The organism is Jiella endophytica, assembly GCF_004519335.1.
Taxonomy (GTDB): Bacteria; Pseudomonadota; Alphaproteobacteria; order Rhizobiales; family Rhizobiaceae; genus Jiella; species Jiella endophytica.
Window position 1 is genome coordinate 397628 of the sequence record NZ_SOZD01000002.1, and the last position, 115343, is coordinate 512970.

Sequence of the window (115343 nt, forward strand, 5' to 3'; positions counted from 1 at the left end):
TCCAGTAGAGCCAGACGTCGTCGGCCGTCGGGCATAGCGCCATGAAGCGGTCGCTGCGGGCGACCTCCGGTGCGAAGACGCCCGGCGGATAGAGGACGCCGCCGCCGCTCGTCGGAAAGACCAGCGGCGAGGCCGCGCCCGCCGCGATTTCAAAGTCCCAGGCGTCGTAGCCGAGCGGGAGGCCGTCCCGGCCGGTGCGAACGAGATGGGCTCGCCGGCAGAGGACTTCGTCGTCGCTCCGCAATTGCGAAACCAGGCTCTTCAGCCAGTGACGATCGAACCAGGCGTCGTCGTCGGCGGTCACGAGATAGCTGTCCGGATATTCGGCGAGCGCTGGGACGATCTTCTTGTAGGAGCGGAGGTCCTCGCAGAAGCGGATGACGAGGCCGAACCTTTCGAGTTTCAGGATCTGCGGCGTCAGCCGATCCCGGTCGCCATGGGCGATCCACAGGATCACCGCATCGGGACGCATAGACTGCGACAGAAGGCATTTCAGCGTCAGGGCAAGCAGGCAGAAACGCGGCGGATAGGAGGTGAGCGAGACGATCAACGGCTTCGAAAGGCCGTGCGGCCCGCCCGGCCGGCGGTCGACGTCCCTGACCTGCCAGCGGCAATACTGAAAAACGCGGGTGCCGTGAAAGGCCGCAGAGCGTGCCTTGCGGGTGGCGACACGCAGCGTCCGGCCGGCTCCGGCGAACGGCCAGCCCTTCCCCCGGACGCCTGCAGGGACCGCGCTCACGGGGCGTTTCCCGCAGCGGCATAGCGCGCCCGGCGGCCGGTCGCCGCGACCATCCGGCCATCCTCCAGCAGGATCTGCTGGTCGCAGAAGGCGATCGTCGACGTACGGTGGGCGATGATCAGCACCGTCAGCTCGTCGGAAAGCCCCTCGACCGCGGCCATGACCGCGGCTTCGGTCTCAGTGTCGAGGGCGCTCGTCGCCTCGTCGAGAACGAGAACGCTGGCGCCCTTGTAGAGCGCCCGCGCAATGCCGATCCGCTGGCGCTGCCCCCCCGAGAGGCGGATGCCGCGTTCGCCCACGAAACTGTCGTAGCCCTCCGGCAGGCTGTCGACATAGTCCGCGATCTCCGCCTGCCGCGCGGCCCGGGATACCCTTTCGCGGTCGATCTCGCCGGAGGCGACGCCGAAGGCGATGTTCTCGGCGATGCTGGCGTCGGAAAGGAAGATCGTCTGGGGCACATGGGCGATCTGCGCCTGCCAGGCCCGGCGGGTCGAAGCATCCAGCCTGCGACCGTCGACGGTGACCATCCCGTCGGTGGGCTCCAGAAGCCCCATCAGGAGATCGATCAGCGTGCTCTTGCCGCTGCCGGTCCGGCCGGCGATGCCGACGCGCGCGCCCTTGGCGATCGTCACGTCGAGGTCGCTGATCGCCGGCCGCTCGCCCTCCCCATAGGCGAAGGTGACGCGGCGAAGCGCGATCTCCCGTTCGAAGGGCAGCGGCGAAGGCTTCGGCCGGGTCCATTCCGCCGGCATCGGCGCCTCGGCCATGTCGAGGACGTCCGCGGCGGTCGCGGCATAGGCGGCAATCGCGCTCGAGCCGCCATAGACCTGCTGCATCAGCGGCACCAGCCGCTGGGCGCCGAGCGCCAGCGCACCCAGCACCGGCAGTGCCTCGGCGAGACCGCCGCCGCGCAGCGACAAAAACAGCGCCAGACAGGCGATCAGCACCATGCCACAGGCCTCGACGACGAAGCGCGGCGCCGCGGCGATCACGTTGTTGGTCGCCTGGGCGTCGCGGAAGGCCTGGTCGAGGCGGGTGAACTTCTCGACGAAGACCTGTTGGCTGCCGTCGAGGAGGACGTCGCGGATGCCGCCGAGGCCTTCCTGCACCGTCTGGACGCGGGCCGATTGCGTGCTCGCGATGATCTCGCCATTCGCCGCCAGCCGGCGCCGGCTGAACAGCCAGACGGCGACGTAGATCAGGCCGAAGCCGGCGAAAGCGGCCAGGGAGGTCGCAGGATCGATGACGAGCAGCGCCGCGACGATGAAGAGCGCGATCGCCACCGCACTGATCCCCTGCATCAGCGGCAGGAGCACATTGAAGGTCACCAGCTGGACCTTCTGCAGCGCCGCGACGACCTCGCTGGTGTTGGAGGCGGCGTGAAACGCATAGGGCTGGTGCAGCATGCGCTGATAGAGCTGCGTGCCGAGATCGTGGCCGACGGAAAAGACATAGGCGTTGGTGGCCCTCAGCAGCGCCAGCCTGACCACCGCGGCGACGATCGCCGCGACGGCGAAGACGCCCGTCAGCGCAACGAGGAGATCGCCCCGGCCGGCAAGGCCGAGCCGGCCCATCGCGGCGGCGACCGTGGCGTCCTCGACAAGCCCGGCGGGATCGGCGAGGACGCTGAGGAACGGGATCACCGCGCCGAGCGTCAGCACCTCGGCGAGGGCACCGGCGAGCATCAGCGCGATCACCTGGAAGAACTGCCGACGGCGGTTGGGCGAAAGGACCCGCCACAGCCGTGCCACGGCGAAGGCTGCCGGACGCACGGACGGCAGGCGCCGCGGGTGCTTGGGCCGGGCCGGCTCTCCGGGGGATGCCGTCGTCATCGCCGGCCGGACATCCGCGACAGCCGGCTGCGCACCCGCCAGGCATCGGCGAGCGCCGCGGCGACGAAGCGCGGTCCCTCGGTCAGGTCGCGGCGCCACAGCTTGCCGGGTTCCGCAGCGAGGCGGAACAGCCATTCGAAGCCGGCATCGCCGATCCAGCCGGGCGCCCGCCGGACCATCCCCGCCTGGAAGCGAAAGGCGGCGCCGACGCCGACGGCCACCGGCACGGTCAGGCGATGCTTGTTGCGGGCGATCCAGCGCTCCTGCTTCGGGCAGCCGAGCCCGACCCAGAGGATATCCGCACCCGAGGCGTTGATCTCGGCCACATGCTCGGCCTCCTCCGCGTCGCTCAGCGGCCGGAAGGCCGGCGACAGGGCGCCGGTGACGGGCGCGCCCGGAAAGCGCCGGCCGATCTCCATCATCAGGGTCTGCAGGGTCTGTTCGGTGTCGCCGTAGAAATAGCTGCGATAGCCCTCGGTCTCGGCCCGCTTAAGAAACGCCGCCATGATGTCAGCACCGGGCACGCGCCCCGGCAGCGGGCGGCCATGCAGCCGCGACAGCCAGATCGGGGCGATGCCGTCCGGGCAGAACAGGTCGGCGCCGTTGATCATGGCGCGGAACTCGGGATCCTGATGGCCGACCCACAGCCCGTGAAAGCCGGTCACCACGACGCTGCGGCACCAGCCGTCCCGGCGGTCGATCCACTCCGCGAAGCGGTCGACCGTCTGCGCGAGGGTCGGCCCATGCACCCTCGTCCCGAGGATCGTCGCCTCGGGCAGGCGCTCGCTCGCCATGGTCATTCCGCCGCGATGCCGTAGTGGTTTCGCTCGACCTGCGAATTGATCCAGCCATAGGTCTTGGCGAGCCCCGCCGCGAGCGCGGCCGAGGGCGCCCAGCCGAGCCTCTCGCGGATCAGCCGATTGTCGGAATTGCGGCCGCGCACCCCGGTCGGACCTTCGATATGCCGCTTCTCGATGGTCTTGCCGGCGATCTTCGCGATCAGATCGACGAGTTCGTCGATGCTGACCATCTCCTCCGAGCCGATATTGACCGGGCCCGTCCAGCCGGAGCTGGTCAGCCGCAGCGTCGCCTCGACGCATTCGTCGATATAGAGGAAGGAGCGGGTCTGCCGGCCGTCGCCCCAGATCTCGATCCCGTCGCCGTCGAAGGCCTGGGCGATCTTGCGGCAGAGCGCCGCCGGCGCCTTCTCCTTGCCGTCGTTCCAGCTGCCCTCCGGCCCGAAGATGTTGTGGTACCGGGCGATCCGTACGTCCATGCCGTGATTGCGGGCGTAAGCGAGGTAGAGGCGCTCGCTGAACAGCTTCTCCCAGCCATATTCGCTGTCGGGGGCGGCGGGATAGGCGCTGTCCTCGGAGCATTTCGGATTGTCCGGATCGAGCTGATTGTATTCGGGATAGATGCAGGCCGACGAGGAATAGAAGATCCGCCGGCAGTTGCGCCGGTAGGCGGCGTCGAGGACGTTGAGGTTGATCGTCGCCGAATTGTGCATCACGTCGGCGTCGTGGTCGCCGGTGAAGATGTAGCCGGCGCCGCCCATATCCGCCGCGAGCTGGTAGATCTCATCGAAATGCCGGTCGACGATCGAGTTGACGAAGCCCTGCTGGCGAAGGTCGCCGATGACGAAATCGTCGGCCGACGAGGCGCTGAAGCGCGGAAATTTCAGATCGACGCCCCGCACCCAGTAGCCCTCGGCTTTCAGCCGTCGCACCAGGTGATGGCCGATGAAGCCACCCGCGCCGCATACGAGTGCGTTTTTCATGTCGTCTAGTCCCCTGAGATGTATCGTCCGTTGCGGCCGGGAGGCATCCGCTGCTTACCGCCCGTCCGCCTTCGCAACTCGCGCCCCCCGGCGACATTGCCGGATGCCGATGCGGCGCCCCGAAGCGGTGCCCTCGACGACGCCGCGCCGGCGGCAACGACGAATGGTCCGCCACCTTGAGGAAGGCTCGGTCGAGACCGTCGGCGCGGGGTCGATCAAATGCTGTGTGCGGCCGGGGATCGGGGCGGCGAAAAGCTACCGCACTCCCGGTCGCATCATACCGCCGGGAGGCTTGCCGCGTTGCTGCCGCTCCGTCCTCGGCCTCATCGTCCGAAGATCTGCCGGGGCGACAGCGCCCATATCCGGCAGGCAAACTTATCAATTGCGCCGGGCCCCCTCAAGACGAGGGCTTCAGCCCACCCGCAACATGGTTACCGCGGTGGCCTCAGGCGATCTTCTGCAGATCCTCCAGCGCCACCGACACCCGGGCCGAGCGGCCGAGGATCGACAGGAGCAGCCGCGCCCTGTCCGGGCCGCTCATGCTCTCGATCGTGCCGATCATCGCGCTGAACGGGCCGGTGGCGAGCTTTACCCTGTCCCCCTCGCTGAAGCCGTAGGCGCGCCGGAAGGAAAAGATGTCGTCGCCGTCGCAGGCGCGCCGGAGATCCGCCATAAAAGACGGATGCACCGGCTCGGGGACCTCGCCGAAGGAAATCAGCCGCTTGACGCCATAGGTGCCGTTGATCCGGCGCCAGGCGGCGGCGCGGGGATCGAAGCCGGCAAAGACGTAGCCTGGAAACAGCGGCCGCAGCACGTCCCGCGTGCGACCCGCCCGCGTTTCCTGCGCCCGCAGCAGCGGCAGGAAGGCGCCGAAGGACTGGCGCTCGAGATTGATCCGGGCAGTCCGCTCCTTGCCGGCCTGGCAGTGGACGGCGAACCACCTGTTTTCCAGGCCGCCCAAACGGCCCCGGTCCGCGTCCCTCGCAGCTGCGATCTGCTCCCCGTCTCTCACCATGCCGAGGGTACCTTCACCAGCAGCCCCTGCCGCGCCAGGACACCGCGCGCCTGGTCGAGAACCGTCTGGCGCGGCGGCTTGTCGCCGGTCAGCACGAAGCGCAGCGTCAACAGGATGATCTTCGCATCGACCAGCAGGCCGGCATTCTCGACATACCAGCAGTCGAGCGCACCCTTGTCGGCGACCGAGAGATCCCGCCCGCCATTGACCTGCGCCCAGCCGGTCAGGCCGGGGCGCATCGACAGGCGCACTTCCGGCCTTGCCGGCTGATCGACCGGCAGGAGCGGCCGCGGCCCGACGAAGGACATGTTGCCGACGAGGATGTTGAAGAGCTGCGGCAATTCGTCGAGCCTCAGGCGGCGAAGCGCCGCGCCGATCGGCGAGAGCCTGTCGCCCTCCGGCACGGCGTTGCCTTCGAGGTCGTAGGCGTCGCGCATCGTGCGGAACTTGTAGACGCGGAACGGCCGACGGAACCGCCCGGGCCGCTCCTGCCAGAAGGTGACCGGACGGCCGAGATCGATGGCGACGAGAGCGGCGAGCAGGAGATAGAGCGGCGCGAGGAGGACGATGACGAGAAAAGCGAGAGTGAAGTCGAAGACCCGCTTGGCAGCGAGATAGCCCGCCCGGCCGGCGTCCATCGTTGCGCCGCCCGCCGTGGGAACGACCTGCCAGCCGTCGTCGGCATCGGCAAGCGGTTGCGCCTTCTCGCCGGCGCCGAACAGGCCCTCGAAATGGTCGAGGGTGATCTGCGCCTCCGCCTGCAGTCGCTCATAGGCGGAGTTGAAGGCCGGCGAGAGCTCGACCCGCGGCACCGTGACCACCACGCGGCTGATCTCGACGCCGTGGTTGCGCAACCGCCGGATTGCCGCAAGCAGGTTCGCGGGGCGGCCGATCACCGGCTTGCCCTTCAGCATCAGCCCCTTCACCGAAGGATCCTCGTCGAGGATGCCGACCACCGAGACCTGCCCGGCATAGAGCGCTTCGATGCAGCGCAGATAGACCTCGGAGCGGCGATTGAAGCCGACGAGGAGCACGTATTCCCGCTCCAGCGCGAGCCTATTGCCCTCTGCCGACGGTCGGGCCGGCAGGGAACGCACGCCGATCCTCGCCAGGACGAGCAGCGTCAGCGAGAGGCACCACTGCAGCAGCGGCACCGACCGGGCGACGAAGTCCGAGCGGTTGATGGTGAAGGTGAGGAACAGCGTGATCAGCACGACGCCGGTGACCGCGGCCACCAGATGGATGGCGTCGGAGGCGGCGAAATAGCGCCATGGACGGCGCAGCAGGCCCGCCAGCGGCCAGACGACGAGGGCGCTCAGCGAGGCGATACCGGCGAAAAGGAGATGGTAGCGGGAATCGAGAACCACATCGAGGGACGCTCCCCGCAGGGCCACGGCCATCAACGTAGCGAGAAAAATCAGCGCCAGATCGACGGCAAAAAACGCTGTGCGGTACACGACACGAGCCTCGATTTTCCTTTCCAGATCGATACTTCGTTAACATTACGAATTCACGATTCCAAGTGTTTAAATGCGCTCTTTACCACCAGATGAAATATATTGGACTCGCTTTGGAGTCCCGTTATGGATAGCAGGCAAGGCAGTGAAGTTGACGCGGAACCGTTCAGCATGACCAAGATGCCAGATGGCGGTTCCGATCGAGCCGACGCGACGTTCCATCAATGATTTTTTGTAAAGCGATTCTTTCTTGAGATGATTTTGTCATACATAGCAGAAATATCAGCGATGACGATCATTCATTGTGATTGTTTCTCTGCATTGGAAGAAATGAAACGTCCGATTTCCACGAGGATAATGTTTGTCGCCGCGTCTTTCACGGGGACAATTTCATGATACCGGGCGTCGTCAGATTTGTTTTCATTATCGCGGCGGCGATAAGCATTATCCCGCTCGGCTCGACCCGACCGGAATTTCTCTATTTTTCCTGCATACTGCAGGGGATCGTCTTCTGCAGCGCGGTTGCCGCCGCCGGCGATGCGCGGCAGAGCCGCCCGATCCTCCTCGCGCTGCTTGGGATCATCGCGTCTGCCGCCCTTTATCTGATCTTCCAGTCGCTGTTCCTGCCCGCCAGTCCCTTCGCCAACCCGGCCTGGGCGATCGTTGCTGTTGCGCAATCCGGCTCCGGCGGAGCGATCTCGGTGGCACCCGACGTGACGATGCGCAGCCTGCCGGCTCTCATCGCACCGTTTTTCGCCTTCGGTTCGGCAGCGCTCCTCTCCCGCGACGACGAAAAGGCGCTTCGGATCTGGCGAGGCCTTGCCCTTCTCGGCGCGGCGGTCGCGCTCTTCGGGCTGGTGCGGCACGCCGCCTTTCCGGATCTGCGGCTGTTCGGCCAGGTCTATCTCGACCGGGCGGACGTGACCTCCGTCTTCGTCAATCGCAACAATGCGGCGACCTTTTTCGGTCTTGCGAGCCTCGCCGGCCTCGGCTGGTTGGCCTGGCATCGGACACGGGGGGACCGGCGGCGGGCTGGGCGGCCGGGAGCGACCGGCCTGATCCGGCTGGCGCCGCATAGTGGCACGATCGCAATCTGCCTTGGGTTTCTGTCGACGATCCTCGCGCTGCTTTTGACGCGCTCGCGGGCGGGCGTCCTCCTCTCGGCACTCGCCCTCCTCCTGCCAATAGCCTTCTTCCTCGCGGCAAACATCCGCCGGTTGGCCGACCGCCGGACGCAATGGCTGGCAGTTGGCGGAACGGTCGCCGCGGCGATCGTCGCGGTCGCCGTCCTCGGACAGCGGACGATCCTTCGCGCCGAACTTATCGGGACGAACGACGAACGCTTCTGCCTTTATCGCGAAACCCTGGCGGCGATCCGAGACCATCCCCTCTTCGGCACCGGCTTCGGCACATTCGACGACGTATTCCCCGCCTATCGCCTGGCCCAATGTGGCATCTACGGGCTGCCGGAGCGGGCGCACAACTCCTATCTCGAGGCCTATCTCGGTCTCGGCCTGCCGTTCCTGCTGCTGCTTGCGGTCTGCCTCGCGGCCCTCCTCGGCATCTACTGGAATGGATTGACGCAGCGCCGGCGACTGCGCCCGATCCCGATCGTCTGTCTTTCGGCGCTCGGCCTGATGCTCGCTCATTCGGCCGTGGATTTTCCGATTCAGATCCACGGGATCGCGATCTATTTCGCCGCTCTTCTCGGCTGCGGTGCCGGCGTCTCGCTGGCGCGGTCGCAGGCCCCCTCACCCCGGAGCTGACGCTCTCGGCGCGCTAGTTGGCGGCGCGGCTGCTGTCGCGGGCAAGCAACCTGCCCTGCATCAGGATCTTCCCGCTCCTGGGCAGGAGGTCGGCGCGGTCCGCCCCGGCAAGGAGATCGACGAGAAGCCGCGCGCCGGTGGCGCCGAGGGCAAAGCGCGGCTGGGCGATGGTCGAAAGCGTCGGCTCGCAGAAATCGGCGAGCTCGATGCCGTCGAAGCCGATCAGCGAGAGATCCTCCGGCACCCGCAGCCCCGCCGCGCGCACCGTCTTGACGAAGGCGATGGCGCTCTCATCATTGCCGCAGACGACGCCCGTCGGCCGGTCGGCAAGGGCGAGATAGGCATCCGCCCCCGCGACGCCGCCAGCGAAGGTGTAGTCGCCGCGATGCTCGACCAGCGCGTTGCGGCCAAGCCCGGCTTTTTCGATCGCCCGCACGATGCCGCGATGGCGCGTCACCTCGTTGTAGTTGCCGGCCGGCCCCGAGACGTAGAACAGCCGCCGGTGGCCCAGCGAAAGGAGATGCTCGACCTGCATCGCCGCCGCCCGCTCGTCGTCGAGGAGCACGGCCGGCAGGCCGTCGACCTTCGGATCGGCACAGACCGCCACCGCCGGCAGGCCGGCGTCGAGGATCGAGCGCCCCGGTGCCCGCGGCAGTTCGCCGGAAATCGTCAGAAGCCCGGCGACATGGCCCGAGGCGGCAAGCTCGATCAGCCGGAGATCGTGCTCGCGCCCCTCCATATAGCCGGTGATCAGAACGTAGCCGGCCTCGGCCAGCGTCACGTCGATGCCGTGCAGCACCTCGGAGAAGAATGGCGGATTGGTGCGCCGGGGAACGATCACCAGCACCAGCCGCGAGCTTCCGACCCGCAGCTGGCGGGCCACGGAATTCGGCGTGTAGCCGAGCTCGGCGACCGCCGCCATCACCTTCTCGCGGGTCTCGCTCTTCAGCTTGTCCGGCGCCGACAGCGCCCGGCTGACGGTTGCCACCGAGACGCCGGCCGCCCTCGCCACGTCGCCGATCTTCGGGGCCCGCCGCCCGCCATTCATTGTCTTTCGCAACGCTCTCGTCCCTCACCGAATCATCCTGCTTGTATTCGGTGATCTTTCGTCTTACCATTGATGTAATCGATTACAGAAGCTGTAATCGCAGAGACCATAAGGTCCGAAGTCTGGGAGGAAAACAGACATGACGTCAGTCGTTCGATCGATTCTGGCGGGGGCGGCGCTGTCACTCGCCGCGCTACCGGCAGCCGCCGAGGAGAAGCCGCGGGCCGAAGTGATGCACTGGTGGACGTCAGGTGGCGAGTCCGCCGCGATCAAGACCTTCGCCGACGCCTTCGACAAGGCCGGCGGCGAGTGGGTCGATACGGCGACGGCGGGCGGCGAGAATTCCCGCGCGGCGACGATCAACCGCATGGTCGGCGGCAAGCCGCCGACGGCAGCCCAGTTCAACACCGGCCGCCAGTTCGACGACCTCGTCACCCAGGGGTTGATCCGTCCGATCGACGACCTCGCCGACGCCGGCGGCTGGAAGAAGGCGATGCCGGCCTCGCTGGTCGCAGCCGCCAGCCGCGACGGCGAGATGTATGCTCTGCCGATCAACGTGCATGGCCAGAACTGGATCTTCTATTCCAGGGACGTTCTCGAGAAGTCCGGCGTCGCCGAACTGCCGAAGACCTGGGAGGAGATGATCCCGGCCCTGACGAAGATCAAGGAGGCCGGCTACATCCCCCTCGCCCTCGGCGGCCAGCCCTGGCAGGAGCGCTCGCTGTTCAACGCCATCCTGCTGCAGCAGGGCGGCAGGGAGCTCTATCTGAAAATCTATCAGGACAAGGACGAAGAGGCGGTGCGCTCCGACGGCTTCCGCAAGGTGGTCGAGACCTACGGCAAGCTGCGCGACATGGTCGATCCGGGCTCCCCCGGCCGCAGCTGGAACGACACGACGGCGCTGCTCCTCAACGACAAGGCCGGCATCCAGGAGATGGGCGACTGGGTGAAGGGCGAATTCACCAATGCCGGCCAGAAGCCCGATCAGGACTATGGCTGTAGCATCGGCCTCGACGACACGATGCTGATGGTCGGCGGCGACGTCTTCGTCTTCCCGAAGATCGACGATCCGAGCCAGAAGAAGGCGCAGGATCTGCTCGTCGAGACGATGATCTCCAAGGACGCGCAGGTCGCCTTCAACCTTGCCAAGGGCTCGATGCCGATCCGCAAGGACGTCGACACCTCGCAGTTCGACGTCTGCGCCAAAAAGGGGCTGAAGCTCCTGCAGAGCGAGGACAGCCAGGTTCCGGTCTTCGATATCCTGCTCTCGGCGAGCCTGGTCGGCTCCCTCGACGACGTCATCACCCAGTTCTGGAACAACCCGTCGGCAACGACCGACGACATGGTCGAGGGTTACGTCAACGCCTTCGAAATCGAGGGCTGAGCGCTGCTTGCAACGGGCCGGCGCCTTGCCGGCCCCGGCAGGAACACCGGCTTCGACGCACCGACGATGGCGCGGAGACGGCGGACCCTTGGGAGACGATCCGATGGCGGCCGCGCACCGCAGGACATTCAACACGGCGACCCTGGTGCTGGTGCCGTTCTGGCTGGTGGTTCTTGCCGCCTATGTCGGAACGATGCTGTGGACCGTGCAGATCTCCTTCACGGCCTCGAAGCTTTTGCCGGTCAACACCTATGTCGGCTTCTACCAGTATGAGCGGCTGTTTTCCTCGACGCGCTGGATCGTCACCATGCAGAACGCCGTCATCTTCGGCGTCCTGTTCATCGGCGGGGCGCTCGTCCTCGGCTTCCTGCTCGCCGTCGTCCTCGACCAGCGGGTGCGCTTCGAGAACACGCTGCGCACCATCTTCTTGTATCCTTACGCCATGTCCTTCATCGTCACCGGCCTGATCTGGCAGTGGCTGATGAATCCCGGTCTCGGCATCCAGAAGGCGGTGCGCGGCTGGGGCTGGACGGGCTTTTCCTTCGACTGGTCCGTCGACCGGGACATGGCGCTCTACGCCCTCGTCCTCGCCGGGCTGTGGCAGGCCTCGGGCCTCGTCATGGCGCTGATGCTGGCCGGGCTGCGCGGCGTCGACGACGAGATCTGGAAGGCCTCGCGCATCGACGGCATTCCGCCCTGGCGGGTCTATCTCTTCGTCATCGTGCCGATGCTGAGGCCGCTGATCGTCACCGCCGTGGTGCTGCTCGCGATCAGCGTCGTCAAGGCCTATGACCTGGTGGTGGCGCTGACCAATGGCGGGCCGGGCATCGCCACCGAACTGCCGGCGAAATTCGTCATGGACAATCTCTTCACCCGCCAGAACATCGGCCTTGCGACGGCGGCGGCGACGGTCATGCTGATCACCGTCGCGGCGGTGCTGGTGCCGTGGATCTATGCCGAATATTTCCGCAAGGCCCGCAAAGGGGCGGCGACATGAGCGTCGGGACCGCCTCGCCGAGGGGACCGCACCGGGAGAGCGCCGCCCTCGCCTTTCGCGGCACGGCCGGCAGCAACGACAGCGTGCCGGCGCGCCAGCGCGGGAAGTCAGCCGAGCGCGGGCGCCGGCCGAGGCAACTCACCGCCGGCCGGATCGGGCTTTACTGTTTTGTCGCGGTCGCCGCCGTGTTCTTCCTGCTGCCGGCCGTCGTCATGGTGCTGACCTCGCTGAAGACGATGCCCGAAATCCGCTCCGGCTCGATCTTCGCGCTGCCGGCGAGCCTCGACCTTGCGGCCTGGGCGAAGGCGTGGTCGAGCGCTTGCACCGGCCTCGACTGCGAGGGGATCCGCGTCGGCTTCTGGAACTCGGTGATCATCACCGCGCCAAGCACGGTGTTCTCCATCGCCGCCGGTGCGCTGCTCGGCTACGCCCTCTCCTTCTGGCGGGTGAAGGGCGCCGACATCCTCTTCGCCGTCCTGCTCCTCGGCGCCTTCCTCCCCTACCAGATCTTCCTCTATCCGATGGTGCGGGCCTTCTCGATGGTCGGCCTCTACAACACGCTTCTCTGCATCATCATCGTCCACGTCGTCTTCGGCCTACCGATCATGACGCTGATCTTCCGCAACTTCTATGCCGGGTTGCCGGTCGAGCTGTTCAACGCGGCGCGGGTCGATGGCGGCGGCTTCTTCCGGATCTTCTGGAACGTCATGCTGCCGATGTCGACGCCGATCCTGATCGTCGCTGCGATCCTGCAGATCACCAACATCTGGAACGACTTCATCCTCGGGCTGGTGTTTGCGGGCCGCGAAAACCTGCCGATGACGGTGCAGCTCAACAATGTCGTCAACTCGACCTATGGCGAGCGGGAATACAATCTCAACATGGCGGCGACGATCCTCACCGCCGCCGTCCCGCTCCTCGTCTATTTCGTGTCCGGCCGCTGGTTCGTCCGCGGCATTGCAGCGGGAGCCGTCAAGGGATGAGCAAGACCACCGCCGCCAGCCGGAAACGCGACATCGCTCCGCCGACGACGGCCGGCCCGGTCGACGGGGCGCCTGCCGTCTCGCCCCAGGCCGAGCCGTCCGTCTCGGTGCGCGAGCTCGACATCGCCTTCGGCGCCCACAGGGTGATCACCGGTCTCGACCTCGACATCGCCCCCGGCGAGTTCCTCGTCCTGCTCGGGCCGTCCGGTTGCGGCAAATCGACCCTTTTGAACGCCATCGCCGGCCTCCTCGACATTGCCGACGGCGAGATCTGGATCGACGGCAGGAACGTCACCTGGGCCGAGCCGAAGGATCGCGGCATCGGCATGGTGTTCCAGTCCTACGCGCTCTATCCGCGGATGAGCGTCGAGAAAAACCTCTCCTTCGGCCTGAGGATCGCCGGCCTGCCGCGGGCGGAAATCGACGCCCGGGTCAAGCGGGTCGCCGATCTCCTGCAGCTCGACGGCCTGTTGAAGCGCCGGCCGGCCGAGCTCTCCGGCGGCCAGCGCCAGCGCGTCGCCATCGGACGGGCGCTGGTCAGGAACGTCGACGTTTTCCTCTTCGACGAGCCGCTGTCCAATCTCGACGCCAAACTGCGCAACGAGCTCCGGGTCGAGATCAAGAAGCTGCATCAGCGGCTCGGCAACACGATGATCTACGTTACCCACGACCAGATCGAGGCGATGACCCTCGCCGACCGGATCGCCGTGATGCGCGGCGGCGTCATCCAGCAGCTGGGCCCGCCGAAGGAAATCTATCGCCGGCCGGTGAACCGCTTCGTCGCCGGCTTCATCGGCTCGCCCTCGATGAACTTCTTTGCCGGTCGGCTGGAAAAGACCGGCACCGGCCTGTGCGTCAAGCTCGGCGACGTCGACGTACCGCTCGATCGCTATGGCTTTCTTGCGCAGCCCGAGGCAGGGCGCGAGGTGACCTTCGGCATCCGGCCGGAGCATGTTGGCCTCGGCGAGGCGCCGGCCGGTCACTTCGCCATAAAAGGCAAGGTCGAGCTCGTCGAGGCGATGGGCGCCGACACGATCGTCTGGACGAGCCTTGCCGGCCATCCTCTCACCATCCGCACCGACGGCGAGACCGAGATCCGCCCCGGCCAGACGATCGAGTTCGGCTTCGACCCGGCGAATGCCTGCCTGTTCGACGCCGAGACCGACCTCAGGCTCTGACCCCTTTCGTTCAAGGACACCACCCGATGCCCCTCACCGATCCGCTGTCGTTCCAGCTCTATTCCGCCCGCAACGCCCCACCCGAGACCGACGTCCTGAAGACACTCGCCGATGCCGGCTACACCAATGTCGAGACGTTTCGGCCGAACTACGAACATGTCGAGGACTTCGCCAAGGCGCTCAAGGCGGCGGGTCTGACGGCGAGAAGCGGCCATTTCGACCTTGCCCTCGCCGAGGAAAGTTTCGAACGGATGGTCGAGATCTGCCGCGCCCTCGGCATCGAGACCGTGGTGATCCCCTATCTCCTTCCCGACGCGCGGCCGCAGGACGATGCGGGCTGGCGCGATCTCGGCGAACGCCTCGCCGAACTTTCCGCCGAATGCGCCGACGAGGGCTTGCGGCTCGCCTGGCATAATCACGACTTCGAATTCCAGCCGCTCGCCCACGGCAGCTATCCGATCGAACACATCCTCAAGGACGGCGTCCTCTGGGAAGCCGACGCCGCATGGATCGTGCGCGCCGGCGCCGATCCTGCCGCCTGGCTCGAGCGGTATGCCGGGCGGCTCGCCTCGGTCCACGTCAAGGACATCGCGCCGAAGGGCGAGAAGCTCGACGAGGACGGCTGGGCCGACGTCGGCACCGGCATCGTCGACTGGCAGAGGCTCTGGTCGCTGGCGGTCGCGGGCGGCGCGAGCCTGATGATCGCCGAGCACGACAACCCGTCGGACTTCGCCCGCTTCGCCAGGGTCAGTGCCGACAGGATGCGCGACCTCGCCGCCGCCAGCTGAGGCCGGACGAGAGCCATCCCCACCGCATACAACAAGGCCCGCCCGAAGCTTGGCGCGGACCGTGCCACTATCGCCCGAAAGAGGCCCGTCATGACCCTTCGCATCGGCATCGTCGGCTGCGGCAACATTTCCGACATCTATCTGATCAATGCGCCGCGCTTTCCTGCCATCGGCGTCGTCGCCTGCGCCGACATGAAGCCGGAAGCCGCCGCGCGGCAGGCGGAGCGATACGGCGTCGCGGCGATGAGCGTCGGCGAACTTCTGGCCCGCGACGACATCGACATCGTCCTCAATCTCACGATTCCCGCCGCCCATGCCGAGGTCTCGCTGGCGGCCCTCGAAAGCGGCAAGCACGTTTATACGGAAAAGCCCCTCGCCGCGACGCTGCAAGACGGCATCGCCATCGTCGAGGCGGCTAAGGCCCGCGGCCTGCGGGTCGGCGCCGCCCCCGATACCGTCCTCGGCGCCTCCGTGCGTGCCGCGAGGCAGATGATCGATGAAGGCGCCATCGGCCGCCCGGTACTCGGCACCGCCGCCGTCCTCTCCCACGGCATGGAGCACTGGCACCCTGATCCGACGTTCTTCTTCAAGCCCGGCGGCGGCCCGGTCTTCGACATGGGGCCCTATTATCTTTCGGCGCTGGTCAATCTGCTCGGGCCGGTCGCGCGCGTCCAGGCGACGGGCATGAAGGCCTTCGAGAAGCGCCTGGTGACGACACCACATTCGCAGATCAGGGGACAGGAGATCGCCGTCGAGGTGCTGACCTCCGTGCAGGCGCTTCTCTCCTTCGAAAGCGGTGCCGAAATCAGCTTCTTTGCCAGCTGGGACGTCTGGCGGCACGGATTGCGGCCGATCGAGATCCACGGCACCGAGGGCTCGATGCGGGTTCCCGATCCGAACTGGTTCGGCGGCAGCGTCGAGATCGCCCGCGGTCAGGAAGACTGGGACGTGACACCGACCTCGGGCCGCACCTTCGGCAAGGCGAACTGGCCGCGGGGAGACCAGAGATTTGCCAATTATCGCGGCCTCGGCCTCGCCGAAATGGCGACGGCGATCGGGGCCGGACGGCCGCACCGGGCAAATGGCGACGTCGCTCTGCACGTCCTTGCCGTCATTGCCGGGATCATCGAGGCGGCGGAAAGCCGCCGCTGCGTGACCATCGAACAGGGCTGCGAGCGGCCGGAGCCCTTGAGCGAGGCCGAGGCAGCGGGACTGGTCGAGGGGGGCGGTGCGCCGGCGGATGCACGCTGAAGCTGGGCGGCATCAACGACCGCTGCCCCGACGAGAGCCGCGCGGTCGACCACCTCGTCGATCCCGTGCAAGTACATCGCGCGGATATTTCTCGACCGGTGAAGATTCAATCTTTGCCTGATCCTGCGATCGAGCAGATCAATGGGCGATTATACAGAAACAGGAAATGGGAAACACCGGATGTAGCGCTTCGATACGCGGAACCATCTTCGAAGCCGGCGACATCCGGTGTCGAAAACAGTTCTAGCCAATTGCGGTTACCGTTCCCTTTACTCGGGCCGGGACGCTTCGATTTTCCGTCAAATTTTCTGCAACGCCCCGTGAGGTCGGCCGGGAAAGGCTTTGAAGCATGTGTTCAACCGTCGGAGGAGAGCCGGTCGTCATTGGCCTGCAGACGCTCGACGCTGGGCGCGAGGCTTGCGGCTACGATGGTGTCCATCGCCTCGAAAAGCCGCCAGGGCGTCAGCGGACCGCTGAGCGTTTCGGCCTGCAGCGTCAGGCAGGCGGCAAAGGCCGCCATGTGGGCCGCGGCGATTCCCTCGACGAAGGCCCCCGGCTTTTCGGTGATCGCGCGCCTCGTCTCGTCCCGGTCGAACGGCGAGAAGATCGTCGTTTCATCCATCAGCTTCGGAATGCGCAGGGAAAGGACCAGCGGCACTTCGTGGAAGATCGTCATCAGCGCATCGAGGCTCGCCGATCGCGATACGTCCGACTCCCGCGCCGGCCGGGTCTCCGACAGTGTCTCGCCGGTTCTCTCATAAAACATCGCATCGTCTCCATCGCATGGCGCGGTTGTCACGGATGGAGCCGGCGTCCCAGCCAAGCGTCCGAGGCGCCCCACGGGCCTCGGACGCTTCAACTCGGCCGCAGCGCGAAGCCCTGCCCCGCGCCAGACTTCCCATGGCGGATCTCCGCCACTCATCCTCTTTGTGCAGTGCAATATAGACCCGGGCGCGACGATCTTCAATCTCGACCATGCGTCAGAGGCACTGACCGCAGCCCCGAACGCGTTGAATTTTCACAGCTTCCCAGCTCCGGAACGTTGCGCCAAGAAAAGAGGCAAATCAGCGCAGCCCGAGTGCCAATCCGGCAATTCCGGCGAAAAGATGAATTAACCTGTTGGCATTGTGGCCGACAAAGTCTAGCTTCGCCTCGGCACACTCATGACGCCGTGACGCCCCCAAGCTGAGAGTGATCTACGCTTCGGGTGGCGTGTCGGCGATGGCGTGGTCGTTTCGCTACTTCGCCATCAATACTTGTTGCCCCCGTCGAACAGGGAGATACTATGAATAAGCTTCTCGCATCGTCCATCTTTGCGGCTGCGCTGCTTGGGATTTCTTCGCAGGCTCAGGCGCAGGACAGCTGCAACGTGACGATCTCGAACATGAACTGGGCTTCTGCCGAGGTCATGGCCGCGATCGACAAGATCGTTCTCGAGGAAGGCTATGGTTGCACCGCGAGCCTCGTTCCGGGCGACACGATGCCGACCTTCGCCTCGATGACGGAAAAGGAAGAGCCCGACGTCGCGCCGGAAATGTGGGTCAACCAGTTCCGCGAGCAGATCGACAAGGCGGTCGACGAGGGCAAGGTCTCCTACGGCTCGGAAGTGCTGTCCGACGGCGGCGAGGAAGGCTTCTGGATCCCGCAATACATGGCCGACGAGCATCCGGAGATCAAAACGGTCGAAGACGCCTTCAGCCATCCGGAACTCTTCCCCTCCAAGGAAGACCCGTCCAAGGGCGCCTTCTACAACTGCCCGGCCGGCTGGGGCTGCCAGATCACCTCGGCGAACCTCTTCAAGGCCTTCAAGGCGGGTGACAAGGGCTTCGTCCTCGTCGACACCGGCTCGGCCGCCGGCCTCGACGGCTCGATCGCCAATGCCTACGAGAAGAAGGAGCCGTGGTTCGGCTACTACTGGGCGCCGACGGCGATCCTCGGTAAATACCCGATGAAGAAGCTCGACTTCGGCGTGCCGCATGACGACGCCGAGTGGCAGAAATGCACGACCGTCGCCGACTGCGCCGATCCGAAGAAGAACGCCTGGACGAAGTCCGAGGTGTTCACCATCGTCACGCCGAAGATCGAGAAGATGTCGAACGGCGTGAAGGACTATCTGACCAAGCGCGCCTGGGCCAACGACACCGTCAACAAGCTGCTTGCCTGGAAGGAAGACAACCAGGCGACCGGCGAGGACACCGCCTATCATTTCCTCGAGAACAACGAGGACATCTGGTCGAAGTGGGTGACGCCCGAGGCGGCCGAGAAGATCAAGGAAGCGCTCTGACTTGAGAGCGCTTCAATCGCCCCGGAACGCGGCCGCTCGCCCGGCGAGGCAGGCAGCACCGATGCCCCCGCAGCGTGGGGCTCGCCGGGGGATTTGCGGCAGGACGCCATGACCTGAAGAGGCCCCGGACGGCTGCCGCCGCCCGGGGCCTTTTGGCATGCGAACCGCGGATTTCGGTTCCTGCGCGCGCCCGTCCGGCCCATGCGCCGGGGGGCCCCGCGCTGCAGGTGACGGACCGGCGGCTTCGCTGCTCACGAAAAGCACAAGAAACGGAGCAACAAGCTCCGCCAGAACAAGGATACCTGACCTTTGGCCTCGTTGTTCAATGGCCTGCCCGACTGGCTGGTCGAATTTCCCCAACTCGCCGGCCGCGACCTGCGGCACATGTCGCGAACGATCGACCAGGAATATCGCGCCTTCTCGCGGGCCTGGGGCGATGCGATCGAGAACTTCTTCCGCCCGCTGCTCGACTTCCTGCTCTGGTTCGAGAACCTGCTCATCCAGACGCCGTGGTGGATCGTCCTCGCCGTCGTCGTGGCGATCGTCTGGTTCGCCAGCCGCTCGGTGAAGATCACCATCGGCACATTCATCGCGCTCATCCTGATCGGCGTCTTCGGCATGTGGGAAGACACGATGCGGACCCTGTCGATCATCACCGTCTGCACGCTTCTGTCGATCGTCATCGGGATGCCGATCGGCATCGCCATGTCGCGCTCCAACAAGCTGCAGGCGGCGATCAACCCGATCCTCGACGTGATGCAGACGATGCCCTCCTTCGTCTATCTCATCCCAATCGTCATGCTGCTCGGCATCGGCCTCATTCCCGGCCTCCTCGTCGTGGTGATCTACGCTATGCCGCCGATCATCCGGCTGACCAATCTCGGCATCAGGCTGGTGGACAAGGAAGTGCTCGAGGCTGCCAACGCCTTCGGCTCATCGGGCTGGCAAAAGCTCGTCGAGGTGCAGCTGCCCTTGTCGCTGCCGACCATCATGGCCGGCATCAACCAGACGATCATGATGGCGCTCGCCATGGTCGTCGTCGCCTCGCTGATCGGCGTCAGGGGTCTCGGCCAGCCGGTGCTGCAGGCGATCACCAACCAGTACTTCACGCAAGGGGTGCTGAACGGCCTCGCCATCGTCGCGATCGCGATCATCTTCGACCGCACCAGCCAGGCCTACGGCAAGCGGCTGCAGCGCCACCGGGAGGCGTCTCATGGCTGAGCCGGCAATCAAGGTCCGCAATCTCTACAAGATCTTCGGCCGACGCGACCGGGAGATGGTCGAGAAGGTCAAGGAGGGCGTCAGCAAGAGCGAGCTCCTCGCCGACCACAGCCACGTTCTCGGCCTCAGGGACATCAACATCGACATGCCGGAGGCCTCCATCCAGGTGGTGATGGGACTGTCCGGCTCCGGCAAGTCGACGCTGATCCGCCATCTGAACCGGCTGATCGAGCCGTCGGCCGGCGAGGTCATCGTCCATGGCGAGGACGTCCTGCAGATGTCCGAAAAGGCGCTCAGGGAGTTTCGCCGGCACAAGATCTCGATGGTCTTCCAGCGCTTTGCCCTGCTGCCGCACAAGACGGTGATCGACAACGTCGCCTATGGCCTGCACGTGATGGGCAAGTCGAAGGCCGAGCAGAAGACGGGGGCGATGCGCTGGATCGAGCGCGTCGGCCTCGCGGGCTACGAGGACAACTATCCTGCCCAGCTCTCGGGCGGCATGCAGCAGCGCGTCGGCCTCGCAAGAGCGCTGGCGACGGATGCGGACATCCTTCTTATGGACGAGGCCTTCTCGGCCCTCGATCCGCTGATCCGCACGGACATGCAGAGCGTGCTTCTCGACCTCCAGAAGGAACTTGCCAAGACGATCGTCTTCATCACCCACGACCTCGACGAGGCGCTGCGCCTCGGCGACAAGATCGCCATCCTGCGCGACGGCGAGATCGTCCAGCAGGGCACGGCGCAGGAGATCGTCCTCGACCCGGCCGACGAGTACATCTCGTCCTTCGTGCGGGAGGTCAATCGTGGCCGGGTGATCCAGGCCGAGACGATCATGGACACGCCGCCGCCGCCCGGACCGCCGGCGGAAAACAGCATCCGCGTTGAAAAAGGCACGGTGCTCGAGGAGGTCGCGCGGCGGATGACCGAACAGGACCGCGACCAGGCCCATGTGGTGAACGGCTCGGGCGAGCCGATCGGCACCCTGACCATGCGCTCGGTGATGGCTGGCATGGCGACGCCGGTGCTGAAGGACGCCATCGAGTAGACGGCATAAGCTCGGGTCGAAGCGGCGCCGCCGGACGGCGGTGGCGCCGCGGCGAAAGAATCAAAAAAAGCGTCGCGCCGCTCGAAAGCGGTCAGGCGGCGCGGCGCACCGCAGCCTTGACGACGCTGCCGCTCTCGTCGTGCATCGCGGCGCTGGCAGCCGTCAGCCTGGAGTAGCAGTCGGCGAGAATGTCGAGATCGATCGGCGCCTGGCGGATCAGCGCGGTCTCGATCGTCTCACGGCCGTAGCCGGCCTTCAGCAGCGCGCCGACGAGGGCGCCGATGAGTTCCGGGTCTTCCAGTCGCTTGACCGAGCGCTCATACATGGGACCGGGTCCTATCCTCTGGCATGATCCGGACGGCCAAGCGGCGAGGTTCCGGGAAGGTCATGCGCAAACAAGCCGACAGAGCGGATTTTCTGACTGATTCGAATGCCTCCGGCTCCGGCCGGCACGGCAGGACGCAGCTCTGCGGCCTCGCGGCCGGATCGCAGCGACTGCCGGCGGAGGCTTTGCCTGCCGCCCGGGACCGTCGCCTGCAGTTGACCATCCGTGGCTGGCGCGAGACTGGCCGGGGCGGCGCTTTCGCAGGCGCTGCGACGGCCTGGTCCCGGCCCTGCGACAGGTCCTTGGACGGCGTCCGATGAGCCGCTCGTCACTCGACCGGCTTTGCGGTAAGCGCCCGCTGCTTGCCGACGGCGCCATGGGAACCAACCTCTTCGCCGCAGGCCTGCCAGTCTCGCAGGCCCCGGAAAGCTGGCTCGAGGAGCGGCCGGACGCGATCACGGCACTGCACCAGGGATTCGTCCACGCGGGCTGCGATCTCATCCTGAGCTGCAGCTTCGGCGCCAACCGGCCGCGCCTTTCGCTTTGGGGCGCCGAGGCACGATGCTTCGCGCTCAACCGCCGTGCGGGCGAACTCGCCCGGGCGGTGGCAAACGAGGCTCCCCATCCGGTGCTCGTCGCTGGCTCCGTCGGCCCGACCTGGCAAAGCCCCAGTTTGTCCGAGGACGAAGCGACCGAGGTCTTCGCCGAGCAGATGGCTGGGCTGAAGGCCGGCGACGTCGATCTCGTCTGGCTGGAGACGATGGCGACCGCCAGCGAGGCGCGCGCAGTGGCCAGGGCCGCCATCGGAACCGGCCTTTCCTATGTCGCGACCGCGAGCTTCGGTGCCGGCGGGCTCTCTCCGGCCGGCATGACCCCTGCCGAATTCGCCTCGGCCTTCGAGGGGCTCGCCTCCCCGCCTCTGGCGATCGGCGCCAATTGCTGCGAGGGACCGCGGACGAGCCTCGCCGCTGCGGCTGCCATGCCGCGCGGGCAGGACATCGGCCTCGCCATCAAGGCGAACTGCGGGCTGCCGCAAGTCGTCGATGGACGGGCGCGCCATCCACTCGGTCCTGCCGAGATGGCGGCCTATGCCGGGCAAGCCTTTGATGCGGGTGCCAGTCTCATCGGCGCCTGCTGCGGCGCGACGCCGGACCATCTCGCCGCCATGCGCAAGGCGTTCGACGAGCGCAAGTGACCTGCGTCACAACGCCGACAGCGAGAAATTGTGTGCAACGCGATAAAAACGCGATCTTTGCGTCAATAACGCGCATACCTTCAGTCTAACTTAACAGAAATCCGAGTTTCATCGACGCGCATCATCCGGCACGGTCAAGTCAATGCGGCATATTGAACCATCGCGCGTCCTGTTTCTGGCTCTCGGCTTCGCCGTCTCCGGCATCACGCCGGCATTCGCCACGGCCACCGAGACCCCGATCGCGGCTCCCAGCGACGACGTCTACGTCTGGGTGCTGATCTCGGCCGGGCTGGTGCTTCTCATGCAGATCGGCTTCCTGCTCCTCGAAGCCGGGATGGTGCGCTCGAAGAACTCGATCAACGTCGCCCAGAAGAACCTTCTCGACCTGCTCCTGTCGATCGTCGGTTTCGCCGCCGTGGGCTTCATGTTCGCCTTTGGCGGCGACAGCGGCTTCGGCTTCGGCCACGAGTCGCGCTTTGCCTTTCTGAACAGCCTGACGCCGGGCGAACATGCCTTCTTCGCCTTCCAGGTGATGTTCTGCGGCACCGCGGCGACGATCGTCTCCGGCGCCGCGGCCGAGCGCCTGAGGCTCGCCGTCTATGGCATGGTGTCGATCCTCATCGCCGCCTTCATCTACCCGATCTTCACCCACTGGGCCTGGGGCAACGCGCTGCAGCACAGCGACTCCGCCTTCCTCGCCAATCTCGGCTTCATCGACTTCGCCGGCTCGACGGTGGTCCATTCCACCGGCGCCTGGATCTCGCTTGCCGCCTGCATCGTGCTCGGCCCGCGCATCGGCCGGTTCGCGCCGGACGGCACGCCGCAACGCATTCAGGGCCACAGCGCCGTGCTGGCGACTGCCGGCGCGATGATCATCTTCGTCGGCTGGATCGGCTTCAACGGCGGCTCGACCATCGAGGCCTCGCCGGCAATCGCCGGGATCATCTCCAACACGGTGCTTGCCGCAGGCTGCGGCGGCACCATCGGCTATCTCTACGGCCTGTGGAAGGACGACGGCCTCACCCGCCCGGAAATGCCGATCTGCGGCCTCATCGGCGGCCTCGTCGCCGTCACCGCCGGCTGCCACGTCCTGGACGGCCTCGGCGCCATGACCATCGGACTCGTCGGCGGCCTGATCGCCATCGTCGGCAACGACCTCGTCACCCGTTGCGGCATCGACGATGCCGTCGGCGCCATCGGCTGCCACGGCTTTTCCGGCATTGCCGGCACCCTTGGCCTGGCGCTCCTCGCGCCGAGCGAGGCCTTCGCCAGTGGCGACCGCCTGACCCAGCTCGGCATCCAGGCGGCGGGCGCGGGGGTCAACTTCCTCTGGACCTTCCCGATCGCCTTCCTGTTCTTCAAGCTCGCCGACCTCATCGAGCCGATCCGCGTCAGCCCCGCCGACGAGGAACGTGGCCTCAACCAGGCCGAACACGGCGCGGTACTCGGCACCGGCAGTCTCGAGACGGCGCTCACCGCCTATATTTCCGGGCGCATCGACCTCAGCCACCGCCTGCCGGTCGAGACCGGCGACGAGACCGAGCGGGTCACCCGGCTGTTCAACGCCTTCCTCGACGAGATCGAGAATTCGGAAATGGCGCGCCGCGACAGCGAAGCCCTGCGCCGCACCACCGAGGAGGCCGAACGCCTCGCGGCGATCGGCGATGCCTCCTTCGAAGGGCTGGCGGTCATCGTCGACGGCCGCGTCTTCGACATGAACGCCGCCTTTGCAAGGCTGATCGGCCTGTCCGCCGAGGCCCTGGCGGGCGCGCCGATCGTCGATCTCGTCGACCGCGACAGCGAGTGCGTCCTCGCCGCACTGATGGATTCCGAAATCACCCAGGCCTTCGAACTCTCGCTGAAGCGCAGCGACGGCGCGCTGATCCCCGTGGAGGCGAGATCCCGGGCGATCGTCCTGCGCGGCGTCTCGGCGCGGGTGATGGCCTTTGCCGACGTCAGCGAGCGGCGGGCCGCCGAGGAGAAGCTGCGCTTCACCGCCCATCACGACGCGCTGACCCAGCTCCCCAACCGGGCGCTTTTCGCCAGCCGCCTCGACGCCGTCATCGCCCGGGCCTGCGAGACCCGCCGCAGCGCTGCCCTGATCAGCGTCGACCTCGATCATTTCAAGGATATCAACGACCTCTACGGCCATCCGGCCGGCGACGCGGTGCTGCGCAAGACCGCCGAGAGGCTGCGCCAGGCGGTCGGGCCGCAGGGCATCGTCGCCCGGCTCGGCGGCGACGAGTTCGCCATCATTCTCGCCGACCTCGCCTTCCGCAATCAGGTCGCCGACCTCGCCTTCCGGATCGTCCGAACGATCTGCGAGCCGGTCGACATCGGCAACGGCATCCGGATCCGCCCCGGCGCCAGCGTCGGCTTCGCTCTCGCGCCGGACGACGCGGTCGAGCAGGAGGCGTTGATCTCGCGCGCCGACGTCGCGCTCTACCATGCCAAGCGCAACGGCCGGAACACCTTCGCCGGTTTCGAAGCCGGCATGGACACTGATCTGAAGACACGCCGCGAACTCGATGCAGACCTTGCCCGGGCGGTCGAGCGCAACGAGCTCAGCCTCGCCTTCCAGCCGCGGGTCGGCATGCGCAGCGGCGGCATCGTCAGCTACGAGGCGCTGGTGCGCTGGAACCACCCGGAGCGCGGCATGATCCGCCCCGGCCTCTTCATCCCTATCGCCGAACAGTCGGGCAAGATCGACGAAATCGGCAACTGGGTGATCCGTGAGGCCTGCCGCCAGAGCCTCTCCAAGCTCGGCGGCGCCGCGATCAGCGTCAATGTCAGCGGCCATCAGCTCAGAAGCCGCAACTTCGTCGAGAACGTCCTCGCCATGCTGGAGGAAGCGGAGTTTCCGCCCGAGCGTTTCGAGATCGAGCTGACCGAAAGCATCCTCGTCGAGGATCGCGACAGGGCGCTCGCCATTCTCAAGGCGCTGAAGCGCCGCGGCATCCGCCTTGCCCTCGACGATTTCGGCACCGGCTATTCCTCGCTCAGCTATCTGCGCGCCTTCCCATTCGACACCATCAAGATCGACCGCAGCTTCATCATGAATCTTGCCAACGACAACAGTTCGCTGGCGATCGCCGACGCGGTGATGAATCTCGGCCGGGCGCTGAAGCTGACGATCGTCGCCGAGGGCGTCGAGACCATCGAACAGCTGACGATCCTCTCCAGCCGAAACTGCGACGAGGTCCAGGGCTTCCTGTTCTCGCAGCCCCTCCCCGCCGGCGACGTGCCGCAGGCGATCGACGGCCAGCTGAGCGAGATCCTGCGCGATTTCGGTGGCAACAGCCGGTCCGCCCGCAGCGCCTGAAGGCCCACTCAGCCAGGGCCACCTCAGCCGCCGTCAGTCCTCGACCACCTCGATGAAGGTCTCCGGCTCGTCGGTCTCGATCTCGACCACCCAGAAGTCCGGGTCGAAGCGGGCCTCTTTTTCGAACCGCGCCTCGAGCCCCGCCTCGTCGCTCGCCGCCTCCTGCATGAAGCGGCGCGAACCGCTCTCGTTCGAAAGGCTCTGCACCGCCGGGCCGAACAGCCGCATGGCGCCATCGCGAGATCTTGCCACGACGAAGATCGCGCCCGCCGCCTCGGCGCCGCGCCGCATGACGGCGGCAAACTCGCCGGCGCCGAAGAGCCGGCGCACGAGCTGCGCCACGAAGAGTTCGCTGGTGATCCGCACGAAAGCCGTGGCTACAGCATCGGCCCGAAAATCGGAATCGATTTTTTGGAGAGCACGATGCGTCGGTTCAAAACGTCAGAGCGTCCTTTGTGCGTCCCTGCGGACCCGCGGCGCTCTACTGGACGAGGCCGATCTCGGCAAGCCGCTCGAGGACCTGCTCGTTCGGATCGCCGGTGACGTCCATCCCCTCGAGCGCTTCGAAGGTCCTGATCGCCGCCCGGGTCTTTTCGCCGAGAATGCCGTCGACGCTGAGCTCGGCGACCTGCGCCGAGGCAAGCGCCGCCTGGATCTTCTTCACCCGATCGCTCTGGCTGAGCGAGGCGAAGCGCTCGCCGCCGTTTTCGGGAACGTCGGTCGTGTCATCCGGAACGGCGACCACCCGGCCGCCCGTCGCGATCGAGGCGGTCTGTTCCGGGTCTGGCCGCTCCAGCGGCCGCGGCGCCGGCGCGGGGATCCTGGCAGTGCCGGCCGCCGCCGGCGGGGCGGCCTCATCGGCGGGGCGCGCCGAGGCCTCCTCGACCCTCTCCGACGGTGTCAGCGAAGCCTGCCTGACCGGCCGGGCCGCGCTCGTCCCGGCCGAGACCTCGCGGGTCACCAGCATCGGGTTCGGATGACGGCCATGCTGCTCGTAGAGCGCATTGACCGACACGCTGGTGAAGATCACGCCGAAAGCGGCGATCCCCGTCGACAGCGCCGGATGACGCGCGACGAGCCGCAGGAAGCGCCGCGCGCCCTGCGCCGAAAGCGCCGCCACCGCATCGAGAACGCCCTCAGGCGGAGCGTCTCTTCTCGCGGTCTTGCGCTTGGTGGTTCGTTTTGCTGCGGGCATCTTTCAACGCGACGATGTTTTCTGGGGTGGTGTCGGACGGAAGGCAAGCGATGGTGGGGCCGGCGACCGGCAGGCGGATGGTCACCATGGTGCCGATTCCCGGCTGGCTCTCGACGGCCATGGCGCCGCCATGGAGTTCGGCGAGGCCCTTGACCAGCGACAGGCCGAGGCCGGTGCCATCGTAGCGCCGCGACAGGCCGGACGAAAGCTGGACGAAGGGCATGCCGAGACGGGCAAGGTCCGCCTCGGCGATGCCGATGCCGGTGTCGCTGACGAGGAGTTCGTAGAAGCCGTCGCGAAGACGGCCTTCCAGGGTCACGGCGCCGGTCTCGGTGAACTTCACGGCATTGGCGACGAGGTTGAGCAGCATCTGGTGGCAGGCGCGGCGATCGGCGACGAGTTCGAGCCCGTCTGCCGCCCGCACGTCGATGCGCAGCCCCTTGCGGCGGGCTTCCTCGCGCATCAGCTCGCCGATCTCGCCCATCAGGACGGAGAGATCGAAGGTCTCGGGGTCGAGCTCGTAGCGGCCGGCCTCGATCTTCGAGACGTCGAGCAGCGTGTTGACGATCGACAGGAGATGCTGGCCGGACTGGCGGATAAGCCCGACATATTCCTTCTGCTTGTCGTTCTCGAAGCCGCCGAAATATTCCTGATCGAGGACGTCCGAGAAGCCGATGATGGCGTTCAGCGGCGTGCGCAGCTCGTGGCTCACCGTCGCCAGGAACATGCTCTTGGCCGCAGAGGCCTCCTGTGCCGCCGCGAGTTTCGTCGCAACCTCGCCTTCGCTTGCGGGCTGCGCCGCCACCGGCTCGGCAACAACGAGGACGTCGCGGTCGTGGTGGTCGCCGTCCTGCGGCCGGCCGAGATGGCGCATCGTCAGGTCGAAATGCCGGAACCGGCCGTCGGGCCCCCTCAGCCGCGCCTCGAAGGTCGCCGGAGCGGCGCCGGATCGGGCGACGTCAATCGCCTGCATCACCGCGAGCCGGTCGGCGACATGGCAGATCTCGCCGAACAGGCGGCCGGCGAGCCGGCCGGTCTCGCCTGCAATTTCCTGGGCCGCCCGCGACGAGGCGTGGTCGATCCGGCCGCTCTGGGCGATCTCGAAGATCAGCGTGCCGAATTCCTCGGCGGCGCGGCGGCGGGCCTGCCGCTCGGTTCGGGCGGTATCGCTCGTCAGGCTGCTGGCGCGGGCGCCGGCCTTCCGGCGCACAGTGAGCCGCAGGCCGTAGAACAACGCGACGAGGCAGAGCGCGAGATCGCTGCCGGTGATCCCGGAGGCTTCCGCCGGGATGGCCGCAAGCAGCGAGCCGCAGGCAAGCGAGACGACGGCAAGGCCGCCGGCGAGCCGGAAGCGCCCGGCAACCGCTGCTTCCAGCGGCAGGATGGCAAGAGCGCAGAGGGTGATCTGGGTCAGCCCAGTCATCTGCAGCGAGCCGATCGTCAGCCCGGCTGCGATGATCGTTCCCCAGAGCCACAGCACCGCGTCCGGCCGCCCGGCGATCGACAGCCAGGCGACGGAGGCGAGCGCCACGGCCGCCAGGATCAGCGGCAGGGCGGTGACCGAGGCGTTACCGCCGACAAGGAGGAACAACGGAAAGGACAGGGCCGCGCCGAGGGCGCAGGCCAGGAGAATACGCAGCAGAAAAGCCTGAAAGCGGCGCTCGCCGCCTCCGGTGACCGAAGGAGCGACGAATTCGTCGAGCCGCATGTTCAGGAAGCGGGCGGCGGCCTGGGGGACACGCAAACCGGTGTCCTCTGGACGCTTCGACGCTTGCCTCATTCTTGGTCTCACCCTGGCAGATCATCTGGCGCGCCGGATCCGGACCCTGCCCCTTGCAGGCTCTCGAACCGACTGTCCGGATCATGCCGGGGCCGCATTAAGGAAGCCATAAACCGACCCGCCCGCAAGCTGGAGCGAGGCATGCCATCCCCAGAAAACTACCGCTTTCATAGGATCGGCGCTTGCGAACATGGTTAACGAATAGCAACCGTCGCGAAGATCGGCCCAAAGAGGAGCATTCGCCCAGCGGCTGCCGCGAATCGATTGGATTTCGCTAAAATTTTCATCTGAGTTTCAACGTCCTCTTCCGCTCCCTCTGGCATGGTGGGGCAATAGAAGCCGTGACCGGGACCTGACACGAAGATCATCGACCGCTCGCCATCTGGCAGCGGACACAAGATGACGAGACGTCCCGGATCATGGCCCGACAGGACAGGGAAACCCGAGCGATGATTCGCTTCTTCATCAAGATGGCCTTCTTTCTGGGCCTGATCGCCATGATCGTGCCGGGCGGCAGGGACCGCGACGGCGAACCCGAGATCAATCTCTTCGCGCTGCTCTACGGCGCCCAGGCCGCCGTGTCGGACCTGTCGGGGATCTGCGACAGGGCGCCGTCGGCCTGTGCGGCGGGCAGCGACGTCGCCCGGTTTGCCGGCGAGCGGGTCGGCGACGGGCTGGCGATCGCCTATGATTTCGTCGACGGCGCCATCGCCAAGCGCCACGAGGGCACGGCGGCCACCGCCGCGCCGGCCGCGCCCGCCCCGCGCCTCGCCGCAAGGACCGATGTCCGCACCGCCCAGCCGCGGCCGGACCGGATCACCACCGCGGCGATCCCGAGTGCCCGTATCCCCGCTGTCCAGAAGGTCGCGATCCCGGCGGATCGGGCCACCGTGGCCACCACTGCCGGCGCTTCGGCTCGCCAGCCGGCGCAGGCAATGCCGAAGGGCAACGCCCTTCCGACCGCCGAGAGCCGCCCGCTTCCGCCGGTGCGGACAGCCGCCCGGCAGGTGGCCGCGAGCGTGCCCGTACCGGTTCCGGCGCCCCGCGGCTGACAGCCGCCACCGCCTCGCCTATATGCCGGGTGAGCTGCCGGCGCCTTCGAGACGCTGGCGAATGCGGACGAACCTATCCGGAGCGGCCATGCAGACGATCGATGAGATCACCGCGGATTTCGAGCTTCTCGACGACTGGGAAGACCGCTATCGCTACGTGATCGAACTCGGCCGGGCGCTGCCCGACCTGCCGCCGGAAGAGATGACCGAGGAGACCAAGGTGCGCGGCTGCGTCAGCCAGGTCTGGCTGGTCAGCGAGAGCGACGGAGAAAGCCCGCCGCATCTTTCCTTCCGCGGCAATTCCGACGCGCATATCGTCAAGGGTCTCGTCGCCATCGCTCTTGCCCTGTTTTCCGGCCATACGCCGCAGGAGATCGAGGCGACCGACGCCGAAGCGCTGTTTTCGAGGCTGGGGCTGCAGGAGCACCTGACTCCGCAGCGGTCCAACGGCCTGCGCTCGATGGTGGCGCGGATCAAGAACGACGCCCGCGAGGCTGCGGCCGCCGCCTGATCTCATCACGGCCCGAGCGTCTCGCATTCTTCCAGCCGACCGGATCACGCTTCCTTCGGCGCCCGCCAGCGGCGGATCCGCCCTTCCCGGCCATGGCTCTCGCGATCGAAGCCGTAGTGCCGCGCCAGCATGGCGAGGCCGGTCTTCAGAAGCAGCTTGGCCGAGCGCACCGGCCACTGTCGTTCCCGCTCGACGGTTTCGAGCCCCTTCAGGAAGCAGCAGACATCGAGGATGAGGCCGGAAAGTTCCGGACCCACCGCCTTGCAGGCCTCGTCGACGCGCTGCCTCGCATCGATCGCATTGTCGGAAAGGTCGTTGGAGCCACCGTGGCGCGGCGCCCTTGGCATGGCGTCCCACCGCTGGCCGATCGACGGCGTCATGCGGCCGCGGGTGAAGTCGGCGCGGATGCGCTCGCCGGCCATCGCCTCGGCGGCCGAGAGAAACGGCTCGCCGCCCTTGCTGCGGCGGGTCGCAAGGCGCGTCAGCGGCGTCTCTTCCTCGTCGAAGCCCGGCCGTGCGCTCATTGCCCGCCCTCCTCGGCGATCTGCGGACCAAGCCGGCTGTCGGCGACCCGGCAGGCAGCCGCGGCAAGCTCTTCGAGCCGCTGCAGCCGCCGGTCGAAGGCGGCATCGTCGCGCCTGTCCTCCACCCGCCGGACGGCATGGGCGACGCTCGTGCGTTCGCGGCCGAAGGCAAGCGCCATCTTGGTCAACGAGATCTGGAAGATCGTGTGGGCGAGATACATGGCGACGTGGCGCGCGTCGCAGGCGCGGGTCTCCGCCCGGCTGGGACGGCGGATCTCCGAGACGGGAACGTCGAAGCCGAGACTGGCGATCTCCTGGGCGAGCCGGCAGGCCTCGGTTGCGACGCGCTGTCGCGGATCGGTGCGCGGCAGATCACCCGCCGAGGCAGGGCGGGCAAGCGGCGCGGGGTGCCCACCAGAGGGCATCGAAGAGCGGCTGTTGCTCTCCAGGGTTGTCCGCCGATCCGATCGCGGCATTGCCAGGGTCATGGGATCCCTCTCCCCTCTGTCTGCGGTTTCAGGATCTTATAAGCAAGGCTGCTCGATATGTGAATATCTTCCTACAATTTCTTGGCGCGAGTAATCCGCATGTTCCGGCTTTCTGGCCCGTATTACGGTGCTTCGCGCGGCCTGTCTTCGCGACCCCGGACAAGGAAGATATCCCCACCCCCGCGCATGACGACGATCCTCACGGGCCCAGCACGCCCGGAGTTTCGCCATGACGGCCACCGACGATCTTGCCCCGTTCCTCGACATCCTCGCCGCCCGCATCCGCCGGCAAATGGAGGCCCGGCGGGAGGACGACCGCGTCGCCGTCGAGCGGCTGGAACTGCAGGCGGCGCTCCGGCGATTCGGCGCGGCCGGACCGAGCGTTGCCGATGCCGCGCGGTGGGACGATCCGACCAGGCTCGCCGCCGCCGAGCGCCAGCGCCTGTCTGACCGCATCGACCGGGAGAACCGGCGCCAGAGGCGGTTTTCCCGCACCCGCGATCCGCGCTACGACATCAACCGCCACATCGTCGTGACGCGGCTGAAACGCTGGCTCGGTGGCAAGGCGGCCTGGGTCCGTCCGCCGGCGGAGGTCGGCGCTGCCGGGACGCGGGATCAGCGCAGAGGCCAACGCCGCGCGAGACGCCCGCAAACGGTGGAGAGGCGGCGGCCGAAAACCACTTCAGATGGAATTGCCGGCTCCGGATGAGCGCCCTCCTACCGACCAAAGTATGAGAGCACGCGGTATGCCGGCCGCGAAACAAGTCAAGCCGTTGACATCGGGCCCCGCCCTGTCTCTCATTCGCTGCAAATGGAAGGGCCCGGGAGGAAACGCGGCTCTCTCCGTTTCATTCGGGAGGAGTTTTCAGGAATGCGTATCGACAAGACGCTTCTGGCCGCGACCATCGTCGCCGGCCTGACCATGCCTGCTGCGGCGCAGGAGATCTCGGACGATGTCGTCAAGATCGGCATCCTCAACGACCAGTCCGGTGTCTACGCCGATTTCGGCGGCAAATGGTCGGTGGCGGCCGCCGAGATGGCGGTCGAGGATTTCGGCGGCACGGTGCTCGACAAGCCGATCGAGCTGATCAATGCCGACCATCAGAACAAGCCCGACATCGCCTCCAACATCGCCCGCGAGTGGTACGATACCCAGCAGGTCGACGCGATCATGGAACTGACCACCTCCTCGGTGGCCCTCGCCGTGCAGGGCCTGTCGAAGGAAAAGGGCAAGATCGACATCGTCACCGGTGCGGCGACGACGGAGCTGACCGGCAAGCAGTGCAGCCCCTATGGCTTCCACTGGGCCTACGACACCCATGCGCTGGCGGTCGGCACCGGCGGCGCGCTGGTCAAGGCCGGCGGCGACACCTGGTTCTTCCTCACCGCCGACTACGCCTTCGGCTATTCGCTGGAGGAGCAGACCGGCAATTTCGTCAAGGAGAATGGCGGCGAGGTGCTCGGCTCGGTGCGCCATCCGCTGGCCAGCAACGACTTCTCCTCCTTCCTCCTCCAGGCCCAGTCCTCCGGCGCCAAGGTGATCGGCCTTGCCAATGCCGGCCTCGACACCGCCAACGCTATCAAGCAGGCGGCCGAATTCGGCATCGTCCAGGGCGGCCAGAAGCTCGCGGCGCTGCTCTTCACCCTCGCCGAGGTCCACGGCCTCGGTGCCGAATCGGCGCAGGGGCTGAACCTCACCGAAGGCTGGTACTGGGACCAGAACGACGACAACCGGAAATTCGGCGAGCGCTTCATGGAGAAGACCGGCCGGATGCCGAACATGATCCAGGCCGGCACCTATTCGGCGGTGCTGAGCTATCTGAAGGCGGTGAAGGCGGCCGGCACGGACGAGACCAAGGCCGTCGCCGCCAAGCTGCACGAGCTGCCGGTCGAGGACGTCTTCGCCAAGAACGGCAAGGTCCAGGAAAACGGCCGCATGGTCTACGACATGTATCTCTTCCAGGTGAAGAAGCCGGACGAGATGAAGGGCGATTGGGACTATTACAACGAGGTCGCCACCGTCCCCGGCAGCGACGCCTTCCTCTCGGTCGAGAACTCCGGCTGCGACGTCTCTCAATACGCCAAGTGATGGCTTCATGAGGGCCGGCGACGCGCCCGTGAGAGCGCGTCGCCGGCGCTTCGGTCAGCCCTTCGCGGCGGCATCCGCCACGCCGGGGCTCTCGACGGAAATGACCGTCCGCGGAGTTGGGAAGGACATGAAGGTCCGATGAGCACGTCCGCCGATGCCATCTTGTCAGCAAGAGGCCTCACCAAGGAATTCTTCGGCTTCAAGGCCGTCAACAATGTCGATCTCGACGTGCGCGAGGGCACGATCCACGCGCTGATCGGCCCGAACGGCGCCGGCAAGACGACCGTCTTCAACCTCCTCACCAAATTCCTGACCCCCACCGAAGGCCGCATCGTCTTCCGCGGCAAGGACATCACCGGGGTCAAACCGGCCGACGTCGCGCGACTCGGCCTGGTGCGCTCGTTCCAGATTTCGGCAGTGTTTCCGCATCTGACGGTGCTCGACAACGTCCGCGTCGCGCTGCAGAGGAAGGCGCATCTCGGCACCCAGTTCTGGCGCTCGAACCGGCTGCTCGACCGGCTGAACGACGAAGCCCACGATCTGATCGAGGCAGTCGGCCTCGCCGCCTTCGCCGCCCATGACGCGGCGGAGCTGCCCTATGGGCGCAAGCGGGCGCTGGAGATCGCGACGACGCTCGCCCTCGACCCGCCGGTGCTCCTCTTCGACGAGCCGATGGCCGGCATGGGCGTCGAGGACATCGGCCGCATCTCCGATCTGATCCGTCGCATCGCCAAGGGCCGCACGGTGGTGATGGTCGAGCACAATCTCAACGTCGTCTCCGACCTCTGCGACCGGGTGACGGTGCTTGCCCGCGGCGAGATCCTTGCCGAGGGGGACTACGAGGAAGTCAGTTCCAACGCGCGGGTACGCGAGGCCTATATGGGGAGCGAGGATGGCTGAGGTGAACGGCGGAGAGCCGCTTCTCAAGGTCCGCGGTCTCGACGGCTGGTACGGCGAAAGCCACGTCCTCCACGGCGTCTCGCTCGACCTGATGGAAGGCGAGACGATCACCCTCGTCGGGCGCAACGGCGCCGGCAAGACCTCGACCCTGCGCGCCATCATGAACCTCCTGCCCCGGCGCGAGGGGGAGATCCACATCGACGGCCGCGACATGATGAAGGTGCCGGTGCATCGCACCGCCCATTCCGGCATCGGATATGTTCCGGAGGAGCGCGGCATCTTCGCCTCGCTGTCGGTCTCGGAAAACCTCATGCTGCCGCCGAAGGTCGCCGAGGGTGGCATGAGCGTCGAAGAGATCTTTGAACTCTTTCCCAACCTCGCCGAGCGCCGCAACTCGCCCGGCACCAAGCTCTCCGGCGGCGAGCAGCAGATGCTGGCGATCGCCCGCATTCTCAGGACGGGCGTCAGGATCATTCTTCTCGACGAGCCGACCGAGGGGCTCGCCCCGGTGATCATCCAGCGCATCGGCGACGTGCTCATCGAACTGAAGAAGAAGGGCATGACGCTGCTCCTCGTCGAACAGAACTTCCGCTTCGCCCGCAAGGTCGCCGACCGCTTCTACCTGATGGAGGACGGCCACATCCTCGAAAGCTTCCCGACCTCGCAGCTCGATGCCAAGATGGGCAGGCTGCATGAAGTCGTCGGCGTGTAAGGAGCCAGAGCGATGACGATGATCTTCGGCATTCCCCTCCCTGCGCTGCTCGGCCAGCTGCTGATCGGCTTCATCAACGGTTCGTTCTACGCGCTTCTGTCGTTGGGCCTTGCGGTGATCTTCGGCCTCCTCAGGGTGATCAATTTCGCCCATGGCGCGCAGTACATGCTCGGCGCCTTCGCCGCCTATCTGCTGCTCGTCCACACCGGCCTCGGCTTCTGGCCGGCGCTGATCGTCGCGCCGCTGGTGGTCGGCGCGATCTCGGCGATCATCGAGCGCACCATGCTGTCGCGGCTCTACGACCTTGACCATCTCTACGGCCTGCTCTTCACCTTCGGCCTGGCGCTGATCATCGAGGGCACCTTCCGCTGGTATTTCGGCGCCGCCGGCCAGCCCTATGCCGGGCCGGCGCTGCTCGCCGGGGGCACCAATCTCGGCTTCATGTTCCTGCCGAACTATCGCGGCTTCGTCGTCGTCGCCTCGATCGTCATCTGCCTGACGGTCTGGCTGTTGATCGAGAAGACCCGGCTCGGCGCCTATCTGAGAGCGGCGACGGAAAACCCGCAGCTCGTCCAGGCCTTCGGCGTCAACGTGCCGCTGCTCCTCACCCTCACCTACGCCCTCGGCGCGGGCCTCGCCGGGCTCGCCGGGGTGCTTGCCGCGCCGATCTACCAGGTCTCGCCGCTGATGGGCTCGAACCTCATCATCATCGTCTTCGCGGTGGTCGTCGTCGGCGGCATGGGCTCGATCGGCGGCGCCATCGTCACCGGCTACGTGCTCGGCATTCTCGAGGGCCTGACCAAGGTCTTCTATCCGGAAGCCTCCAACATCGTCGTCTTCGTCATCATGGCGGTCGTCCTGATGCTGCGGCCGGCCGGCCTGTTCGGCAAGGAGATCTGACCATGTCGAGCCTGACAGACACCGGGGCGGCGCAAGTCGAGAGCAGGGAGAGGCAAAAGGCTCATGCGAGGCAGAGAAGCCTCGCCCGGATCGGCCTGATCATCGCGGTGATCGCCGTCGCCGGGCTGATTGCCGCGCCGTTTTTCGTCTATCCCGTCTTCATCATGACGGTCTTGTGCTTCGCGCTGTTCGCCACCGCCTTCAACCTCCTCCTTGGCTATGCGGGCCTGCTCTCCTTCGGCCATGCGGCCTTCTTCGGCGGCGCGGCTTATTTCACCGCCCATGCCGTGAAGGTCTGGGGATGGGAGCCGCTCCTGGCGATTCTTCTCGGCGCAGTCGGCGCCGGACTGATGGGCCTCGTCGTCGGCTTCGTCGCGATCCGCCGCCAGGGCATCTATTTCGCCATGGTGACCCTCGCTTTGTCGCAGATGATCTATTTCATCTTCCTGCAGGCGCCCTTCACCCATGGCGAGGACGGCATCCAGGGCGTGCCGCGCGGCGATCTCCTCGGGCTAGTCGACCTCAACCGGCCGCTCAACATCTATTATTTCGTGCTTCTGATCTTCCTCGTCGGCTTCTATGCCGTCTGGCGGATCGTCCATTCCCCCTATGGTCACGTCCTGCAGGCGATCCGCGAGAACGAGAACCGGGCGATCTCGCTCGGCTACCGGGTGGAGCGCTACAAGCTCGGGGCCTTCGTGATGTCGGCGACGATCGCCGGCCTTGCCGGTTCCACCAAGGCGATCGTCCTGCAGATCGCCACCCTCACCGACGTCGCCTGGCAGATGTCCGGCGAGGTGGTGCTGATGACGCTGCTCGGCGGCATGGGGACGATCTTCGGCCCGGCGGTCGGAGCGGCACTGGTGGTGACGATGCAGAACTATTTCGCCACCTCGGACGTGCCTGTCACGGTCATCGTCGGGGTGATTTTCGTGCTCTGCGTGCTCCTGTTCCGCCGGGGCATCGTCGGCGAGGCGATCCGCTTTTTGAAGCGGTAGGGCGACGCGGGAGAATCAGCCGAGCGCGGCCGTCATCCAGAAGCTGTGGGAATAGGCGTAGAGGCCGGCAGCGCCGAGCGCGATGCCATAGGGCACGCCGCTGTCCTTCTCCATCAGCCGGTCGACGAAAGCGACGCGCGTTACCGGCAGCATCTGGCTGCGGGCGAAAAGCAGGCCGATGGTCAGGCCACCGCCGATCAGCGCGGCGACGAGGAGATACTCCGCCATCAGCATGGTCGGGCCGAGCCAGAGCCCGGTTGCGGCGATGAGCTTGGCATCGCCGCCGCCCATCCAGCCCGCCGCGAACATCGCGAAAGTGATGCAGAGGCAGACAAGGCCGACAAGGACGTGGCCGCCGAGCACCTGCCAGGGAAGGCCGACGAGCAGCGCCGCCGGGATAAAGGCCAGCGTCAGCACGATCATCGCCCGGTTCTCGATCCTCATTTCCAGAAGATCGGTCAGCGCGCTGTAGATCATCGCGAAAGGAAACACGGTGAGCAAAAGTGCTGTGGTGAGCATGGCGGATCCCTTCGGCAGCGGCGCCTGACTGGCGGCAGTCGCGATCAGCCCAATCATCGGCGTAAATGGTGTGCCGATGGTTTAGATTTTTCTCGGAAATTGTCCGATTCGTCGCATCGATGGGCCCGTGCCGAGCGAATCGGTGCGCTCATCTCGGCACCGATGCCGTCGAATGATCGAGGAACCGCCGCGGCGGGCCTCAAACGTGATCGGGGCGGCCGGCATTCAGCCGACCGCCCGCAAATCTCTTCGTTGAGCGTTGCCGGGGCTCGGATGCCCGCGGCGCAGCCGGTCTTAGTTGACCTGCATCTTGTCGCCGATCGAGGTGAACGCCGAGAGGATCTTCGGCGAAAGAACCGCGAAAGCCGCGATCAGAGCAACGGCCATGATGCCGGCGATGAGGCCGTACTCGATGGCGGTGGCACCCGATTCGTTCTTGGCGAAACGCGCGATGAGCTTGGACATGAGGACTCCTTGACAATCTCGTGTAGCGCTCCCGTCGACTGTCCCGTCGATCGGATGTCGCCAAGCTATGCGGGTCCTGTTTCAAAGCACTTAAACTATGTGGTTGATTTTTACTTATTCCGGCCGGCCGCTCGCCGGACCGCGTTCTTCACCGTCCGGCAGCTTCCCGATCGGAGTTCGAAAGACACCGAAGAATGCCGCTGCGGAAATCGGAAAGTTCTGCTTATTAGTGGGGTTTATCACGAGTTTTCGGCAAAGCGCCCCGGAAGATTAACGCTTCGTTCAGCCTGATCAGCGAGAGTTACGGTCAAACCCGGCAGCAATCCCGAAATTGTGGATCTCCCCATGGCCCTCCGCTCGACCCTTGCCATATTTGCCGCCCTCTTCGTCGCGGCGATAGCGCAAGGCGGCGCCGAAGCGGCGATGATTTCGGTGCAACTCGACCAGGCCAAGGTCATCGAACTCGACAAGCCGGCCTCGACGGTGATCGTCGGCAATCCGGCGATCGTCGACGTCCAGGTCTTGTCATCGAACCGCCTTGTCCTCACCGGCAAGAGCAACGGCATCACCAACATGGTGATCCTCGACGAAGACGGTCATCCCTATGTCGATGAGCAGGTCTCCGTGCAGACATTCGAGGACCACACCGTGCGGGTCTACCGGCAGGCCAGCCGGGCGACCTATGCCTGCACGCCGAAATGCGTGCCGACGATCACCGTTGGTGACGACGCGGAAAACTTCGGCGTGACGGTCCAGCAGCAGACCCAGCGCCAGAGCTTCGTCGACGAGGCCGCCAGCAACCAGTAACACCGCCGGCGATCGGTCAGAGACAAATCTCCTGATCAGTCAGGCGTCTGTGGTGGCCTCGCATGGCAAAGCCGCAATCTTCTCCCGCGACGTAACGTTTTTCTAAGGCATCGCGACGATCATCCACCAACGCCGCACTCGTAGAAATGTGGAACGTGAAGATGGAATCAGCCGCCAGGGCACACAGGCCCGCCGCCGACCTCCGGCGGACCGGACGACTCCTCCCGTTTATCCGCAATCGCGACGGTGCGACGACTGTCGAACTCGCCCTCCTCGCCGTGCCGTTCTTCGTCTTGATGATGGTCCTGATCGAGACTTCGACGATCTTCTTCGCCGAACTCGTCATGGATCGGGCGGTCGCCAAGGTCGGCCGCGAAGTGCGGACCGGCCAGATCACCAGCGCCGGCCTCAGCAAGGAGGACTTCAAGAAGAAGCTCTGCGACGAGGTCGACTTCCTCTTCACCTGCGCCAAGCTGCAGGTCGACCTGAAGACCTACGCGTCCTTCGGCGTCGTGCCGACCAGCGTCCCGGTGAAGAACGGCGACATCGATTCCAGCGGCTTTTCCTACAGCACGCCCTCCGGCGAGGTAATCACCTCACTGAAGGCCTATTACAAATGGCCGCTCTACGTCGACGTGCTGCGCGAGATGGCGACGGGGATGAGCGACCACTCCTTCGTGGTCGTCGGCAGTGCGGCCTTCATGACGGAGCCCTACTGATGCGCGGCTGGAGCGACAGGATTCACCGCACGATCGAGGAGCTGTGTCGCGCTCCCATAAGACTGGCGCGCGACCGCCGCGGCGCGGCCGCGGTGGAATTTGCCCTCGTCGTGCCGTTCATGACGATCATCTACATGGCCGGTTCCGACACCGCCATCGCCGTCTCGATCAACCGCAAGATCCACAATGCGGCGGGCACCATCGGCGACCTCGTCGGCCAGGTCGAAGCGACCACGCCGAGCCAGCTCGACGGGCTGTTCGACGTCACCTCGTCGTTGATGCAGCCTTATGACGCATCGGGCATCTTCCTGCGTGTCACCCAGGTGAAGATCGACGCCAACGGCAAGGCTACGGTCAACTGGACCCGCTCGCGCAACACGATGGTCGGCACGACGGCGCTCCATGCCGGCGACAAATACACCCTGCCGAGCCAGTTCTCGGCGGAGAAAAGCGCCTCCATCATCGTCGCCGAGGCCTATTATTCATACGAGGCGCTCGGCGGTTTCGGCCTGATCGGCCCGATCGTCATGGGCGAGACCAGCTACCACACGCCGCGACTTGGCAGCGAAGTCGTCTGCAACGGCTGCTGATCGGCGCGACGAGCGGACATCGGACTGTCATTTTCCGCCGTCGATCCCACTTGCTTGTGAAGGCGGAGCCCGCTTCAAGGCGGGGCTTCGACGGGCCAGGCGGCGGGAGGTGGACATGGCGCGGGCGGTCATCATGGTGCTCGATTCCTTCGGCATCGGCGCCGCACCGGATGCCGAGGATTTCGGCGACGACGGTGCCGACACCTTCGGCCATATCCTCGAAGCCTGCCGCTCGGGCCGCGCAGATCGCGCAGGCCTGCGGAACGGACCCTTGCACCTTCCCAATCTCGAGCGGCTCGGCCTTTTCGCCGCCGCCGGCCGCGGCGATTCCCCTGTCAGGCCGGACGGCGTCTGGGGCTCGGCCCGGGAAATCTCCCGCGGCAAGGACACGCCCTCTGGCCACTGGGAGATCGCCGGCGTGCCGGTCGCCTTCGACTGGGGCTATTTTCCCCACGAGGTGCCGACCTTTCCGCCCGAACTCGTCCGGCAGATCGTCGATGATAGCGGCATCCCCGGCATTCTCGGCGACAGGCACGCCTCAGGCACCGAGATCATCCGCGACCTCGGCGAGGAGAGCCTCGCGACCGGCAAGCCGATCCTCTACACCTCCTCCGACAGCGTGCTGCAGATCGCCGCGCACGAAGCGCATTTCGGCCTCGACCGGCTCTACGAACTCTGCACCGTCGCCCGCCGCCACGTCGATCCGCTCAATATCGGCCGGGTGATCGCCCGGCCGTTCATCGGCGACAGCGCCGAGAGCTTCACCCGCACTGCCAATCGCCGCGACTATTCGGTGCCGCCGCCGCAGCCGACGCTGCTCGAACGCGCCGTCGAGGCCGGTCGGACTGTCCACGCCGTCGGCAAGACCGCCGACATCTTCGCCCATCGCGGCATCTCGCGGGTGCTGAAGGGCGACGGCAACATGGCGCTGTTCGACCGGATGCTCGAAGCCCTCTCAGAGGCTTCGAGCGGCGACCTCGTCTTCGTCAATTTCGTCGATTTCGACATGATCTACGGTCACCGCCGCGACGTTGCCGGCTATGCCGCCGCTCTCGAAGCCTTCGATGCGCGGCTGCCGGAACTGGAGGCCGCGATGCGCCCCGGCGACATCGCCATCGCGACAGCCGACCATGGCTGCGACCCGACCTTCAGGGGCTCCGACCACACCCGCGAGATCGTCCCCGTCCTCGGCTTCGGGCCGGATGTCGAGCCGAAGCCGATCGGCCGGCGCGAGACCTTCGCCGACATCGGCGCCAGTGTCGCCGCCCATCTCGGCATTGCCGCGGCTGGAGCCGGGCGGAGCTTCCTGTGAGGGGCGTGCCGCGACAAGGCACCCCACGGATGCCGCTTGCCGAACTCCACTGCCATATCGAGGGCGCGGCGCCGCCCGCCCTCGTCGCGCGGCTTGCGGGCAAACACGGCATCGACGTCTCCGGCATCATCCGGGACGGCGCCTATGTCTGGCACGATTTCACCAGTTTCATCGCCGCCTATGACCACGCCTCGACGGTGTTCAAAAGCGAGGAGGACTACGCCGATCTCGCCTTTGCCCATCTGACCGGCCTTGCCGCGGAGGGTGCGCTCTATGCGGAGTTCTTCATCTCGCCGGATCACGCGCAGGCCGGCGGCACCGAGCCCGAGATCTACGCCCGCGGCCTTGCCGCCGGGATCGCAAGGGCCAAACGGGAGAGCGGCATCGAGGCACGGATGATCGTCGTCGGGGTGCGCCATCTCGGGCCGGAGGCCGTCGAAGCCGCCGCCCGCTTTGCCACAGGTCCCGGCCGGCCGCTGATCACCGGCTTCAACCTTGCCGGCGACGAGCGCATCCATCACCCGAAGGACTTCGCCAGGGCCTTCGACATCGCCCGCGATGCCGGCCTCGGCCTCACCGCCCATGCCGGGGAACTCTGCGGGCCGGAAAGCGTCCGCGCTGCCATCGAGTGGCTGAAGCCGAGCCGAATCGGCCACGGCGTCAGGTCCATCGAGGATCCGGCGCTGGTTGCCGAGATCGTCGAAAACGACATCGTCCTCGAGGTCTGCCCGGGGTCGAACCTTGCCCTCGACGTCTATCCGGACATCGCCTCCCATCCCCTGAAGAAGCTGGTCGAGGCCGGCGTCAAGGCGACGCTCGGCGCCGACGACCCGCCGTTCTTCCACACCGATCTTGCCCGCGAATACCGCCTCGCCGCCGAAAACGGCCTCGGCGATGGCGAGCGGATCGCCCTCACCCGCAACGCGCTGGAAGCCGCCTTCGTCGAGGAGGACGTCCGTTACGCGCTCCTCAACCGTTTCCAGATCGCCGCTCTGTCCCTTGGCGCGCCGGCGACATCGGACTAGACCGGAAGCAACGCTCGCGGCAGAGGTCGCGGCAAGATCGGCCAACAAGAAGAGAGGGCACCATGGAGGGCGTCACCGTCATCGATCATCCGCTGGTCCAGCACAAGCTGACGATCATGCGCGACAAGGAAACCTCGACGGCGAGCTTTCGCCGGCTCCTGCGGGAGATCTCGACGCTGCTCTGCTACGAGGTGACGCGCAATCTCGATCTGACCACGGTTGAGATCGAGACGCCGATGGCGACCATCGATGCGCCGACCCTCGAAGGCAAGAAACTGGTGTTCGCCTCGATCCTAAGGGCCGGCAATGGCCTGCTCGAAGGCATGCTCGATCTCGTGCCGGCGGCCCGCGTCGCCCATATCGGCATCTACCGGGACCACGAGACGCTGCAGCCGGTCGAGTATTATTTCAAGGCGCCGGAGAACCTCGCCGACCGCCTCGTCATCGTCGTCGATCCGATGCTGGCGACGGCGAACTCCGCCATCGCGGCGATCGAGAAGCTGAAGGAGCGCGGCGCCCGCAACATCCGCTTCCTCTGCCTCCTCGCCGCGCCGGAGGGGATCGAGCGGTTCCGTGCCGGCCATCCGGACGTCCCGGTCTTCACCGCCTCGATCGACAGCCATCTCAACGAGAAGGGCTATATCGTCCCTGGCCTCGGCGATGCCGGCGACCGGATGTACGGCACCAAATAGGACGCCGCCGCATGGCTTGGCTCCAGCGCGCCGCGTCCCAGCCCGAGGGCCCCGTCAGCGGTGGCGGTGCGGACATCGGGACCGGTTGCCGGGCGTCAACGAAAGACAAGCGTCGGCCGTGGGCAAATCGCTGGCGCCGCTTCGGACGCACGGCGCTCTACGAGACCGACTTCAGCCGCGGCCCCGGCGCCTTGGCCGGCCCGGGCATCGGCCATGCCTCCGGCACGACCGTCAGCTCGGCCATCTCGCCGGCCGGCCGCCGCGGCGTCGCGACGCCGCCCCAGCCGTTCTTTTCGATGAACAGTGCGGTCTGCAGCGCGCTCATCGGCCGGGCGAAGAGATAGCCCTGGCCGAAGTCGCAGCCGGCAGCGCCGACGAGGGACAGGAGTTCCTCGGTCTCGATCCCTTCTGCGACCACCGTCGCCGAGATCTCTTTGGCAAGCGCGCAGATGGCGCGGACGATGGCGGCGCTCTTGCCCTCTTCGTTCATCGTCGACACGAAGGACTTGTCGATCTTGATCTTGTCGAAGCGATATTGCTGCAGATAGCCCATCGACGCGTAGCCGGTACCGAAGTCGTCGAGGGCGATGCCGACACCGAGGCGGCGCAGATCGTCGAGGATCTTGCCGGCATTGGCGTTCTTGATCAGCGCCGTCTCGGTGATTTCGAGGATCAGCCGGCTCGCCGGAACGCCGTTGCGCTTGAGCGTCTCGCGGACCATCCTGACGAAGGATTTCTCCGAGAGCTGCAGCGCCGAGACATTCACCGAAACCGTCAGCTGGGCCGGCCAGTTGGCGGCGATCGACAAAGCCCGGTCGAGGACGAAACGGCCGATCTCGATGATCGCGCCGCTCTCCTCGGCAAGCGGGATGAAGAGGTCTGGCGGGATCCGGCCGAGTTCGGGATGCTGCCAGCGCAGGAGTGCCTCGAAGCTGTGCGCCCGCAATTCGCCGACGTCGACGATCGGCTGGAATGCCAGGTCGAACTCGTTGCGCTGGCTCGCATGAAGAATGTCGCGCTGCAGCCGGCGGCGGAATTCGAGATCGCGGCGGAAATCCTCGCTCGCGGTGACGATGCAGGCGCCGCCGGCCTTCTTGGCGGCATACATCGCTGAATCGGCATCGATGAGCAGGGCCTCGAGCTGCCGCTCGCCGTTGCTTGCCGCAATGCCGACGCTCAATGTCGGTCGCCGGTCGTCGGCAAGGCCGAGATCCTGCTGGCCGAACCGCCGCGTCACGAGGGCCGCTGCTTCGCTCGCCCGTTCCAGCGCCCCGCGGCCGGTGAACATCAGGGCGAACTCGTCGCCGCCGATTCTTGCCACCTTGTCGCGCCGTCCGACGGCCCCTCGGAAGATCGCCCCAAGCCCGATCAAAAGGCGGTCGCCGGACTGGTGGCCGCAACTGTCGTTGATCTCCTTGAAGAGATCGACATCGACGATCGCGACGGCGATCTCGTTCGCGCCGACGGCGCGCTGCGGCCATTGCCGGAAGGAGGCGCGGTTCGGCAGTCCGGTCAAGGGATCGGTCAGCGCCCGGCGGCGGAAATGCAGCTTCTGCTGGATCAGGACGACGACGAGCAGGAGACCGATGCCGCAGAGCAGCCGCAGATGCAGGCCGAGATCGGCGAGCGAATCCGACAGCCGCTGGCGCCAGCCCGCGACGATGTCGCCCTGGACGGCATTGGCGACGGTCGCAAGCCGGGAGATGGACCTTGCGACCTCGTCGAGACGGGCGACGGCGTGCCCCGCCGATGCCGGGTCGGCAATTGTCGGCAGCATCGCCTCGATCTCATCACAGGCCTGGCTGAGATCGTCCCGCGCGGCGACCGCGTCGCGGAACGGCCGCCCGGTGATCGTCACCGGCAGCGTGTCGAGCCGCGTGCGCAGGATGTCGAAATCGGTGGCGATCTGAGCCTGCGTCGCCCGCCCGGCAGCATATCCTTCGATGGACCGGGCGAGCCGCTCCGTCTCGAGCTGCGCCCGTGCATAGTCGAAGGTCGCGTTGTAGGAGGACGCGTCGAGCAGGCCGCGATGATAGTTGTCGGTCTGGACCGAGGTCTCCATGGCGAGAAACGCCAGCGCGGCCGTCGCCGCCAGAAGCGCGGCGACGAACCAGCGGGCACCCCGTGACTGGCCGCTTCCGCTTGACGTCATTGCAGGTCGATCTCGATAAGCTGCCAGACCGCGCGGCTGTAGAACTGCTGGGAATGCAGCCGCCGGTCCGAATCGAAGGGGAACATCATGAAGACCGGTCCCTTGCGCGCCGTCGGGAGGAAATCGCCGTCCTCCTTGATGGCCAGGATCGCTCCGCCATCGACGAGGAGCGCGACGTCGGCGAGGACCAGATAGTCGTTCAATGCGAGCAGCCGAAGCTGCGTGGCGTTTGCGCCGACATGGGCGAGGAAGTCCGCAAGCAGCGGTCCCTCATAGGAGGTCGGACCGTCGTTCCAGGGGGTCTTGGTCTCGAAGGCCGTCTGCGGCATCGCCGCAAGGTCCATCCGGCTGAAGCTCGCGAGCGGCGCCCCACCCCGCATGACCTTCAGAACCGGCAGCGCCGGATCGTCGAGATCCACCGCGGCATGGCCGACATTCGCCGAAAGAAACGTCAGCGCGCAGCCGCTGATGAAAGTCCGCCGTGAGATCGCCATAGCCTTCGAAGCCTCCTGCCGTTCGTGCCGCACCGGCGCTCAGGATTAACTGCGAAGGATTGACAATCCATTCCGCACATCACTTTCGGGAAAGACTATATCTCGTCGTCGTTAATCATTTTCTTTCCGACCTAAAGTGCTTTTCATCGGTTTTTCTAAGATCTCCTGACAGATCATCGAAGTCAGTCTTGCAGATAGTCAGTGATCGCATGGCAAGGTTCGGCTCGCGACGGGTCGGACCGCAGCCACCCGATCCCCCGCGCCGGACGATTTCCGCCAGCCGCCGGGCGCAAATCGCTCTGGCGGTTTCACTCTCCCGGCATCGGTCGGAAAGACCTGCCATTCAACCTGAGGAGAGACCCGTCATGATCCGCAACGCCATCATCGCCGCCGCCACCGTCGTCACCGCCGCCGCCGCCCTCGCCGCTCCGGCCAGCGCCAACGGTTACAGGTCCTACGACAGCTACGACTACGACACCGTCCGCTACGAAAAGGTCTGCCACATCGAGAAGCGCAAGGTCTTCGCCGGCTACGACGAGTGCGGCAACAAGCTGTGGGTCTGGAAGCGCGTCCGCTCCTGCCACTGAGCCGCCGTCCCGGGCCGATCCGGCCCGAACACGCCCGAACCCTCCCCCGCTGTCCGGCCGCCAACGCCCCTGGCTCCCCCTCCGGACAGTTTCAGGAAAACCGCCCCGTCCTCCCCGGGGCGGTTTTCTCCGTTTCAAGCGTGCCAGTCTCGTAGGCTGCGACCGGGCGACAAGCCGGCGCGGTCGTTCACCCGCCGAAGTCCCGTCTTCGGGTCGCCGCTGCAGGCAATGTCCGGCCGGGAAGCCGCGCTCCCGTGCCCGGCGGATGCTTTCGCGCAGCCGGCCAAGAGGATTTTCCAACGCCCGGCGCCGCGCGTCTTGCGGGGCCGAAGCCTCGCCTCTGCCGGTCCCGGAGAACTTTTTTCGATCGGCCGGCGCGAAAACCGCTCTGGCGGTTTCACTCTCCCGGCATCGGTCGAACGGACCAGCACCCCTCAGAACCCGAAGAGAGAGACCCATGATCCGCAACACCATCATCGCCGCCGCCACCATCGCCGCCGCCGCTGCCGCCCTCGCCGCGCCGGCCAGCGCCAAGAGCTGGCACAAGCCGCATTACGGCTATGACAGCGTCCGCTACGAGAAGGTCTGCCACATCGAGAAGCGCAAGGTCTTCGCCGGCTACGATGAGTGCGGCAACAAGCTCTGGGTCTGGAAGCGCGTCCGCTCCTGCCACTAAGGCCCCCTCACCTTCAGCCTTCCGGCGCCCCTCCCCGCCGGACGGCGTGAAGGCGCCCGACAAAACCGCCCCGCTTCGCCGGGGCGGTTTTTCGTTGCTGAATCAGCGACAAAGCCTCCTGGCGGGACATCGACCCAGGCAGAAAATCGCACTGCCGCTACGTCATAAAGTGGAACGGAGTGCGCCATCGCCTGTTTGCCTCACCCGAAGCGGACAATCGCTGAAGTGAGGTGAAATCAATGAAAACCCTTCCGACCACCCTGGCGCTCGCAGCGGCGACGGCTCTCTCCCTCCCGATCTTCGCCGGGCCTGCCTCGGCAGCCGTCAACGTCGGCACCCTCGGCTGCCACAGCAAGGGCACAACCGGCTTCATCATCGGCTCTTCGGACGATCTCGTCTGCGAGTTCACGCCGGCCGGCGGCGGCCAGACCGAGGTCTATGCGGGAACCCTCGACACCTTCGGCCTCGACGTCGGTGTGACCGGGCGCACCGTGATGACCTGGGCCGTGGTCATGCCCGACGGCAACGCCTATCAGCAGAGCGCGCTTTCCGGCACCTATGTCGGCGCTCGCGCCGATGCCTCGGCGATCGTCGGTGGCGGCGCCAAGCTGCTCGTCGGCGGCGCGAACGACAGCTTCACCCTGCAGCCGCTCAGCGTACAGGCGCAGGAGGGCATCAACGCCGCACTGGGCGTTTCGAAGCTGACCCTCGAGCCCGGCCAGGCGGTTCCGGCGGTCAAGACGCCGGTGGCCGTACCGGCCGAGCCGGTGGCGCCCGGCGTGGTTCGCCCCGAATAAAGCGCGTCACATCGACGAGCGAACCCATGACGACGGGCGGCGACAGCCGCCCGTTTTCTTGTCCGGACGGGCGCGGCATCGCGGCAGCACGTTCGGAAAATACGCGATGCTTGGGATTCAATTCAAAAATCCGCTATCGATTCGAAGACATACCGAATCGACAAGGGGAAATCATGACCATCCGCGTGCACAAGGGCGACCTTCCCGACCTTTCCCGCTACACCGGTCCCGTCGCCATCGACACCGAGACCCTCGGCCTCGACACGCGGCGCGACAGGCTGTGCGTCGTCCAGCTGTCGCCCGGCGACGGCACCGCGGACATCGTCCAGATCGCCAAGGGCCAGCGCGAGGCGCCGAACATCGCGGCGCTGCTGAAGGACGCCTCCAAGACCAAGATCTTCCACTATGCCCGCTTCGACGTCGCGGCGCTCTATCACACCTTCGGCGCGATGACCCAGGGCATCTTCTGCACCAAGATCGCCTCGCGGCTCACCCGCACCTATACCGATCGCCATGGGCTGAAGGATCTTGCCCGCGAACTCATCGGCGTCGACCTCTCCAAGCAGCAGCAGTCCTCCGACTGGGCCGCCGAAACGCTGTCGCCGGCGCAGGTGGAATATGCCGCCTCCGACGTCCTCTATCTCCACGACATCATGGGCGTCCTCTACAAGCGCCTCGACCGCGAGGACCGCATGGACCTTGCCAAGGCCTGCTTTGCCTTCCTGCCGACCCGCGTGAAGCTCGACCTCGCCGGCTGGGGAGACGAGGACATCTTCTCCCATTCCGCCTGACCGCCATCGTTGAACGATGGTGGATCCCGTCAGGTGAAGCGGGCCGGCGGCGTTGTCGAAGCGTTGACCGAAACTGGCGAATATGCGCGTTGCGTCACCGCATGTCGCAAACCGGATGTCGCAGAGCGCCGAGAAGCCCCACATGCGGGGCCGATCGCAACTCTCTTCGACCCAAGGCCAGCACCATGATCAACCGCATCCTCACCAGCGAAGCCGCCCAGACCGTCGCCGTCACCGGGCTCCTGTCCGCCGCACTCGCGGTCGCCGTCGGCTTCCTGCATCTCGTCGCCTGAAACGCCGGGATCCCGGCCGGCGATCGTCGCTGACGTCACCGGTCGGGCACTCAAAGGCTCAGACCGATATCTGGCGGAGCGCCGCATCAGGCGCCCGCCGCCCCCGCCACTGCTTCGGATAGCCGAAGGAAACCTCCTCGAACCGCACGCCATCGATCAGCCGGCTCGACGGCATGTGAAGATGGCCCGACACCACCACCGACGCATTGAAGCGGCGGTGCCAGTCCTCAGTCCGCTTCGTCCCGCACCAGAGCGAGAAACGCGGGATGCGCGGCGGCTTTGCCAGCGCTTCGCGCAGCGGCCAGTGATTGACGAGAATGCGCGGAACGGTCTCGTCCCCAAGCGCCTCAAGCCGCGCCAGAGTCTCCTCGCAGCGGGCTTCGCACCACGCCGAGCGGCTCGAAAAGGGCGCCGGCGCCAGAAACTGTTCGTCGGCGCAGCGAACGCCGCCCTCGCTCGCCCAGGCCAGCGCGTCGGCCTTGGCCACCTCCGGCGGGCGGAAGCTGTAGTCGTAGAGCAGGAACATCGGCACCAGCCGCGCCTCTCGCCCCTCCACCACGATCAGCGGATAGTCGTCCTCCGGGGTCAGCACGCCGTATTCGCGGCAGAGGTCGACGAAGGCGAGATAGCGCTCCGCGCCGCGCAGCACCGGCACGCCTGGCTCGGCGTCGCGCTCGGCGACCGCCCAGAGCTCGTGATTGCCGGGGACCCAGACGAGCTGCCGGAACTTCGGCAACAGCGCCTCGAAGGCGAGGCGCATGTGGTTGAAGGTCTCGCCGACGTCGCCGGCAAGGATCAGCCAGTCGTCCGGGCGCGGCTCGATTTCGGCCAGCGCCTCGCGATTGGCCGCAAAGCCGAGATGAAGGTCTGCGACGGCGAAAAGTCTCACGATGCGGCCGGCCCTTCGGCCCGCGCGAGGACCGCGGCGAACTCGCCGGCCTCGGAAATTTCACTCGATCCCGGCACGCCGCGCAGGAAGGTCACGGTGATCTCCGGCACATCGGAGGCGACCGCCAAGGCCAGCCTGTGCCTTTCGCCGATCCGCCGTCTGAGGAACCGCCAGCGTGCAGGATCGTCCGGGCAGCTTGCTTCGAAGCGGATGCTCGGCGCCTCGCCCGCAATGTCGTAGGCAAAGCCGTCGAGCGGCAGCGCCAGCCCCATGCCCCGCGCCTTGATATAGGCTTCGCCCAAAGTCCAGAAGGCAAAGAAACGCTCGGTCAGCTCCTCGCCCTCGGCCGCCCGCACATAGGCCGTCTCGTCGGCGGCGAAATAGCGCTCGCAGAGGTCCACAAGGCGGCTCTGGCGGTCGATCCACTCGACATCGACGCCGAGGTCGCAGTCCCGTCCGACGGCAAGCGCGACGAGGCCGCGGGTGTGGGAGAGGTTGAAGACGAGCCCGGGCGCGTGGGGCTGCAATCCGGTTGCGATCGACGGCCGCCCGTAGCGATTGGGCTCGAAGCGCCAGTCTGCCGGAGCGACAGGGGCGTGGCGCGACAGAGCGGTGCGAACGAGCGCCCGGCCGGTCAGATATTCCTGCCGCGCAGCCTCGACCTTGTAGCGCTCGTAGCGGGCCCGTTCGCTCCCGTCGAGGAGCTGAAGCCAGGCGGCAGCATGGGTTTCACAGGCCGCGGGATCGGCGAGATAGACGTCGATCCGGGACGGCTGAATGATGGACGGATGCTGCATGAAACCGAAAGGCGCCTGGCGGTCGGGTCGGGAGATTTGGCATCTGGGATCGCCCGGCGGACATTGCCACCCCGGTTCGCCGACCCCGCTGCGCCCGGTGCCGGCAAGGCGCCGCGCCTAGCCGCCGTAGACCGGCATCGACAGCGACCAGAGCGCCGAGAAAATCAGGCCGAAGAAGATGATCCAGCCGAACACCGTGTTCGACTTGAACAGAGCGAGACACTGGTCGGGATCGTCGATGTCGAGGCTCGAGATCTGCCAGATCATCTGCACGGCGCCGATGGCGAGGCCCGCATAGGCCGGCCAGGACGGGCCACCCGCCGCGCCCATGCCGGACGCCGCGAAGGCGGCGAAGAACAGGGCGATCGTTCCGAGATAGAGGATCGCGAGCGCCTCGCGGGTGCGGTTGCCGAACAGCCGCGCCGTCGAACGGACGCCGACGAGGGCGTCGTCCTCCTTGTCCTGATGTGCGTAGATCGTGTCGTAGCCGATCGTCCAGAGGATCGCGCCGGCATAAAGCAGCACCGGCGCCAGGGCCAGCGAGCCCCAATGGACGGCCCAGCCCATCAGCGCGCCATAGGAGAAGGCAAGGCCGAGGCCGAGCTGCGGCCAGTCGGTGACCCGCTTCAGGAACGGGTAGATCGCCACCGTGGCGAGCGACAGGATGCCGAGCAGCACGGCGAAGGGATTGAACTGGATCAGCACGAGGAAGCCGACGAGCGCCTGGGCGACGAGGAACAGCTTCGCCTGCAGGCGACTGACCCGGCCTGAGGGCAGCGGGCGCGAGCGGGTCCGCGCCACCTTGTCGTCGATGTCCTGGTCGACGAGGTCGTTATAGGTGCAGCCGGCGCCGCGCATGGCGATGGCGCCGATGAGGAACAGCAGGAGGTTCCAGAGACTCGGGAGGCCGGTATGGACGGCGCTCGGGGCCACCGCCTGCGGCGCCAGCGCGGCGGACCACCAGCACGGCCACAGAAGCAGCTGCCAGCCGATCGGCCGGTCCCAGCGCGCCAGCTGCGCATAGGGCCAGATGGCCCGCGGCAGCATCCGGTACACCCAATTGTAGACCGGTGCGTCGGTGACGCGGTCGGAGGTCTCGGCCAGGCTGGATTTGAGATTCGCCATGGCGACAGAGTGAGTGCATCATTGCTGCAGTCAAGTGAAAATCGCGTCGCAATTCCCGTTTCGCCGAGTTTTTGGCGTTTTGCCGTGCTTGACCGGACCCGGTCGGTCCCCCTATCGCCTCTGCGACGAGAAAAACCGCCAAAGGCGCAGCGCGCAAGGGAATGCGAATGAATGTCCTTCTGATCGGTTCGGGCGGCCGCGAACACGCACTGGCCTGGAAGATCAGCCAGTCGCCGATGCTTCAGCGGCTCTATGCGGCGCCCGGCAATCCCGGCATCGCCGAATGCGCCGAACTGGTGTCGCTGGACGAGACCGACCATGCTGCTGTCGTCGCATTCTGCCGCGACAAGGACGTCGGCCTCGTCGTCGTCGGCCCCGAGGCGCCGCTGGTCGCGGGAATCGCCGATTCCTTGAACGAGGCGGGCATTGCCGTCTTCGGCCCCTCCGCGTCCGCGGCAAGGCTGGAAGGCTCGAAAGGCTTCACCAAGGACCTCTGCTCGCGCCACGACATTCCGACGGCCCGGTACAAGCGCTTTTCCGACGTCGCCGCCGCGAAGGCCTATCTCGATGAAACCGGCTTTCCGATCGTCATCAAGGCCGACGGGCTGGCCGCCGGCAAGGGCGTGACGATCGCGGCGAACCGCGCCGAGGCGATGGCGGCGGTCGACAGCTGCTTCGAGGGCGCCTTCGGCGGGCCGGGCGCCGAGATCGTCATCGAGGAATTCCTCGAGGGCGAGGAGGCGAGCCTCTTCTGCCTCTGCGACGGCGAGCGGGCGCTGGTCTTCGGCACCGCCCAGGACCACAAGCGCGCCTTCGACAAGGATCGCGGGCCGAACACCGGCGGCATGGGCGCCTATTCGCCGGCCCTGGCGATGAGCGAGCGCCTCGTCGAACGGGCGATGCGGGAGATCGTCGAGCCGACGCTGAAGGGCATGGCCGAGATCGGCGCGCCGTTCACCGGCGTCCTCTATGCCGGGCTGATGCTGACCGAGACCGGCCCGAAGCTCATCGAATACAACGTCCGCTTCGGCGACCCTGAGTCGCAGGTCCTGATGATGCGGCTCGAGAGCGACCCCCTGCCCGTCTTCCTCGCCGCTGCCAAGGGCGATCTCGCCGGCATATCGGTCGACTGGTCGCGCGAGCGGGCGCTGACGGTGGTGATGGCCTCTGAAGGCTATCCCGGCTCCTACGAAAAAGGCACCGCGATCACCCATCTGCCGGCGGACGACGAGACCATGCGCATCTTCCATGCCGGCACCGCCCGCGACGGCGACCGGCTGGTCGCCAATGGCGGCCGGGTGCTCAACGTCACGGCCCGCGGGACGAGCGTGCGCGAAGCGGCGAGCCGCGCCTATGCGGCGGTCGAAAAGGTCGGCTGGGAGAAAGGCTTCTTCCGTTCGGACATCGGCCACCGGGCGATCATGGTCGAAGACGCCTGAAGCACGAAGGCCGCTCGGGCTGGGTGGCGGAAGATCGGACGGGAGCGCGGCTCAGCGCTTGCCGCGCCAGGCATAGGCGATCTTGCGGAGCTTCGTCTTGTTGAAGCACTCCTCGCCCTCGGCGAGCGGCACCCCGCCCATCCGCTCGTAAAAGCCGGTCGCCAGCGTGTTGTCGGCGAGCGCCCACACCGCATGGCTGCCGAGATCGCGTTCGCGCAGCAGCTTCTGCGCGGCCGAAAAAAGGCGCCGGCCGAGGCCGACGCCTTGATAGGTGGGCTTCAGATAGAGTTCGTAGATCTCTCCGGAGACGGCCAGCGCCTCCGTCCGGTTCCGCCCCATCGTCGCATAGCCGACCGTCTCGCCGCAGAAATCGACGACCAGGATGCCTGCGCCGCTCTGCACGGCCCGGACCCACCATCCGGCATGGCGGCGGGCGACGATCGAGTTCAGACAGGCGTGGGGAATGATGCCGGCATAGGCGCCGCGCCATGCCGCTTCGTGGACGCTCGCAAGGGCGGTGGCGTCCTTCTGTTCGGCGAAACGAATGGCGGTCGTGATTGTCGGCATCGCTCGTCAACACATGACGAGCGGAATCGATCCATGGTTTGCGAAAAATTTTTCCGCCGATGTGAGTTATTGTCACAAACGCAGGGAAATCACCGACTTCTGCGCATCTTCCAGCCTTGGCGCAGGACGCTAGCGACGGCCGAGCACGCCTTCAGCCAGCGCTTTCTGGATGCCGGCGATGTTCGAGCGGCGGGAAAGCTCGCGGGTCAGCGGCGGCTGGCCGCTCATCCAGATGGTCATCTCGGAATCGGCGTCGAACGTTCCCGCCGTTTCGATCGAGAATGTCGTGATCGCCCGGTAGGGAATCGACAGGATCGTCCGCTTTCGCCCGGTCATTCCCTGCTTGTCGACGATGATCAGCCTGAGGTCGGTGAAGACCAGCATGTCGCGCACGACCATGAAGGCGAGCACGATCTCCTCGCCCTCGATCATGATCGGCGCGAGTTCCGCGTGGACCGTTTCCACATCGACATCGCTGGTGAGGCCCATCAGGCCGGAGAGAAGTCCCATCGCCGTTCGTCGCTCCGTTGTTGCCGCATTGCAGGTGGTGCGTCGGACCGATCCCGCAAGCGCAAGAGACGGGCAGACCGGCCGGAATGTCCGAAGCTCGGTAAAAAATCCTTTCGGCCTTGATCAGAAAATGAAAGTTCCGATAATTCCGCTCTGGTGGGTACCATCGCTTCAAAACCGCGGATGCTGACGGCCTCCGCGCGCGTCGTCATGAATGGCGGCGCGGCAGGGAGGACGATGTGAAACACGGCATCCGGCAGCTATTCATTCCCGGTCCGACGAACGTGCCCGATCGGGTCCGCCGCGCCATGAACGTGCCGATGGAGGATCAGCGGTCGCCCGACCTGCCCGACCTCACCCTCGGGCTGTTTCGCGACCTGAAGCGCGCCTTCAGGAACGACGGCGGGCGGGTGTTCATGTTTCCCTCCTCCGGCACCGGTTCCTGGGAAGCGGCGATCCAGAACACCCTTGCACCGGGTGACAGGGTCCTGATGGCGCGTTTCGGCCAGTTCTCCCATCTCTGGGTCGAGATGGCGCAGCGGCTGGGGCTCGACGTCACCGCGATCGACGTCGAATGGGGCAAGGGCGTTCCGCTCGATGCCTATGAACAGGCGATCGGGGCCGACCACGGCCACGAGATCCGCGCCGTCTTCGTCACCCATAACGAGACCGCCACCGGCGTCACCTCCGACATCGCCGGCGTGCGCAAGTTGCTCGATGCCCATTCCCACCCGGCGCTGCTCTTCGTCGACGGCGTCTCCTCCATCGCCTCGATCGACTTTCGCCAGGACGAGTGGGGCGTCGACCTCGCCGTCGCGGGTTCCCAGAAGGGCTTCATGCTGCCGGCGGGCCTTTCCTTCCTCTCGGTTTCCGAGAAGGCCCTTGCCGCCAGCAGGGACAACCGGCCGAAGCTGCCGCGATCCTATTTCCTCTTTGCCGACCAGATCGCGATGAACGATCAGGGCTATTTTCCCTATACGCCGCCGACGCAGTTCTTCCACGGGTTGAGGGCGTCGCTCGACATGCTGTTCGAGGAGGGGCTCGACAACGTCTTTGCCCGCCACCACCGGCTCGCCGAAGGGATCAGACGCGGCGTCAGGGGGCTCGGTCTCGACCTCGTCGCGGCAGGACCCGAATGGTATTCCGACACCGTCTCGGCGATCTTCGTTCCCGAGGGCGTCGATGCCAACCAGGTGCTGAAGATCGCCTATGAGCGCTACGCCACGTCCTTCGGCGGCGGGCTGGCGCGGCTGAACGGCAGGGTCTTCCGGATCGGCCATCTCGGCGATCTCAACGAGGTGATGTGCCTCGGCGCCCTTGCCGCGGCCGAAATCTCGCTCGCCGATGCCGGCGCGAAGATCACGCCGGGCGCCGGTGTCGCCGCCGCCCATGACTGGTACCGCAAGGCGAACGCCGGTGCGGACGCGCGGCTCTCTAACGGCTGAGGAACGCCGCGAAGGCGGCCCGCGCCTCGTTCGAGCGCAGCCGCTGCGAGAAGATCTCGATCTCCTCATCGAGACGGGCGATGACGTCCTCGCGCCGTCCGCGGAGCAGTTCGCGGGCGATCCGCAGCGCCTCGGGCGGCTTTGCGGCAAGGCGCCGCGCCGCCTCCTGCGCCTCAGCCTCGGGATCGGCCACCACCTTGTAGACGAGCCCCGCCTCGCGGGCCGTCTCAGCGTCGAAACCCTCGCCGAGAACCAGGAGCGCAAAGGCCCGCTGGTCGCCCATCATGCGCGGCGCGATCAGGCTGGAGCCCGCCTCGGGGGTGACGCCGAGATCGAGAAACGGCGTCCTGAACAGCGACTGCGGGCTCGCAAAGGCAAGGTCGCAATGCATCAGCAGCGTCGTGCCGATGCCGATGGCAAGACCATCGACGGCGGCAAGCAGCGGCTTTTCGAAGCCAGCGAGGTGATGCAGAAAGTCCCGCACCTCGCCGGGCAGCGCGCCGCCCTCGGCGATCGCCATGAAATCCTTGATGTCGTTGCCGGCCGAAAAGGCGCCCGGCGCCCCTGCAAACACCACCGCGCGGGTCGCCGCGTCGCCGGAGGCGGCCTCCAGCGCCTCGTTCATCCCGCGATACATCTCGCGATTGATGGCGTTCTTCTTGTCGGCCCGGTTCATCCGGATGGTGGTGACGCCCTCGCGGGCCGAAATCGAGATCAGGTCCGTCATCACATCGCCTCCGCAACGAGAAGATCATGAGCGGCGGCAAGGCTCGCCGCGCCCGACACCACCGTCCGCTTCAGCCCTGCGGTCTCGGGAACGAGGTTCTCGGCAACGAAGCGGCAGAGCGCGACGCGGCCGGGATCGGCCAATGCCCCCTTGGCGAGCCAGATACCGCTTGCGGTCAGGCCGAAGAGCCTCAGATAGGGCGTCGCGCCGGCGAGCGCCGTCTCGGTCTCGCCTGCCTCGAGGCAGCCGAGGAGATAGTCCGTCGCGGCCTCGAGATCGGCGAGTGCCGCATTGAGAAGAGCGGCGGTTTCGCCGAATTCCGCCGTGTTGCGGCGGGAGAGCTCGGACAGTGTCTCCCTCCATTCCGCAAACAGCGCCGCCACAGCCTCGCCGCCGGACTGGCCGATCTTGCGGGCAACGAGGTCGATCGCCTGGATGCCGTTGGTGCCTTCGTAGATTGGCGTGATGCGGGCGTTGCGCAGCAGCCTTGCCGCGCCGGTCTCCTCGACGAAGCCCATGCCGCCATGGACATGGATGCCGAGCGAGGCGACCTCGCAGGCGACGTCGGTGGAAAACGCCTTGGCGACCGGGGTCAACAGGTTCGCACGCTCCTGCCAGAACCGCGCCTTGTCGGGGTCGCTTTCGCCATGGGCCCGAGCCCGGTCGATGGCGACGGCGCAGGAGAAGGCGATGGCCCGCGCGCCGTCGGTGAGGCCCTTCATTGTCAGAAGCGTGCGGGCGATGTCGGGATGGGCGACGATCGGGCTCATGCCGCCAGAGGCCTCGGCGCCCGGCGCAAGCCGCGTCGCCTTGCCCTGGCGACGCTCGCGGGCATAGGCCAGCGCCTTGTCATAGGCCGCGTCGGCGATGCCGACGCCCTCCATGCCGACCATCAGCCGGGCATTGTTCATCATCGTGAACATGCAGGCGAGGCCGCGATTCTCCTCGCCGATCAGCCAGCCGATCGCACCGGGCTCCTCGCCTTCGACCGTTCCCTCGCCGAACAGCATGGTGCAGGTGGGCGAGGCGTGGATGCCGAGCTTGTGCTCGATCGAATGGCAGACGACGTCGTTGCGCTTGCCCGGCGCGCCGCTCTCGTCGGGCAGGAATTTCGGCACCAGGAAGAGCGAGATGCCCTTCACGCCGGCCGGCGCGTCGGGCAGCCGGGCGAGCACCAGATGGACGATGTTCTCGGTAAGGTCGTGCTCGCCATAGGTGATGTAGATCTTCTGGCCAAAGATCCGGTAACTGCTGTCGTCCCGCCGCTCGGCGCGGCTTCTCAGCGCGGCGAGGTCCGAGCCGGCCTGCGGCTCGGTGAGGTTCATCGTTCCCATCCACTCGCCGGACACGAGCTTTTCCAGATAGACCTGCTTGAGCGCGTCCGAGCCGTGCTTGGTCAGCGCCTCGACCGCGCCGATGGTCAAGAGCGGGCCGAGCGCGAAGGGCATGGAGGCGTGGTTCCACATCTCCGAAACGGCTGCGGCAAGGCCGGTGCCGAGCTCCTGTCCACCAAATTCGGCGGGGCCGGCGATGGCGTTCCAGCCGCCCGCCGTCCAGTCGCGATAGAGCGCCTTCCAGCCGTCCGGCATGGTCACCGAACCGTTTGCGAAGCGCGCGCCCTGCTGGTCGCCAATGGCGTCGAGCGGCTGCATCCGCTCGGCGGCGAAGCGGGCCGCCTCTTCGAGCACGGCCTCGACGAGATCGGCCTCGAGATCCGGGAAGAGCCCCTCCTCCATCGCCGCATCGAGGCCGGCGATGCGGCGCAGCGTGAATGCAATGTCCTTTACCGGCGGCTGCGGCATGATATCGTCTCCTCCTCGAAAGACGCGTGCGTATGACGCACTGGCGCCAGTGCTGATCTTCTATATTTCCGGTTCCGGCTACGGCGCCCCTACGAGGGACAGCTGACTGCCCCCATATGGAACGCGCATACGGGCTGCCCTGTTTATCGACCGATCGGGCAACGGTGACTGAGGCACCAGGCCCCCCGGCGGTGCCGGCGAAGAACCCCAAGGGAGGTATGGATGCGGCTTGTTCGGTTTGGCGATCGCGGAGCGGAACGCCCGGGGCTCGTCGACGATGCCGGCGGCATCCGGGATCTCTCGCAGCATGTCGCAGCCCTCGAGGGCGCGGCGCTCGATCCGCAGAACCTTGCGACCCTCGCCGCGATCGACCCCGCATCGCTGCCGAAGGTCGCAGAGGGCACCCGCCTTTGCAAGCCGATCGACAGGATCGGCAAGATCGTCGGCGTCGGGCCGAACTATTCCGACAGCGCCAGCCTCGCCGGTTTCCGGATCAATCCCGAGCCGACGCTGTTCATGAAGGCCGCCACCGCCGCCTGCGGGCCGAACGACGCGATCGAGATCCCCAAGGTGGCCGGCCGGGTCGACTGGGGCGTCGAACTTGCCGTCGTCATCGGCCGCGTCGCCAAATATGCCAGCGTCGAGGACGGCCAGCGGGCGATCGCCGGCTATTGCCTCGCCAACGACGTGACCGAGCGCAACTTCCAGCTCCAGCGTGGCGGCCAGTGGACCAAGGGCAAGTCGCACGACACCTTCTGCCCGCTCGGACCTTATCTGGTGACGACGGACGAGCTGCCCGATCCCGACCAGATCGAGCTCTGGCTCGACGTCAATGGCGAGCGCCAGCAGATCGGCGCGACCGGCGAGATGATCTTCAAGATCCCCTATCTCGTCTCCTACATCTCGCGCTTCATGCGGCTCGAACCGGGCGACGTGATCCTGACAGGAACGCTCGCCGGCGTCGGCCTCTCCTACGATCCGCCGCGCTTCCTGAAGCCGGGCGACAGGGTCCGTCTCGGCGGCACGCGGCTCGGCGAGCAGGAGAACCTCTGCGTCCAGATCTGACGGCCGTTTCGCCAGGCAAGCGGTCTCCAAGGCGATCATGACGGCGCCCCGCCGCCATCGCGGCGACGTGGCCCCTCCGCTCCCGACGCTTCCCGCAGCGAGGCAAGCAGAACCGCCCGCATCGCCCGCTCGGAAAGGCCCGCCGGCGCCTCGAGATTCATGCGGGCCAGCGCTGCAGTTTCGGCCGCTTCAGGCTTCAGTCTCATGCCGCGGACAAGGCGCTTTGCCATCAGGGGCCAATTGCCTCTCGCCTCCTTCAGCCGCAGCAGCGCCGGCGCGAGGCGCTGCTCCTCCTCGCTCAGCTCGGTGCCGAAGGGATAGGCGGGCAGAACGTCGGCGAAAGGCGCGAGTGTCGCCTCGAGCGCTGCCCTCTTGTTCCACCGACGCGGCCGGTGTCCCGGCTCGAGCTTCAGCGCCGCGACGGCCTCGCCGATCAGCGTTCCCTGGGCCGCCTCGTCGGCGATCCCGACCGTCGCCGCGACGGTGTCCCGGTCGGTGCGGCCGCGAATATCCGCCACGCCATATTCGGTGACGACGACGTCCTTCATGTGCCGCGGCACGGTGGTGTGGCCATAGGCCCAGCGGATGTTCGACCGCCGGCCGCCATTGCGGGTCGAAGGCAGCATCAGCACGGACCGCGCGTCCCTCAGGGCGAAGGCCTGGTCGACGAAATTGAACTGGCCGCCGACGCCGGAGACGACATGGCCATCCTCGAGCTGGTCGGAGCAGACGTCGCCGAGCGCCGTGGCGATCATCGCGGAGTTGAAGAAGCGGGCGTTGCGGCGGTCGGCAGCGTGGCGGGCGCGCTCCTCGACTGGAAGATCGTTGATGAAGGAGATCTCGCGCATGGCGATGGTCTCCTTCAGCTCCGGCTCCATGTCGCGCAGTCGCCGGTAGAAGCCCGACGGGCCGACGAAGAAGCCGGCATGGAGGATCTTGCCGTCGGAGGCGGGTCTTTTCAGGATGCCGGCATCGATCAGCTGCATCAGCGGATCGACGAACATTTCCGACAGGCCGTAGAGGCCTTCCTCGAACCGGCCCGTCTCAGGGGTCATGCTCGCCGGCCAGTTGCCGAGCGCTTCCAGCGCGGCGCGAAACCTCTGCGGATCGCGGTGCCTGAGGATCAGCGCATTGGCGATCGCGTCGCCCATGCCGCCGATGCCGATCTGGATCGTCCCGCCATCCTTGACCAGAGCCGCCGCATAAAGGCCGATCGCGTGCTCGGCGAGCGAGACGGGCTGCTTCGGCACCGGGAACAGCCGGGCGGTCTCGGCAATCCCGCCTTCGAGGATCATGTCGAAGCGATCCGCAGGCAGCGCCGCGGCACCGCCCATGAAGGGCATCTCGCGGTTCGCCTCGCCGACGAGAAGGACCTTGCGGCCCTCGCCGCGCAGCCTCTCGAACTCCGGCAGGAGATCGAGAGTCATGTCGGTGTTGGAGCCGAGGGAATAGTGGCTGCGGTCCGGCGACGGCCCGACGAGCTGGGCGACGACATTCACCCCGCTCGCGACAACGCGGCGGGCGGCGTGGGTGTAGTTGACCGAGATGTAGTTTTCCTGGGCCGCGCGGTTGTGGAGCAGTGAGCCCGCCTGCAGGAAGAACTCGACAACCTCAACGTTCTTCGGCAGCGCGCCCTTCCTGCGGGCGTCGACATAGTCGAGCCGGGTGACGCCGTCATAGAGCCGCTCCGCCAGGGGCCCGGCGAAGCGGTCGGCCAGACCGCGGCCGCCGGAGGGCGGATCGAGGGAAAGCGCGGTGAAGATGGTGAGGTCGATCGACGGATCGTCCTTCGCCAGCCGGTAGAGCGCATTGGCGACGTGATTGCCCTTGCCGAGGCCGAGCGGCAAGGCGAGCACGACCCTGCGGCCGACCCTTTCGACGATCGCCCGGGCGAGCTGGTTTTCCTCGTCGAAACGCAGAACCATCAGCCCTTGAGCTTCTCCCAGCCCGGATGCGGGTGAAAGCGCGGGCCGTATTTTGCCGACAGCTCCTCCATGCGGGCGACGATCGCCTCGACGCCGCGCTGGCGGGCATAATGCACCGGGCCGCCGCGGAAGGGCGCAAAGCCGGTGCCGAAGATCATCGCGCCGTCGACGACCTCCTCATCGGTGATGACGCCCTCGCCGATGCAGGAGACGACGGCGTTGAGCATCGGCAGGATCAGCCGATCGAGCATTTCGGCGTCGCCCGAGGCCGAGGTCTCGGCCTTCTTCGGCTTGCCGTCGTCGTCATAGTCGTAGAGGCCGCGGCCAGTCTTGCGGCCGAGCCGCTTCTCCTCGACCATCTTCGTCAGCCAGGCGGGCGCAGCCGGCAGCGCATCCTCGCCGAGCCGCTCACGCAGCGAGGTCGCGACGTCGAGTGCGATGTCGAGGCCGACCTGGTCGGTCAGTTCGATCGGCCCCATTGGCATGCCGAATTCCTCGGCGCAGGCATCGATGCGCTCCTTCTCGACGCCTTCGTCGAGCAGGACCAGCGCTTCGGCCATATACGGCGTCAGCGCCCGGTTGACGAGGAAGCCCGGCGCCGAGGCGACCGGAGCCGGCAGCCGCGAAATCTCGGCGGCAAAAGCCGTCGCGCGGCGCTCGGTCTCCGGCGAGATCTGCCCGTGTCGGACAATCTCGACGAGCTGCATGCGCGAGACCGGATTGAAGAAATGCAGGCCGACGAAGCGCGAGGGGTCCGAAAGGCCCGAAGCCAGATCTTCGAGCGGCAGGGCCGAGGTGTTGGTGGCGAGCAGCGCGCCTTCCTTCAGCTTTGGCTCGATGCCGGCATAGATCTTGTGCTTGAGCTCGATCTTCTCCGGCGCCGCCTCGATGACGAGATCGGCATGGGCGATGCCGAGGCCCTCCGGGTCCGGGATCAGCCGGTCGAGCGCGTCGCGGATTTTCAGAGGATCCTTGAGCACGGCCTTGAACATCTTGGCCGCCTTGGCGACGGCCTTGCCGATCGCCTCGACCTGGATGTCGCCGAGTGTGACGCGGATACCCTGCGCGGCAGCCCATGCGGCAATGTCGCCGCCCATGGCACCGGCGCCGATGACGTGGAGATGCTCGACGGCGGACTCGCCTTCCTTCAGCCCCTTCATCTTCTCGCGCAGGAAGAAGACGCGGACGAGGTTCTTCGACGTCTCCGTCTCGATCAGCTCGGCGAAGGACCGGATCTCCGCCCGCTGCATGGCCTTGCCGTCGCCGCCATGCTCTTCCCAGAGATCGATCAGCTTGAAGGGCGCCGGATAATGCTCCTGCCGCGCCTTCTCCGCCGTCTTCTTGCGCATCTGCCGGGCGGCGAACTGGCGGGCCGGCCTGAAGCCCATTGCCTTGCCGCCGAAAGATTTCGGCTTGCGGGAGAGATCGCCGGAAACCGCCGCCTCCACCGCTGCCGCGACATGGCGCTCCTCCACGACCGCGTCGACGAGGCCGATGGATTTCGCCCGCTTCGCCGGCATCGAGCGACCGGTGAGCATCATCGTCATCGCCTCGATCGGATCGGCGACGGCGGTTGCGCGGAAGGTTCCGCCGAGGCCCGGGTGAAGGCCGAGCATCACCTCGGGAAAGCCGAGCGAGGCATTGGTGACGGCGATCCGCCGGTCGCAGGCGAGCGCGAGTTCGAGGCCGGCGCCGAGGCAGTGGCCGTGGATCACCGCGATTGTCCGGCAGGAGAGCTTCGCCAGACGGTCGAGCACCTGGTGGCCCTGTTCGAGCGCGGCCTTGATCTCGGCCGTCGAGGCGCCGACGAACTGGTTGATATCGGCACCGGCGGCAAATCCTGCCGCCTTGCCCGAACGGATGACGATGGCAGCCGGCTTTTCCGTCTCGAGGCGCTCGATATGGCCCGCGAGTTCCTCCAGAACCGGCCGGTCGATGGTGTTGACGCGCTTGTCGGTCCGGTCGAGCACCATCCAGACGACGTTGTTGGCGTCCCTGGATATCCGAAAATGTCCGCTCGGTTCGGCATCGCGCGCCGGTCCGAGTTCCAGAGCGCGCTCGGAAAGTGCGTTCAGCATCCTGCCCATGTCGTCCGATTCCGTCCGCTTTTCTTGGTTCTCGTCGCAAAACGCAGCCCGAAGGGCTGCGTGGCCGCCGACGTCAGGCGGCTTCGAGCAGCATTGCCCCGCCGAGGCCGCCGCCGATGCATTGGGTGGCGATGCCGCGCTTCTTGCCGAGACGCTTCAGCGCGTTGGCAAGATGCAGGGTGATCCGGTTGCCGGAGGTGCCGACCGGATGGCCGAGGGCGATCGCCCCGCCGTCGACGTTCAGCTTGTCGCGCTCAATCTGCCCGCCACGCCCCTCGAGACCGAGCACGCCGTCGGCGACCTCCGGCTGGTCGAGCGCAGCGACACAGGAGAGTACCTGCGCCGCGAAGGCCTCGTTCAGCTCCCACAGGTCGACGTCGGCGACCGCCATGTCCTGACGCCTGAGGATCGGCGCGACCGAGGTAACCGGGCCGAGGCCCATGATCGACGGGTCGAGCCCGCCCCAATCGGAATCGACGATCCTGGCGAGTGGCGTCAGGCCGTATTTCTCCACCGCCGCCTCGGAGGCGAGGATGGTCCAGGAGGCCCCGTCGGTGATCTGCGAGGAGTTGCCCGGCGTGACCTTGCCGTAGGGCCGCTCGAAGGCCGGCCTCAGCTTGGCGAGATCCTGCACCGTGGTGTTCGGCCGGATGCCGTCGTCATGGTCGTAGACGGTGCCGTCCCTAGCGATCGCCGGGAGCATCTCCTCCTTCAGCCTGCCGTTCTTCGTCGCCTCGCCGAGCCTGCGATGGCTCTCGATGGCATAGGCGTCCGCATCGCGGCGGGAGACATTGAAGAGATGCGCCAGCTTTTCGGCCGTCTGGCCCATGTTGAGATCGGTGATCGGGTCGGTCAGGCCGCGTTCGAGGCCGATGACCGGCTTCAGATAGCCGGGCTTCAGCTGCGCAAACACCTTCGCCCGCTCGCCCACCGACTTTGCCCGGTTGAGCGCCGCGAACCATTCGACTGCACCGCTGGACAGGACCAGCGGCGAATGGCTGAGCGCCTCGGTACCACCGGCCAGCACGATCTCGTGGGTGCCCCGCTCGATGTAGCGGAAGGCAGTATCGATTGACTGCATGCCGGAGCCGCAATTGATCTGCACCGTGAAGGCCGGGATCTCGTCGGAGAGGCCGAGACGCAGGGACGCGACCCGCGCCGGGTTCATCTCGTCGGCGACGACGTTGACACAGCCGAGCACGACGAGATCGATCGCCGAGACCGGAAAGCCCTGCCGCAGGAGCAGCGGCCGACCGCACTGGACGGCGAGATCGACGGGGGTAAAGGGGCCTGGACGCCCGCGCGCCTTGATGAAGGGCGTGCGGGCGCCGTCGACCAAATAGACAGGTTGTGAATTCACTCGGCGGCCTCGCGCGGATGCATGGCGTCGACGCCGGCCTTGCGCTGCGAGGCGTGCTGGTCGGCGATGGGCGAAACGTCGTGCGCCTCGTAGGCGTCGACTGCGACCACCTTGGCGACCGCCTCCTTCACCGTCATCAGGCGCCCGTATTCCTCCTCGGTGATAACGCCCGCATCGCGCGCGACAAGCGGATCCTTGATTTTCTTTTCGCGCATCTTCTTCTCGATCGGCGCAGCGTCGCAGACGCGCTCGAAGGCGGTCTCGAGATCCTTCACCGGATGCGAGGCATGGCGCTCGCCGAGATAGAGATCCGGAGTCAGCCGATCGCGCTGCGAGGACGGCCGCATCATGATCGCCGCCACCTCGCTGGTCAGCTCGTCCGAAGGCTCCTGATAGGGAACGCCGATCGGGAAGGCGAGGAAGCGGACGAGGCCCGCCGCCCAGCGGGCCGGCAGATTGTCGAGCACGCCGTTGAAGGCGATGCCGAGCCGGCAGTAGCCCTTCTCCATGATGTATTCGATCAGCGGCTTGTCGGCCTCCGGCCGGCCCTCGACCTCGAAGCGCTTCAGCACCGCACCGAGGAGATAAAGCTCCGCCAGGATGTCGCCGAGACGCGCCGACAGCATCTCCTTGCGCTTCAGCGCACCGCCGAGGGTCAGGAGCGACAGGTCGGACAGAAGCGAGAAAGCCGCGGCATAGCGCGACAGCTGGCGCCAGTGGCCGGTGAAGGCGGCATCCTTCGGCGCCGGCGCCGCGAGGCCGCCGGTCCAGCCGCGGGCGAAACTGCGCCAGGCGGTCTTCATCGAATGGCCGACATGGGCCCAGAACTGCTTGTCGAACTCGGCGAGGCCGCGATCCTTGTCCTCGTCGGACAGAGCCAGCATCTCCTTCAGCATGTAGGGATGGGCTCGGATGGCACCCTGGCCGAAGATCATCAGATTGCGGGTGAGGATGTTGGCGCCCTCGACGGTGATGCCGATCGGCACCGACTGGTACATCGGCGCGAGATAGTTCTTCTCGCCCTCGATGATCCCCTTGCCGCCATGGATGTCCATTGCCCGCTCGACGCATTCGCGCATGCGGTAGGTGGCGTGCGCCTTCATGATCGCAGAAAGCACCGAGGGCTTGTGGCCCTCGTCGAGGGCGGCGACCGTCAGCCGCCGCGCGGCGTCAATCAGATAGGCGTTGGCGACGATCTCGGCGAGCGGCTGCTGGATGCCCTCGAACATACCGATCGGCACGCCGAACTGGGTGCGCACCCTTGCATAGGCGCCGGTGACGCGAGCGCAGTAAGCCGCAGCCGCGGCCGACTGGGAGGGCAGCGAGATCGAGCGACCGGCCGCCAGCGCCGTCATCAGCATGGTCCAGCCCTGGCCGATCTGCTTCGGCCCGCCGAGGATCCAGTCGAGCGGGATGAAGACGTCCTTGCCGGTCAGCGGGCCGTTCTGGAAATAGGTGTGCAGCGGGATGTGGCGCTCGCCATGGCTGACGCCTCTGGTCGCGGTCGGCAACAGCGCGACGGTGATGCCGAGATCCTCGCCCTTGCCGAGATGGTTCTCGGGATCGAGCATCTTGAAGGCGAGGCCCATCACGGTCGCGACCGGACCGAGGGTGATGTAGCGCTTGTGGAAGTTCAGCCGGATGCCGAGGACTTCCTTGCCGTTGTGCTCACCGTATTCGACGACGCCGGTATCGGTCATCGCCGCGGCGTCGGAGCCGGCATCCGGTGAGGTGAGGCCAAAGCAGGGAATCTCGCGGCCGTCGGCAAGGCGTGGCAGCCAGTAGTCCTGCTGCTCGCGGGTGCCGAAATGCAGCATCAGTTCGCCGGGGCCGAGCGAGTTCGGCACCATGACGGTGACGCCGGCGACGACGGACACCGACGAGACCTTGCGGACGATCTCCGAATGGGCGGTGTTGGAAAAGCCGAGGCCGCCGTAGCGCTTCGGGATGATCATGCCGAAGAACTTCTTCTCCCGCAGGAAATTCCACACCTCTTCCGGCAGGTCATGGGTCTCGGAGGAGATCTTCCAGTCGTCGATCATCCCGCAGAGCTCGTTGACCGGGCCGTCCATGAAGGCCTGCTCTTCGGGCGAGAGCCGCGCCGGCGGCGTCGCGATCAGCGCGTCCCAATCCGGATTGCCGGAAAACAGCTGGCCATCCCACCAGACGGTTCCGGCACCGATGGCCTCTTCCTCGGTCTTGGAAATGGCCGGCATGACGCCCTTGGCCCATTTGAAGATCGGGCGGGTGATCTTGTCCTTGCGAAACGACATGGAACGGCTCCCTTTCGGCTCCTGCCGGGGCTAATGGCTGAACAGCCTCCCGGGTTTCGACTCTGCGACGCACATAGCGAACTTTTACGTAAACGTCAAAACCTTCGACCGACGGATGCGCCCCCGGGGGCACCGTCGCTGCCCCTGGAGAATACGCTTGCCAAGGCCGGCAAGGAATCCCCGACAGCTGCGATGACGGGCGGTGCGACGAAACGGCCGCGGGTCAGCGCTTGTCGTCCGCAAGCCACTGCGAGACCTGAGCCGCAGCGGGAAATGCCAGGGGACCGCCCGCAGCACGAGTGGTTTTGCGCCAGCGCGCGCACTAAATCGTGACGACGAAACGGGCGTCCCCGACGCGCCTTTTCCTCCCAATTTCCTGGAGTTTCTTCCCCGTGCTGACCGTCCACCACCTCAACAATTCCCGCTCCCAGCGCGTGCTCTGGCTGCTGGAGGAACTCGGCGCGCCCTATGAGGTGAAGCACTATCAGCGGGGCAAGGACCTGCAGGCGCCGAAGGAACTGCGGCAGATCCATCCGCTCGGCAAGTCGCCGGTGATCACCGACGGGGAGACGACCATCGCCGAGACGGGGGCGATCGTCGAATACATCCTTGCACGGCATGGCGAGGGCCGGCTGATGCCGCCGGAAGGCAGCGACGACTACTGGACCGTCCGGCATTTCCTCCACTACGCCGAGGGCTCGGCGATGCCGCCCTTGTTCCTGATGCTGGTCCTGCAGATGATCCCGGACAGGGCGCCGTTCTTCGCCAAGCCGATCCTGAAGACGGCGATGGAGAAGGTCGACGAATTGCTGGTCAAGCCGCAGATGGCTCTGCACATCGACCACTGGGAGCGTGCGATCGGCGAGACCGGCTGGTTCGCCGGCCCGGACCTCACCGTCGCCGACATCATGATGAGTTTTCCGGTCGAGACTGCCGCCCAGCGCTTCGGCTACGAATATCATCCGCGGTTGCGGGACTTCCTTCTGCGCATTCACGAGCGGCCGGCCTATCGCCGCGGCCTGAAGCGTGGAGGGCCCTACGCCTATGCCTGAGGAGCCGGCGCGGCGACAGGCCGGGCGGGCGGAGAGATTGCGGCATACCGGGCGAATGTCGGAAGATCGGTCCATCCACGCGGATTCACGGATGAAGGGCTAGGGAAGGTGAAGCGTCGTCATCCCGGCCAACCAGCCGGGATGACGAACCGACCACGCCATCGCCCCTGCCCGCCACTAGCCGAGCTTTCGGTCGGCGGCTATCATTCCCGGCGCGGACTGAAGCAGCGCGCGAGGGCGACCCATGGCTCTGAAATTCCTGGTCTTCTACGGCTCCTATCGCCGCGACCGCATGGGTATCCGCCTCGCCGACTTCGTCACACGCGGTTTGAAGCAGCGCGGCGCCGATTGCGAGCTGATCGATGCGAAAGCCCTCGACCTGCCAATGCTCGACCGGATGTACAAGGAATACGCCCCGGGCACCGCGCCGGCGGCGCTCGAGACCCTCGCCGGGAAGATCAAGGCGGCGGACGGCTTCGTCTTCGTCACCGGCGAATACAATTGGGGCATGCAACCGGGCCTGAAGAACCTCACCGATCATTTCCTGGAGGAATGGTTCTGGCGGCCGGCGGCGATCGCCAGCTATTCCGCCGGACGCTTTTCCGGCGTCCGGGCGGCCCTTGCGTGGCACGGCACCCTGTCGGAAATGGGCATGGTGGTGATTTCCTCGGCGCTCTCGGTGGGTGGCATCGGCGGCGCGCTGGACGAGGCGGGCCAGCCGACGGGCCCCTCCGGCGCATCTGTCGAAAAGGCGTTTCCGCGCTTTGCCGAGGACCTCGAATGGTGGGCCGAAGCTGCCAGCGCCCAGAAGGCCAGGACACCGCCGCCTTATTGAACCGCACGGGGCGGCGTCGGTCGCGAGATGGCGAGATGGCGAGATGGCGAGAAGGGGTGCACGACAGTCCGCATGGCGTTAGGATGACGTAACGTCATCATTCACCCGCGACCGGCCCATGCGACCTCTCGTCCTTGTCCTCTGCCTCCTGACGACGACCTCGCCCGCGATGGAGTTTCATGTCGAGGGCGAGACCATCCGCGCCACCGGCCCGATCGAAAAGGGCGACGCTAAAACGTTCACGGCCAGGCTCGCACCGCTGATCGACTCGCCGCTCTGGACCCTCGCCTTTTCCTCCCCCGGCGGCAATCTCATCGAGGGAATGCGGCTCGGCGAGGCGATCCACGCGACCTATGCCGGGACGCTGGTCGAGGCCGGCCAAAGCTGCCTCAGCGCCTGCGCCATCGCCTTTCTCGGCGGGCGATCCTTCGGCACATATGCCCATGGCGTTCGCCGGGAGATCGAGCCTGGAGCGCGGCTCGGCTATCACGGCTTCTTTTCCGGCCGGAATGATCAGGTCGAGCTGGTCAACGAGGTGCTTGACCAGTCGCGCCTCGTCAATGCGCTGCTCCTCGACTACGCGACAAGGATGCGCGAGGTCGATGGCGGGCTCCTGTCGAAGCTGCTGACGACGGCGCCTGCCGAGATGGAGATGATTGACACGCCGGCCGAGCTATCCGGCCTCGGCATCGCACTTGTTGGCGAGCCGCTGCCTTTGCCGCAGGACTGGGCGAAAACGGCATGCCGGAATGCCGTGCGAACAATGATCGGCGCTTTCGCCGACGCCGGGCCGCTGATCGGCGGCGATGAAGCTCCGATCGCCGACCCGGAAGGCCTCCAGAGGCAGATGCTGGACGACCGCTATCCGCCAGCAGGCGGCAGTGAGGCCGCGCGGGCGGCGCTGGCGGGGCTCGCCCCAGGCGACGCCATCGAACTGGTGGCCGGCGAGGCGATCTTCATCGAGCCCGAAAACCCGACCATGCGGGTGCCACTGAACCATGGCGGCGGCTTTCTCGGGGATGCCTGCTATACAACTTCGGATGGCAGCTCCGTCACCACCCTGATCGTCAACGGCATCGACCGCACCGTGACACTGCAACGTGGCGATCCGCTTTCAGCCCACGATCCCGACCGGCCGCTCTGGTAGCCTGCAAGCCTCGAGGTGGAGACAGGCTTGTCTGTCACCGCCCCTGGGTCATCAGGATCTTCACGGCGAAGACCGAGAACACGCTGGCGAAGATCCAGTCGACCGTGCGGGTGATCTTCGGCCGCCGCCTCAGCGCCGCCGACAGCTTGTCCGCCGCGAAGATCATCGCCAGCGAAAAGGGTGTCGCGAAGACGATGAAATAAAGGCCGAGGAAGAACAGCTTCTGGCCGGCATGCGGATCTCCGGCATCGACGAATTGCGGCAGGAAGGTCACGAAGAACAGGATGATCTTCGGGTTCGACAGGTTGATGCCGATCCCCGTCAGCCAGTTGGCCTTCAGGGTCGGCGCCTTTTTCTCGCCTTTCGCATCCAGCTTGAAGGTCGAGCCGGAGCGGATCGCCTGGATGGCGAGAAAGATCAGATAGCCTGCGCCGCCGATCTTCAGGACGAGGAATGCCTCCGGTGAGGCAGCGATCAGCGCCGACAGGCCGACGGCCGCCAGCGTCGTATGGATCAGCGAACCGGTGGACGCGCCGGCGAAGGCGGCAATCCCCGCGGCCCGTCCGCCGGCGAGCGTGCGGCCGAGAAACAGCGTCATGTCCGGGCCAGGCGTGATGGTCAGCACGAAACAGGCGAGCGAGAAGGCAAGAAGCGTCGAGAGGTCGGGAATGAAGGTCATCGGAATACCCGTTGCGAATGCCGCCATGAATAGGCGTCCTCGTGGCGCGACGCCACCTGCTTTTCGGTCCGCGCCGATCCGTGCGACGCCTTGTTCCCTTCGCCGGAGCTTTTGTGTAGACCGCCGTCAAACGAACATCTCCAGAGCGAGCAGACACGAGAGCCATGGCACTCCCACGTGACGTCAAGAAGGTCGTCCTCGCCTATTCGGGCGGCCTCGACACCTCGATCATCCTGAAATGGCTGCAGACCGAACTCGGCGCCGAGGTGGTGACCTTCACCGCCGATCTCGGCCAGGGCGAGGAACTGACCCCGGCTCGCGAAAAGGCCGAGCGGATGGGGATCAAGGAGATCTATATCGAGGACGTGCGCGAGGAATTCTGCCGCGACTTCGTCTTTCCGATGTTCCGGGCCAATGCCGTCTATGAGGGCACCTACCTTCTCGGCACCTCGATCGCCCGGCCGCTGATTTCCAAGCGGCTCGTCGAGATCGCCCACGAGACCGGCGCCGACGCGATCGCCCACGGCGCCACCGGCAAGGGCAACGACCAGGTGCGGTTCGAGCTCTCGGCCTATGCGCTCGATCCGGACATCAAGGTCATTGCGCCCTGGCGGGACTGGCAGTTCAAGTCGCGCACCGATCTGATCGACTTCGCCGAGAAGAACCAGATCCTCGTTACCAAGGACAAGAAGGGCGAGGCGCCCTTCTCGGTCGACGCCAACCTCCTGCACTCCTCCTCCGAGGGCAAGGTGCTGGAGGACCCGGCCGAGACCCCGCCGCCCTACGTCTTCATGCGCACTGTCAGCCCCGAAGAGGCGCCGGACGAGCCGACCATCGTCACCATCGGCTTCGAGAAAGGCGACCCGGTCTCGATCGACGGCAAGGCGATGAAGCCGCACGAGCTTCTCGCCGCCCTCAACGATCTCGGCCGCGACAACGGCATCGGCCGGCTGGATCTTGTCGAGAACCGCTTCGTCGGGATGAAGTCGCGCGGCGTCTACGAGACGCCCGGCGGCACCATCCTCCTCGCCGCCCACCGGGCGATCGAGTCGATCACCCTCGACCGCGGCGCTGCGCATCTCAAGGACGAGTTGATGCCGCGCTATGCCGAGCTGATCTATAACGGCTTCTGGTTCTCGCCCGAGCGCGAGATGCTGCAGGCGGCGATCGACCTCAGCCAGCGACATGTCGAGGGCGAGGTGCGGCTGAAGCTCTACAAGGGCAATGTCATCGTCGAGGGCCGTTCCTCGCCGAAATCGCTCTATTCCGATGCCCTCGTCACCTTCGAGGATGACCATGGCGCCTATGACCAGAAGGACGCCGCCGGCTTCATCAAGCTGAACGCGCTGCGGCTGAGGACGCTCGCCAAACGCGATGGACGGTGAGCCAAGACCCATCTGCCCGGTTGGCATGACGCTCTAAACGCATCGGCAAAGTCCCTGACACGGGCTCGGCCGAAGCCTTGATTGTCGCCTTTCAAACGCCCGACCCGCGGCGCCGGAACCCCCGCTTGCTGGCGCTCGACGCCCTTCCGTTTTTGGCCAGAAGTCAATTGACACGAAGCAACGCTAGGTTACTTTAAGTGAGGCAGCCTGCCCTGGCTTCTCATCGGCGCATTCGGCTTGTAGCCTGTGGCCACCAGTCGGAGACGTCTCTGATGCGCCATCCTGGCGGCAGTTGGTAAGGGTGCGCAACGCCAAACGACTTCGGGTTGAGCCGCACAATGTCGAGCACCGCACAATTTCCTGTACCATCTTCGTCAGATCCTGCACCGCAGCTTTCGGGCACAGGGGCGCAGTTGGACAGCGTCGGAAGCCTGACACAAGAAGCGTCAACAGACGCGGTGCGAATTCCGATGAAGACACTCCTCGTCGCCTCGATCAAGGATGAGGGTCCATGGCTCGTCGAATGGATCGCCTATCATCGCGCCATTGGCTTCAGCGATATTCTGATCTGCCAGAACGACTCCACGGACGGCACGGATGCCCTGTTGTCGAGGCTGAGCGATATCGGGGAGATCACCTATATCGACAACTCCGGATGCAACGGACGGCCGCAACTGTCCGCCTACCGCAAGGCGTATGAGTCGGATCTCTACCGGTCGGCCGACTGGTGCCTGTGCATCGACAGCGACGAATACTTCGTCCCGCACGAACGTGAGGGAGTGGACGACTTCCTGCAGACATATACCGAGATGGATGCCATCGCCGTCAACTGGCTCAATTTCGGATCTGCAGGAAACGACGTGTGGCAGCCAGGCCTTCTCATGGACCGCTTCACGCGATGCGCCGCGCCCGACTGCCGGACAAACTTTCATTTCAAGAGTTTCCACAGGATCGGCGCCGGGTTCAGCGGCTTCGGGCCGCATCGTCCCTGGGGAGACCCGAGGGATCGCTACGTCTATGCGGATGGAACGATCGTTCCTTACCATGTCCAGGAAGCCGGTCTGCCCGACTATATCAATCACAGCCGGGCGCAGATCAACCACTACTCGGTCCGAAGCCGCGAAGAATTCCACAGAAAACAGGCCCGAGGCGACGGGTTCGTCGAAACACGCGTCTACAATCCTAAAAAGTTTCAAATCCTCAACAAGAACGACTCGCGCAATCTCAGCATCAAACGTTTCCACAAGCGGACACTCGATCAATTGTTTCGCCTGATGTCCGATCGGGATCTGCCGTGGCTGCACTACAAGAGCTGCATGCACCATTTCAAATCCTACGCGGCCTCACTGCTCATTCTCATGACGAATGTCTTTGTCGAATTCCCGGTCTACGACTTCGTTTGACCTCACTTCTGATAGGTGATTTTCCCGCCCTTCTCTTCGAAGACCCGGGTCCATTCCCTCATATAGCTTTCCCGTTCTTGGACGAGGCTTTTGGCGCTTATTTCACGGTCCCTCGCTAGAAACCGCGATTTTTTCAAGTATTCCTGACAGGATAACGTATCGATCAGATACGGGCCTCGCAGGCCGCCATGCAGAGGCAGCGGATTGAGCTGCGCGTAGATGTAGTAACTGTCGAAAGCATTCAAGGCACTGTCGATCGACGGGAACGTGTTGCTGATCGAGTTCGTTCGGGAAATATAAGCTACCCGACGGGCTTTCCGACTATAGACGATGTTGTGCATCGCCGAACCAACCAGCCCGACGATTTCACGCGCTCCAGCAAACGCGGCGATTTGCTGGCGAAGTGAGATGCGGGCCGGATCCACCGCCACATAGCCCTCCTCCTGGAGGAGTTCCTGGAGCGTGCCTTCGCCAACGGCGGGCGCCACCCCCTCACCCCTGAGGACAAATATTCGCTCGGCGCTGTTCCTGGCCTCACACATTTCCGCAAGACGTTGAAACGGCGCGATGAACGCCCGACTGACCCAGCCTCGCTCCACGGCCGAGACGTCAGGCACGATCAGAGATCCAGCTCGGACGCCCTTCTTGCCGCGAACAAAAACCGGCCTGATCCCAAGCAGACCGAAGAACTCCTCGGCAAAAGTCGGAACCTTCATCCCCATCATCTGGAAAACGACAGGACCCTTGTAGTTGTTTTCGACCACCCACCAGAGCCGCGTCGTCGTTTCGATGACGAAATGGCCGAAATGACTGAAGAAATAACCTCCATAGACCGCTTCGTCGTAGCTCTCCGAAAAATCGAAGGAGGACAATGCGTCGACTTCCGAGACAAGGTTATGGAGCTTGCCTCCCCACCCTCTTTGCAGTTCCGAACCTGGAACGAGCTTTCGGTCGCGGTAAACACCACCCGTCAATCGCAACGGACCAATCGAGAGGACCTTTGCCGGCGGGATCAGGCAATCAGAATAGCGCTGGCTGGTGGGTGGGCCGCCCAACCGCTCCTTGAGCATGCTTGCTCGTTCCAAGGGCGTAGCGTTTCCCAGGACGTGTCGCATGCCACGCTTGCCCCTCCAGGAAATTATCTTAAACAATCGACAGGCGGCTATCGAAAGACTTGTGCCGGCGAGGTATGCGGAGTCAGATTACCTAGAGGACTCTCAAGCGCCGTGGGCAAGGTGGACCAACTGCAGCCTACTTTGCAACCGGTAATCAGAGCGCTTCTGTAATGACCGTACGGCGCTTACCCTGCGGGGCGCGTTCGAAGACGATCACGCTATCATATATTGAGATCGACTTGGTCGAACGGGTGAATTGCGACACAGGAACCTGCCCCGCCGTGTGAGGCGCGTTGATCTCGTCGAGCTTGTCCTTCACGAATTCCATGAAAGAACCCTCGGCTTTCAGGCCGCCTCCATATTTCGGCATGTAGCAGGTGTGCGTATCTTCGACCAAGTAGACCCCTGTCGGATTCAGGTGGTGATACAGATGGTCGAAACTGGCTCGCATATGCGCCATCCGATGGCTGCCATCGTCAATGACGATGTCGGGAGCCCCGTATTTGTCGAGTATCGTCTTGAGGAAATCGGGATCGGCCTGGCTACCGATCTGGACGTCGATACCCTCGGCCTCGTGTTGCTTGCATTCCGGGTTGATATCCAGTCCCACGACACGGCAGTCACGGCCGAAATATTCTCGCCACATCGCCAGCGATCCACCGCCGAAGACGCCGATTTCGATCACCAGCGGGGCCTTGCCTCGGAAGCGCTCGAAGTGCCGCTCATAAACATCGAAGTAGTGGAACCACTTGTGTAGCCGCTTGCCGCCATTGTTCAGAAAATACCGATGCAGAAACCCTGATGACACGGTGATGCGCTCCCTCCTCCGACAGATCCCTGGGCCGCTGTGCGAGCGCCCGGTCGGCAGCGCTCACCGGGGTACCAGCGGCGGGCAGCCGCCGTCCCTCCGCAATCCGCTGCCTGCGGGGCCTCGCGATATCTGCGATGTCCTGGAACCTTGCCATTCGCGTCACGCCCGAATGATGCAAATTCCGGCCGACTATGTTCAGACGTCCTTGTAGACGCCGGGCGCCAGAAACTCGACGACCCACTCGTCATCCTGCGGATAATCGCAGCCGACGAATTCGACCATCTCCGCGAGCAATGATTTCGGGTGGAGGATGGCTTTCTCGTAGGAGACCATCATCACCGGCGCATCGCAATAGAGCGAGAACATGACGTTGCGTTGCTGCTGAACCGCAACGTCGGCGACCGCGGATTTCGCCTGGCGCGAATGCCAGCGCATGTGTCCCTTGGTCGTTGCGACGATGTCTCGCGTGACGATGACATAGTGCGGATTGCGGAGCCGCGGCGCAAGGAAAGGCAGATAGTTTGCGGCGTTCGGGTCTTTCCAGCCCCACACGTCGTGTTCCGCGTCGCGCTTCTTGATGGTTTCCAGGCGCTGGGGATTGGGCCGACCGACCATGTCCTTGTCTTCGTGATTGTTCGGGACCTCATGGCCCATGAAGATGCCCAGCTTGCGCATGACGCCACCGATCGCGCTGGTCCCGCCCCGCGGCACACCAAAGCACACGAAGGTTTTTTGGCTCGCGGACTTTCGGCCCGGTCTGACGCCCCAGACAAGCGAAGTCGAGACGCGCGATTTCTGGTCTAGCATTTTCCACTCGCAGGAAGCTGGTGCAAAGGATTGATGCGCCTTGTTGACAGGTCGAAAGAAGCGGCCGAGCGCTCGACACCCGAATAAGCGTCGGACGTCAGGCGGGTTTGCCTTGGGGAAGGGCGAACAGTCAAACTCTCTCAGATTGAATCGCCATCGCCGCGGCATCTTCGCGGGGCGACCGTGATTGGGGTGAGATCGACAGGTAGGAGGAAGCGCTGGTCAGGGTGTCAAGGCGGGTGACGCAAACGGACATGCGATTCCGGCAATGATTTGGCATTGCAGTAGAATTCAGATACCCGTCGTCGCACTGCAACCAAATCCATTCTGCAAGGATGTCTTCCTTCCGCGGCCAACCTTCTCATAGCCAAGACCGGCAACCCTCGGTCACGGCGAGGCGGAAAAATCGAAACCGCTTGCGATAGCGCGTTTGAGGCGAGCTCGAATGTCGCGACACCTTCTGCTCACCGCGCGACGTTCGGCCTTTGATTTTGCTCACCCAGCATCTTATTTCGCCAACGCCAGATCAGGTCCCGGCTTGTGCAGCGGCTTTGCCCGATGCGCCCTCTGACGTGCTTGGCGCGAGGATGGAACTGTCGAACCCCTTCGATCGTGATAGGGTTCTCAAGTTGGCGGGCATCCGATGAGGACTGGCGACGCCGGCTTCTCGCCACGCCAGATGCCGCTGAACAGGACAAGACGTCGATGCTGTTTCTAGTCTCCGGAATGCCCTCGGCTTACAGCCGCTTCGGGTTCATGACGGTGAGAGCGATCGCTCAGGCAGTCCACGGCGGGATCGATGCGATGCAGTTCGCGCGCCTGGAGAAGTTCTACCAGGCCTACAAAAATCGGAAAAAGGACGGTTTCGTCGCCTTCATCAATCCGGGCGACCAGCGGATCCCGAAGCTCCTTCAACAGACGCAATCGAAGGTCGTCCTGTTCGACGATGATCTCTCGCATGCCGTAGCGACCGTGATGGCACGGCAGAAGAAGGAATTCCGATCGGCCATGCGGGTCGCGATCATGGCGTCGACAAACGTTGCGATCTTCAGCAGAATGACCAGCGCGGTCGTCTATCCGCAGCCCGGGCCGAACGCCCTGCTCCTGCCTTTCATCCAATCCCTAGCCTGGTTTCACGGCGTCGAGCCGGACAGCGAGCTGGTGGAGAAGGTCCGCGTTTTCCTCGACCTCGGCGCCATCACGCCGCGCACCACCATCCGCGAGGCCTTGCGCAGCTATTCCTCCGAGTTCGACGACGTCGACGGCATTCTCGACGGGCTGGACGCCCAGGAACTCGAAATCCTGCAGACATTGCGGCAGTCCTATCCCGGCTGTCTGAACCCTGAAAGCCGCGTGCCGATGCGGTGGCCGGCACGTGCCCTGTTCGACCCGATCCACCGCGACATGCCGTTGGAAACGCCGATCCAGATGCTGGGTAAGGCCCGCATGCTGGCGAGCGGCCCGGCCTACCACCTGCCCCCGGGCGAGTGGATCGCGCAGGTCGTGATCGAGGTGAACGGCAACTTTTCGCAGAACAAGCTTTCGATGCAGATCCTCGAGGACAAGAAGGTGCGCGGCGAACTCGATCTCGACCTTCCCGCTAAAGGCCGCCTCGCCTTGACCCAGGCCTTTGTCGTCGAGGACCCGTCCAAACAGATCTCCTTCGCCTTCGAGATGAAGGAAGGCGCGATCGAGGGCGAGTTCTCGGTCGAGTCGCTTCAGCTACGCAATATCCGACAGATCGAGGCGATCTGATCCATCGGCCGGGGCAAGGGCTGCGCCCTCCCCGGCCATCCAGGCATCCTATTCCGCCGGCTGCGGCTCGGCTTCAGAAACCGGTTCGCCGCGGTTGAAGGCCATGCCGGCAATCACCAAGGCGAGCCAGACGAGCGCCAGGATCGGCCAGATTCCCCCATAGATGATCGCCATGCCGATGAGCCCGGCCTGGACGACGTAATAGGTCATGGTGATCAGCGTCATGCGGATAACCTCGCCCTCGCGATCGGTGAGGCCGGCGACGGCGGAGGCGGCAACGACGTTGTGGACGCAGATCATGTTGCCTGCGGCGCCGCCCACCGCCTGCAGCGTCACGACGATCATCGCCCCGGCGGCGCCGAGGCCGATCTGCTCGGCGGCGGAGAACTGGAACAGCGAGAACATCATGTTGGACACGGTGTTCGAGCCGGCGATGAAGGCGCCGAGTGCGCCGATCAGCGGCGCGAACAGCGGCCAGGCCGTGCCGGCGACGCTCGAGACGCCCTCGGCAAGCACCAGCGGCATCGATTCCAGCGGCCCCTTGCCGGTGTTGAGGAACACCTGGACCATCGGCACCGCCAGAAGCAGGGCGGGCGCTGCGGCAACCATGGTGCGGCCGGAATTCGCCCAGGCCCTGGCATAGGCCGAGCCGCTCATCCGGTAGATCGCCACCGAGATCAGCGAGGCGAGGATGAGGACGGCGCCCGGCGAATAGAGAAGCTGCGCCTTCACCTCGATGCCCGAACCGAAGAGGTCGGAAAGGGCGATGGTCGTCGACGGCGACGTGAGCCAGGCCTTGAGCGGCGCGATCGTGCGGGTGAGGACGAGGAGAAGGGCGATGATCAGATATGGCGACCAGGCGCGCAGCAGCGAGATGCGGGCGCCCTCGCCGCCGGTGACGGCCTCGGCATCGCCAGTCTTCAAAGTGCCGTACCAGTTGTCGTTCCAGCCGGCGCGGGGCGGAAAGTCGAAGCGGTCCTTCGGCAGGAACAGGCCCGCCCGTGCTGCCGGAACGACGATCAGAAGCCCGATGAGGCCGCCGACGAGCGAGGGAAACTCCGGCCCGAGGAGCCAGGCGACGAGATAATAGGGAAGCGTGAAGGCGACGCCGGCGAAGAGTGCGAACTTCCACACCCGAAAACCTTCCCGGAAGGAGCGGTTGGCGCCGAAGAAGCGGGTGAGCATGCCGACCATCAGCAGCGGAATGACAAAGCCGATCAGCGCATGGACCATCGCGACATTGGCCGCGACGCCATAGACATAGTCGATTAGCGAGGTCGGGGCGATCGCCTGGGTGACGCCCTCGTTGCCGGAAAGGCCGGTGTTGACGCCGACCAGCATCGGGGTTCCGACGGCACCGAAGGAGACCGGCGTCGACTGGATGATCAGCGTGACGAGCACGGCGGCCATCGCCGGGAAACCGATGGCGACGAGCAGCGGCGCGGCGACCGCAGCGGGCGTTCCGAAGCCGGACGCCCCCTCGATCATCGAGCCGAACAGCCAGGCGATGATGATCGCCTGGATGCGGCGGTCGGGCGAGAGATCGGTAAAGCCCTGGCGGATCGCCCGGATCGCGCCGCTCTCGTGGACGGTCTGCAGGACGAGGATGGCGCCGAAGATGATGAAGAGCAGGGTCAGCGCTGTGACGAGGCCGTTGACCGTCGCGCCGGCGACAGTGGCGGCCGACTGGCCCCAGACCGTCAGGGCGATGGCGACGGTGGCGAGATAGGCGACGAGCATCGCCAGTTTCGCCGACAGCCGCATGATCACCAGAAGCACGAAAACGATCGCGACCGGCAGCAATGCCAGCGTGAACAAGAGACCCTGACCCATTTTTCGATTCCTCCCCCGGATCGGTTGCGGTGCAACCGAAAGCCTCGGAGAGATGATAGGAAAATGAGAAGGTCTACAAGGCTTACATCGCAAGACTTACTGAAAAAACCGTGACTTCGCCGTGGGAAGCTGTCGAAGCGCGGGCGTCGCGTAGCCGAGTTTCCGCGCGAAACCTGCCAAAGATGCGCGGGGCAGATCGAAAATGCCGCGAGGCACGTCGGCGATCCGCGAAAAAAGCAAGGGGGGGCCGTCCATCAGCGCGCCGCCCCTCTCGTCATTCAATCGTTCTATCGGCCTTATGCCTCAGAACTCCTCCCAACTGTCATCGGCCGCGGCCGGCTTTCTTGCCGCGCCGCCGGTGCCCGTGGTCTTCATCTGGGCCACCGGCTTGGAGGCCGCTTTCGGCCGGGCGGGCGTCGCCGCAGCCGGGCGCGGTGCCGGCTGGCTGGCTCGGCCTGTTGCGGCATTGGCGGCACTCTTCACCTTGAAGCGCGCAATGGTCTGGGAAAGGCTGTCGGTCTCGGCCGACAGAGTCTGCGCGGCGGCAGTCGACTCTTCCACCATGGCGGCGTTCTGCTGGGTCACCTTGTCCATCTGGTCGGCAGCGCCCGAGACCTCGCGAAGACCGGTCGCCTGCTCGCGGGCCGAATCGGCGATCTTCGCCACCACCTCTGCCATGCCGGCAACTTCCGCGACGATCTCGTCCAGCGACTTGCCCGAGGCCGTCACCAGCCCGACGCCCTTCTCGACATGTTCAGACGAGGCGTTGATCAGCGACTTGATCTCCTTCGCCGCCTCGGCCGAGCGCTGGGCCAGCGCCCGGACTTCCTGCGCCACCACCGCGAATCCCTTGCCGGCCTCGCCGGCCCGCGCCGCCTCGACGCCCGCATTGAGGGCGAGGAGGTTGGTCTGGAAGGCGATCTCGTCGATGACGCCGATGATCTGATTGATCTGCTGCGACGACGCCTCGATGGCATTCATCGCGGTGACCGCCTCGGCGACGATCTCGCCGCCCTTCTCGGCCTTCTGCCGTGCCGAATTGGCCGTCTTGCGGGCTTCGTTGGCGCCGTCGGCGGTGCCATTGACGGCACTCGAAACCTGGCTGAGGGCGGCGACGGTCTCTTCGAGGCTTGCCGCCTGCTGCTCGGTGCGATGGGCGAGATCGTTGGAGGCCACCGTGATCTCGTTGAGGCCGGTGCGGATGGTGCCGACGGTGCCGATCACCCGGCCGATGGCAGCTTCCAACTCCTCGACCGACGCATTGAACTTCGCCTTGATCGGCTCGAATTCCGCCGCGACCTTGCCGCTCATGCGGACCGTCAGGTCGCCGGAGGACAGCCGGTCGAAGCTCGCATCGACGACGCCCATGAACTCCCGCAGGTCCTCGGCCTTGGCGTTGTCGAGATCGGCCTGGCGCTGCTTGGCATCGGCTTCGGAAACGCGGGCTGCCTCCGCATCGGTCTCCAGCCGGTCACGCTCGATCGCCTGCTCCTTGAACACCTGCACCGCGCCGGCCATCTCGCCGATCTCGTCCTTGCGGCCGACCGCCGGAACCTCGACGGACTTGTCGCCGGAGGCGAGCCGCCGCATCGCCGCGGTCATCCGGTTGATCGGGGTCGAGATCGAACGGGCGATCGGCACCGCGCAGCCGATCAGCACCGCGAGGATCAGGCCCGCCCAGGCGGCTCCCTCATAGACCTTGCCCATGAACTGCGAGGAGAGGTCGTCGACATAGACGCCTGTCGCGACCGTCCAGCCCCAGGGAGCGAAGAGCTGCGAATAGGACATCTTGCGCTGGATCTTGCCGTTTTCGTCGCCGAGCCGGCGCAGGAAGTAATTGGTGTAGCCACCACCGTTGCGGGCCTTCTCGATCATCTCCCGGACCTGATACTTGCCGGTGACGTCCTGCGCGTCCCAGGAGGGCTGGCCCTCGCGCTTGGGGTCCGGATGCATGACGCGGGTGCCCTTGTCGTCATACATGAACAGGTAGTCGTTGTTGCCGTAACGGACCGGACGCACCGCGTTCTTGGCCTGCTTCTCGGCTTCCTCGCGGCTGAGCTCGCCCGACTGCACCCGCTCCTCGAACCCGGCGAGGATGGAGGTCGCAGCGTCCACCTGCGACTTGATCAGCTGCTCGCGATCCTTTCAGATCGTCTGGTTCAGCGAATAGAGCTGCAGCGACATCGCTGCGATGCTCACCAGCGCCGCGACGGCGATCAGCGCGTACAACTTGCGGGTAATCGAGAAATTCATGAGATGCCGGTCCTGTTTGCAATGCATCGGGGGCGGGATTCCGCTTCGAACATCGCCGGCAAAGTCAAATAAATGCTTAAGTCGCCAACATCTTCATTCATACATCAATAGTATATTTCGATACGCTGACAAGAAGACAATCATCGAACGGAATTTTGTTTGCTGAACTTATAGGATTTCAGAGAGATGATGTCTGTCACTGAGAACGGCGGGCAGAGCAGGGAAATCATCGACGATCGGCGCCGATCGCACGACGGGTCGGAGCACGACGGATCAAAAAAACGAATGGGACCGATGAAAGGGGGCCAATTGGCCCGGCGCATGCGGCAGCAAACGAGCGATGCGTCCTTCGAGACGCCAGCGGCATCGGCCCAGAAATCGGAATCGATCTTCCAAAAAGAACGATGCGTAAATGTAATCAGAGACGGCGTTATCGGCGCGCGTCAATCAACGCGCAGCGTTGCAGAGGCCGCGTCATGGCTCTGGGGGCCGCGCGTTCCGTCGGCCGACAGTGGTTTCGATCTTCGGGCCGACGCTGCCAGCAATGCAATGCAGCAGCGGTTGCTTGGGGAACCGCGGGACCCAACGTCCGGGTCAGGTCTACCGGACAATCCTTCGGTCGCGGCCGAGCGGCCGCACCGGGGACATCATGGGCATGCTTTGACGAGTGCGGCGATCAGTAGATGTTGCGCGGCGAGCGGAACAGGCCGCTATCGATCTCGCGCTGGCGACGCTCGAGGTCGACGAGCGAAACGGACTGGTCGAGATAGTTACGCTCGCGGTTCTGGCGGCTGTCGGAACCGAGGATCGACCGGAGCTTCTTGGTGAACTTCATGGCTTTTCTCCTTGACTGGCCATGAATCTAATATCGATGCTGCATTGCAGCAATCGGGCCTGCCGCAACGCTGCCATGCACCGATCCGTCACCCGCTTCTGGTGATCGCTTAGCGAAATCTCAATCTTTGCCGCGTCGGCGTGCCCCAGACACGGCGCATGAAACGACGAAGGGCCGGAGCAGATGCCCCGGCCCTTCGTCTGCAACTGCCAGCCCGGCCCGCTGCGAAGGCCCTTTCGGGTTTCGCGAAACGGGCCGGCCGAGCCGATTATTCGGCAGCCTGCGGACGGTTGCCCGCGGCATTGCCTTCGGTCTGCTGCGGCGTCGCGTCGGTGACCGGATGCGAGTTCGGCATGTAGCCGGCCGCCTCGTTGGCCTCGTTCCATGCCGCGCGCACGCCGGCCTCGTAGTCCGGATGCACCTGCTTCAGATGGCCGAACCAGCGCTCGGCGATCATCGAGGGAATGCCGGCCATGGCGCCGCCCATGTTCTTGTAGAGGCGCTGGCGCTGCTCTTCGTCCATGACCTTCATCACCAGCGCGCGCGGCTGGCTGTAGTCGTCATAGCCGACGCGATGGTCGTAGCGGGCCGCATCGCCGGAGATCCGCAGCGCCGGTTCCTGAGCCGTGCGATCCTCGACCGCTGCGCCCTGATCGCCATAGGAGTTCGGCTCGTAATAGGCGTTCTCGTTGCCGGTGCGGACGCCGCCATAGACGTTCATGGTGCCGTCCTTGTGGTAGTTCAGCACCTCGACGCGCGGCCGATTGACCGGGATCGTCTCGTAATGGGTGCCGAGGCGGTAGCGGTGCGCGTCGGCATAGGAGAAGATCCGCCCCTGCAGCATCTTGTCCGGCGACCAGGAAATGCCCGGCACGATGTTCGACGGCGAGAAGGCGGCGTTCTCGATCTCGGCGAAATAGTTGTCCGGATTGCGGTTCAGCTCGAAATAGCCGACGTCGATCATCGGGAACTGGTCGTGCGGCCAGACCTTGGTCAGGTCGAACGGATTGAAGTCGCACTTCTCGGCGTCGAGTTCCGGCATGATCTGGATCTGGAACTTCCAGCGCGGATACTGGCCGCTCTCGATCGTGTTGAACAGCCGCTCCTGATAGCCCTCGCGCGTCTTGCCGATGATCTCCTCGGCCTCGGCATTGGTGTAGAAGTCGTGGCCCTGCTGGGTCTTGAAGTGGAACTTCACCCAGTAGCGTTCGCCGGCGTCGTTCCACAGCGAGAAGGTGTGCGAGCCGTAGCCGTTCATGTGCATCGGCGACTGCGGCAGGCCGCGGTCCGACATCAGGATCGTCACCTGGTGCAGGCTCTCCGGCGACAGCGACCAGAAGTCGAACATCGCCGTTGGCGAGCGCATGTTGGTCTTCGGATGGCGCTTCTGGGTGTGAATGAAGTCCGGGAACTTGTAGGGATCGCGGACGAAGAACACCGGCGTGTTGTTGCCGACGAGGTCCCAGTTGCCGTCCTCGGTGTAGAACTTCAGCGCAAAGCCGCGCACGTCACGCTCGTGGTCGGCGGCACCCAGCTCGCCGGCGACCGTCGAGAATCGCGCCAGCATCGGCGTCTCGGCGCCCGGCTGCAGGCACTTCGCCTTGGTGTAGCGGGAGATGTCCTCGGTGACGACCAGCTTGCCGTGGGCGCCCCAGCCCTTGGCGTGAACGGTGCGCTCGGGGATGCGCTCGCGGTTCTGATGCGCCAGCTTCTCGATCAGCTGATAGTCCTGCAGGAGGAGCGGACCGCGCTCGCCGGCGGAGATCGAATCCTGATTGTTCGGCCACGGCGCGCCGGCCGTCGTGCGTAGGGTGTTGCGATCAGCCATCAAAGGCCTCCCTCGTCTTCGAGTGCGGCCCGGCGCGATGCGCGGACCTTGGAAAAGTTCCAGCCCTTTATGTAGGAACGACCCGATCAGCTCCAATCGTATTTCTTCCTGTTGGCAATCGGGATAACTTATCGGGCCATGTTCACCCTTCGCCAGATCCGCTATTTCCAGGCCCTTGCAGAAGCCCGCCACTTCGGCCGCGCGGCCAAGCGCCTCAATATCAGCCAGCCCGCACTTTCAGGCCAGATCGCCCAGATGGAGGCGGAGATGCAGGCGGCGCTGTTCCGGCGCGAGCCGTCCGGCGTCTATCTGACCGCCGACGGCGAACTCGTCGCCGAGCGGGTGCGGCGCATCCTAGCCGAGGTGCGTGAACTCGAAAGTCTTGCCGAAAGGAGCGCCAGCCTCCTCGGCCGGCGCCTCCGGGTCGGCATGATCGCCACCGTCGCGCCCTATCTCCTGCCGCGGCTGCTGCCGGACCTTTCGGCGGCCTTTCCCGGGCTCGAATGCCAGGTGCGCGAGAGCATCACCGAAAGGCTGCTCGCAGACCTTCGCTCCGGCGAGATCGACTGCGCGGTGGTCGCCCTGCCGCTGCCGAGCGAGGAGATGGAGGCCATCGAGACGATCACGCTGTTCGAGGATCCGTTTCTCCTCGCCGTGCCGGCCGGCGAGGCGGCCAGCCTGCCGAACCCGGTCCCCCCCGAGGCACTTCCCCGCCATCGGATGATCCTTCTCGAGGAAGGCCACTGCCTGCGCACCCAGGCGCTCGACGTCTGCCGGACGGCGGGCGACCATGAATTTGCAAGCCTCGGCGCAACCAGCCTGACGACGATCCTGCGGATGGTGGCGGGCGGCCTCGGCGCGACGCTCATCCCGGCGATGGCGGTGTCCGACGAGGCACCGGCGGAGGGCATCGTCGTCCTGCCGCTGGCAAGGCCGGTGCCCTCGCGCCGGCTCGTGCTGGCCTTCCGGCCGACATCGGTGCGCCGCGGCGACTTCGAGACCTTTGCCGATATCCTCTGCCGCTCGATGCGCCGGATAGAAGGCACGCACACCGAGGGAACCGCCAAAAGCCGCAGGAATTCCAGGCCTTCGTCTCACGGCAGGGTGAAGTCGGATTGACCTTGGCCGCCCTCTTGCCCGCCGCAGAGCGCCCCATATCGAGGCAGAGGACAGGGCCGTCACCGCCACGCCGGAGCTCCGGCACGCGGTCCTGGCGATCCGCCATTCGAGGAAGCAAGATGATCAAGCCTTCACGCCTTTCGGCAATCGCCGCGCCGCTCGCCGGTGCCCTTTTCGCCGCTTTGCCGGCGGCGGCACAGTCGACCGTCGAAAGTTCGGCGGGCTCCGCCATCCGGGTCGAGCCGGTCGCCGAATTCGACGAGCCCTGGGCGATGACCTTCCTGCCCGACGGCTCGATGCTGGTCACCGAGCAGGCCGGCACCCTGTTGCACGTCAGCGCCGACGGCAGCGGCAAGACCCCGGTCGCCGGCGTTCCCGCCGTCGCCTATGGCGGCCAGGGCGGCCTCGGCGACGTAGTGCTGCATCCCGACTTTGCCGAAAACGGCCTCGTCTATCTCTCATTCGCCGAGGCCGGCGAAGGCGGCCAGGGTGCGGCGGTCGCCCGCGGCAAGCTCGTCACCAGCGGAGAGCGGCCGCAGATCGAGGGGCTAAAGGTGATCTGGCGCCAGCAGCCGAAGGTCTCCGGCGAGGGCCACTATTCCCATCGCCTCGCCTTTTCGCCGGACGGCATGCTGTTCGTCACCTCCGGCGAACGCCAGAAGAAGCAGCCGGCCCAACGCATGGACAGCAATCTCGGCAAGGTGATCCGGCTGCATGACGACGGCGCGGTTCCGGGCGACAACCCGTTCCAGGACGACGGCGAGCTCGCCAGACAATTCTGGACCGTCGGCCACCGCAACATGCTTGGCATCGCCTTCGACGCCGACGGCAAGCTCTGGGTCCACGAAATGGGCCCGCGCGGCGGCGACGAGCTGAACCTCATCGAGCGGGGCGACAACTATGGCTGGCCGGTCGTCTCGAACGGCATCAACTACGACGGCAGCCCTATCCCCGATCACGACGCCCGGCCGGAGTTCAACGCGCCGGAAGTGTCATGGACGCCAGTCATCGCGCCGGCCGGCTTCGTCATTTACGACGGCGAAACCTTCCCCAACTGGAAGGGCGACGGCTTCATCGGCGGCCTGAGGAGCCAGGCGCTCGTCCATGTCAGCCTCGACGGCGACAGCGCCAGCGAGATCGAGCGCTTCGACATGGGAAGCCGCATCCGCGAGGTCGAACAGGGGCCGGACGGGGCGCTCTGGCTGCTCGAGGACGGCTCGGGCGGCCGGCTCCTGAAGCTGACGCCGGCCGAAGCCGACGGCTGAGCCAGGCGTCGAGAACGGGGAGACGGCGCCGGAACGGGCGCCGCCCCTCGCGTTTAGTTACCCGGATAGTTCGGGCTTTCGCGGGTGATCGTCACGTCGTGAGGGTGGCTTTCGCGAAGGCCGGCATTGGAGATACGGATGAAGCGCGCCTTCGTCCGCAGTTCCTCGAGATTGGCCGCGCCGACATAGCCCATCGCCGCCTTCAGGCCGCCGGCGAGCTGGTGCAGCACCGCCGCCACCTGGCCCTTGTAGGCGACCTGCCCCTCGATGCCCTCGGGAACGAGCTTCAGCGTGTCCCGCACCTCGGCCTGGAAGTAGCGATCGGCCGAGCCGCGGGCCATGGCGCCGACCGAGCCCATGCCGCGATAGGCTTTGAAGGACCGGCCCTGGTGCAGATAGATCTCGCCGGGGCTCTCGTCGGTGCCGGCGAGCAGCGAGCCGACCATGGCGGCCGAGGCTCCCGCCGCCAGCGCCTTGGCGATGTCGCCGGAAAACTTGATGCCGCCATCGGCGACGATCGGGATGCCGGCTTTGTCGGCGGCTTCCGCCGCGCTCATGATCGCCGAAAGCTGCGGCATGCCGACGCCGGCGACGACGCGGGTGGTGCAGATCGACCCCGGTCCGATGCCGACCTTGACGCCATCGGCGCCGGCGTCGATCAGCGCCTTGGTGCCGTCGGCCGTCGCCACGTTGCCGGCGATGATCTGAACGTTGTTGGAGATCCGCCGCGCCCGCGCCACCGCGTCGAGCACGCGCTGGGAATGGCCGTGGGCGGTGTCGATGACGAGGAGATCGACACCGGCGTCGATCAGCCGCTCGGCCCGCTCGAAGCCGTCGTCGCCGACCGAGGTCGCCGCCGCCGCCAGGAGGCGGCCCTGGAGGTCCTTGGCGGCATTCGGATTGAGCTGCGACTTCTCGATATCCTTGACGGTGATCAGGCCGATGCACTGGTCGTCGGCGTCGACCACCACCAGCTTCTCGATCCGGTGCTGGTGCAACAGGCGCTTGGCCTCTTCCTGATCGACCGATTCGCGCACCGTGACGAGGCCGCGCTTGGTCATCAGCTCGGCGATCGGCTGGCGGTCGTCGGTGGCAAAGCGCACGTCGCGATTGGTCAGGATACCGACGAGGCGGCCGCGGGTCTGGCCGCCGGCGCCGCCGTTCTCGACCACCGGAATGCCCGAGATGTGATGGGCTGCCATCAGCGCCCGGGCGTCGCCGAGGGTCGCGTCCGGCCCGATGGTCACCGGATTGACCACCATGCCGCTCTCGAACTTCTTGACCTGCCGGACCTCCTCGGCCTGCTCGGTCGGCGTCAGGTTGCGATGGATGACGCCGATGCCGCCGGCCTGGGCCATGGCGATGGCGAGCCGCGATTCGGTGACGGTGTCCATCGCCGCCGAAATGATCGGCAGGTTGAGCTCCAGAGTCCGGGTGATCCTGGTGCGGATGCTGGTCTGGTTCGGCATGACTTCCGAGTGGCCGGGCTGCAGGAGCACGTCGTCGAAGGTGAGCGCCGTCGCGCCGGTCGGGGTTTCGATGATCTCGGCCATGCCATGCCTCCGGGGAAAGGCGGCGCTTTCGCAGCGCGTCAAAAGGGATGGCAAGGGCTGCTACCACGCGATCATGACAATGGGAAGCAGGCCGTCGCGAGAAGTCGCCACGAAGAGGTCGTACGACGGGCAGGAACGGCGCGCCCTCCGGCGACACAGCGTTCGACGATCGATCCCCGAGCCCGTCCCTGCTGGCCACCGGCGGCAGCTTCTGGCAATCAGGCGCCAACGTCACAGGCCCGGCGCGCCGGTCCGAGAGGGTCGCCGCGGCGGGCGTCAGGAAGACAGGCCATGACCACCTCCACCATCATCACGCTTTCCTGCGAGGACCGCCCGGGCATCGTCGCGGGGCTGACGAGCGAACTCTACGAAGCCGGCGGCAACATCGCCGAGAGCGCGCAATTCTGGGATCGCGATTCGGGCCGCTTCTTCCTCAGGATCGCCGCCGACTTCAAAACGGAAGTCTCGCGGGACAGCCTGGAGCGCCAGCTTGCCCCCCTCACCCAGCGCTTCGCCATGCATCTGAAGATCGCCGATGCGGCCCGCCGGCCGAAGATCGTCGTCATGGTCTCGGCCTTCGACCACGCGCTCCTGCATCTCCTCTACCAGATCCGCACCGGCTGGCTGAATGCCGAGGTGGTCGCCATCGTGTCGAACCGTGAAACCAGCCGCGAGACCGCCGAAGCCGCAAACATCCCCTTCCACCACTGGCCGGTGACGAAGGAGACGAAGGCCGAGCAGGAGGAGAAGCTGCTGAAGCTGGTACGGGAGACCGACTGCGACCTCGTCGTTCTCGCCCGCTACATGCAGATCCTGTCGGACAACCTGTCGAAGCGGCTGACGGGCAAGGTCATCAACATCCACCACTCGTTCCTGCCGAGCTTCAAGGGCGCCAAGCCGTATCACCAGGCCCATGCCCGCGGCGTGAAGCTGATCGGCGCAACGGCGCACTATGTGACGGCCGATCTCGACGAGGGCCCGATCATCGAACAGGAGACAGAGCGGGTCTCGCACGCCTTGTCCGCCGACGACCTCGTCGCCGTCGGCCGCGACATCGAGGCCCGAGTCCTCGCCCGCGCGGTGAAGCTGCACCTCGAAGGCCGGGTGATGCTCAACGGCATGCGGACGGTGGTGTTCGGCTGACGGAAACGAGGTTTGGGAAGAGTGGTGCCCAGGGGTGGAATCGAACCACCGACACTGCGATTTTCAGTCGCATGCTCTACCAACTGAGCTACCTGGGCGCCGCCGCCGGGGATCGCTTACAGCGCTCTGCAAGACCGTTCCGGCGGGAGTGGCGGCCTTATAGAAAAGCTCGCCGCGCCTGTCCAGCGGCAATCCTCCTCGCCGGCAGGAGTTTTGCGATTTCGTGATAGGCGCATGCCTCTCATGCGGCAGGCGGGCATGGAAGGGCCGGCCGCAAAGGCTATTTCCGCTGCTGCCAGCCCTTTTCAATCGGAGGCCTCGATGCGCCAGCGACCCGCCTTCCTGTTCGACCTCGACGGCACGCTGGTCGATAGCGTCTATCAGCATGTCCTCTCCTGGAAGGACGCCCTCGACGCCGAGGGCATCACGCTCTCGGTCTGGCGCATCCACCGCAAGATCGGCATGAGCGGCGGGCTGTTCACCAACCAGCTGCTGCGCGAGATCGGCGAGGAGATCACCGAGGAAAAGCGCGAGCGGCTGCGCCAGGCCCATGCCGAGGCCTACAGGACCCATTCCAAGAGCGTCGTGCCGCTGCCCGGCGCCCGCGAACTCCTCGATACGCTGACGCGGGAGAAACTCGCCTGGGCGATCGCGACCTCGGGGCGGATGGAAACGGCGAAGCACAATCTCGACCGCCTGGGCGTCGATCCGGACCAGGTGCCAGTCGTGACCCGCGACGCCGTCACCTTTGCCAAGCCCGAGCCGGACCTCTTCATCGCCGCGGCGGAACGGCTCGGCGTGCCGACGGAAGGGGCAATGGTCGTCGGCGATTCGATCTGGGACATGCTGGCGGCCCAGCGCTGCCGGGCGCTCGGCGTCGGGCTGCTCTCAGGCGGCTACGGCGGCGAGGAGCTGGAGCGGGCCGGCGCCTTCCGCGTCTACGAAGACCCGGCCGGCATGCTCGACCATCTCGACGAGGTCGGCGGCCGCTGAGGCTCCGCTACGGTCGGGAGAAGCAAACCCTCGCCGGGTAGCCATCGATCCGTTCGCGTTCCGCCGGCGATCGCTTGCGTCTCGTCCGATCAGGCGACGCCGAGGCGCAGCAGATCGTGCAGATGAACGATGCCGACCGGCCGGCCTTCGCGCACCACCATCACGGCGGTGATGTTGCGGGTGTTGATCATCTCCAGCGCCGCGACGGCGAGCGTATCGGGCCGGATGGTCTTCGGATCGGCGGTCATCACCTGATCGACGGTGCGGGCGAGCAGCCCGGGGTCGAGATGGCGACGAAGGTCGCCGTCGGTGATGATGCCCTTCAGGCGGCCATCCTCGCCGATCACGCCGACGCAGCCAAAGCCCTTGCGCGACATGGTGATGATCGCCTCGGACATCATCGTGCCTGAGGCGACCAGCGGCATCGCCTCGCCGGTATGCATGATGTCGGCGACGTGCTTCAGGCTGGCGCCCAGCTGGCCGCCGGGATGAAAGACATGGAAGTCGTCCGGGGTGAAGCCGCGGCGCTCCAGCAGCGCAACGGCGAGCGCGTCGCCCATCACCAGCTGCATGGTCGAGGACGAGGTCGGCGCGAGGCCGAGCGGGCAGGCCTCGACCACCCGCGGCAGGATGAGCGTCACGTCCGCCTCGCGGGCGAGCGTCGAATTCGGCCGCGAGGTGACTGCGACGAGCGGAATGCGGAAGCGCCGGGAATAGGCGACGATGCCGTGGAGCTCGGCGGTCTCGCCGGACCAGGACATGGCGAGGATCGCGTCCTCCCGGCCGATCATGCCGAGATCGCCGTGATTGGCCTCGGAAGGGTGGACGAAGAAGGACGGCGTGCCGGTGGAGGCGAAGGTCGCCGCGATCTTCGAGCCGATATGGCCGCTCTTGCCGACGCCGGTGACGATCAGCCGGCCGCCGACCCCCGCGATGATATCGAGCGCCGCCTCGAAGCTCGCCGCCATGTCGGTCTTGATCAGCGCCGCCAGTGCCTTCAGAGCCTCGATCTCGGTGTCGATCGTGTGGGCTGCGGAACGCGAGCCGGCATGGTCGCTCGCGGTGGCACTCTTGGCTACGGACATCGCATTCTTCTCTTCTTGGCCGACACCCGAAGCTTCAGCGGCCAGGGGCATCCGACGATCATCATCCAAATGGCTATCGGCGGCAAACGTGACCGCATCGGGACGCTTGCGGCATTCCTGTTTCGCGCAACCACCGGCAGCTAGCTTCTCCGCGAATCAGTGTCCGATTTGCAACAATCGGTCAATGCCGCTGAAACTCCTGCCGGCTGGCGAAGCCGGCGCGAAACCGACTTGCCGGGCGAAGTGCGACGATGGGCCAGATGACGGGATGGATCGTGCCGCTGACGCTGCTCTGCGCGGCGTGGCTCGGCCTGTCCGCGTCACCCGGCGCCGCGCAGGACGCCGCCGATGCCCGCGGGCTGCGGCGAAGCATCGATGCGACAAGCGACGCGAGCCGCCTCGGCGATCCTGATGCCGACCTCATCGAGGCGCTCGGGGCATATGACCAGCAGACCCTCGTCGCCCCCGACGAGAAGGGCAAGGACCCCTCGAAGCTCCGCCAGATCGGCGATCCGGCTGATGCCGACGGCGAGGAAGACGATGCCCCGGAAAAGCCCGCCGCCACGAAGGCTCCGCGGCGAAATTTCGATCTCTCGGCCGGCCCGTCCGAGCCGTTCGACGACAACGGTCCGTCCCGCCCCGCCGGGCGCTCCGATCCGACGGCGCCCTTCGCAGCGACCGGCGATCCGGAGATGGACGGGGCGGAACCGGTCGATGACGAGACCCGAGCGCGCGCGAAGAAGAACGGCGAGGACAGCCTGCCCGAACAGGCCAATCCGACCCTCGGCGCAGGGATTGCGGACGAGACGCGGGCGGCCCAGTCGATGCTTCGCAGCAATCGCGCCGTCGAGACGATCGACCGCCTGCGCCGGCTGAGCCGCAGCGAGGCCGACGATCCCTTCGCGCCGGTCGGAACACGGGTCGGGACATTCATCCTCTATCCCGAACTGATCCAGACCATCGGCGTCTCCAACAATCTCGACAATGACGCCAAGGCGACCAAGGGCGCCTTCAGCGAGACGATCCTGTCGTCGCGGCTCGTCTCGGACTGGTCGAGCAACGAGGCGGAGTTCAATTCACGCCTCGCCTATCGGCGCAATTTCGCCGGGGATACGCCGGAGGATCCGAGCGCCGCGCTCGACGGGCGGCTGCGCCTCGATCTTTCGCGCGATACGGTGGCGACGCTGCGCGGCGCGATCGACTACAGCCGCGAGGACTATTCGGACGTCCTCGACGACAACGCCCTCTCCGGCCGGGCGGACGTCCTTTCCGGCTCGATCGCCGCCGAGCTTTCCCACGATTTCCACCCGGTAACGGTCGCCGGCACGCTGACCGCGGCGCGCAAATCCTATTTCAGCCTGCCCGACGGCAGCGTCGACGAGGACTATACGACGCTGACGGCGGCGCTACGCACCGGCTACGACCTTTCCCCGGCGATCCAGCCATTCGTCGAGGCGAGCTTCGGCCGGCGGATCTTCGACGTCGCAGCTCCGGCCGAGCGCGACGGGCCGTCACGGGACGCCTGGCTGCCGGCGCTGCGGGCCGGCGTCGCCGTCGATCTTCGGGAAAAGCTGAAAGGCGAGATCGCCGTCGGCTACGCCTGGAACGTTCCCGACGATGACGCGGCGGAGACGACTGCCTCGCCGACGCTCGACGCAAGCCTCGTCTGGTCGCCGCAGCGTGGCACCGACGTGACGCTTGCCGGCCGGACCTCCTTCGAGCCGGAACTCACCGGCCTTTCGTCGACGACCAATTACGAAACCTCGCTCGCCATCGCTCATTCGCTGAACGCCCGCACCACGCTGACCGCCGCCGCGACGCTCGGCTACGAGGATTCGACCATCGAGAACGAGGACAAGCTCTTACTGTCCGGTGAGGCCGGCTTCACCTACTGGCTGAACCGGCAGTTCGCCCTGACGGGCTCCTACGAGCACCGCCGGTCCTTCGCCGTCTTGCCGGACGACCGCTACAGCGCCGACACGGTGAAGCTCGGCGTCACGCTGCAGCGCTGAGAGCGGGGCTCCCCGAAAGGCCTATTCGGCCGGCTTCACCGTCTGCATCAGCCGTTCCATGTTGCCGATGACCTTGTCCCGGATGTCGGGGCGATAGAGCGCGAAGGCGACATTCGCCTCGATGAAGCCTTCCTTGGAACCGCAGTCGAAGGTGCGGCCGGTGAAGGGATAGGCGGCGAAGTCCTGGCTCTCGGCGAGCTTCAGCATGCCGTCGGTGAGCTGGATCTCGTTGCCGGCGCCCTTTTCCTGGGTGGCGAGAATGTCGAAGATTTCCGGCTGCAGGATGTAGCGGCCGGAGATCGAATAGTTCGACGGCGCATCCTCGGGCTTCGGCTTTTCGACCATGCCGGTGATCCTGAAGCCGTTGCCGACGTCGCCGCCCTTGCCGACGATACCGTATTTGTTGGTCTCCTGGGGGTCGCACTCCTCGACCGAGATGACGTTGCCGCCGGTCTTTTCGTAGAGCGCCACCATCTCGGCGAGACATCCCTTCTCGGCCTGCATGATCATGTCAGGCAGCAGGATGGCGAAAGGCTCGTTGCCGACGAGGTCACGGGCGCACCAGATGGCATGGCCGAGGCCGAGCGGCGCCTGCTGGCGGGTGAAGCTCGCCGTGCCGGGCTTCGGCTGCAGGTCGTCGAGCAACTGCAGTTCGGCAGTCTTGCCGCGCTCGGCAAGGGTGTTGGAGAGCTCGACCTGAATGTCGAAATAGTCCTCGATGACGCCCTTGTTGCGGCCCGTCACGAAGATCAGATGGTCGATGCCGGCTTCCTGCGCCTCGTCGACCACGTACTGGATGACCGGCCGGTCGACGACCGTCAGCATCTCCTTCGGGATCGCCTTGGTGGCGGGCAGGAACCGCGTGCCAAGTCCGGCCACGGGAAAGACGGCTTTGCGGACCTTCTTCATCGACAGGCTTCTCCAAGTCTCGAGCGACCCTGCGGGCCGTTAGGGCCATCAAAATTTTGCGCGGGCGCGCAAAGTCAACAGGCGCCTGCGTCAAAACCGCCGATCCGCTGGAAGAACGGCCAGGCATTCGCTGCTCGCAAGCATTGGGGGCTTCCCTCCGGACCGGCCGGCACGGGAGGCGGGTGATGCGGCGGACATCCGCCCGCGTCGAACGGCTGCCCCGCCGCAGGATGGTAAACATCCCGTTTACGACTTTGCTGCAGAATCGCCTTTCTCTTGTTGAACCATGCCAAGCCGAGAGGGACCCCATGAGCACTGCAAGGACGATGACCAACCTCACCCGCCTGGCTGCCGGATTCTGCGCGTTTCTGATGGTGGTCGCAGCGTCCTTGCCGGCGCGCGCCGATGCCGGCTTCGTGCGCTGGATCCAGAGCTTCGAAAACGTCGCCGCGAAGGCGGGCGTCTCGCGCGAGGTCTACCGCGCCGCATTTGCCGGCATCACCGAACCGGACCCCGAGGTAATCGAGAAGGCCCGCTACCAGCCGGAATTCCGCGACAAGGTCTGGGACTACATCGACAATCGCGTCAACGAGGAGCAGGTGGCCAAGGGCCGCTCGGCCAGGGCGCAGCTTTCCACCTGGCTCGACCGGATCGAGAAGCGTTTCGGCGTCGACCGCGACGTGCTCTTGGCGATCTGGTCGATGGAGACGAATTACGGGCAGATCCTGCAGCGCCAGGATGTCATGCGCTCCCTGCCCCGCTCGCTGGCGACGCTCGCCTATCTCGACAAGTCGCGGGCGACATTCGCCCGCCAGCAGCTGATCGCGGCGCTGAAGATCGCCCAGTCCGGGGACATCAAGGTGAACGAGCTGATCAGCTCCTGGGCCGGCGCCATGGGCCACACCCAGTTCATCCCGACGAGCTATCTCGCCTACAAGGTCGACATGGACGGCGACGGCCACGCCAATATATGGGAATCGGTCCCCGACGCCCTCGCCACCGCTGCCAACCTCCTGCACCGCAACGGCTGGCAGTCCGGCCGCACGTGGGGCTACGAGGTGATCGTGCCGGACAAGTATCGCGGCAAGCTCGAGCGCGACAACCGCAGCATCGCCCAGTGGGCAAGTCTCGGCTTCCGCCGCGCCAACGGCCGTGCCTTTCCGGACGGCAGCGAGCGGGCGAATCTCGTGCGGCTTGCCGGCGACAACGGGCCGGCCTTTCTGATGACCAAGAACTTCTTCGTCATCAAGCGCTACAACAATGCTGACAAATACGCCCTCGCCGTCGGCCTTCTCGCCGACCAGATCGGCGGCTATTCCGGCCTCGTCGTCGACTGGCCGCGGGGCTACAAGCCGCTGTCGATGGACGAGCGCTACGAGCTGCAGAAGCATCTCTCGCGCTTCGGCCTCTATGACGGCAAGATCGACGGCAAGATCGGATCGGGATCGAAAGCGGCGATCATGGCGTTGCAGCAACAGGCCGGCATGCCTCAGGACGGAAACGCATCGAAGGCACTACTCGAATTCCTTCGCAAGCGTTAACAATCGAGCAGAGAGGCATCGGCGACGGGTTGAGGGTCCCGCGGCTTTCATCGATGGGATCTTCTGACGGAATGGGGCGCATGGCAGAGCCTGGCAAGAGTATAACGGCAATCGGGCGCAAGGTCGCGGCGACCTTCGTCATGCTGCTTGCCTCGTTCGGCCTGACACTGGTCTTCGTGGCGGCCCAGCCATCCGCCGCGGCGGCGCAGGAGCGGCCGCGCACCATCCTCGACATGCTGTTCGGCAACGGCCTCGAGCGACGGCGCCCCTATCGCATCGACCGCCGCTACACGATCACCGATCCCGAGCCGCAGCGGCGCGCCCCCCGGCGCAGCCAGCGCAAGTCGCGCTCGGGCGATTCTCAGCCTCGCCAGAACGCCGCATCGGCCACGCCGGCCCCCGAGCCGACCGAGAAGGCCGAGGACGCCAAGACCATCCTCGTCGTCGGCGACTTCCTCGCGGCCTCCCTCGCCAAAGGCCTGAAGGACGCCTATGCCGAGAACGCGATGGCCGTCGTCGAGGCGAAGACCAGCGGATCCTCCGGCCTCGTGCGCCAGGATCACTACGACTGGAGCAAGGAGCTTGGCCCACTCATCGACGAGGCCAAGCCCGCCGTCGTGGTGATGATGATCGGCGCCAACGACCGCCAGCCCTTCTACCAGACGTCCGGGACGCTGGCGCTCCGCTCGCCCGAATGGAATGCCGAATACGAACGCCGGGTGGGCAAGATCGCCGACATCGTCCAGACGCACGGCGTGCCGCTGATCTGGGTCGGCGCGGTGCCGTTCAAGTTCGACCGGATGAGCGAGGACATGGTCTATTTCAACGACCTCTATCGCCAGGCGGCACAGAAGGTCTCCGGCGACTATGTCGACGTCTGGGACGGTTTCGTCGACGAGGACGACGGCTTCATCTACAGCGGTCCCGGCGTCGACGGCCAGACCGTCCAGTTGCGCAGCTCCGACGGCATCACCATGACCGATGCCGGAGACGACAAGCTTGCTTTCTTCGCCAAGAAGGCGATCGACCGCTACGTGGCGACCGACGCGCCGCGGCTTTCGGGCGGCGGGGCCGACGGCATCCAGCTTCCGCCGATCGCCAATGCCGCGACCGCCGTGCGCTCGCCGCCGGTGTCGCTCGACGATCCCTCGCTCGATGGCGGCGAGGCGCTGCTCGGCGGCGGCTCGACCGCAGTGGGGCTGACGCTGGAGGCATCGCCCCGCGACAAGCTCGTCCTTACCGGCACGGGCACCGGCAATGTCGACGGGCGGGCGGACGACTTTGCCTGGAACGACAAGGCGAGCGCCATAGCCACGGACGACAAGCCGGTCGCCTATCGCGGCTCGATCGACCTCAACAAGGTCCGCAAGGAACAGGGCATCAAGCCGCTGCCGAAGATGCCGTCGATCCTCGACGCCATCATGGACGACTGGTCGAAGGACGACCAGGAAGCCAAAGGCGGGAAATAGCCAAAAGCGCCCGGGAGCGCGCGAACCGCCCGCTCCCTCATGGAACAACCCGCAGCTGTCAGCGCGGCAGCGTCGTCGCGCCCATCAGGTCGAGATCGATCGCCCGGGCCGCCTGGCGTCCCTCGCGGATCGCCCAGACCACCAGCGACTGGCCCCGGCGCGCGTCGCCCGCCGCATAGACCTTTTCCATCGACGTCAGATAGTGCTGGTCGTCGGCATCGATCGAGACATTGCCGCGGCGGTCGGCGCGGGTCTTCACCGCGTTGCCGGTGCCGCCGAGGAACCCGTCCTTCAGCGGCCCGGCAAAGCCGATGGCGATGAAGGCAAGGTCGGCCTTGATGACGAATTCGGTACCCGGCAGCGGCTTGCGGGCTTCGTCGACCTCGGCGCATTTCACGCCGGTGAGGATCCCATCCTCGCCAATGAATTCCAGCGTGGCGATCTGGAATTCCCGCACCGCGCCCTCGGCCTGGCTGGAGGAGGTGCGCATCTTCGTCGCCCAGTAGGGCCAGACGGTCAGCTTGTCCTCGGTCTGCGGCGGCTGCGGGCGGATGTCGAGCTGGGTGACCTTCACTGCGCCCTGGCGGAACGCCGTGCCGACGCAGTCGGAGGCGGTGTCGCCGCCGCCGACGACGACGACATGCTTGCCGCCGGCCCAGATCTCCTCGGCCGGCCAGCCGGCGCTCTGGATGCCTTCGCCGCCGACCCGCCGGTTCTGCTGGACGAGATAGGGCATCGCGTCGTGGACGCCGGTGAGGCCGTCGTGGGGGATGCCGCTGTCGCGCGGGGTTTCAGAACCGCCGCAGAACAGCACTGCGTTATGGGTGTCGACGAGTTCGGAAACCGGCCGGTCGACGCCGACATTGACGCCGCAATGGAAGGTCACGCCCTCCTGGCGCATCTGGTCGATCCGCTTGTCGATCCAGTGCTTCTCCATCTTGAAGTCGGGAATGCCGTAGCGCATCAGGCCACCGAGCCGCGTCTCGCGCTCATAGACATGGACGTCGTGTCCGGCGCGGCCGAGCTGCTGGGCGGCGGCGAGACCCGCCGGCCCCGAGCCGATCACCGCGACGCGCTTGCCGCTCTTCGTGGCGGCCGGCTGCGGCCGGATCAGGCCGAGCTTGTACGCCTTGTCGGCGATCGCCTGCTCGACCGTCTTGATGGCAACCGGCGTGTCCTCGAGATTGAGCGTGCAGGCTTCCTCGCAGGGCGCCGGGCAGATGCGGCCGGTGAATTCCGGGAAGTTGTTGGTCGAGTGGAGATTGCGGATCGCCGTCTCCCAGTCGCCCTGATAGACGAGGTCGTTCCAGTCCGGGATCTGGTTGTGGATCGGGCAGCCCGTCGGACCGTGGCAATAGGGGATGCCGCAATCCATGCAGCGGGCCGCCTGCTTGCCGACCTCCTCGTCTGACATCGGCAGGGTGAACTCGCGGAAGTGGCGAATCCGGTCGGAGGCCGGCTGATACTTGTGCGTCTGCCGATCGATCTCGAGAAAACCGGTCACCTTGCCCATTCACACCCCCACCCTCGCCGCATCGACGGCGCGGCTCTTTCTGCCGTGGCTCATGGTCCGCACGCATTGGCATGCTGCGGCGCGGAACATACTAGCCGGCTTGTGTTCGTTAGGACAGGCGTACTGCCCCATTTGCCGTTTCTCGGCAAGCCCTCCCCCCACGGAAGGCCGCAGGCGCGAGACGCTCGTTGCAAGCCGCCGGTCCCGGCCGTGATGCGCAGAGCCGGCGTCAAGGGACCGTCAAGGCAGGGTCGAGGCGTCGCAGATGTAGATGGCCGTCCCCGCCTGAATGCCAGAAACCTCCGATCTGGGTTACAGACCGGAGGTTCCGATTGCAATGCGGCGAGGTGCGGCGGTCAGGAGCAGACCTTGACGCGCTTCCAGCGATAGACCGGCTTGCCGTGATTGTCGTAGCCGACCACGACCTGCTGCCGTACCCAGTAACAGTTGGTGGAGCTGGTGAAACTGTAGTTCGGCCAGAAATACTGGGCCTTGGCGCCGGAGGCCGAAGTGGTAGCGGCGACGGCGATGGTGGCAAAGGCGATGGCGGTGTTGCGGATCATGGTCGGGTCCTTGTCCAGGGTGCGGAAGTGGCTGGCATTTTCGGATCGGGGCGCCGGCGGCTCGTCTCGTCCGCCGATGAGTTGACCCTAGGGATGGTCCCGGTCCGGCTCAGTGATCCGCGTCACAGGCACTCACCGAGGCAGTCCGAATGACGACGAGCGCCCTTCCCGGCCGACGCGCCATCACACAAAAACCCCCGGGCCACGATCGGGCCCGGGGGCTGACGATTGTCATCTGCAGGGATCGGATCAGAAGCAGATCCGGACGCGCTTGAACTTGTAGATCGGCTTGCCGAAGTGGCTGTAGCCGATGAAGACCTTGCGGGTCACGAACTTGCAGTGGCTGTAGCCGAAGCCGTTGTTGACGATGATGACGCGCTTGTTGAAGCCGTGGTTGTGCTTGAAGCCGTGGGCCTGGGCGGCACCGATGGAGCCGACGGCGACGACGGCGGTGGTGGTCAGTGCGATGAGAGCCTTGCGGATCATGGTATCGTTCCTTTCGAGTTCCAGGGCCTTTTCTCGAGCCCTGTGGGTCGGGGTTGACGACGGCCTTTTCTGCCCGCCGATGAGATGACCCTACCGACGCCGCGGTCCGGCCTCAGTGACCTGCGTCACTCAAGTGTCGAGTGGCGAAAAGGAGGTGCGGCGCGGTTCGTCGTGACTCCGTATCGCCGAGGTACTATGCTCGCCTGAGCAAAGGCGGATTTGCCGGAAAGGGACGTCATGACGGTCGAGGTCAGGCCGACGGAGAAGGTGGCAGCGCTGGAGCGCTGCATGGTGTTCGAAGCCCTGAGCGCCGAGATGCGCGAGGAGCTTGCCGCCCACGCCTATCCGAAGAGCTTTGCCGCCGGGGATCTGATCTTCGCGGCCGGTGATCCCGGCCAGACGATGATGGCCGTCCTGAAGGGCACGGTGCGGATCGGCCTCGTCACCGCAACCGCCCGCGACGTGGTTCTGGGAGACTGCCACCAGGGCGATGTCTTCGGCGAGGTGGCGCTGTTCGACGGCGGGCCGCGCTCTGCCGATGCCCGGGCGCAGACCAATGTCGAGCTTCTTGTCCTCGAACGCCGCGACGTCTTTTCGGTGCTGCAGCGCCATCCGGACGGCGCGCTGCGGCTGCTGGAGCTTCTCTGTGGCCGTCTGCGCCGCTCCGACGAGCGGATGCAGGAACTCGCCTTCCTGGACATTTCGACGCGTCTTGCGCGGGCGATCCTGCGCATCCTCGAGAGCCCAGCCCATTCCGGCGCCAAGCGGCCGGTGCGTCTGGCATTTTCCCAGACCGAACTCGGCAACATGATCGGCAGCGCCCGCGAGAACGTCAATCGCTGCCTGAAGGGCTGGCAGCGGCGGGGCCTCGTCGACCTGAAGGACGGCTGGCTGATCATCCGCGACGAAAAGGGCCTCGGCATCCTCGCGGACACCGAATAGCGACCCTATCTGCGGCAGGAGCCACTCGCCATCGGTCGCAGGAACGACGCCGCGGCGGGCCAGCGAGCCGCCGGCAGGCGATTTTGCCCGAGGCGGTTTTCGTGTCACGATAACGTCACGGTCGGCGGAGCGGCCGGCAATCGGTTTGGACAGGGGCAATCTTGACGCAGACTGTTTTCAACGGCGGGACTTCGGCGGATCTCGTCGCGTTCCCGGCCGCCAATCCTCGCGACACCGTGGTTTCCTTCGATCGGCGCGAGCTCTCGGCAATACTGAGGGTCTACGGACAAATGGTCGCGAGCGGCGAGTGGCGCGATTATGCCATCGACATGCTGAAGGACCGCGCCGTCTTCTCGGTGTTCCGGCGCACCAGCGAGATGCCGCTCTACCGGATCGTCAAGGACCCCAAGCTCGCCCGGCGCCAGGGCGCCTACCAGGTGGTCGCCGCCGGCGGTCTAGTGATGAAGCGCGGTCACGATCTTGGTGCCGTCCTCAAGGTCTTCGACCGCAATCTGCGGCTCGCCGACAACGGCTGAACGGCAAGGCCCTCGCCCGGCTAACGAAATCGCGTCATCCGGCGCATCTATGGTCTTCGCCCTTTTGCAATAGATCTCGCCCGGTACGACCAACCGGGACGAGACGATGCCGACGACAGCCAGCGACGCCCGCGCCGACGAACTCGGCGTCCGGGCAAAATCCCCGTCGCAGATCCCAGCGCCCGGCTGGAAGAACATCCTGATGCGGGTGTTTGCCGAGATCTCGAACGACCGGGTGCTGCTCGTCGCCGCCGGCGTGACCTATTACCTGCTGCTCGCCATGGTACCGGCGATGGCCTCGCTCGTCTCGATCTATGGTCTCGTCGCCGACCCGGCGACGGTCGGCCAGCACATCGGGGCGCTGTCGACGCTGTTGCCGGGCGGCGCGATGCAGATCGTCGACGATCAGCTGACGCGTCTTGCGGGCGCCGCCAACGGCACCCTCGGCCTGTCCCTGATCATCTCCCTCGCCATCTCGCTGTGGAGCGCCAATGCCGGGGTGAAGGCGCTGTTCGAGGCGATGAACGTCGCCTATGACGAGAAGGAGGAGCGCTCCTTCATCCGGCTGACGCTCGTCTCGCTCGTCTTCACCCTCTGCCTCCTCGCCGCGGCGCTGACGCTGATCGCGCTGACGGTGGTGCTGCCCATCGTGCTCGGCTATGTCGGCCTCGGCCAGGGTACCGAATGGCTGATCACCGCCGGCTCGATCGCCGCGACGCTGATCTTCGTCTCTCTCGTCATCTCGGCGCTCTACCGCTGGGGGCCGTGCCGCCGCCAGGCCAAGTGGCGCTGGATCACGCCGGGTTCGGTCCTCGCCGTCCTCGTCATCGCGATCGTCTCGCTCCTGTTCTCCTGGTACACGGCGAATTTCGGCTCCTACGACGCCACCTACGGCTCGCTCGGCGCGCTGATCGGCATGATGACCTGGATGTGGCTGACGATGATCATCCTCATCGTCGGCGGCGAGCTGAACTCCGAGATGGAGCATCAGACCGCCCGCGACACGACGACCGGACGCGAGAAGCCGATGGGCACCCGCGGCGCCACCATGGCGGATCAGGTGGCCGATGCCACCGTCGCCGGCGGGCGGCTGTTCATGGAGACGGACCCGTCGCTGAAGCGCGAGATCGACGCGCTCTACAGCGGTGCCGGAGAGCGGCAGAAAGGCCGCGAGGAGCGCGACCAGTGGATCGCCGCGGCAGTACCCGCCGCGATCGCCCTGATCGCCGTCGCCGGCATGTCCAGCTTCGGCCGCAGCCGCCGGCCGGCCCGCTGAAGCATCGGCCCGAAAATCGGAATCGATTTTCGGAAAGCATGATGCGTAGAATCAAAGAAATAGCGCGGCCTTCGTGCGCCCTATCGGACGCACGGCGCGCTGAGGGCTTGGCAAGCGCCTACGTCAGATCTCCGGCGGCGGGGCGCTGAAATCGCCTGGATAGGCGCTGGTGTCGGGGATCGTCCCGGTGCCTTCCCCGAGCGGGCGCTGCATCAGCACCGTGTCGATCCAGCGGCCGAACTTCAGCCCCGTCGCCGGCATCGTCCCGATCATCTTGAAGCCGAGCTTGCGATGCACCCCGATCGAGCCGTGATTGCCGGCGTCGCCGATGACGGCGAGCATCTGGCGAAAGCCGAGCCGCTCGCACTCCTCGATCAGCCGGGTGAGCAGCGCCGTGCCGACGCCGCGCCCGCGTGCCTCCGGCGCCAGATAGATCGAATCCTCGACCAGCCAGTTATAGGCGGGCCGCGGCCGGTAGCCCCCGGCATAGGCATAGCCGAGCAGCCGGCCGCCCTTCTCCTCGGCGACGAGATAGGGAAAGTGCTTCGCCTTGAGGTCGCCGAAGCGCTGCGCCATCGCCGCCTCGTCCGGCGGGACGAGTTCGTAGGTGGCGGTGCCGGTCCTGACCTCTTCGGCGTAGATCGCCGTGATCACCGGAAGATCGGCCTGTTCGGCCGGACGAAGCAGATAGGCGCCGGACACCTTCAACCCTTTTCGTAACGCGCGGCTGCCGCCGCATTCGCCCTGAATTTACCCGTGGCAGCCGGTCTGGGGTAGCATTCCTGCAACGATCCACCGCCGAATTAGCGGTTCGATGAGCGCATTTGACCGCTTCTCCCATTGCGGCATCGGCATGGTTGGGCATAAGCCCTCGCATCCAGCGCGCGTTGCGAAGGCGCCAGAAGACCCGATCATCGGCGAGCGGACGAAAGCGTGAGCAAGGCAAAGAAGAAGAAATTGTCCCTCGTCGCGCCCGAACGGCGCGGGCTCGTACTCGGGCTGATCGGCCGGATCCTGCGCGAGAACGGCCACCTCTTCGTGCGGCAATATGCGATCGCCATCGGCTGCCTGGTCGCTGCGGCGGGCTGTACCGCCTTCCTCGCTTGGATCATGCGCGACGTCATCGACAAGATCTTCGTCCAGCAGAACCGCGCCGCGATCTATTCCCTGCCGGCCATCGTCTTCGTCACCTTCGCCATACGAGGCCTCGCCAATTACGGCCAGGCGGTGGTGCTCGCCCGTATCGGCAACAACATCGTCGCGAGATACCAGCGCCGGCTGTTTGCCCACATCACCGAACTTTCGGTGGATTTCTTCGCCGAGAACCGCTCGGCCCATCTCGCCGCGCGGATCAACCAGAACGTCTCCGGCATCCGCGATACGCTGAACCTCACCATCACCTCGCTCGCCCGCGACGCGCTGAGCCTGATCTTCCTCGTCTTCGTGATGATCTGGCAGGATCCGGTGCTTTCCGGCATCGCCCTTCTCGCCGGCCCGCCGATCGCGCTGATGATCGGCAGCCTCGCCCGCAAGCTGAGGGTGGCAACCCGCCAGGCGATCGACATCAACGCGAGGGTGCTAGCCTCGATGCAGGAGGCGGCGCAGGGCATCACCGTGGTCAAGGCCTTCACCATGGAGGTGCCGCTGCGCGAGCGCATCGAGGGCCTGATCCTCAAGGCCGAGCAGCGCTCCAACAAGATCGCTGGCATCACCGAGCGGACCAGCCCGGTGACCGAGATGGTCGCCGGCTTCGCGATCGCTGGCGTCATCGGCTATTCCGGCTATCGGGCCGTCGTGTACGGCTATTCGCCGGGCTCGATGTTCGCCTTCATCACGGCGCTGCTGCTCGCCTACGATCCGGCGCGGCGCCTCGCCAAGCTGCAGGTCCAGCTCGAGCGCGCCCTCGTCAACGCCTCGATGATCTACGAGATCCTCGACCTCGAGCCGCGCCAGGCCGACGCTCCGGACGCCAGGACGCTGACGGTGGAGCGCGGCGAGATCGCCTTCAGGAACGTCACCTTCGGCTATTATGACGGCGAGCCGGTGCTGCGCGACCTTTCCTTCGTCGCCCCTGCCGGCAAGACGACGGCGCTGATCGGCGCCTCGGGCGGTGGCAAGTCGACGATCATCGCTCTCCTCCAGCGCTTCTACGACGTCGAGGAAGGCGCGATCACCGTCGATGGCGAGGATATCCGGACGGTCACCAAGCGTTCGCTGCGCTCGAAGATCGCCTATGTCCCGCAGGCGCCGTATCTCTTCGAGGGCACGATCCGCGAGAACATCCGCCTCGGCCGGCCGGACGCCACCGACGCCGAGATCGAGGAGGCCGCCCGCCAGGCCCAGGCCGAGGAGTTCATCCTAGCCGCGCCGCAGGGTTACGACACGCCCGTCGGCGAAAACGGCATGACGCTTTCGGGCGGCCAGCGCCAGCGCCTGTCGATCGCGAGAGCGCTGGTGAGGAATGCCCCGATCCTGCTCCTCGACGAGGCGACCTCGGCCCTCGACACCCGCTCCGAGACGCTGGTTCAGGCGGCGCTCGACGCGGCTATGAAGGACCGCACCGTGCTTGTCGTCGCGCACCGGCTGTCGACCATCACCAATGCCGACCAGATCCTCGTCGTCGACAGCGGCAAGATCGCCGAGCGGGGCACCCATCACGATCTCGTCGATCGTGAGGACGGGCTCTATGCCCGCTTCTACGGGCTGCAGGCCGGCGGCAATCGGCGGCCGGCGGATTTGGCGGCCGCGCGGCGGTGAGACACGGTCGCGGGGTCGGCGTAGCCGGCGCTTTGACGGCGTTTGCGAATGAAGTATTCAGCGGCCGAACAGACGAGCGCCGGAAATCCGTCAGGTCGTCATCTTCGGGCTTCTGCCAAAGATCTGCAGCCCCGCATCCGAGTTTGGCCGGTCGGCAAGTCTGCAAGGATTCTATCGCCGACATTGCAGTAGATCCTCGGGACAAGCCCGAGGATGACGGTGGTGGTAGGGTCGTGGCCGATCGCCATGAACCGCCGCCTCGCCATTTGAAAGGAAGCCGCCCATGAAGCTCGTCGTTCTCGGAGCCGCCGGCCGGATGGGCCGCACACTGGTGAAAATCATCACCGAAACCGGGGGCGCGTCGCTCCACGCCGCCCTTGAGCGTGAAGGCTCGCCGGCGATCGGCTCCGACGCCGGGCTGCTCGCCGGGATCGGCGACATCGGCCTTTCCGTCGAAGCCGACATCGACGCAGCGCTCGACGGCGCCGACGGCATCGTCGACTTCACCGCTCCGGCCGTCTCGGTGTCGCTGGCGGCAAAGGCTGCCGAGAAGCGCCTTGTCCACGTCATTGGCACGACCGGCTTCGAGGCGGATGCCGACGCCGCGATCGGCAAGGCGGCCCGGAATGGCGCGGTCGTCGTCAAGTCCGGCAATATGAGCCTCGGCGTCAATCTCCTGGCCGTCCTCGTCGAGCAGGCGGCGCGGGCCCTCGGCCCAGACGCCTTCGACATCGAGGTGCTGGAGATGCATCACAGACACAAGGTCGACGCCCCGTCGGGCACTGCCCTCCTCCTCGGCGCAGCGGCGGCGAAGGGCCGCGGCATTTCCCTCCCCGAACATTCCGTCAGGGTTCGCGACGGCATCACCGGCGCGCGCGAAAAGGGCAGCATCGGCTTCGCCACCCTCCGGGGCGGCTCCGTCGTCGGCGAGCATTCGGTGATTCTCGCCGGCGAGGGCGAGCGGATCGAGCTCTCCCATGCGGCGACGGACCGGGCGATCTTCGCCAGGGGCGCGGTCAAGGCCGCTCTCTGGGCGAAGGACCAGCCGGCCGGCCTCTATTCGATGCGCGACGTGCTCGGCCTCGCCGCCTGATCGGGCAGCGCGTTGCATCGCACGACATTTCTCGAGGGGCGCGCTAGATCACGCCCGGATACACCCACCGAAAGGCACCGCCGATGTCCCGCATCCTCGTCCTAGTCCGCCACGGCCAAAGCGAGTGGAACCTGAAGAACCTCTTCACCGGCTGGAAGGACCCGGACCTGACGGAAAAGGGCGTCGAGGAGGCGAAATCCGCCGGCCGCAAGCTGAAGGCAGAAGGGTTCGTCTTCGACACTGCCTTTACCTCCGTCCTGTCGCGGGCCCAGCGCACCCTCGACCTGATGCTTCAGGAGCTCGGCCAGACCGATCTTCCGGTCACCCGCGATGTGGCGCTGAACGAGCGCGACTATGGCGATCTCTCCGGCCTCAACAAGGACGACGCACGCGAGAAGTGGGGCGAGGAGCAGGTGCATGTCTGGCGCCGCTCCTACGACACCCCGCCTCCCGGCGGCGAGAGCCTGAAGGATACCGGCGCGCGGGTCTGGCCCTATTACATCCACGACATCCTGCCGAAGGTGATGGCCGGCGGCACGGTCATCGTCGCCGCCCACGGCAATTCGCTGCGCTCGCTGGTCATGGCGCTGGACGGGCTGACGCCGGACCAGATCGTCGCCGAGGAGATCGCGACCGGCGTTCCAATCGTCTACCGGCTCAACGAGGATACGACTGTCCGGGAGAAGCGGGTTCTCGAAGGCTGAGGCCAATCCGGCCGGATGCGAATTGAGCGCCGCAACCGCCTCTGCTACCCCACGCTCCGGTGGGATAAGGAGTGAAGTTTCATGAGCGAGAAGATCATCATGCGCACCGGCGAGGCCCTCGTCGCGGGCGGCCCTCCGGGGACCGCGGCCGAGCCGGAGGTCGTCATCGGCGCGCTGGACGGCCCGGTCGGCACCGCGCTGGCGACGCTCACCGGCGATCAGGTGAAGGGTCACAGCCGCGTCTTCGCGCTGCTCAACACCGACGTGATGGTCCGGCCGGTGACGCTCTGCGTCTCCAAGGTGACCGTGGACGATCCGAAATACACCAACATCCTGATGGGCACGGTGCAGTTCGCCATCGCCAACGGCGTGCTCGACGCGGTCCGCGAGGGGCTGTTGCCGAAGGACCAGGTGAACGACCTTGGCATCATCTGCTCGGTCTGGCTCGCCCCGACCATCGTCGACGTGACGGATCTCGATCACAAGGTGCTCTTCGACATACACCGCGAGGGCATGAAGAAGGCGATCGCCAAGGCGATGCGGAACGAGCCGTCGATCGACTGGCTGCTCGAGAACCAGGACAAGATCGTCCACAAATACTACCAGATGGGCCTCGACGGAAAAATCTGAGGGCCTCGGGAAAAGCCATGGCGGCCGCGCAGGAAGGTCGGGCGTGCTGGCTTTGCGGCCGGCCGCTCGGCAGCCGCGTCGAGTGGCATCATCCGCTGCCGAAGAGCCGCGGCGGCCGGGTGACCGAGCCGGTCCACCCGATCTGCCACCGCACCCTCCACGCCACCTTCTCGAACGTCGAACTCGCCCGCCTCGCGGCGAGCGGCGAAGATATCAGGCAACAGCCGGAACTGCGGCCGTTCCTGCGCTGGATCGCCGGCAAGCCGGCAGATTTCCACGCCCCGACCAGACAGCGGAAGTGACGCCGTAGCGTGGCTGCGGCCAGACGGAAGACGGGTCTGCTCAGGGAGCGGCGGAGATCCGCGCCTCGCGGCGCGAGCGCTTGGAAAATTCCCGCCAGGAAAACGGGATCGAGACGTAATAGGCGATGATCGTCACCGTCGCGGTCGCCCAGAAATAGCTGACCAGCATCGCCACGTAGAACACCATCAGCATCATGATCGGGATCGCGGTGGAGCGCGGCACGCGGATGCCGGCGCCCTTGCCGGACCAGGTCGGGATGCGGCTCGCCATCAACAGGCCGACGAAGACCAGATAGATCGCCGTGAACCCCGCGGTGACATGCGGCAGGTGGACGTCGATGCCGATGAAGCTGACATACATCGGGAGCAGCGCCAGCCCGGCACCGGCCGGGGCCGGCACGCCGACGAAGAAGGCCGAGTGCCATTTCGGCCGGTGCGGGTCGTCGAGCATGGTGTTGAAGCGGGCAAGCCGCAGCGCGCAGCCCGTCGTGTAGAGCAGCGCCGCCGTCCAGCCGAAGGCGCCGGCCTCGTTGAGCACGAAGGCGTAGAGCAGCAGCGCCGGGGCGAGGCCGAAATTGACGATGTCGGCGAGCGAATCCATCTCCGCGCCGAACCGGCTCTGGCCCTTCAGCATCCGTGCGACACGCCCGTCGATGCCGTCGAGAACCGCCGCACCGAGCACCATCAGCACGGCAAGCTCGAAGCGCGCCTCGAAGGCCAGCCGAACGCCCGTCATCCCGGCGCAGATGGCGAGGATGGTGATGAGGTTCGGCACGATCCGGCGGAACGGGATCCGCCGCCGGCTGCGCCCCTCCGGCTCGTCTGGGTGGCCCGGATCGAAGGGCGGAAAGAGCTTGTCGAGGGACATCAGTCGCGCCTCGCCGGCCAGGTTGCGAGCCTGTCGCCATATTCGGCGATGACGGTCTCGCCGGCGATCGCCGTCTGGCCTTCGCTGACCCGCGGCTGGACGCTGCCGGGCAGATAGACGTCGAGCCTGGAGCCGAAGCGGATCAGGCCGAAGCGCTCGCCCGCCTCGATGCGATCCTCCACGACCGACCAGCAGATGATCCGCCGTGCGACGAGGCCGGCGATCTGGACGACGCCGATTTCGCCCTGCGGCCCGTCGATCACCAGGCAGTTGCGTTCGTTCAGCTCGCTCGCCTTGTCGAGCTCGGCATTCTTGAACTCGCCCTCGCGATAGAGGATGCGGGCGATGCGGCCGCGCATCGGCGCGCGATTCACGTGGCAATTGAAGACGTTCATGAAAATCGAGACGCGCAGCATCGGCTCGGCGCCGAGGCCGAGCTCGACCGGCGGCACCACATGACCGACGAGCGAGACCCGGCCGTCCGCCGGGCTGACGACGAGATGGTCGGCGACGGGCGTGATGCGTTCGGGATCGCGGAAGAAATAGGCGCACCAGGCCGTCAGGATCAGGCCGATCCAGAACAGCGGCTGCCAGAGCAGCCCCAGCACGACGGAAGCGCCGAAGAAGACGGCGATGAACGGATAGCCGGCCCGGTGGATGGGCACGAAGGCATTGCGGATCGAGGTCAGGATATGCACGTCTGTCGTTCTTCTTCCCGTTGTTTCGCCGGCGGGTCGAGCCGTTCCCGCATGTAGCCGATGCGACCGGCCCGCGATACCGCTTCGACGGCCGATCGGGCGGCACGCGGCCCGAAGAGCGGGTCGAAGCCTGCCCTGCGGCGCTCGGACTCAACGTGGCGTGAGGTCAGCCGTTCCAACCTGCCGATTCCCGCAAACCGCGCCACTGCTCAGACCGGCTCGGTGCGACGCCTCTCGATGACGCCGAATTCGTCGCTCTCGCGGGCCTTGCGCAACGCCTCCTCGGCTTCCGTCGCCTCGCGCTGCATCGCCCACATCTCGGCATAGAGGCCGTTCATCGCAAGAAGGTCGCGATGGGAGCCGCGCTCGACGATCTCGCCGGCCCTCAGGACCAGGATCTCGTCGCAATTGATGATCGTCGACAGGCGATGGGCGATGGTGAGCGTCGTGCGGTTCTTCGAGACGAGGTCGAGCGCCGACTGGATCTCCTGCTCGGTGTGGGTGTCGAGCGCCGAGGTCGCCTCGTCGAGGACGAGGATCGGCGGCGCCTTGAGGATCGTCCGGGCGATCGCCACGCGCTGCTTCTCGCCGCCGGAGAGCTTCAGGCCCCGCTCGCCGACCATCGCGTCGAAACCATCGGGAAGCTGCTCGATGAAGCCGGCGATCTGGGCGAGCTCGGCGGCACGCACGACTTCCTCGTCGCTGGCGTCGGTGCGGCCGTAGCGGATGTTGTAGGCGATGGTGTCGTTGAACAGCACGGTGTCCTGCGGCACGATGCCGATCGCCGCGCGCACGCTCTCCTGGGTGACGCCAGCGATGTCCTGGCCGTCGATAGTGATCCTGCCGCCCTTGACGTCGTAGAAGCGGAAGAGCAGCCGCGAGATGGTCGACTTGCCGGCACCCGACGGGCCGACAATCGCCACCGACTTGCCCGGCGGAACCTCGAAGGAGACGCCCTTGAGGATCTCGCGGGCGGGATCGTAGCCGAAACGCACGTCCTCGAAGCGGATGGCGCCCTCGCTGACGACGAGAGGCTTGGCGTCCGCGCGGTCGACCACTTCGGCCTCGATGCCGAGAAGCGCGAACATTTCCTCGATGTCGGTGAGGCCCTGGCGGATCTCGCGATAGACGAAGCCGATGAAGTTCAGCGGGATCGACAGCTGCATGAGCATGGCATTGACGAAGACGAAGTCGCCCAGCGTCTGGGTGCCGTTGCGCACCGCCATCGCCGACATCACCATGACGGCGGCCATGCCGACGCCGAAGATGACGCCCTGGCCGAAGTTCAGCCAGCCGAGGGAAGTCCAGATGCGGGTGGCGGCGACCTCGTACCGGGCCATCGAGCGGTCGAAGCGCTCGGCCTCCATCGCCTCGTTACCGAAATATTTCACCGTCTCGAAGTTGAGCAGTGAATCGATCGCCTTGGTGTTGGCGTCGGTGTCCGACTGGTTCATGTCGCGGCGAATGTTGATCCGCCAGTCGCTCGCCTTGATGGTGAACCAGCCATAGAGCCAGATCGTGGCTGCGATGACCGCGACATAGGCGAATCCGTAGGCGAAGGCGAAGATGATCGCGACCAGGGCGAATTCGAGGATCGTCGGGATGGTGTTGAGGATGGTGAAGCGGACGATCGCCTCGATCCCCTTGGTGCCGCGCTCGATGATCCGCGACAGGCCGCCTGTGCGCCGCTCGAGATGAAACCGCAGCGACAGCCGGTGCATGTGGACGAAGGTGCGGTAGGCGAGCTGGCGCACGGCATGCTGGCCGACCCTGGCGAACAGCGCGTCGCGCAGCTGGTTCAGCCCGACCGAGATGACGCGGGCGACATTGTAGGAGACGACGAGGGTGATCGCCCCGGCGAGCAGGATCGGCAGCCAGCCGGTCGCAGCGCCCGGCTGGCTGCTGGTGCCGTCGAGGGCGTCGGTCGCCCATTTGAAGAAATAGGGCACGCCGACGGTCAGAAGCTTGGCAAGGACCAGGAAGACGGAGGCGTAGACCACCCGCATCTTCAGGTCCGGCCGCTCGCCCGGCCACATGTAAGGCCAGAGATTTTTGAGCGTCGAGAAGGTCTCGCCCCGGTCGCCGGAGACGCGGGGGTTGCTGGTATCGGCCAAGATCGTCCTTCCGGGGCCGGCTTGCGGGCCGCCAATGTCCCGCCGACGCGCAATGACGGAAGGACGGCTGCCTACCGGGATCACGCGTCGACGCAAAGAAAGAGCGGGATGATGATCGCAGACATCCCGGGGTCACTCTGGAAGCGATCTAAGACTTTCGGGCGAAAAGATCGACCGGTCATTTCCGCCGGCGACTTCGCGACCGCGTGATTTTGCGAATTTGCGCGCCGGCCGGCCGTGGTCCCGGGGCCGCAGCGAGGCCTGCGGGAAAGACACGCGGGAGCATCGGCACCACATCGGCGGGGGCGCGTCGCCGCCCGCCAATGTCGGCAGTGCGCGATCTACCTCAGAGGCGGGATCAGTCGACGGCCGTCGCGGCGTTCGAGCGGTTTTCCTCCGGCATGCGGAAGACCTGGCCGGGATAGATCAGGTTCGGATCGCGGATCTGGTCGCCATTGGCGAGATAGATCACCGTATAGCGGCTGCCGGCGCCGTAGGTGTCCCGCGAGATCCGCCACAGCGTGTCGCCCTTGCGGATGATCACCCGCGACGCCTTGGAGGCGGCCAGCGCCGGCTGGCGGCGCGTGGGGACGCGGCCGGACTTGTCGGCGGTGACGACACCGCCCTGCTGCGCCGCCGCGTCGAAGGCCTCGCCCCCCGGGCTGTTTGCATCGACGGAAGCGGGGGGCTCGGCGGAGGTTTCGGCCGTGCGGGTATCTGCCTGTTGCGTCACGTCGGAGGGCGAGGTTCCGCTCGGCCCGCCCGCCGCCTTCTCACCGCCGCCCTGGCTCGGCGGGGTCACGTCTGAGCTCGCGATACCGGTCTGGCTCGAAGCCGAAGCGGCCTGGTCATCGCCACCTGCCGGCGCGCGGGTCCCTTCGCTGGAGGCGATGTCCCGAGACGAAGCATCGCCGACCGACCCGGACGAGGGCTGCCGGTCGTCACCCAGCCGCGCCGCCAGATTGGCGTCCGTCTCGTCGGTGGATGGCGACGTCGCGGCGACCTTCGCGTCACCGTCCGATGGCGTGGCTTCCTGCACTGCCGGCGTTTCGGCCGGCGCGGTCGCGACGCCCGGGCGCTCCTCGCGACCGCCACTTTCGGCTTGCCGTGTCGCGGGAGAGGCCTGCGGCTTAGAAGAGAGAGCGGCCGTCGTCTCGCGGTCTTCCGCCTCGCCGTCGCTCGACGCGGTGTCGTCGGACTGCGCGACCTTCGAGCTGGCCGACGCTGCGGCGGTATCGGTACCCCTCTCGGTCTCAGTCTGGGGCTCGGCTGGCGACGTCGTACCGGACGGTGCCGCGGCCGCGGTGCTGGTTCCAGTCTCGGCCTTCGGCGTCTCGCTAGCCAACTTCTGCGTCTCGTCCGCAGCGCCGGCTTCGCCCTCCTTGGGCGATGCCTCGGCCGGCTGCTTCGCCGCCGCTTCGGGTTGAGACGTCGGCTCGTTCTCGGCGACGGCGGCGAGCGACGAACCCTGCGGCCGGAAGAACGGCACCTCGACGCGGGCGGCGACGGTGTCCTCGCCGGGGAGCTGGTCGACGCGGATCATGTGGTCGCCGACGGCTAGCTGCTGATCGGTCGAGACCACGAAGCGGCCGTTGCGATCGGCGACGCCGACGGCGAAAGGCTGGTTGTCGACATAGACGCGGAACCGCGTGCCCGGCTCGGCAGAGCCCGCGACGAACATCCGGCCGTCGTCGATCTCGACCGCCTCGACGCGGAGTTCGGCCGTCCTGGCGCCAGCCTCCGGCTCGGCGCTCGCGGTTTTCGTCGCGGCGGGCGTCGAACCGCCTTCTGGCGTCGCTCCGGCATCCGGCTCGGCGCTCGCAGTTCTTGTCTCGGACGGCATCGCGCCGTCTTCCGCCGGCTGATCATTCTCCCTCGCTTCGCTTGCCGGCTGCTGCGCCGCAGGCGCTTCACCGCTCTCGCTGGTCGGCTGAGCCTCGGACTGTGCAGCCCCGGCATCGCTCGCGGCTAGGTCATCGGCGGCTGAGGGTTCGGCCTCGCCTGCCTCGCCGGCCTGCGGGGTCCCGGCGGCACCATTCGCGGCTTCGGGTCCAGCTTCCTTCGCGGCTTCCGGCGTTTCGGGGGTCGGAGCGGGCGTCTGCCCGCCTGTTTGCGATGCCTCCGGTGCGGCCGGCGCCGGCTCGGCGCTGGGCGTCGTCGACATGTCTGGGGCTGCGCTCGGCGCAGCCGTCGGTCCGGTCGGCGTCTCGATCAGCCGGGTCGCCTCGCCGGGCTTTTCGATCATCGCCAGGAGTTCGTCCGACTGGCCGTTCTCCGGCACCGATACGACGGCGGTCTCGCTGGAGAGCTTGTCCTTGCCGCTCTCGTCCTTCGACTGGATCTGGATCGAGTGGTCGCCCGGCTTCAGCGGCTGGTCGAGGACGATGACAAAATCGCCGTCCCGCGTCGCCTTGTCGCTGCCGAGCGTGGTCTCGCCGTCGCGCAGCGTCACGGTGCTGTTCGGTGCAGAGCGGCCGGCAACGAGGGTCGAACCGTCCGGCTCGACGCGCAGGACGTCGAAACGCGGCTCGTCGCCGGTCTCGCCGGCGGCAGTCGTCGTCGCGGGTTCGGAGGCCGGCGCTTCAGCGACGTCGCTCGCGGCGGACGGCTCGCCCGGCTTCGCATCTTCCGGCATTGCAGCGGTCTCTGCGCCCTTCTGCGTGTCGGCCGCCGCTTCTTTTGTGGCAGGCGCCCCGGCTCCATCCTCCTGTTCGCCCGCCGCCATCTGAGTCGCTGAGGCATTCCCGTCGGCAGATCTACCTGTGCGATTCGCCTCGCTCGGCTTCTCCGTTTCGCCGGCTTCACCACCCGACATCGTGGTGGTCCCACCATCAGCCGAGGTGCCCGGCTCCGAAGTGTCCGGCTGGCGGCCGGTCTTGCCGGGGGCGATCTGGTCGACCGAGGTCCCCGACCCGGCGACGTCCGGCGAGATTCCGGTGGCATCGGGAGAGGTCGGCTGCTGCGACGGCGATGCCATCGTGCCGTCGGCCTTTGCTTCCGCCGGGCTCTCCGCGGGGGCGAGCGGTGTCGGCTCGCTCGCCTTCGTCACGTCGCTGCCGCTCTCGGCTGGTTCGCCGGCCCGGGCCGTTTCAGCGCCAGCCGCCCCAGGCTTCGGCGCATGGGCGCCCTTGGCGGCGACGCGGTTGCCGGTCTCCCGCCCCGCCGTACTGGTGGGCGTCGTCGCCGCATCGCCGGACATGCCGGTCGTCTCGACCTTGGCTTCGCCCGAGGGGGCCTCGCCACGATCGGCGATCCGCAACCGCTCGGAATTCAGCATGTCCCAGTAGCCGGCGACGATCGCCGCCAGAAGCACGAGACAGAAGAGGACGATACCGAGGGCTCTGC

103 protein-coding genes and 1 tRNA gene (2 of these 104 running past the window's edge) are annotated in these 115343 nt (G+C 66.1%); 54 read left to right on the plus strand and 50 right to left on the minus strand.

Annotated elements, in window-relative coordinates; translation table 11 throughout:
- The 7 genes from E3C22_RS24645 to E3C22_RS24430 all read right to left on the minus strand — a co-directional run.
- Positions 1-739: the 5' portion of a hypothetical protein gene (locus tag E3C22_RS24645; protein WP_206026918.1), read on the minus strand. Its footprint begins 185 nt before the window's first position; 739 of the gene's 924 nt are visible here — the first part of the coding sequence; it begins with the start codon at positions 737-739; its stop codon lies off the left edge, out of view.
- The gene (locus E3C22_RS06935) at positions 736-2571 is read right to left on the minus strand and encodes an ABC transporter ATP-binding protein (RefSeq protein WP_245514823.1); all 1836 of its coding nucleotides are present in this window, start codon (positions 2569-2571) and stop codon (positions 736-738) included. Before E3C22_RS06935 ends, E3C22_RS24645 begins: the two co-directional genes overlap by 4 nt.
- Complete coding sequence (locus E3C22_RS06940) at positions 2568-3365, minus strand: WecB/TagA/CpsF family glycosyltransferase (protein WP_167591673.1); 798 nt, start codon at positions 3363-3365, stop codon at positions 2568-2570. The genes E3C22_RS06935 and E3C22_RS06940 overlap by 4 nt, the downstream gene beginning before the upstream one ends.
- A gap of 2 nt (positions 3366-3367) precedes the next feature.
- Positions 3368-4351 carry an NAD-dependent epimerase/dehydratase family protein gene (locus E3C22_RS06945; RefSeq protein WP_134761282.1) on the minus strand — a complete coding sequence of 328 codons (984 nt, stop codon included), beginning with the start codon at positions 4349-4351 and terminating at the stop codon, positions 3368-3370.
- 445 nt (positions 4352-4796) lie between these two features.
- A complete protein-coding gene (nusG, locus tag E3C22_RS06950; protein ID WP_167591674.1) occupies positions 4797-5312 on the minus strand; it encodes a transcription termination/antitermination protein NusG in 516 nt (171 codons plus the stop codon).
- 47 nt (positions 5313-5359) lie between these two features.
- Positions 5360-6823: a sugar transferase gene (locus E3C22_RS06955; protein WP_134761284.1), complete on the minus strand. Its 1464-nt coding sequence runs from the start codon at positions 6821-6823 to the stop codon at positions 5360-5362.
- A gap of 299 nt (positions 6824-7122) precedes the next feature.
- Positions 7123-7500: a hypothetical protein gene (locus E3C22_RS24430; protein ID WP_167591675.1), complete on the minus strand. Its 378-nt coding sequence runs from the start codon at positions 7498-7500 to the stop codon at positions 7123-7125.
- 24 nt (positions 7501-7524) lie between these two features.
- On the opposite strand from E3C22_RS24430, the gene E3C22_RS06960 reads away from it, so the two are divergent.
- Complete coding sequence (locus tag E3C22_RS06960; RefSeq protein ID WP_167591676.1) at positions 7525-8589, plus strand: O-antigen ligase family protein; 1065 nt, start codon at positions 7525-7527, stop codon at positions 8587-8589.
- Between the two features lie 13 nt (positions 8590-8602).
- Here the strand turns inward: E3C22_RS06960 and E3C22_RS06965 are convergent, their stop codons facing one another.
- Positions 8603-9649, minus strand: a complete 1047-nt coding sequence (locus E3C22_RS06965) for a LacI family DNA-binding transcriptional regulator (protein ID WP_134761286.1) — start codon at positions 9647-9649, stop codon at positions 8603-8605.
- 127 nt (positions 9650-9776) lie between these two features.
- Between E3C22_RS06965 and E3C22_RS06970 the strand changes: the two genes are divergently transcribed.
- The 6 genes from E3C22_RS06970 (at position 9777) to E3C22_RS06995 (ending at position 16218) form a co-directional block, all read left to right on the plus strand.
- Positions 9777-11021 (plus strand): ABC transporter substrate-binding protein, encoded by a 1245-nt coding sequence (locus E3C22_RS06970; protein ID WP_134761287.1) that lies wholly within the window; start codon positions 9777-9779, stop codon positions 11019-11021.
- A gap of 103 nt (positions 11022-11124) precedes the next feature.
- Positions 11125-12018, plus strand: coding sequence for a carbohydrate ABC transporter permease (locus tag E3C22_RS06975; RefSeq protein WP_134761288.1), 894 nt, complete (start codon positions 11125-11127; stop codon positions 12016-12018).
- Entirely contained in the window at positions 12015-13001 is a 987-nt protein-coding gene (locus tag E3C22_RS06980) for a carbohydrate ABC transporter permease (RefSeq protein ID WP_134761289.1), read from the plus strand. Before E3C22_RS06975 ends, E3C22_RS06980 begins: the two co-directional genes overlap by 4 nt.
- A complete protein-coding gene (locus tag E3C22_RS06985) occupies positions 12998-14179 on the plus strand; it encodes an ABC transporter ATP-binding protein (protein ID WP_134761290.1) in 1182 nt (393 codons plus the stop codon). Before E3C22_RS06980 ends, E3C22_RS06985 begins: the two co-directional genes overlap by 4 nt.
- Before the next feature lie 26 nt (positions 14180-14205).
- Positions 14206-14967 (plus strand): sugar phosphate isomerase/epimerase family protein, encoded by a 762-nt coding sequence (locus tag E3C22_RS06990; protein WP_134761291.1) that lies wholly within the window; start codon positions 14206-14208, stop codon positions 14965-14967.
- A gap of 90 nt (positions 14968-15057) precedes the next feature.
- On the plus strand, positions 15058-16218 hold the full coding sequence (locus E3C22_RS06995) for a Gfo/Idh/MocA family protein (RefSeq protein WP_134761292.1): 1161 nt from the start codon (positions 15058-15060) through the stop codon (positions 16216-16218).
- Between the two features lie 355 nt (positions 16219-16573).
- Here the strand turns inward: E3C22_RS06995 and E3C22_RS07000 are convergent, their stop codons facing one another.
- Positions 16574-16984 carry a hypothetical protein gene (locus E3C22_RS07000; RefSeq protein ID WP_134761293.1) on the minus strand — a complete coding sequence of 137 codons (411 nt, stop codon included), beginning with the start codon at positions 16982-16984 and terminating at the stop codon, positions 16574-16576.
- Between the two features lie 519 nt (positions 16985-17503).
- On the opposite strand from E3C22_RS07000, the gene E3C22_RS07005 reads away from it, so the two are divergent.
- The 3 genes from E3C22_RS07005 (at position 17504) to E3C22_RS07015 (ending at position 20768) form a co-directional block, all read left to right on the plus strand.
- A complete protein-coding gene (locus tag E3C22_RS07005; RefSeq protein ID WP_134761294.1) occupies positions 17504-18502 on the plus strand; it encodes an ABC transporter substrate-binding protein in 999 nt (332 codons plus the stop codon).
- A 384-nt stretch (positions 18503-18886) separates the two neighbouring features.
- Positions 18887-19723 (plus strand): ABC transporter permease, encoded by an 837-nt coding sequence (locus tag E3C22_RS07010; RefSeq protein ID WP_134761840.1) that lies wholly within the window; start codon positions 18887-18889, stop codon positions 19721-19723.
- The gene (locus E3C22_RS07015; protein ID WP_134761295.1) at positions 19716-20768 is read left to right on the plus strand and encodes a quaternary amine ABC transporter ATP-binding protein; all 1053 of its coding nucleotides are present in this window, start codon (positions 19716-19718) and stop codon (positions 20766-20768) included. Before E3C22_RS07010 ends, E3C22_RS07015 begins: the two co-directional genes overlap by 8 nt.
- Positions 20769-20859: 91 nt before the next feature.
- Here E3C22_RS07015 and E3C22_RS07020 read toward each other — a convergent pair whose 3' ends face one another.
- Entirely contained in the window at positions 20860-21093 is a 234-nt protein-coding gene (locus E3C22_RS07020; protein ID WP_134761296.1) for a hypothetical protein, read from the minus strand.
- 316 nt (positions 21094-21409) lie between these two features.
- Between E3C22_RS07020 and E3C22_RS07025 the strand changes: the two genes are divergently transcribed.
- Together E3C22_RS07025 and E3C22_RS07030 are read left to right on the plus strand one after the other, a co-directional pair.
- Complete coding sequence (locus tag E3C22_RS07025) at positions 21410-22288, plus strand: homocysteine S-methyltransferase family protein (RefSeq protein WP_134761297.1); 879 nt, start codon at positions 21410-21412, stop codon at positions 22286-22288.
- A 142-nt stretch (positions 22289-22430) separates the two neighbouring features.
- Entirely contained in the window at positions 22431-25610 is a 3180-nt protein-coding gene (locus E3C22_RS07030) for an EAL domain-containing protein (protein ID WP_134761298.1), read from the plus strand.
- A 33-nt stretch (positions 25611-25643) separates the two neighbouring features.
- Here the strand turns inward: E3C22_RS07030 and E3C22_RS07035 are convergent, their stop codons facing one another.
- The 3 genes from E3C22_RS07035 to E3C22_RS07045 all read right to left on the minus strand — a co-directional run bounded on the left by E3C22_RS07035 (position 25644) and on the right by E3C22_RS07045 (position 28549).
- Positions 25644-25976, minus strand: a complete 333-nt coding sequence (locus tag E3C22_RS07035; protein WP_134761299.1) for a DUF1491 family protein — start codon at positions 25974-25976, stop codon at positions 25644-25646.
- 115 nt (positions 25977-26091) lie between these two features.
- Positions 26092-26805: a peptidoglycan-binding domain-containing protein gene (locus E3C22_RS07040; RefSeq protein WP_134761300.1), complete on the minus strand. Its 714-nt coding sequence runs from the start codon at positions 26803-26805 to the stop codon at positions 26092-26094.
- Complete coding sequence (locus tag E3C22_RS07045) at positions 26747-28549, minus strand: PAS domain-containing sensor histidine kinase (RefSeq protein WP_167591677.1); 1803 nt, start codon at positions 28547-28549, stop codon at positions 26747-26749. The genes E3C22_RS07040 and E3C22_RS07045 overlap by 59 nt, the downstream gene beginning before the upstream one ends.
- A gap of 485 nt (positions 28550-29034) precedes the next feature.
- Here E3C22_RS07045 and E3C22_RS07050 point away from each other — a divergent pair, with 485 nt between their 5' ends.
- Positions 29035-29637 (plus strand): DUF5330 domain-containing protein, encoded by a 603-nt coding sequence (locus tag E3C22_RS07050; RefSeq protein ID WP_134761302.1) that lies wholly within the window; start codon positions 29035-29037, stop codon positions 29635-29637.
- An 88-nt stretch (positions 29638-29725) separates the two neighbouring features.
- Positions 29726-30148: a SufE family protein gene (locus tag E3C22_RS07055; RefSeq protein WP_134761303.1), complete on the plus strand. Its 423-nt coding sequence runs from the start codon at positions 29726-29728 to the stop codon at positions 30146-30148.
- A 44-nt stretch (positions 30149-30192) separates the two neighbouring features.
- On the opposite strand, the gene E3C22_RS07060 is transcribed toward E3C22_RS07055, so the two are convergent.
- Positions 30193-30672, minus strand: a complete 480-nt coding sequence (locus tag E3C22_RS07060) for a DUF6456 domain-containing protein (protein ID WP_134761304.1) — start codon at positions 30670-30672, stop codon at positions 30193-30195.
- Entirely contained in the window at positions 30669-31160 is a 492-nt protein-coding gene (locus tag E3C22_RS07065) for a helix-turn-helix domain-containing protein (protein WP_134761305.1), read from the minus strand. Before E3C22_RS07065 ends, E3C22_RS07060 begins: the two co-directional genes overlap by 4 nt.
- Before the next feature lie 229 nt (positions 31161-31389).
- Between E3C22_RS07065 and E3C22_RS07070 the strand changes: the two genes are divergently transcribed.
- The 6 genes from E3C22_RS07070 (at position 31390) to E3C22_RS07095 (ending at position 36759) form a co-directional block, all read left to right on the plus strand.
- A complete protein-coding gene (locus E3C22_RS07070) occupies positions 31390-31869 on the plus strand; it encodes a hypothetical protein (protein ID WP_134761306.1) in 480 nt (159 codons plus the stop codon).
- Between the two features lie 162 nt (positions 31870-32031).
- The gene (locus E3C22_RS07075) at positions 32032-33249 is read left to right on the plus strand and encodes an ABC transporter substrate-binding protein (RefSeq protein WP_134761307.1); all 1218 of its coding nucleotides are present in this window, start codon (positions 32032-32034) and stop codon (positions 33247-33249) included.
- A gap of 138 nt (positions 33250-33387) precedes the next feature.
- Positions 33388-34149: an ABC transporter ATP-binding protein gene (locus E3C22_RS07080; RefSeq protein ID WP_134761308.1), complete on the plus strand. Its 762-nt coding sequence runs from the start codon at positions 33388-33390 to the stop codon at positions 34147-34149.
- Positions 34142-34861: an ABC transporter ATP-binding protein gene (locus tag E3C22_RS07085; protein ID WP_134761309.1), complete on the plus strand. Its 720-nt coding sequence runs from the start codon at positions 34142-34144 to the stop codon at positions 34859-34861. The genes E3C22_RS07080 and E3C22_RS07085 overlap by 8 nt, the downstream gene beginning before the upstream one ends.
- A 12-nt stretch (positions 34862-34873) precedes the next feature.
- On the plus strand, positions 34874-35761 hold the full coding sequence (locus E3C22_RS07090) for a branched-chain amino acid ABC transporter permease (RefSeq protein WP_134761310.1): 888 nt from the start codon (positions 34874-34876) through the stop codon (positions 35759-35761).
- 2 nt (positions 35762-35763) lie between these two features.
- Positions 35764-36759 carry a branched-chain amino acid ABC transporter permease gene (locus tag E3C22_RS07095; RefSeq protein ID WP_134761311.1) on the plus strand — a complete coding sequence of 332 codons (996 nt, stop codon included), beginning with the start codon at positions 35764-35766 and terminating at the stop codon, positions 36757-36759.
- Between the two features lie 15 nt (positions 36760-36774).
- Here E3C22_RS07095 and E3C22_RS07100 read toward each other — a convergent pair whose 3' ends face one another.
- Both E3C22_RS07100 and E3C22_RS07105 read right to left on the minus strand, forming a co-directional pair.
- The gene (locus E3C22_RS07100; RefSeq protein WP_134761312.1) at positions 36775-37278 is read right to left on the minus strand and encodes an A24 family peptidase; all 504 of its coding nucleotides are present in this window, start codon (positions 37276-37278) and stop codon (positions 36775-36777) included.
- Between the two features lie 294 nt (positions 37279-37572).
- Positions 37573-37743, minus strand: a complete 171-nt coding sequence (locus E3C22_RS07105; protein ID WP_134761313.1) for a Flp family type IVb pilin — start codon at positions 37741-37743, stop codon at positions 37573-37575.
- A 345-nt stretch (positions 37744-38088) separates the two neighbouring features.
- On the opposite strand from E3C22_RS07105, the gene E3C22_RS07110 reads away from it, so the two are divergent.
- From E3C22_RS07110 to upp, 6 genes are all read left to right on the plus strand, one after another.
- Positions 38089-38550: a pilus assembly protein N-terminal domain-containing protein gene (locus tag E3C22_RS07110; RefSeq protein ID WP_134761314.1), complete on the plus strand. Its 462-nt coding sequence runs from the start codon at positions 38089-38091 to the stop codon at positions 38548-38550.
- 161 nt (positions 38551-38711) lie between these two features.
- Positions 38712-39269, plus strand: coding sequence for a TadE/TadG family type IV pilus assembly protein (locus E3C22_RS07115; protein WP_167591678.1), 558 nt, complete (start codon positions 38712-38714; stop codon positions 39267-39269).
- On the plus strand, positions 39269-39859 hold the full coding sequence (locus tag E3C22_RS07120) for a TadE/TadG family type IV pilus assembly protein (protein WP_167591679.1): 591 nt from the start codon (positions 39269-39271) through the stop codon (positions 39857-39859). Before E3C22_RS07115 ends, E3C22_RS07120 begins: the two co-directional genes overlap by 1 nt.
- 115 nt (positions 39860-39974) lie before the next feature.
- Positions 39975-41171 carry a phosphopentomutase gene (locus E3C22_RS07125; RefSeq protein WP_134761317.1) on the plus strand — a complete coding sequence of 399 codons (1197 nt, stop codon included), beginning with the start codon at positions 39975-39977 and terminating at the stop codon, positions 41169-41171.
- Between the two features lie 29 nt (positions 41172-41200).
- Positions 41201-42196 carry an adenosine deaminase gene (locus E3C22_RS07130; RefSeq protein ID WP_134761318.1) on the plus strand — a complete coding sequence of 332 codons (996 nt, stop codon included), beginning with the start codon at positions 41201-41203 and terminating at the stop codon, positions 42194-42196.
- Between the two features lie 62 nt (positions 42197-42258).
- Positions 42259-42888, plus strand: coding sequence for a uracil phosphoribosyltransferase (gene upp / locus E3C22_RS07135; protein WP_134761319.1), 630 nt, complete (start codon positions 42259-42261; stop codon positions 42886-42888).
- A 157-nt stretch (positions 42889-43045) separates the two neighbouring features.
- Here upp and E3C22_RS07140 read toward each other — a convergent pair whose 3' ends face one another.
- Together E3C22_RS07140 and E3C22_RS07145 are read right to left on the minus strand one after the other, a co-directional pair.
- Positions 43046-45040: a putative bifunctional diguanylate cyclase/phosphodiesterase gene (locus E3C22_RS07140; protein WP_134761320.1), complete on the minus strand. Its 1995-nt coding sequence runs from the start codon at positions 45038-45040 to the stop codon at positions 43046-43048.
- A complete protein-coding gene (locus E3C22_RS07145; protein ID WP_134761321.1) occupies positions 45037-45534 on the minus strand; it encodes a putative pterin-binding protein in 498 nt (165 codons plus the stop codon). Before E3C22_RS07145 ends, E3C22_RS07140 begins: the two co-directional genes overlap by 4 nt.
- Before the next feature lie 365 nt (positions 45535-45899).
- Between E3C22_RS07145 and E3C22_RS24880 the strand changes: the two genes are divergently transcribed.
- From E3C22_RS24880 to E3C22_RS07165, 4 genes are all read left to right on the plus strand, one after another.
- A complete protein-coding gene (locus E3C22_RS24880) occupies positions 45900-46121 on the plus strand; it encodes a hypothetical protein (protein WP_134761322.1) in 222 nt (73 codons plus the stop codon).
- Positions 46122-46578: 457 nt separating this feature from the next.
- Positions 46579-46797 (plus strand): hypothetical protein, encoded by a 219-nt coding sequence (locus E3C22_RS07155; protein ID WP_134761323.1) that lies wholly within the window; start codon positions 46579-46581, stop codon positions 46795-46797.
- Positions 46798-47036: 239 nt separating this feature from the next.
- The gene (locus E3C22_RS07160) at positions 47037-47594 is read left to right on the plus strand and encodes a DUF992 domain-containing protein (protein WP_134761324.1); all 558 of its coding nucleotides are present in this window, start codon (positions 47037-47039) and stop codon (positions 47592-47594) included.
- Positions 47595-47767: 173 nt separating this feature from the next.
- On the plus strand, positions 47768-48385 hold the full coding sequence (locus E3C22_RS07165; protein WP_134761325.1) for a ribonuclease D: 618 nt from the start codon (positions 47768-47770) through the stop codon (positions 48383-48385).
- A gap of 351 nt (positions 48386-48736) precedes the next feature.
- Here E3C22_RS07165 and E3C22_RS07170 read toward each other — a convergent pair whose 3' ends face one another.
- The 3 genes from E3C22_RS07170 to ubiA all read right to left on the minus strand — a co-directional run bounded on the left by E3C22_RS07170 (position 48737) and on the right by ubiA (position 51489).
- Positions 48737-49567, minus strand: coding sequence for a metallophosphoesterase family protein (locus E3C22_RS07170; RefSeq protein WP_134761326.1), 831 nt, complete (start codon positions 49565-49567; stop codon positions 48737-48739).
- Positions 49564-50364, minus strand: a complete 801-nt coding sequence (locus E3C22_RS07175) for a 4'-phosphopantetheinyl transferase family protein (RefSeq protein WP_134761327.1) — start codon at positions 50362-50364, stop codon at positions 49564-49566. Before E3C22_RS07175 ends, E3C22_RS07170 begins: the two co-directional genes overlap by 4 nt.
- 117 nt (positions 50365-50481) lie before the next feature.
- Positions 50482-51489 (minus strand): 4-hydroxybenzoate octaprenyltransferase, encoded by a 1008-nt coding sequence (ubiA, locus tag E3C22_RS07180; RefSeq protein ID WP_134761328.1) that lies wholly within the window; start codon positions 51487-51489, stop codon positions 50482-50484.
- Positions 51490-51656: 167 nt separating this feature from the next.
- Between ubiA and purD the strand changes: the two genes are divergently transcribed.
- Complete coding sequence (purD, locus tag E3C22_RS07185) at positions 51657-52928, plus strand: phosphoribosylamine--glycine ligase (RefSeq protein ID WP_134761329.1); 1272 nt, start codon at positions 51657-51659, stop codon at positions 52926-52928.
- Between the two features lie 51 nt (positions 52929-52979).
- On the opposite strand, the gene E3C22_RS07190 is transcribed toward purD, so the two are convergent.
- A complete protein-coding gene (locus E3C22_RS07190; protein WP_134761330.1) occupies positions 52980-53495 on the minus strand; it encodes a GNAT family N-acetyltransferase in 516 nt (171 codons plus the stop codon).
- A 129-nt stretch (positions 53496-53624) separates the two neighbouring features.
- Positions 53625-54005: a PH domain-containing protein gene (locus E3C22_RS07195; protein WP_134761331.1), complete on the minus strand. Its 381-nt coding sequence runs from the start codon at positions 54003-54005 to the stop codon at positions 53625-53627.
- 308 nt (positions 54006-54313) lie between these two features.
- Here E3C22_RS07195 and E3C22_RS07200 point away from each other — a divergent pair, with 308 nt between their 5' ends.
- On the plus strand, positions 54314-55450 hold the full coding sequence (locus E3C22_RS07200; RefSeq protein ID WP_167591716.1) for an aminotransferase class V-fold PLP-dependent enzyme: 1137 nt from the start codon (positions 54314-54316) through the stop codon (positions 55448-55450).
- On the opposite strand, the gene E3C22_RS07205 is transcribed toward E3C22_RS07200, so the two are convergent.
- Together E3C22_RS07205 and E3C22_RS07210 are read right to left on the minus strand one after the other, a co-directional pair.
- Complete coding sequence (locus E3C22_RS07205) at positions 55440-56177, minus strand: crotonase/enoyl-CoA hydratase family protein (RefSeq protein WP_134761333.1); 738 nt, start codon at positions 56175-56177, stop codon at positions 55440-55442. The two genes, E3C22_RS07200 and E3C22_RS07205, sit on opposite strands and share 11 nt — an antisense overlap.
- A complete protein-coding gene (locus E3C22_RS07210) occupies positions 56177-57979 on the minus strand; it encodes an acyl-CoA dehydrogenase family protein (RefSeq protein ID WP_134761334.1) in 1803 nt (600 codons plus the stop codon). Before E3C22_RS07210 ends, E3C22_RS07205 begins: the two co-directional genes overlap by 1 nt.
- A gap of 222 nt (positions 57980-58201) precedes the next feature.
- Here E3C22_RS07210 and E3C22_RS07215 point away from each other — a divergent pair, with 222 nt between their 5' ends.
- Positions 58202-59044 (plus strand): fumarylacetoacetate hydrolase family protein, encoded by an 843-nt coding sequence (locus tag E3C22_RS07215; RefSeq protein WP_134761335.1) that lies wholly within the window; start codon positions 58202-58204, stop codon positions 59042-59044.
- Positions 59045-59079: 35 nt separating this feature from the next.
- On the opposite strand, the gene E3C22_RS07220 is transcribed toward E3C22_RS07215, so the two are convergent.
- The 4 genes from E3C22_RS07220 to E3C22_RS07235 form a co-directional block, all read right to left on the minus strand.
- The gene (locus E3C22_RS07220; protein WP_134761336.1) at positions 59080-60969 is read right to left on the minus strand and encodes an acetyl-CoA hydrolase/transferase C-terminal domain-containing protein; all 1890 of its coding nucleotides are present in this window, start codon (positions 60967-60969) and stop codon (positions 59080-59082) included.
- Positions 60969-63056 carry a 3-hydroxyacyl-CoA dehydrogenase NAD-binding domain-containing protein gene (locus tag E3C22_RS07225; protein WP_134761337.1) on the minus strand — a complete coding sequence of 696 codons (2088 nt, stop codon included), beginning with the start codon at positions 63054-63056 and terminating at the stop codon, positions 60969-60971. The genes E3C22_RS07220 and E3C22_RS07225 overlap by 1 nt, the downstream gene beginning before the upstream one ends.
- Positions 63057-63129: 73 nt before the next feature.
- Complete coding sequence (locus E3C22_RS24435) at positions 63130-64416, minus strand: acetyl-CoA C-acetyltransferase (protein WP_167591647.1); 1287 nt, start codon at positions 64414-64416, stop codon at positions 63130-63132.
- Positions 64413-66689, minus strand: a complete 2277-nt coding sequence (locus E3C22_RS07235) for an acyl-CoA dehydrogenase (RefSeq protein WP_134761338.1) — start codon at positions 66687-66689, stop codon at positions 64413-64415. Before E3C22_RS07235 ends, E3C22_RS24435 begins: the two co-directional genes overlap by 4 nt.
- 392 nt (positions 66690-67081) lie before the next feature.
- On the opposite strand from E3C22_RS07235, the gene E3C22_RS07240 reads away from it, so the two are divergent.
- From E3C22_RS07240 to E3C22_RS07250, 3 genes are all read left to right on the plus strand, one after another.
- Entirely contained in the window at positions 67082-67741 is a 660-nt protein-coding gene (locus E3C22_RS07240; protein WP_134761339.1) for a glutathione S-transferase family protein, read from the plus strand.
- A 244-nt stretch (positions 67742-67985) separates the two neighbouring features.
- Positions 67986-68576: an NADPH-dependent FMN reductase gene (locus E3C22_RS07245; protein ID WP_134761340.1), complete on the plus strand. Its 591-nt coding sequence runs from the start codon at positions 67986-67988 to the stop codon at positions 68574-68576.
- A gap of 118 nt (positions 68577-68694) precedes the next feature.
- Entirely contained in the window at positions 68695-69723 is a 1029-nt protein-coding gene (locus tag E3C22_RS07250) for a COG3904 family protein (RefSeq protein ID WP_134761341.1), read from the plus strand.
- 34 nt (positions 69724-69757) lie between these two features.
- Here the strand turns inward: E3C22_RS07250 and E3C22_RS07255 are convergent, their stop codons facing one another.
- Positions 69758-70402: a LysE family translocator gene (locus E3C22_RS07255; RefSeq protein ID WP_134761842.1), complete on the minus strand. Its 645-nt coding sequence runs from the start codon at positions 70400-70402 to the stop codon at positions 69758-69760.
- 164 nt (positions 70403-70566) lie between these two features.
- On the opposite strand from E3C22_RS07255, the gene E3C22_RS07260 reads away from it, so the two are divergent.
- Positions 70567-71787, plus strand: coding sequence for an argininosuccinate synthase (locus E3C22_RS07260; protein WP_134761342.1), 1221 nt, complete (start codon positions 70567-70569; stop codon positions 71785-71787).
- A gap of 338 nt (positions 71788-72125) precedes the next feature.
- The gene (locus E3C22_RS07265; protein ID WP_134761343.1) at positions 72126-73190 is read left to right on the plus strand and encodes a glycosyltransferase family 2 protein; all 1065 of its coding nucleotides are present in this window, start codon (positions 72126-72128) and stop codon (positions 73188-73190) included.
- 2 nt (positions 73191-73192) lie between these two features.
- On the opposite strand, the gene E3C22_RS07270 is transcribed toward E3C22_RS07265, so the two are convergent.
- From E3C22_RS07270 to E3C22_RS07280, 3 genes are all read right to left on the minus strand, one after another.
- On the minus strand, positions 73193-74260 hold the full coding sequence (locus E3C22_RS07270) for a glycosyltransferase family 61 protein (protein ID WP_167591680.1): 1068 nt from the start codon (positions 74258-74260) through the stop codon (positions 73193-73195).
- Positions 74261-74459: 199 nt separating this feature from the next.
- Positions 74460-75113 (minus strand): class I SAM-dependent methyltransferase, encoded by a 654-nt coding sequence (locus E3C22_RS07275; RefSeq protein WP_134761345.1) that lies wholly within the window; start codon positions 75111-75113, stop codon positions 74460-74462.
- 198 nt (positions 75114-75311) lie between these two features.
- Positions 75312-75923 carry a hypothetical protein gene (locus E3C22_RS07280; RefSeq protein WP_134761346.1) on the minus strand — a complete coding sequence of 204 codons (612 nt, stop codon included), beginning with the start codon at positions 75921-75923 and terminating at the stop codon, positions 75312-75314.
- A gap of 558 nt (positions 75924-76481) precedes the next feature.
- Here E3C22_RS07280 and E3C22_RS07285 point away from each other — a divergent pair.
- Positions 76482-77678: a hypothetical protein gene (locus tag E3C22_RS07285; RefSeq protein WP_134761347.1), complete on the plus strand. Its 1197-nt coding sequence runs from the start codon at positions 76482-76484 to the stop codon at positions 77676-77678.
- A gap of 48 nt (positions 77679-77726) precedes the next feature.
- On the opposite strand, the gene E3C22_RS07290 is transcribed toward E3C22_RS07285, so the two are convergent.
- The 4 genes from E3C22_RS07290 to E3C22_RS07305 all read right to left on the minus strand — a co-directional run bounded on the left by E3C22_RS07290 (position 77727) and on the right by E3C22_RS07305 (position 84427).
- Positions 77727-79511 (minus strand): L-lactate permease, encoded by a 1785-nt coding sequence (locus tag E3C22_RS07290; protein WP_134761348.1) that lies wholly within the window; start codon positions 79509-79511, stop codon positions 77727-77729.
- 303 nt (positions 79512-79814) lie between these two features.
- Positions 79815-81641 (minus strand): methyl-accepting chemotaxis protein, encoded by a 1827-nt coding sequence (locus tag E3C22_RS07295; RefSeq protein WP_342635622.1) that lies wholly within the window; start codon positions 81639-81641, stop codon positions 79815-79817.
- Between the two features lie 799 nt (positions 81642-82440).
- Positions 82441-82599 (minus strand): DUF3563 family protein, encoded by a 159-nt coding sequence (locus E3C22_RS07300; RefSeq protein WP_134761349.1) that lies wholly within the window; start codon positions 82597-82599, stop codon positions 82441-82443.
- A gap of 268 nt (positions 82600-82867) precedes the next feature.
- The gene (locus E3C22_RS07305) at positions 82868-84427 is read right to left on the minus strand and encodes a catalase (protein WP_134761350.1); all 1560 of its coding nucleotides are present in this window, start codon (positions 84425-84427) and stop codon (positions 82868-82870) included.
- Positions 84428-84565: 138 nt separating this feature from the next.
- On the opposite strand from E3C22_RS07305, the gene E3C22_RS07310 reads away from it, so the two are divergent.
- Entirely contained in the window at positions 84566-85546 is a 981-nt protein-coding gene (locus E3C22_RS07310; protein ID WP_134761351.1) for a LysR substrate-binding domain-containing protein, read from the plus strand.
- 119 nt (positions 85547-85665) lie between these two features.
- Positions 85666-86811, plus strand: coding sequence for a PQQ-dependent sugar dehydrogenase (locus E3C22_RS07315; RefSeq protein ID WP_134761352.1), 1146 nt, complete (start codon positions 85666-85668; stop codon positions 86809-86811).
- 53 nt (positions 86812-86864) lie between these two features.
- On the opposite strand, the gene guaB is transcribed toward E3C22_RS07315, so the two are convergent.
- Positions 86865-88364, minus strand: coding sequence for an IMP dehydrogenase (gene guaB / locus E3C22_RS07320; protein WP_134761353.1), 1500 nt, complete (start codon positions 88362-88364; stop codon positions 86865-86867).
- Between the two features lie 291 nt (positions 88365-88655).
- On the opposite strand from guaB, the gene purU reads away from it, so the two are divergent.
- Positions 88656-89507 (plus strand): formyltetrahydrofolate deformylase, encoded by an 852-nt coding sequence (purU, locus tag E3C22_RS07325; protein ID WP_134761354.1) that lies wholly within the window; start codon positions 88656-88658, stop codon positions 89505-89507.
- 22 nt (positions 89508-89529) lie between these two features.
- Here the strand turns inward: purU and E3C22_RS07330 are convergent.
- A tRNA-Phe gene (locus tag E3C22_RS07330) sits at positions 89530-89605 on the minus strand.
- Between the two features lie 223 nt (positions 89606-89828).
- Between E3C22_RS07330 and E3C22_RS07335 the strand changes: the two genes are divergently transcribed.
- On the plus strand, positions 89829-90500 hold the full coding sequence (locus E3C22_RS07335) for an HAD family hydrolase (protein WP_134761355.1): 672 nt from the start codon (positions 89829-89831) through the stop codon (positions 90498-90500).
- An 89-nt stretch (positions 90501-90589) separates the two neighbouring features.
- Here E3C22_RS07335 and E3C22_RS07340 read toward each other — a convergent pair whose 3' ends face one another.
- Positions 90590-91585, minus strand: a complete 996-nt coding sequence (locus E3C22_RS07340; protein ID WP_134761356.1) for a KpsF/GutQ family sugar-phosphate isomerase — start codon at positions 91583-91585, stop codon at positions 90590-90592.
- A 251-nt stretch (positions 91586-91836) separates the two neighbouring features.
- Here E3C22_RS07340 and E3C22_RS07345 point away from each other — a divergent pair, with 251 nt between their 5' ends.
- Positions 91837-93597, plus strand: a complete 1761-nt coding sequence (locus E3C22_RS07345; protein ID WP_134761357.1) for an outer membrane beta-barrel protein — start codon at positions 91837-91839, stop codon at positions 93595-93597.
- Between the two features lie 21 nt (positions 93598-93618).
- On the opposite strand, the gene galU is transcribed toward E3C22_RS07345, so the two are convergent.
- Positions 93619-94506, minus strand: coding sequence for a UTP--glucose-1-phosphate uridylyltransferase GalU (gene galU, locus E3C22_RS07350; RefSeq protein WP_134761358.1), 888 nt, complete (start codon positions 94504-94506; stop codon positions 93619-93621).
- A gap of 308 nt (positions 94507-94814) precedes the next feature.
- On the opposite strand from galU, the gene E3C22_RS07355 reads away from it, so the two are divergent.
- Positions 94815-96047, plus strand: a complete 1233-nt coding sequence (locus E3C22_RS07355) for a lytic murein transglycosylase (RefSeq protein WP_134761359.1) — start codon at positions 94815-94817, stop codon at positions 96045-96047.
- Positions 96048-96127: 80 nt separating this feature from the next.
- Complete coding sequence (locus E3C22_RS07360; protein ID WP_167591681.1) at positions 96128-97516, plus strand: SGNH/GDSL hydrolase family protein; 1389 nt, start codon at positions 96128-96130, stop codon at positions 97514-97516.
- Between the two features lie 58 nt (positions 97517-97574).
- Here E3C22_RS07360 and E3C22_RS07365 read toward each other — a convergent pair whose 3' ends face one another.
- From E3C22_RS07365 to E3C22_RS07375, 3 genes are all read right to left on the minus strand, one after another.
- Positions 97575-99029, minus strand: coding sequence for a glutamate synthase subunit beta (locus E3C22_RS07365; protein WP_134761361.1), 1455 nt, complete (start codon positions 99027-99029; stop codon positions 97575-97577).
- Positions 99030-99385: 356 nt separating this feature from the next.
- The gene (locus E3C22_RS07370) at positions 99386-99592 is read right to left on the minus strand and encodes a hypothetical protein (RefSeq protein WP_134761362.1); all 207 of its coding nucleotides are present in this window, start codon (positions 99590-99592) and stop codon (positions 99386-99388) included.
- 249 nt (positions 99593-99841) lie between these two features.
- A complete protein-coding gene (locus E3C22_RS07375; RefSeq protein ID WP_134761363.1) occupies positions 99842-100078 on the minus strand; it encodes a hypothetical protein in 237 nt (78 codons plus the stop codon).
- A gap of 237 nt (positions 100079-100315) precedes the next feature.
- Between E3C22_RS07375 and E3C22_RS07380 the strand changes: the two genes are divergently transcribed.
- The 3 genes from E3C22_RS07380 (at position 100316) to E3C22_RS07390 (ending at position 102832) form a co-directional block, all read left to right on the plus strand.
- Complete coding sequence (locus E3C22_RS07380) at positions 100316-101020, plus strand: Crp/Fnr family transcriptional regulator (protein ID WP_134761364.1); 705 nt, start codon at positions 100316-100318, stop codon at positions 101018-101020.
- Positions 101021-101181: 161 nt separating this feature from the next.
- A complete protein-coding gene (locus E3C22_RS07385; protein ID WP_134761365.1) occupies positions 101182-101556 on the plus strand; it encodes a DUF2794 domain-containing protein in 375 nt (124 codons plus the stop codon).
- Between the two features lie 106 nt (positions 101557-101662).
- The gene (locus E3C22_RS07390; protein ID WP_134761366.1) at positions 101663-102832 is read left to right on the plus strand and encodes a YihY/virulence factor BrkB family protein; all 1170 of its coding nucleotides are present in this window, start codon (positions 101663-101665) and stop codon (positions 102830-102832) included.
- Between the two features lie 123 nt (positions 102833-102955).
- Here E3C22_RS07390 and E3C22_RS07395 read toward each other — a convergent pair whose 3' ends face one another.
- Positions 102956-103534 (minus strand): GNAT family N-acetyltransferase, encoded by a 579-nt coding sequence (locus E3C22_RS07395; protein ID WP_134761367.1) that lies wholly within the window; start codon positions 103532-103534, stop codon positions 102956-102958.
- Positions 103535-103765: 231 nt separating this feature from the next.
- On the opposite strand from E3C22_RS07395, the gene E3C22_RS07400 reads away from it, so the two are divergent.
- The 5 genes from E3C22_RS07400 (at position 103766) to E3C22_RS07420 (ending at position 108318) form a co-directional block, all read left to right on the plus strand.
- Positions 103766-105589 (plus strand): ABC transporter ATP-binding protein, encoded by a 1824-nt coding sequence (locus E3C22_RS07400; RefSeq protein ID WP_206026919.1) that lies wholly within the window; start codon positions 103766-103768, stop codon positions 105587-105589.
- Between the two features lie 283 nt (positions 105590-105872).
- A complete protein-coding gene (gene dapB / locus E3C22_RS07405) occupies positions 105873-106682 on the plus strand; it encodes a 4-hydroxy-tetrahydrodipicolinate reductase (RefSeq protein ID WP_134761368.1) in 810 nt (269 codons plus the stop codon).
- Between the two features lie 83 nt (positions 106683-106765).
- A complete protein-coding gene (locus tag E3C22_RS07410; protein WP_134761369.1) occupies positions 106766-107386 on the plus strand; it encodes a 2,3-bisphosphoglycerate-dependent phosphoglycerate mutase in 621 nt (206 codons plus the stop codon).
- A gap of 81 nt (positions 107387-107467) precedes the next feature.
- Complete coding sequence (fae, locus tag E3C22_RS07415; RefSeq protein ID WP_134761370.1) at positions 107468-108016, plus strand: formaldehyde-activating enzyme; 549 nt, start codon at positions 107468-107470, stop codon at positions 108014-108016.
- Between the two features lie 17 nt (positions 108017-108033).
- Positions 108034-108318, plus strand: coding sequence for an HNH endonuclease (locus E3C22_RS07420; RefSeq protein WP_134761371.1), 285 nt, complete (start codon positions 108034-108036; stop codon positions 108316-108318).
- Positions 108319-108358: 40 nt separating this feature from the next.
- Here the strand turns inward: E3C22_RS07420 and E3C22_RS07425 are convergent, their stop codons facing one another.
- The 4 genes from E3C22_RS07425 to E3C22_RS07440 all read right to left on the minus strand — a co-directional run.
- A complete protein-coding gene (locus E3C22_RS07425; RefSeq protein ID WP_134761372.1) occupies positions 108359-109186 on the minus strand; it encodes a CDP-alcohol phosphatidyltransferase family protein in 828 nt (275 codons plus the stop codon).
- Complete coding sequence (locus tag E3C22_RS07430) at positions 109186-109980, minus strand: phosphatidylserine decarboxylase (protein WP_342635623.1); 795 nt, start codon at positions 109978-109980, stop codon at positions 109186-109188. Before E3C22_RS07430 ends, E3C22_RS07425 begins: the two co-directional genes overlap by 1 nt.
- 113 nt (positions 109981-110093) lie before the next feature.
- Complete coding sequence (locus E3C22_RS07435; protein WP_245514879.1) at positions 110094-111920, minus strand: ABCB family ABC transporter ATP-binding protein/permease; 1827 nt, start codon at positions 111918-111920, stop codon at positions 110094-110096.
- 436 nt (positions 111921-112356) lie between these two features.
- Positions 112357-115343: the 3' portion of a LysM peptidoglycan-binding domain-containing protein gene (locus E3C22_RS07440; protein WP_134761375.1), read on the minus strand. It continues 7 nt past the right edge of the window; only the last 2987 of its 2994 coding nucleotides appear in the window; its start codon lies off the right edge, out of view; it ends in the stop codon at positions 112357-112359.

Coding starts and splice junctions, on each gene's coding strand:
- E3C22_RS06935 (WP_245514823.1), bottom strand. CDS start 2,571: ATGACGACGGCATCCCCCGGAGAGCCGGCCCGGCCCAAGCACCCGCGG.
- E3C22_RS06940 (WP_167591673.1), bottom strand. CDS start 3,365: ATGGCGAGCGAGCGCCTGCCCGAGGCGACGATCCTCGGGACGAGGGTG.
- E3C22_RS06945 (WP_134761282.1), bottom strand. CDS start 4,351: ATGAAAAACGCACTCGTATGCGGCGCGGGTGGCTTCATCGGCCATCAC.
- E3C22_RS06970 (WP_134761287.1), top strand. CDS start 9,777: ATGACGTCAGTCGTTCGATCGATTCTGGCGGGGGCGGCGCTGTCACTC.
- E3C22_RS06975 (WP_134761288.1), top strand. CDS start 11,125: ATGGCGGCCGCGCACCGCAGGACATTCAACACGGCGACCCTGGTGCTG.
- E3C22_RS06980 (WP_134761289.1), top strand. CDS start 12,015: ATGAGCGTCGGGACCGCCTCGCCGAGGGGACCGCACCGGGAGAGCGCC.
- E3C22_RS06985 (WP_134761290.1), top strand. CDS start 12,998: ATGAGCAAGACCACCGCCGCCAGCCGGAAACGCGACATCGCTCCGCCG.
- E3C22_RS06990 (WP_134761291.1), top strand. CDS start 14,206: ATGCCCCTCACCGATCCGCTGTCGTTCCAGCTCTATTCCGCCCGCAAC.
- E3C22_RS06995 (WP_134761292.1), top strand. CDS start 15,058: ATGACCCTTCGCATCGGCATCGTCGGCTGCGGCAACATTTCCGACATC.
- E3C22_RS07000 (WP_134761293.1), bottom strand. CDS start 16,984: ATGTTTTATGAGAGAACCGGCGAGACACTGTCGGAGACCCGGCCGGCG.
- E3C22_RS07005 (WP_134761294.1), top strand. CDS start 17,504: ATGAATAAGCTTCTCGCATCGTCCATCTTTGCGGCTGCGCTGCTTGGG.
- E3C22_RS07010 (WP_134761840.1), top strand. CDS start 18,887: ATGTCGCGAACGATCGACCAGGAATATCGCGCCTTCTCGCGGGCCTGG.
- E3C22_RS07015 (WP_134761295.1), top strand. CDS start 19,716: ATGGCTGAGCCGGCAATCAAGGTCCGCAATCTCTACAAGATCTTCGGC.
- E3C22_RS07020 (WP_134761296.1), bottom strand. CDS start 21,093: ATGTATGAGCGCTCGGTCAAGCGACTGGAAGACCCGGAACTCATCGGC.
- E3C22_RS07025 (WP_134761297.1), top strand. CDS start 21,410: ATGAGCCGCTCGTCACTCGACCGGCTTTGCGGTAAGCGCCCGCTGCTT.
- E3C22_RS07030 (WP_134761298.1), top strand. CDS start 22,431: ATGCGGCATATTGAACCATCGCGCGTCCTGTTTCTGGCTCTCGGCTTC.
- E3C22_RS07040 (WP_134761300.1), bottom strand. CDS start 26,805: ATGCCCGCAGCAAAACGAACCACCAAGCGCAAGACCGCGAGAAGAGAC.
- E3C22_RS07050 (WP_134761302.1), top strand. CDS start 29,035: ATGATTCGCTTCTTCATCAAGATGGCCTTCTTTCTGGGCCTGATCGCC.
- E3C22_RS07055 (WP_134761303.1), top strand. CDS start 29,726: ATGCAGACGATCGATGAGATCACCGCGGATTTCGAGCTTCTCGACGAC.
- E3C22_RS07060 (WP_134761304.1), bottom strand. CDS start 30,672: ATGAGCGCACGGCCGGGCTTCGACGAGGAAGAGACGCCGCTGACGCGC.
- E3C22_RS07065 (WP_134761305.1), bottom strand. CDS start 31,160: ATGACCCTGGCAATGCCGCGATCGGATCGGCGGACAACCCTGGAGAGC.
- E3C22_RS07070 (WP_134761306.1), top strand. CDS start 31,390: ATGACGGCCACCGACGATCTTGCCCCGTTCCTCGACATCCTCGCCGCC.
- E3C22_RS07075 (WP_134761307.1), top strand. CDS start 32,032: ATGCGTATCGACAAGACGCTTCTGGCCGCGACCATCGTCGCCGGCCTG.
- E3C22_RS07080 (WP_134761308.1), top strand. CDS start 33,388: ATGAGCACGTCCGCCGATGCCATCTTGTCAGCAAGAGGCCTCACCAAG.
- E3C22_RS07085 (WP_134761309.1), top strand. CDS start 34,142: ATGGCTGAGGTGAACGGCGGAGAGCCGCTTCTCAAGGTCCGCGGTCTC.
- E3C22_RS07090 (WP_134761310.1), top strand. CDS start 34,874: ATGACGATGATCTTCGGCATTCCCCTCCCTGCGCTGCTCGGCCAGCTG.
- E3C22_RS07095 (WP_134761311.1), top strand. CDS start 35,764: ATGTCGAGCCTGACAGACACCGGGGCGGCGCAAGTCGAGAGCAGGGAG.
- E3C22_RS07100 (WP_134761312.1), bottom strand. CDS start 37,278: ATGCTCACCACAGCACTTTTGCTCACCGTGTTTCCTTTCGCGATGATC.
- E3C22_RS07105 (WP_134761313.1), bottom strand. CDS start 37,743: ATGTCCAAGCTCATCGCGCGTTTCGCCAAGAACGAATCGGGTGCCACC.
- E3C22_RS07110 (WP_134761314.1), top strand. CDS start 38,089: ATGGCCCTCCGCTCGACCCTTGCCATATTTGCCGCCCTCTTCGTCGCG.
- E3C22_RS07115 (WP_167591678.1), top strand. CDS start 38,712: ATGGAATCAGCCGCCAGGGCACACAGGCCCGCCGCCGACCTCCGGCGG.
- E3C22_RS07120 (WP_167591679.1), top strand. CDS start 39,269: ATGCGCGGCTGGAGCGACAGGATTCACCGCACGATCGAGGAGCTGTGT.
- E3C22_RS07125 (WP_134761317.1), top strand. CDS start 39,975: ATGGCGCGGGCGGTCATCATGGTGCTCGATTCCTTCGGCATCGGCGCC.
- E3C22_RS07130 (WP_134761318.1), top strand. CDS start 41,201: ATGCCGCTTGCCGAACTCCACTGCCATATCGAGGGCGCGGCGCCGCCC.
- upp (WP_134761319.1), top strand. CDS start 42,259: ATGGAGGGCGTCACCGTCATCGATCATCCGCTGGTCCAGCACAAGCTG.
- E3C22_RS07140 (WP_134761320.1), bottom strand. CDS start 45,040: ATGACGTCAAGCGGAAGCGGCCAGTCACGGGGTGCCCGCTGGTTCGTC.
- E3C22_RS07145 (WP_134761321.1), bottom strand. CDS start 45,534: ATGGCGATCTCACGGCGGACTTTCATCAGCGGCTGCGCGCTGACGTTT.
- E3C22_RS24880 (WP_134761322.1), top strand. CDS start 45,900: ATGATCCGCAACGCCATCATCGCCGCCGCCACCGTCGTCACCGCCGCC.
- E3C22_RS07155 (WP_134761323.1), top strand. CDS start 46,579: ATGATCCGCAACACCATCATCGCCGCCGCCACCATCGCCGCCGCCGCT.
- E3C22_RS07160 (WP_134761324.1), top strand. CDS start 47,037: ATGAAAACCCTTCCGACCACCCTGGCGCTCGCAGCGGCGACGGCTCTC.
- E3C22_RS07165 (WP_134761325.1), top strand. CDS start 47,768: ATGACCATCCGCGTGCACAAGGGCGACCTTCCCGACCTTTCCCGCTAC.
- E3C22_RS07175 (WP_134761327.1), bottom strand. CDS start 50,364: ATGCAGCATCCGTCCATCATTCAGCCGTCCCGGATCGACGTCTATCTC.
- ubiA (WP_134761328.1), bottom strand. CDS start 51,489: ATGGCGAATCTCAAATCCAGCCTGGCCGAGACCTCCGACCGCGTCACC.
- purD (WP_134761329.1), top strand. CDS start 51,657: ATGAATGTCCTTCTGATCGGTTCGGGCGGCCGCGAACACGCACTGGCC.
- E3C22_RS07190 (WP_134761330.1), bottom strand. CDS start 53,495: ATGCCGACAATCACGACCGCCATTCGTTTCGCCGAACAGAAGGACGCC.
- E3C22_RS07195 (WP_134761331.1), bottom strand. CDS start 54,005: ATGGGACTTCTCTCCGGCCTGATGGGCCTCACCAGCGATGTCGATGTG.
- E3C22_RS07200 (WP_167591716.1), top strand. CDS start 54,314: ATGAACGTGCCGATGGAGGATCAGCGGTCGCCCGACCTGCCCGACCTC.
- E3C22_RS07205 (WP_134761333.1), bottom strand. CDS start 56,177: ATGACGGACCTGATCTCGATTTCGGCCCGCGAGGGCGTCACCACCATC.
- E3C22_RS07210 (WP_134761334.1), bottom strand. CDS start 57,979: ATGCCGCAGCCGCCGGTAAAGGACATTGCATTCACGCTGCGCCGCATC.
- E3C22_RS07215 (WP_134761335.1), top strand. CDS start 58,202: ATGCGGCTTGTTCGGTTTGGCGATCGCGGAGCGGAACGCCCGGGGCTC.
- E3C22_RS07220 (WP_134761336.1), bottom strand. CDS start 60,969: ATGGTTCTGCGTTTCGACGAGGAAAACCAGCTCGCCCGGGCGATCGTC.
- E3C22_RS07225 (WP_134761337.1), bottom strand. CDS start 63,056: ATGGGCAGGATGCTGAACGCACTTTCCGAGCGCGCTCTGGAACTCGGA.
- E3C22_RS07235 (WP_134761338.1), bottom strand. CDS start 66,689: ATGTCGTTTCGCAAGGACAAGATCACCCGCCCGATCTTCAAATGGGCC.
- E3C22_RS07245 (WP_134761340.1), top strand. CDS start 67,986: ATGGCTCTGAAATTCCTGGTCTTCTACGGCTCCTATCGCCGCGACCGC.
- E3C22_RS07250 (WP_134761341.1), top strand. CDS start 68,695: ATGCGACCTCTCGTCCTTGTCCTCTGCCTCCTGACGACGACCTCGCCC.
- E3C22_RS07255 (WP_134761842.1), bottom strand. CDS start 70,402: ATGACCTTCATTCCCGACCTCTCGACGCTTCTTGCCTTCTCGCTCGCC.
- E3C22_RS07260 (WP_134761342.1), top strand. CDS start 70,567: ATGGCACTCCCACGTGACGTCAAGAAGGTCGTCCTCGCCTATTCGGGC.
- E3C22_RS07265 (WP_134761343.1), top strand. CDS start 72,126: ATGTCGAGCACCGCACAATTTCCTGTACCATCTTCGTCAGATCCTGCA.
- E3C22_RS07270 (WP_167591680.1), bottom strand. CDS start 74,260: ATGCTCAAGGAGCGGTTGGGCGGCCCACCCACCAGCCAGCGCTATTCT.
- E3C22_RS07280 (WP_134761346.1), bottom strand. CDS start 75,923: ATGCTAGACCAGAAATCGCGCGTCTCGACTTCGCTTGTCTGGGGCGTC.
- E3C22_RS07285 (WP_134761347.1), top strand. CDS start 76,482: ATGCGCCCTCTGACGTGCTTGGCGCGAGGATGGAACTGTCGAACCCCT.
- E3C22_RS07290 (WP_134761348.1), bottom strand. CDS start 79,511: ATGGGTCAGGGTCTCTTGTTCACGCTGGCATTGCTGCCGGTCGCGATC.
- E3C22_RS07300 (WP_134761349.1), bottom strand. CDS start 82,599: ATGAAGTTCACCAAGAAGCTCCGGTCGATCCTCGGTTCCGACAGCCGC.
- E3C22_RS07305 (WP_134761350.1), bottom strand. CDS start 84,427: ATGGCTGATCGCAACACCCTACGCACGACGGCCGGCGCGCCGTGGCCG.
- E3C22_RS07310 (WP_134761351.1), top strand. CDS start 84,566: ATGTTCACCCTTCGCCAGATCCGCTATTTCCAGGCCCTTGCAGAAGCC.
- E3C22_RS07315 (WP_134761352.1), top strand. CDS start 85,666: ATGATCAAGCCTTCACGCCTTTCGGCAATCGCCGCGCCGCTCGCCGGT.
- guaB (WP_134761353.1), bottom strand. CDS start 88,364: ATGGCCGAGATCATCGAAACCCCGACCGGCGCGACGGCGCTCACCTTC.
- purU (WP_134761354.1), top strand. CDS start 88,656: ATGACCACCTCCACCATCATCACGCTTTCCTGCGAGGACCGCCCGGGC.
- E3C22_RS07335 (WP_134761355.1), top strand. CDS start 89,829: ATGCGCCAGCGACCCGCCTTCCTGTTCGACCTCGACGGCACGCTGGTC.
- E3C22_RS07340 (WP_134761356.1), bottom strand. CDS start 91,585: ATGTCCGTAGCCAAGAGTGCCACCGCGAGCGACCATGCCGGCTCGCGT.
- E3C22_RS07345 (WP_134761357.1), top strand. CDS start 91,837: ATGGGCCAGATGACGGGATGGATCGTGCCGCTGACGCTGCTCTGCGCG.
- galU (WP_134761358.1), bottom strand. CDS start 94,506: ATGAAGAAGGTCCGCAAAGCCGTCTTTCCCGTGGCCGGACTTGGCACG.
- E3C22_RS07355 (WP_134761359.1), top strand. CDS start 94,815: ATGAGCACTGCAAGGACGATGACCAACCTCACCCGCCTGGCTGCCGGA.
- E3C22_RS07360 (WP_167591681.1), top strand. CDS start 96,128: ATGGCAGAGCCTGGCAAGAGTATAACGGCAATCGGGCGCAAGGTCGCG.
- E3C22_RS07365 (WP_134761361.1), bottom strand. CDS start 99,029: ATGGGCAAGGTGACCGGTTTTCTCGAGATCGATCGGCAGACGCACAAG.
- E3C22_RS07370 (WP_134761362.1), bottom strand. CDS start 99,592: ATGATCCGCAACACCGCCATCGCCTTTGCCACCATCGCCGTCGCCGCT.
- E3C22_RS07375 (WP_134761363.1), bottom strand. CDS start 100,078: ATGATCCGCAAGGCTCTCATCGCACTGACCACCACCGCCGTCGTCGCC.
- E3C22_RS07380 (WP_134761364.1), top strand. CDS start 100,316: ATGACGGTCGAGGTCAGGCCGACGGAGAAGGTGGCAGCGCTGGAGCGC.
- E3C22_RS07390 (WP_134761366.1), top strand. CDS start 101,663: ATGCCGACGACAGCCAGCGACGCCCGCGCCGACGAACTCGGCGTCCGG.
- dapB (WP_134761368.1), top strand. CDS start 105,873: ATGAAGCTCGTCGTTCTCGGAGCCGCCGGCCGGATGGGCCGCACACTG.
- E3C22_RS07410 (WP_134761369.1), top strand. CDS start 106,766: ATGTCCCGCATCCTCGTCCTAGTCCGCCACGGCCAAAGCGAGTGGAAC.
- fae (WP_134761370.1), top strand. CDS start 107,468: ATGAGCGAGAAGATCATCATGCGCACCGGCGAGGCCCTCGTCGCGGGC.
- E3C22_RS07420 (WP_134761371.1), top strand. CDS start 108,034: ATGGCGGCCGCGCAGGAAGGTCGGGCGTGCTGGCTTTGCGGCCGGCCG.
- E3C22_RS07425 (WP_134761372.1), bottom strand. CDS start 109,186: ATGTCCCTCGACAAGCTCTTTCCGCCCTTCGATCCGGGCCACCCAGAC.
- E3C22_RS07435 (WP_245514879.1), bottom strand. CDS start 111,920: ATGTGGCCGGGCGAGCGGCCGGACCTGAAGATGCGGGTGGTCTACGCC.